The 112599-nt window shown below is 71.9% G+C and carries 103 protein-coding genes and 3 pseudogenes (2 of these 106 cut by a window edge); 62 read left to right on the top strand and 44 right to left on the bottom strand.

The features are described from left to right. Positions 1-650, bottom strand: partial view of a tetratricopeptide repeat protein gene (locus R2E43_RS13670; RefSeq protein WP_162495236.1) — the 5' end (the start) only. The gene continues 2614 nt to the left of window position 1, outside the view; the window shows 650 of its 3264 coding nt (coding positions 1-650); the start codon lies at positions 648-650; its stop codon lies beyond the left edge, outside the window. Positions 651-1200: 550 nt separating this feature from the next. Between R2E43_RS13670 and R2E43_RS13665 the strand changes: the two genes are divergently transcribed. From R2E43_RS13665 to R2E43_RS13645, 5 genes are all read left to right on the top strand, one after another. Then, positions 1201-2694 carry a xanthine dehydrogenase small subunit gene (locus tag R2E43_RS13665; protein WP_210983867.1) on the top strand — a complete coding sequence of 498 codons (1494 nt, stop codon included), beginning with the start codon at positions 1201-1203 and terminating at the stop codon, positions 2692-2694. Then, complete coding sequence (gene xdhB, locus R2E43_RS13660; RefSeq protein ID WP_332056237.1) at positions 2691-5111, top strand: xanthine dehydrogenase molybdopterin binding subunit; 2421 nt, start codon at positions 2691-2693, stop codon at positions 5109-5111. Before R2E43_RS13665 ends, xdhB begins: the two co-directional genes overlap by 4 nt. A 1-nt stretch (position 5112) precedes the next feature. Then, complete coding sequence (gene xdhC, locus R2E43_RS13655) at positions 5113-5934, top strand: xanthine dehydrogenase accessory protein XdhC (RefSeq protein ID WP_079021150.1); 822 nt, start codon at positions 5113-5115, stop codon at positions 5932-5934. Between the two features lie 192 nt (positions 5935-6126). Then, complete coding sequence (locus R2E43_RS13650; RefSeq protein WP_003974003.1) at positions 6127-6630, top strand: nucleoside deaminase; 504 nt, start codon at positions 6127-6129, stop codon at positions 6628-6630. Positions 6631-6725: 95 nt separating this feature from the next. Beyond that, on the top strand, positions 6726-8768 hold the full coding sequence (locus R2E43_RS13645) for a thioredoxin domain-containing protein (protein WP_210983869.1): 2043 nt from the start codon (positions 6726-6728) through the stop codon (positions 8766-8768). Between the two features lie 10 nt (positions 8769-8778). Here R2E43_RS13645 and R2E43_RS13640 read toward each other — a convergent pair whose 3' ends face one another. Genes R2E43_RS13640 through trhA form a run of 3 tightly spaced genes read right to left on the bottom strand, consistent with a single transcriptional unit; the run spans position 8779 to position 11007 of the window. Then, positions 8779-9507: a Mut7-C RNAse domain-containing protein gene (locus R2E43_RS13640; RefSeq protein WP_189284807.1), complete on the bottom strand. Its 729-nt coding sequence runs from the start codon at positions 9505-9507 to the stop codon at positions 8779-8781. A gap of 33 nt (positions 9508-9540) precedes the next feature. Further along, a complete protein-coding gene (locus tag R2E43_RS13635; RefSeq protein ID WP_093456893.1) occupies positions 9541-10248 on the bottom strand; it encodes an acyl-CoA-like ligand-binding transcription factor in 708 nt (235 codons plus the stop codon). 54 nt (positions 10249-10302) lie between these two features. After that, on the bottom strand, positions 10303-11007 hold the full coding sequence (gene trhA, locus R2E43_RS13630) for a PAQR family membrane homeostasis protein TrhA (protein ID WP_003973999.1): 705 nt from the start codon (positions 11005-11007) through the stop codon (positions 10303-10305). Between the two features lie 286 nt (positions 11008-11293). Here trhA and R2E43_RS13625 point away from each other — a divergent pair, with 286 nt between their 5' ends. Then, positions 11294-13123 (top strand): phosphoenolpyruvate carboxykinase (GTP), encoded by a 1830-nt coding sequence (locus tag R2E43_RS13625; RefSeq protein ID WP_003973998.1) that lies wholly within the window; start codon positions 11294-11296, stop codon positions 13121-13123. 304 nt (positions 13124-13427) lie between these two features. On the opposite strand, the gene R2E43_RS13620 is transcribed toward R2E43_RS13625, so the two are convergent. After that, a complete protein-coding gene (locus R2E43_RS13620) occupies positions 13428-14378 on the bottom strand; it encodes an SMI1/KNR4 family protein (RefSeq protein WP_003973997.1) in 951 nt (316 codons plus the stop codon). After that, positions 14375-15775 (bottom strand): SMI1/KNR4 family protein, encoded by a 1401-nt coding sequence (locus tag R2E43_RS13615; RefSeq protein ID WP_332056236.1) that lies wholly within the window; start codon positions 15773-15775, stop codon positions 14375-14377. Before R2E43_RS13615 ends, R2E43_RS13620 begins: the two co-directional genes overlap by 4 nt. A gap of 190 nt (positions 15776-15965) precedes the next feature. On the opposite strand from R2E43_RS13615, the gene R2E43_RS13610 reads away from it, so the two are divergent. Beyond that, positions 15966-16148, top strand: coding sequence for a hypothetical protein (locus R2E43_RS13610; protein WP_003973995.1), 183 nt, complete (start codon positions 15966-15968; stop codon positions 16146-16148). Positions 16149-16233: 85 nt separating this feature from the next. On the opposite strand, the gene R2E43_RS13605 is transcribed toward R2E43_RS13610, so the two are convergent. Further along, positions 16234-16656, bottom strand: a complete 423-nt coding sequence (locus R2E43_RS13605) for an SCO4983 family protein (protein WP_003973994.1) — start codon at positions 16654-16656, stop codon at positions 16234-16236. A gap of 71 nt (positions 16657-16727) precedes the next feature. After that, positions 16728-17939: a pyridoxal phosphate-dependent aminotransferase gene (locus R2E43_RS13600; protein ID WP_003973993.1), complete on the bottom strand. Its 1212-nt coding sequence runs from the start codon at positions 17937-17939 to the stop codon at positions 16728-16730. 233 nt (positions 17940-18172) lie between these two features. On the opposite strand from R2E43_RS13600, the gene R2E43_RS13595 reads away from it, so the two are divergent. Further along, positions 18173-19045, top strand: coding sequence for a S1 family peptidase (locus R2E43_RS13595; protein ID WP_332056235.1), 873 nt, complete (start codon positions 18173-18175; stop codon positions 19043-19045). 37 nt (positions 19046-19082) lie between these two features. Here R2E43_RS13595 and R2E43_RS13590 read toward each other — a convergent pair whose 3' ends face one another. Continuing rightward, entirely contained in the window at positions 19083-20693 is a 1611-nt protein-coding gene (locus R2E43_RS13590) for an N-acyl-D-amino-acid deacylase family protein (RefSeq protein ID WP_003973991.1), read from the bottom strand. Positions 20694-20721: 28 nt separating this feature from the next. Beyond that, positions 20722-22023: an amino acid deaminase gene (locus R2E43_RS13585; RefSeq protein ID WP_332056234.1), complete on the bottom strand. Its 1302-nt coding sequence runs from the start codon at positions 22021-22023 to the stop codon at positions 20722-20724. Positions 22024-22159: 136 nt separating this feature from the next. On the opposite strand from R2E43_RS13585, the gene R2E43_RS13580 reads away from it, so the two are divergent. The 7 genes from R2E43_RS13580 to R2E43_RS13550 all read left to right on the top strand — a co-directional run bounded on the left by R2E43_RS13580 (position 22160) and on the right by R2E43_RS13550 (position 29203). Continuing rightward, entirely contained in the window at positions 22160-23215 is a 1056-nt protein-coding gene (locus R2E43_RS13580; protein WP_011029988.1) for a sugar kinase, read from the top strand. After that, positions 23212-23976, top strand: a complete 765-nt coding sequence (locus R2E43_RS13575) for an IclR family transcriptional regulator (protein WP_003973988.1) — start codon at positions 23212-23214, stop codon at positions 23974-23976. Before R2E43_RS13580 ends, R2E43_RS13575 begins: the two co-directional genes overlap by 4 nt. Then, positions 23973-24383, top strand: coding sequence for a RidA family protein (locus R2E43_RS13570; protein ID WP_003973987.1), 411 nt, complete (start codon positions 23973-23975; stop codon positions 24381-24383). The genes R2E43_RS13575 and R2E43_RS13570 overlap by 4 nt, the downstream gene beginning before the upstream one ends. A gap of 120 nt (positions 24384-24503) precedes the next feature. Further along, positions 24504-25985, top strand: a complete 1482-nt coding sequence (locus tag R2E43_RS13565) for a GntP family permease (RefSeq protein ID WP_003973986.1) — start codon at positions 24504-24506, stop codon at positions 25983-25985. Between the two features lie 95 nt (positions 25986-26080). Then, the gene (locus R2E43_RS13560) at positions 26081-26716 is read left to right on the top strand and encodes a hypothetical protein (protein WP_136207761.1); all 636 of its coding nucleotides are present in this window, start codon (positions 26081-26083) and stop codon (positions 26714-26716) included. A 67-nt stretch (positions 26717-26783) separates the two neighbouring features. Continuing rightward, on the top strand, positions 26784-28106 hold the full coding sequence (locus R2E43_RS13555) for an Nramp family divalent metal transporter (RefSeq protein WP_030870270.1): 1323 nt from the start codon (positions 26784-26786) through the stop codon (positions 28104-28106). A gap of 143 nt (positions 28107-28249) precedes the next feature. After that, a complete protein-coding gene (locus tag R2E43_RS13550) occupies positions 28250-29203 on the top strand; it encodes a hypothetical protein (RefSeq protein ID WP_003973983.1) in 954 nt (317 codons plus the stop codon). 53 nt (positions 29204-29256) lie between these two features. Here R2E43_RS13550 and R2E43_RS13545 read toward each other — a convergent pair whose 3' ends face one another. From R2E43_RS13545 to R2E43_RS38980, 5 genes and pseudogenes are all read right to left on the bottom strand, one after another. Continuing rightward, positions 29257-30519 carry a hypothetical protein gene (locus R2E43_RS13545; RefSeq protein WP_106517767.1) on the bottom strand — a complete coding sequence of 421 codons (1263 nt, stop codon included), beginning with the start codon at positions 30517-30519 and terminating at the stop codon, positions 29257-29259. A 79-nt stretch (positions 30520-30598) separates the two neighbouring features. Further along, positions 30599-31108: a SigE family RNA polymerase sigma factor gene (locus R2E43_RS13540; RefSeq protein ID WP_003973981.1), complete on the bottom strand. Its 510-nt coding sequence runs from the start codon at positions 31106-31108 to the stop codon at positions 30599-30601. A gap of 99 nt (positions 31109-31207) precedes the next feature. Further along, a pseudogene (locus tag R2E43_RS38990) lies at positions 31208-31396 on the bottom strand (hypothetical protein). 156 nt (positions 31397-31552) lie between these two features. Beyond that, positions 31553-31772: pseudogene (locus tag R2E43_RS38985) on the bottom strand (Scr1 family TA system antitoxin-like transcriptional regulator); the annotation flags it as partial. Positions 31773-31868: 96 nt separating this feature from the next. Next, a complete protein-coding gene (locus R2E43_RS38980) occupies positions 31869-32027 on the bottom strand; it encodes a helix-turn-helix domain-containing protein (protein WP_319121838.1) in 159 nt (52 codons plus the stop codon). A 119-nt stretch (positions 32028-32146) separates the two neighbouring features. On the opposite strand from R2E43_RS38980, the gene R2E43_RS13530 reads away from it, so the two are divergent. Together R2E43_RS13530 and R2E43_RS13525 are read left to right on the top strand one after the other, a co-directional pair. After that, positions 32147-32386: a hypothetical protein gene (locus R2E43_RS13530; RefSeq protein WP_199807222.1), complete on the top strand. Its 240-nt coding sequence runs from the start codon at positions 32147-32149 to the stop codon at positions 32384-32386. Between the two features lie 158 nt (positions 32387-32544). Next, positions 32545-32838 carry a hypothetical protein gene (locus R2E43_RS13525; RefSeq protein WP_234328693.1) on the top strand — a complete coding sequence of 98 codons (294 nt, stop codon included), beginning with the start codon at positions 32545-32547 and terminating at the stop codon, positions 32836-32838. Positions 32839-32922: 84 nt separating this feature from the next. Here the strand turns inward: R2E43_RS13525 and R2E43_RS13520 are convergent, their stop codons facing one another. Continuing rightward, positions 32923-34638, bottom strand: coding sequence for a chitinase (locus R2E43_RS13520; protein WP_332056233.1), 1716 nt, complete (start codon positions 34636-34638; stop codon positions 32923-32925). Positions 34639-34956: 318 nt separating this feature from the next. On the opposite strand from R2E43_RS13520, the gene R2E43_RS13515 reads away from it, so the two are divergent. The 12 genes from R2E43_RS13515 to R2E43_RS13460 all read left to right on the top strand — a co-directional run bounded on the left by R2E43_RS13515 (position 34957) and on the right by R2E43_RS13460 (position 44376). Continuing rightward, the gene (locus tag R2E43_RS13515; protein ID WP_011029997.1) at positions 34957-35898 is read left to right on the top strand and encodes a hypothetical protein; all 942 of its coding nucleotides are present in this window, start codon (positions 34957-34959) and stop codon (positions 35896-35898) included. A 179-nt stretch (positions 35899-36077) separates the two neighbouring features. Next, positions 36078-36785, top strand: a complete 708-nt coding sequence (gene cpaB / locus R2E43_RS13510; protein WP_003973972.1) for a Flp pilus assembly protein CpaB — start codon at positions 36078-36080, stop codon at positions 36783-36785. A gap of 7 nt (positions 36786-36792) precedes the next feature. Further along, positions 36793-38049 (top strand): AAA family ATPase, encoded by a 1257-nt coding sequence (locus R2E43_RS13505; RefSeq protein WP_003973971.1) that lies wholly within the window; start codon positions 36793-36795, stop codon positions 38047-38049. Further along, a complete protein-coding gene (locus R2E43_RS13500) occupies positions 38046-38441 on the top strand; it encodes a TadE/TadG family type IV pilus assembly protein (protein WP_003973970.1) in 396 nt (131 codons plus the stop codon). Before R2E43_RS13505 ends, R2E43_RS13500 begins: the two co-directional genes overlap by 4 nt. 1 nt (position 38442) lies before the next feature. After that, positions 38443-38838: a TadE/TadG family type IV pilus assembly protein gene (locus R2E43_RS13495; RefSeq protein ID WP_011029999.1), complete on the top strand. Its 396-nt coding sequence runs from the start codon at positions 38443-38445 to the stop codon at positions 38836-38838. Positions 38839-38856: 18 nt separating this feature from the next. Next, entirely contained in the window at positions 38857-40194 is a 1338-nt protein-coding gene (locus R2E43_RS13490; protein WP_003973968.1) for a CpaF family protein, read from the top strand. Positions 40195-40203: 9 nt separating this feature from the next. Continuing rightward, entirely contained in the window at positions 40204-41154 is a 951-nt protein-coding gene (locus R2E43_RS13485; RefSeq protein WP_332056232.1) for a type II secretion system F family protein, read from the top strand. Between the two features lie 19 nt (positions 41155-41173). Next, complete coding sequence (locus tag R2E43_RS13480) at positions 41174-42076, top strand: DUF5936 domain-containing protein (RefSeq protein WP_093456905.1); 903 nt, start codon at positions 41174-41176, stop codon at positions 42074-42076. Positions 42077-42338: 262 nt separating this feature from the next. Beyond that, the gene (locus R2E43_RS13475; RefSeq protein ID WP_189284818.1) at positions 42339-42539 is read left to right on the top strand and encodes a Flp family type IVb pilin; all 201 of its coding nucleotides are present in this window, start codon (positions 42339-42341) and stop codon (positions 42537-42539) included. Continuing rightward, positions 42539-43135: a pilus assembly protein TadG-related protein gene (locus R2E43_RS13470; RefSeq protein WP_189284819.1), complete on the top strand. Its 597-nt coding sequence runs from the start codon at positions 42539-42541 to the stop codon at positions 43133-43135. Before R2E43_RS13475 ends, R2E43_RS13470 begins: the two co-directional genes overlap by 1 nt. Before the next feature lie 33 nt (positions 43136-43168). Next, the gene (locus R2E43_RS13465; protein WP_329431069.1) at positions 43169-43747 is read left to right on the top strand and encodes a hypothetical protein; all 579 of its coding nucleotides are present in this window, start codon (positions 43169-43171) and stop codon (positions 43745-43747) included. Positions 43748-43755: 8 nt separating this feature from the next. Beyond that, the gene (locus R2E43_RS13460) at positions 43756-44376 is read left to right on the top strand and encodes an OmpA family protein (protein ID WP_030872566.1); all 621 of its coding nucleotides are present in this window, start codon (positions 43756-43758) and stop codon (positions 44374-44376) included. 97 nt (positions 44377-44473) lie between these two features. Here the strand turns inward: R2E43_RS13460 and R2E43_RS13455 are convergent, their stop codons facing one another. After that, positions 44474-44827, bottom strand: a complete 354-nt coding sequence (locus tag R2E43_RS13455; RefSeq protein ID WP_234328728.1) for a hypothetical protein — start codon at positions 44825-44827, stop codon at positions 44474-44476. A gap of 720 nt (positions 44828-45547) precedes the next feature. On the opposite strand from R2E43_RS13455, the gene R2E43_RS13450 reads away from it, so the two are divergent. Both R2E43_RS13450 and R2E43_RS13445 read left to right on the top strand, forming a co-directional pair. Further along, positions 45548-46588, top strand: a complete 1041-nt coding sequence (locus tag R2E43_RS13450; RefSeq protein ID WP_037898134.1) for an AraC-like ligand-binding domain-containing protein — start codon at positions 45548-45550, stop codon at positions 46586-46588. Between the two features lie 186 nt (positions 46589-46774). Continuing rightward, complete coding sequence (locus tag R2E43_RS13445; protein WP_051815175.1) at positions 46775-46948, top strand: hypothetical protein; 174 nt, start codon at positions 46775-46777, stop codon at positions 46946-46948. A gap of 9 nt (positions 46949-46957) precedes the next feature. On the opposite strand, the gene R2E43_RS13440 is transcribed toward R2E43_RS13445, so the two are convergent. Beyond that, positions 46958-47368, bottom strand: a complete 411-nt coding sequence (locus R2E43_RS13440) for a DUF192 domain-containing protein (RefSeq protein ID WP_332056231.1) — start codon at positions 47366-47368, stop codon at positions 46958-46960. Between the two features lie 243 nt (positions 47369-47611). On the opposite strand from R2E43_RS13440, the gene R2E43_RS13435 reads away from it, so the two are divergent. The 5 genes from R2E43_RS13435 (at position 47612) to R2E43_RS13415 (ending at position 52135) form a co-directional block, all read left to right on the top strand. Continuing rightward, positions 47612-48277 carry a hypothetical protein gene (locus R2E43_RS13435; protein WP_319231096.1) on the top strand — a complete coding sequence of 222 codons (666 nt, stop codon included), beginning with the start codon at positions 47612-47614 and terminating at the stop codon, positions 48275-48277. 23 nt (positions 48278-48300) lie between these two features. Further along, positions 48301-49311, top strand: coding sequence for a hypothetical protein (locus R2E43_RS13430; protein ID WP_408649140.1), 1011 nt, complete (start codon positions 48301-48303; stop codon positions 49309-49311). A gap of 116 nt (positions 49312-49427) precedes the next feature. Continuing rightward, complete coding sequence (locus tag R2E43_RS13425; RefSeq protein WP_332056230.1) at positions 49428-50300, top strand: LLM class flavin-dependent oxidoreductase; 873 nt, start codon at positions 49428-49430, stop codon at positions 50298-50300. A gap of 102 nt (positions 50301-50402) precedes the next feature. Beyond that, entirely contained in the window at positions 50403-51320 is a 918-nt protein-coding gene (locus tag R2E43_RS13420; RefSeq protein WP_003973952.1) for a MerR family transcriptional regulator, read from the top strand. After that, a complete protein-coding gene (locus R2E43_RS13415; RefSeq protein WP_011030011.1) occupies positions 51317-52135 on the top strand; it encodes a class I SAM-dependent methyltransferase in 819 nt (272 codons plus the stop codon). Before R2E43_RS13420 ends, R2E43_RS13415 begins: the two co-directional genes overlap by 4 nt. 30 nt (positions 52136-52165) lie before the next feature. On the opposite strand, the gene R2E43_RS13410 is transcribed toward R2E43_RS13415, so the two are convergent. Then, the gene (locus tag R2E43_RS13410) at positions 52166-53359 is read right to left on the bottom strand and encodes a winged helix DNA-binding domain-containing protein (RefSeq protein WP_193487151.1); all 1194 of its coding nucleotides are present in this window, start codon (positions 53357-53359) and stop codon (positions 52166-52168) included. A gap of 1096 nt (positions 53360-54455) precedes the next feature. On the opposite strand from R2E43_RS13410, the gene R2E43_RS13405 reads away from it, so the two are divergent. The 3 genes from R2E43_RS13405 (at position 54456) to R2E43_RS13395 (ending at position 58499) form a co-directional block, all read left to right on the top strand. Next, complete coding sequence (locus R2E43_RS13405) at positions 54456-55781, top strand: PhoH family protein (RefSeq protein ID WP_003973949.1); 1326 nt, start codon at positions 54456-54458, stop codon at positions 55779-55781. 447 nt (positions 55782-56228) lie between these two features. After that, positions 56229-56927, top strand: a complete 699-nt coding sequence (locus R2E43_RS13400; protein ID WP_016327167.1) for an aggregation-promoting factor C-terminal-like domain-containing protein — start codon at positions 56229-56231, stop codon at positions 56925-56927. A gap of 162 nt (positions 56928-57089) precedes the next feature. Next, positions 57090-58499 carry an AI-2E family transporter gene (locus R2E43_RS13395; protein ID WP_332056229.1) on the top strand — a complete coding sequence of 470 codons (1410 nt, stop codon included), beginning with the start codon at positions 57090-57092 and terminating at the stop codon, positions 58497-58499. Here R2E43_RS13395 and R2E43_RS13390 read toward each other — a convergent pair. From R2E43_RS13390 to R2E43_RS13380, 3 genes and pseudogenes are all read right to left on the bottom strand, one after another. Continuing rightward, positions 58496-59450 (bottom strand): annotated as a pseudogene (locus R2E43_RS13390) (IS481-like element IS1649 family transposase). The gene R2E43_RS13395 and the pseudogene R2E43_RS13390 sit on opposite strands and share 4 nt — an antisense overlap. A 215-nt stretch (positions 59451-59665) precedes the next feature. Beyond that, positions 59666-60202, bottom strand: coding sequence for an alkyl hydroperoxide reductase (locus tag R2E43_RS13385; protein ID WP_003973946.1), 537 nt, complete (start codon positions 60200-60202; stop codon positions 59666-59668). A gap of 6 nt (positions 60203-60208) precedes the next feature. Beyond that, a complete protein-coding gene (locus tag R2E43_RS13380) occupies positions 60209-60763 on the bottom strand; it encodes a peroxiredoxin (protein WP_003973945.1) in 555 nt (184 codons plus the stop codon). 137 nt (positions 60764-60900) lie between these two features. On the opposite strand from R2E43_RS13380, the gene R2E43_RS13375 reads away from it, so the two are divergent. Further along, complete coding sequence (locus tag R2E43_RS13375; protein ID WP_003973944.1) at positions 60901-61839, top strand: LysR substrate-binding domain-containing protein; 939 nt, start codon at positions 60901-60903, stop codon at positions 61837-61839. Between the two features lie 100 nt (positions 61840-61939). Here the strand turns inward: R2E43_RS13375 and R2E43_RS13370 are convergent, their stop codons facing one another. The 5 genes from R2E43_RS13370 to R2E43_RS13350 form a co-directional block, all read right to left on the bottom strand. Further along, positions 61940-64282, bottom strand: a complete 2343-nt coding sequence (locus R2E43_RS13370; protein ID WP_016327169.1) for an ABC transporter permease — start codon at positions 64280-64282, stop codon at positions 61940-61942. Further along, positions 64279-64968, bottom strand: coding sequence for an ABC transporter ATP-binding protein (locus R2E43_RS13365; RefSeq protein ID WP_003973942.1), 690 nt, complete (start codon positions 64966-64968; stop codon positions 64279-64281). Before R2E43_RS13365 ends, R2E43_RS13370 begins: the two co-directional genes overlap by 4 nt. Next, positions 64965-65489: a PadR family transcriptional regulator gene (locus tag R2E43_RS13360; protein ID WP_003973941.1), complete on the bottom strand. Its 525-nt coding sequence runs from the start codon at positions 65487-65489 to the stop codon at positions 64965-64967. Before R2E43_RS13360 ends, R2E43_RS13365 begins: the two co-directional genes overlap by 4 nt. A gap of 183 nt (positions 65490-65672) precedes the next feature. Beyond that, the gene (locus R2E43_RS13355) at positions 65673-66029 is read right to left on the bottom strand and encodes a hypothetical protein (protein ID WP_405192647.1); all 357 of its coding nucleotides are present in this window, start codon (positions 66027-66029) and stop codon (positions 65673-65675) included. Further along, the gene (locus R2E43_RS13350) at positions 65975-66913 is read right to left on the bottom strand and encodes an SPFH domain-containing protein (RefSeq protein ID WP_003973939.1); all 939 of its coding nucleotides are present in this window, start codon (positions 66911-66913) and stop codon (positions 65975-65977) included. Before R2E43_RS13350 ends, R2E43_RS13355 begins: the two co-directional genes overlap by 55 nt. A 248-nt stretch (positions 66914-67161) precedes the next feature. Here R2E43_RS13350 and R2E43_RS13345 point away from each other — a divergent pair, with 248 nt between their 5' ends. Then, positions 67162-69483 (top strand): transglycosylase domain-containing protein, encoded by a 2322-nt coding sequence (locus R2E43_RS13345; RefSeq protein WP_332056228.1) that lies wholly within the window; start codon positions 67162-67164, stop codon positions 69481-69483. Between the two features lie 128 nt (positions 69484-69611). Here R2E43_RS13345 and R2E43_RS13340 read toward each other — a convergent pair whose 3' ends face one another. The 5 genes from R2E43_RS13340 to R2E43_RS13320 all read right to left on the bottom strand — a co-directional run bounded on the left by R2E43_RS13340 (position 69612) and on the right by R2E43_RS13320 (position 77707). Continuing rightward, positions 69612-71840 carry a SpoIIE family protein phosphatase gene (locus R2E43_RS13340; RefSeq protein ID WP_401535900.1) on the bottom strand — a complete coding sequence of 743 codons (2229 nt, stop codon included), beginning with the start codon at positions 71838-71840 and terminating at the stop codon, positions 69612-69614. A gap of 282 nt (positions 71841-72122) precedes the next feature. After that, on the bottom strand, positions 72123-72833 hold the full coding sequence (gene fomD / locus R2E43_RS13335; protein WP_030872528.1) for a cytidylyl-2-hydroxypropylphosphonate hydrolase: 711 nt from the start codon (positions 72831-72833) through the stop codon (positions 72123-72125). A gap of 88 nt (positions 72834-72921) precedes the next feature. Beyond that, on the bottom strand, positions 72922-74307 hold the full coding sequence (locus R2E43_RS13330; protein WP_030872525.1) for a class II fumarate hydratase: 1386 nt from the start codon (positions 74305-74307) through the stop codon (positions 72922-72924). Between the two features lie 91 nt (positions 74308-74398). Then, on the bottom strand, positions 74399-75859 hold the full coding sequence (locus tag R2E43_RS13325; RefSeq protein WP_332056227.1) for a M28 family peptidase: 1461 nt from the start codon (positions 75857-75859) through the stop codon (positions 74399-74401). A gap of 180 nt (positions 75860-76039) precedes the next feature. Further along, positions 76040-77707, bottom strand: a complete 1668-nt coding sequence (locus tag R2E43_RS13320; protein WP_016327174.1) for a fumarate hydratase — start codon at positions 77705-77707, stop codon at positions 76040-76042. 244 nt (positions 77708-77951) lie between these two features. Between R2E43_RS13320 and R2E43_RS13315 the strand changes: the two genes are divergently transcribed. Next, positions 77952-78635 (top strand): DUF1707 SHOCT-like domain-containing protein, encoded by a 684-nt coding sequence (locus R2E43_RS13315; protein WP_030872519.1) that lies wholly within the window; start codon positions 77952-77954, stop codon positions 78633-78635. Positions 78636-78740: 105 nt separating this feature from the next. Then, a complete protein-coding gene (locus tag R2E43_RS13310; RefSeq protein WP_003973931.1) occupies positions 78741-79118 on the top strand; it encodes a WhiB family transcriptional regulator in 378 nt (125 codons plus the stop codon). 258 nt (positions 79119-79376) lie between these two features. Here R2E43_RS13310 and glpX read toward each other — a convergent pair whose 3' ends face one another. After that, positions 79377-80408 carry a class II fructose-bisphosphatase gene (gene glpX / locus R2E43_RS13305; RefSeq protein WP_003973930.1) on the bottom strand — a complete coding sequence of 344 codons (1032 nt, stop codon included), beginning with the start codon at positions 80406-80408 and terminating at the stop codon, positions 79377-79379. Between the two features lie 135 nt (positions 80409-80543). On the opposite strand from glpX, the gene R2E43_RS13300 reads away from it, so the two are divergent. Beyond that, on the top strand, positions 80544-81068 hold the full coding sequence (locus R2E43_RS13300; protein ID WP_093456917.1) for a DUF4245 domain-containing protein: 525 nt from the start codon (positions 80544-80546) through the stop codon (positions 81066-81068). Positions 81069-81223: 155 nt separating this feature from the next. On the opposite strand, the gene R2E43_RS13295 is transcribed toward R2E43_RS13300, so the two are convergent. Then, positions 81224-81814, bottom strand: a complete 591-nt coding sequence (locus R2E43_RS13295; protein WP_003973928.1) for a malonic semialdehyde reductase — start codon at positions 81812-81814, stop codon at positions 81224-81226. Positions 81815-82031: 217 nt separating this feature from the next. On the opposite strand from R2E43_RS13295, the gene R2E43_RS13290 reads away from it, so the two are divergent. The 4 genes from R2E43_RS13290 to R2E43_RS13275 all read left to right on the top strand — a co-directional run bounded on the left by R2E43_RS13290 (position 82032) and on the right by R2E43_RS13275 (position 86808). Next, complete coding sequence (locus R2E43_RS13290; RefSeq protein ID WP_332056226.1) at positions 82032-83363, top strand: nucleotide sugar dehydrogenase; 1332 nt, start codon at positions 82032-82034, stop codon at positions 83361-83363. Then, complete coding sequence (locus R2E43_RS13285) at positions 83360-84823, top strand: glycosyltransferase family 2 protein (RefSeq protein ID WP_011030022.1); 1464 nt, start codon at positions 83360-83362, stop codon at positions 84821-84823. The genes R2E43_RS13290 and R2E43_RS13285 overlap by 4 nt, the downstream gene beginning before the upstream one ends. 100 nt (positions 84824-84923) lie before the next feature. Then, positions 84924-86483 carry a polysaccharide deacetylase family protein gene (locus R2E43_RS13280; RefSeq protein WP_332056225.1) on the top strand — a complete coding sequence of 520 codons (1560 nt, stop codon included), beginning with the start codon at positions 84924-84926 and terminating at the stop codon, positions 86481-86483. 109 nt (positions 86484-86592) lie between these two features. Further along, positions 86593-86808, top strand: coding sequence for a DUF4287 domain-containing protein (locus tag R2E43_RS13275; protein WP_030872513.1), 216 nt, complete (start codon positions 86593-86595; stop codon positions 86806-86808). Here the strand turns inward: R2E43_RS13275 and R2E43_RS13270 are convergent. From R2E43_RS13270 to R2E43_RS13260, 3 genes are all read right to left on the bottom strand, one after another. Next, on the bottom strand, positions 86805-87071 hold the full coding sequence (locus R2E43_RS13270; protein ID WP_003973923.1) for an exodeoxyribonuclease VII small subunit: 267 nt from the start codon (positions 87069-87071) through the stop codon (positions 86805-86807). The genes R2E43_RS13275 and R2E43_RS13270 overlap by 4 nt on opposite strands. Positions 87072-87080: 9 nt before the next feature. After that, complete coding sequence (gene xseA / locus R2E43_RS13265) at positions 87081-88289, bottom strand: exodeoxyribonuclease VII large subunit (protein WP_319121744.1); 1209 nt, start codon at positions 88287-88289, stop codon at positions 87081-87083. A 577-nt stretch (positions 88290-88866) separates the two neighbouring features. After that, positions 88867-90249 (bottom strand): APC family permease, encoded by a 1383-nt coding sequence (locus R2E43_RS13260; protein WP_030872508.1) that lies wholly within the window; start codon positions 90247-90249, stop codon positions 88867-88869. Positions 90250-90377: 128 nt separating this feature from the next. On the opposite strand from R2E43_RS13260, the gene R2E43_RS13255 reads away from it, so the two are divergent. Both R2E43_RS13255 and ppgK read left to right on the top strand, forming a co-directional pair. Then, on the top strand, positions 90378-91394 hold the full coding sequence (locus R2E43_RS13255) for a 4-hydroxy-3-methylbut-2-enyl diphosphate reductase (protein WP_003973920.1): 1017 nt from the start codon (positions 90378-90380) through the stop codon (positions 91392-91394). 53 nt (positions 91395-91447) lie between these two features. Next, positions 91448-92188, top strand: coding sequence for a polyphosphate--glucose phosphotransferase (gene ppgK / locus R2E43_RS13250; RefSeq protein ID WP_003973919.1), 741 nt, complete (start codon positions 91448-91450; stop codon positions 92186-92188). A gap of 10 nt (positions 92189-92198) precedes the next feature. Here the strand turns inward: ppgK and R2E43_RS13245 are convergent, their stop codons facing one another. Continuing rightward, positions 92199-92801 (bottom strand): DUF6542 domain-containing protein, encoded by a 603-nt coding sequence (locus R2E43_RS13245; protein ID WP_042799650.1) that lies wholly within the window; start codon positions 92799-92801, stop codon positions 92199-92201. A gap of 185 nt (positions 92802-92986) precedes the next feature. Between R2E43_RS13245 and ychF the strand changes: the two genes are divergently transcribed. Beyond that, a complete protein-coding gene (gene ychF / locus R2E43_RS13240) occupies positions 92987-94075 on the top strand; it encodes a redox-regulated ATPase YchF (protein ID WP_003973917.1) in 1089 nt (362 codons plus the stop codon). A 121-nt stretch (positions 94076-94196) separates the two neighbouring features. On the opposite strand, the gene R2E43_RS13235 is transcribed toward ychF, so the two are convergent. Together R2E43_RS13235 and R2E43_RS13230 are read right to left on the bottom strand one after the other, a co-directional pair. Then, on the bottom strand, positions 94197-94589 hold the full coding sequence (locus R2E43_RS13235) for a cupin domain-containing protein (protein WP_319218301.1): 393 nt from the start codon (positions 94587-94589) through the stop codon (positions 94197-94199). Beyond that, positions 94589-94840 carry a hypothetical protein gene (locus R2E43_RS13230; protein ID WP_003973915.1) on the bottom strand — a complete coding sequence of 84 codons (252 nt, stop codon included), beginning with the start codon at positions 94838-94840 and terminating at the stop codon, positions 94589-94591. Before R2E43_RS13230 ends, R2E43_RS13235 begins: the two co-directional genes overlap by 1 nt. Positions 94841-94985: 145 nt before the next feature. Between R2E43_RS13230 and R2E43_RS13225 the strand changes: the two genes are divergently transcribed. Further along, entirely contained in the window at positions 94986-97241 is a 2256-nt protein-coding gene (locus R2E43_RS13225; RefSeq protein WP_051815173.1) for a DEAD/DEAH box helicase, read from the top strand. A gap of 88 nt (positions 97242-97329) precedes the next feature. On the opposite strand, the gene R2E43_RS13220 is transcribed toward R2E43_RS13225, so the two are convergent. Next, complete coding sequence (locus tag R2E43_RS13220) at positions 97330-100167, bottom strand: helix-turn-helix transcriptional regulator (protein ID WP_093456923.1); 2838 nt, start codon at positions 100165-100167, stop codon at positions 97330-97332. A 290-nt stretch (positions 100168-100457) separates the two neighbouring features. On the opposite strand from R2E43_RS13220, the gene R2E43_RS13215 reads away from it, so the two are divergent. Both R2E43_RS13215 and R2E43_RS13210 read left to right on the top strand, forming a co-directional pair. Then, positions 100458-101372 (top strand): MBL fold metallo-hydrolase, encoded by a 915-nt coding sequence (locus R2E43_RS13215; RefSeq protein ID WP_003973912.1) that lies wholly within the window; start codon positions 100458-100460, stop codon positions 101370-101372. A 22-nt stretch (positions 101373-101394) separates the two neighbouring features. Then, complete coding sequence (locus R2E43_RS13210; protein WP_003973911.1) at positions 101395-102888, top strand: carboxylesterase/lipase family protein; 1494 nt, start codon at positions 101395-101397, stop codon at positions 102886-102888. 7 nt (positions 102889-102895) lie between these two features. Here R2E43_RS13210 and R2E43_RS13205 read toward each other — a convergent pair whose 3' ends face one another. Next, positions 102896-103495 carry a TetR/AcrR family transcriptional regulator gene (locus tag R2E43_RS13205; RefSeq protein ID WP_003973910.1) on the bottom strand — a complete coding sequence of 200 codons (600 nt, stop codon included), beginning with the start codon at positions 103493-103495 and terminating at the stop codon, positions 102896-102898. A 155-nt stretch (positions 103496-103650) separates the two neighbouring features. Here R2E43_RS13205 and R2E43_RS13200 point away from each other — a divergent pair, with 155 nt between their 5' ends. Next, positions 103651-104607: an NAD(P)-dependent alcohol dehydrogenase gene (locus R2E43_RS13200; RefSeq protein WP_003973909.1), complete on the top strand. Its 957-nt coding sequence runs from the start codon at positions 103651-103653 to the stop codon at positions 104605-104607. Between the two features lie 40 nt (positions 104608-104647). Here R2E43_RS13200 and R2E43_RS13195 read toward each other — a convergent pair whose 3' ends face one another. Both R2E43_RS13195 and R2E43_RS13190 read right to left on the bottom strand, forming a co-directional pair. Further along, a complete protein-coding gene (locus tag R2E43_RS13195; protein ID WP_189283842.1) occupies positions 104648-105952 on the bottom strand; it encodes a M14 family zinc carboxypeptidase in 1305 nt (434 codons plus the stop codon). Between the two features lie 236 nt (positions 105953-106188). Beyond that, a complete protein-coding gene (locus R2E43_RS13190) occupies positions 106189-106629 on the bottom strand; it encodes a nuclear transport factor 2 family protein (RefSeq protein ID WP_003973907.1) in 441 nt (146 codons plus the stop codon). 73 nt (positions 106630-106702) lie between these two features. Here R2E43_RS13190 and R2E43_RS13185 point away from each other — a divergent pair, with 73 nt between their 5' ends. From R2E43_RS13185 to R2E43_RS13155, 7 genes are all read left to right on the top strand, one after another. Then, entirely contained in the window at positions 106703-107626 is a 924-nt protein-coding gene (locus R2E43_RS13185; protein ID WP_011030038.1) for a 3-hydroxyacyl-CoA dehydrogenase NAD-binding domain-containing protein, read from the top strand. Further along, the gene (locus R2E43_RS13180) at positions 107626-108612 is read left to right on the top strand and encodes a quinone oxidoreductase family protein (RefSeq protein ID WP_241965835.1); all 987 of its coding nucleotides are present in this window, start codon (positions 107626-107628) and stop codon (positions 108610-108612) included. Before R2E43_RS13185 ends, R2E43_RS13180 begins: the two co-directional genes overlap by 1 nt. A 66-nt stretch (positions 108613-108678) precedes the next feature. Continuing rightward, complete coding sequence (locus R2E43_RS13175) at positions 108679-109323, top strand: dehydratase (protein ID WP_030869569.1); 645 nt, start codon at positions 108679-108681, stop codon at positions 109321-109323. A 33-nt stretch (positions 109324-109356) separates the two neighbouring features. Next, positions 109357-110277, top strand: coding sequence for an NADP-dependent oxidoreductase (locus R2E43_RS13170; protein ID WP_003973903.1), 921 nt, complete (start codon positions 109357-109359; stop codon positions 110275-110277). After that, positions 110274-111875 (top strand): MFS transporter, encoded by a 1602-nt coding sequence (locus R2E43_RS13165; protein WP_011030040.1) that lies wholly within the window; start codon positions 110274-110276, stop codon positions 111873-111875. The genes R2E43_RS13170 and R2E43_RS13165 overlap by 4 nt, the downstream gene beginning before the upstream one ends. Position 111876: 1 nt before the next feature. Then, positions 111877-112272: a PPOX class F420-dependent oxidoreductase gene (locus R2E43_RS13160; RefSeq protein WP_003973901.1), complete on the top strand. Its 396-nt coding sequence runs from the start codon at positions 111877-111879 to the stop codon at positions 112270-112272. Between the two features lie 94 nt (positions 112273-112366). Further along, positions 112367-112599, top strand: partial view of a DUF6081 family protein gene (locus tag R2E43_RS13155; RefSeq protein WP_030869561.1) — the 5' end (the start) only. 601 nt of this gene lie beyond the right edge of the window; only the first 233 of its 834 coding nucleotides appear in the window; it begins with the start codon at positions 112367-112369; the stop codon falls past the right edge of the window.

The raw sequence follows: 112599 nt of genomic DNA, 5'->3' as shown, positions 1-112599 counted from the left end.
CGGCCCGCGAACGCGTCCCCCGGTTCGGGCAGTTGCCCGAACGACTGCTCCAGCGCGCTGCGTCCCCGGGCGGCCGCGCTCTTGTCCGCGCCCCGCAGCTTCGGCCCGGTCTTGGCCGGTCCGGTGGACGCGGCGAGCATCCGCTGCTGGTCCAGGAACGGCCGGATGCCGCGCACCTCCAGCGCGGTGAGCCACTGCAGCCGCAACTGCTCGGGCCCGCCGGGCTGGCTGACCGCCCCGGCCCGGTGGTGGGCGGCCGGCACATGGGCCCCGACCACCTTCACCACGGTCGCCGCCGCGCCGACGACCCCGACCGTCACGCCCGCGCCCACCGCGGTGCCGGTGCCGGTGCCCAGCGCCACGTCGGCCACCGCCGCGGCGACCGCCGCCACGGCGGCCACCAGCAGGGGCGTGCCGGCGCCCTCACGGGCGTAGCGCTGGCGGAAGGTGAGCTGCCCGGCCGCCGCCTCGTCGAGGGCGTGCGTGTAGGCCGAGTACTCCTCGCCGGCCGTGCCCGCCATCGCGTCCAGCGCCGCTCGAGCCCGGGAGAGCAGTACGTTCCCGTCCGTGCGTCCGCCCGAACGCCGTACCTCCTCCTCCACGGCCCGCCTGAGCAGCCCTTCGGCCTCCGCCCGATGACTGTCCCGCATGTCGCGCCCCCTCCGGCGGCATCGGTGTCCTGCCGGGTCGCCCCGGGCGCCCCCGTGGCCCCAAGCGTCCCAGGGGCCTTTCCGGCCCATCCCCGGGTCCTTCCCCGGTTGTGCGCGGGTCAAGTGTCCTGCGACGAGGAGACCCTGGGGAGGGGGGTCCGCACCGGCCGGGAAAATCGACGAATTCCGCTCTTGACCCCGGTGACCGCAGCCACTAATTTGCGAGGGAAGCAGACCCATGACTACCGACAGGAGGCGACCGGCAGATGTGCACCAACTCTGACCTGAGTCGCCTCGCCCGCCGCACCGTGTGGGTTTCGGGCCGGGTCGCGCACGGCTGCTGACACGCCGTTCCGCTGTGCCCCCGTGTGGCACATTCCGGGTTTCCCCTTCACTTTCACCACTTCACGGCATGCCCTTGTCGCGTGCCGATGTGCGCTCGCCTCTCCAGCGCGGCGCGTCCGGACATAGAAAGCTGCCTGAAATTGGCGAACACGATGAATACACCTGCCCCGAATCGCCCTGCCCCGATTCGAATTGAAGGTCTGACATGGTGACCGCACGGATCACGGTCAACGGAAAAGAAGCGCCCATCGCACCGGCCGCCCCGCACACCACGGTGCTCGACTTCCTGCGCGAGCGCGGCCTCACCGGCACCAAGGAGGGCTGCGCGGAGGGCGAGTGCGGCGCCTGTTCGGTCCTGGTGGCGCGCCCGGGGGTGAACAAGCCCACCGACTGGGTGCCGGTCAACGCCTGCCTGGTGCCGGTAGCGGCGCTCGACGGGCAGGAAGTCGTCACCTCCGAGGGCCTCGCCACCGTCGAGGCGCCCGGCACGCCGCCCGTCCTGCACCCGGTGCAGGAGGAGATGGCGGTCCGCGGCGGCTCCCAGTGCGGTTACTGCACCCCGGGGTTCGTCTGCAGCATGGCAGCCGAGTACTACCGTCCCGACCGCTGCGCGCACGCCGACCCGGGCCCGGACGCGACCGCCGGTGCCGACGGCGCCGAAGGTGGCGACGCCGAGCACGGTCCGAACGGCTTCGACCTGCACGCGCTCAGCGGCAACCTGTGCCGCTGCACCGGCTACCGGCCGATCCGCGACGCCGCCTTCGCCGTCGGCACGCCCACCGACGAGGACCCGCTGGCCCGGCGCCGCGAGCAGGACCCGCCCGCACCGGTCGCCACCGAATACCGCCAGGACGACAGCGCCTTCCTGCGCCGGAGCACCCTGGCCGAGACCCTGCGGCTGCTGCGCGAGCGGCCCGAGGCGGTGGTGGTCGCGGGCAGTACCGACTGGGGCGTCGAGGTCAACATCCGCTCCCGGCGGGCGGATTGCGTGGTCGCCGTCGACCGGCTGCCCGAACTGCGCGATCTGCGGGTCGAGTCCGACCACGTCGAGATCGGGGCCGCGCTCACGCTCACCGAGATCGAACGCCGCCTGGACGGCAGCGTCCCGCTGCTGGCGCAGCTGTTCCCGCAGTTCGCGTCCCGGCTCATCCGCAACGGCGCGACCCTCGGCGGCAACCTGGGCACCGGCTCGCCCATCGGCGACAGTCCGCCGGTGCTGCTCGCGCTGGAGGCGTCGCTGGTGCTCGCCGACGCCGACGGGGAGCGCGAGGTCCCGCTGGCCGACTACTTCACCGGCTACCGGCAGAGCGTGCGCCGTCCCGGCGAGCTGATCCGCGCCGTACGCGTGCCGCTGCCGCTGTCTCCGGTCACGGCCTTCCACAAGATCGCCAAGCGGCGCTTCGACGACATTTCCAGCGTGGCGGTCGCCTTCGCGCTCGACGTCGAGGGCGGCACCGTCCGCAAGGCCCGCATCGGGCTCGGCGGCGTGGCCGCCACCCCGGTCCGCGCGCTCGCCACCGAGGCCGCCCTGGAGGGCCGGCCCTGGACCACCGGGACCGCCGAGGCCGCGGCCGAGGTGCTGCGGGGCGAGGGCACGCCGATGAGCGACCACCGGGCCAGCGCCCGCTACCGGGCCGCGATGCTCGGCCAGAGCCTGCTGAAGCTGTACGCACAGACCACCGAGGCGGTGCCGTCATGAGCCACCTGTCCGAGCGTCCCGAGAAGCCCGTCGTCGGCGTCTCCATGCCGCACGAGAGCGCCGTCCAGCACGTCACCGGCGCCGCGCTGTACACCGACGACCTGGTCCAGCGCACCAAGGACGTGCTGCACGCCTACCCGGTCCAGGTGATGAAGGCCCGCGGCCGCGTCACCGCACTGCGCACCGGGGCCGCCCTCGCGGTGCCGGGCGTGGTGCGGGTGCTGACCGGCGCCGACGTGCCCGGTGTGAACGACGCCGGCATGAAGCACGACGAGCCGCTCTTCCCCGACGAGGTCATGTTCCACGGCCACGCGGTCGCCTGGGTGCTCGGCGAGACGCTGGAGGCCGCCAGGATCGGCGCGGCGGCCGTGGAGGTGGACCTGGAGGAACTGCCCTCGGTCATCACGCTCCAGGACGCCATCGCGGCGGACAGCTACCACGGCGCCCGGCCCGTCATGACGCACGGCGACGTCGACGCGGGCTTCGCCGACTCGGCGCACGTGTTCACCGGCGAGTTCCAGTTCTCCGGCCAGGAGCACTTCTACCTGGAGACGCACGCGGCCCTCGCCCAGGTCGACGAGAACGGGCAGGTGTTCATCCAGAGCAGCACCCAGCACCCGTCCGAGACCCAGGAGATCGTGTCCCACGTGCTCGGGGTGCCCGCCCACGAGGTGACCGTGCAGTGCCTGCGGATGGGCGGCGGCTTCGGCGGCAAGGAGATGCAGCCGCACGGGTTCGCGGCAATCGCCGCGCTCGGCGCCAAGCTGACCGGCCGCCCGGTGCGGTTCCGGCTCAACCGCACCCAGGACCTCACCATGTCCGGCAAGCGGCACGGGTTCCACGCCACCTGGAAGATCGGCTTCGACACCGAGGGCCGCATCCAGGCCCTCGACGCCACGCTCACCGCGGACGGCGGCTGGAGCCTGGACCTGTCCGAGCCGGTGCTCGCCCGCGCGCTGTGCCACATCGACAACACCTACTGGATCCCCAACGCCCGTGTCGCCGGGCGTATCGCCAGGACCAACACGGTCTCCAACACCGCCTTCCGCGGCTTCGGCGGACCGCAGGGCATGCTGGTGATCGAGGACATCCTGGGCCGCTGCGCGCCGCGGCTCGGCGTGGACGCCAAGGAGCTGCGGGAACGCAACTTCTACCGGCCGGGCCAGGGCCAGACGACACCGTACGGGCAGCCGGTCACCCAGCCCGAACGGATCGCCGCCGTCTGGCAGCAGGTCCAGGACAACGGCCACATCGCCGACCGCGAGCGCGAGATCGCCGCCTTCAACGCCGCGCACCCGCACACCAAGCGGGCCCTCGCGGTCACCGGCGTGAAGTTCGGCATCTCGTTCAACCTCACCGCCTTCAACCAGGGCGGCGCGCTGGTGCTGATCTACAAGGACGGCTCCGTCCTGATCAACCACGGCGGCACCGAGATGGGCCAGGGCCTGCACACCAAGATGCTCCAGGTGGCCGCGACCACGCTGGGCATCCCGCTGCACAAGGTGCGCCTCGCCCCGACCCGCACCGACAAGGTGCCCAACACCTCCGCCACTGCCGCCAGCTCCGGCGCGGACCTGAACGGCGGGGCGGTGAAGAACGCCTGTGAGCAGCTGCGCGAGCGGCTGCTGCGGGTGGCCGCCTCGCAGCTCGGCACGAACGCCTCCGACGTACGCATCGTCGAGGGCGTCGCACGCAGCCTGGGCAGCGATCAGGAGCTGGCCTGGGACGACCTGGTGCGCACCGCGTACTTCCAGCGGGTCCAGCTCTCGGCGGCCGGTTACTACCGGACCGAGGGGCTGCACTGGGACGCCAAGAGCTTCCGCGGCTCCCCGTTCAAGTACTTCGCCATCGGCGCCGCCGCGACCGAGGTGGAGGTGGACGGCTTCACCGGCGCCTGCCGCATCCGGCGGGTGGACATCGTGCACGACGTCGGCGACAGCCTGTCCCCGCTGATCGACATCGGCCAGGTCGAGGGCGGGTTCGTGCAGGGCGCGGGCTGGCTGACGCTGGAGGACCTGCGCTGGGACACCGGTGACGGCCCGAACCGCGGCCGCCTGCTGACCCAGGCCGCCAGCACCTACAAGCTGCCGAGCTTCTCGGAGATGCCCGAGGAGTTCAACGTCACCCTCCTGGAGAACGCCACCGAAGAGGGGGCGGTCTTCGGGTCCAAGGCGGTGGGCGAGCCCCCGCTGATGCTGGCCTTCTCGGTGCGCGAGGCGCTGCGCCAGGCGGCCGCCGCGTTCGGGCCGAGGGGGACGGCCGTCGAACTGGCCTCGCCCGCCACGCCGGAGGCGGTGTACTGGGCGATCGAGTCGGCCCGGCAGGGCGGCACCGCCGGGGACGGCCGCACCCACGGCGCGGCGGCCTCCGACGCCGTCGCGGTCCGCACCGGCGTGGAAGCGCTGAGCGGTGCCTGACATGACCTGGATCGCCGCGGTCGCGCGGTTGCGGGCCCGCCGGGAGCCCGGCGTGCTGGTGACCGTCGCGACCGTGCGCGGCCACGCCCCGCGTGACGCCGGTGCCAAACTCGTCGTGGGGCGGACCGGGACCTGGGGCTCGATCGGTGGCGGCAACGTCGAGGCAGTCGCCGTCGACCGGGCCCGGGAGATGATCGCGGCGGCCGCACCGGAACCGGAGATGCTGGACTTCGCCCTCAACGACAAGGTGACCAACCGGCACGGCGTGCAGTGCTGCGGCGGCACCGTCGCCGTGCTGCTCGAACCGCTGCCGGTGGTCCGGGCGGTGGCGGTCTTCGGCGTCGGGCACGTCGGTCTGGAACTGGCCCGGATCCTGGCCCGTCAGGACATCGACCTCCACCTGGTCGACAGCCGCGCCGAGCTCCTGACCGAGGAGCGGCTCGGCGTGCTGTCGGACGCCGTGGCGCAGGTGCACACGCACCACACGCCGCTGCTGCCGGAGGAGGTGCTGGCCGAGCTGCCGCCCGGCACCCACGTCCTGATCATGACCCACGACCACGCCGAGGACGCCGCCCTGTGCGACGCCGCCCTGCGCACGGACCATCTGGGGTCCATCGGACTGATCGGCTCGGCGGCCAAGTGGGCGCGCTTCCGCAAGCGCCTCGCCGGCGAGGGCGGCCACGACGACGCCCTCATCGACCGGATCAAGACCCCGATCGGGCTGGCCGACATCACCGGCAAGGAGCCTGCGACCATCGCCGTGAGCGTGGCGGCCGACCTGCTGCGCACCTTCGAGGCGGACTTCGAGGCGGACCGGCCCTGACCCCTCCGGGGCCCTCGCGGGCCCTTGTGGGAATCTACGAAGCACCGGTCGCAGCCTGCCCGTAGTTCATGTATTCGGCCCCTGGCCGGGTCTCGTCGGCGAGCTGTGTACTGCTCCTACGCATCCTCCCCGTGAAGCGCACCGGCCCGCACGCCGTACTCCCGCACGCTGCCCGCCCAAGAAGGAGCACGCATGACGACCGACACCCTCGAAACCGGCATCCGCGAGTTCGAGCGCGCCTGGATGGACAAGGCCATCGAGCTGGCCACCACCAGCGTCCGCAACGGCGGCGGCCCCTTCGGCGCCCTGATCGCCAAGGGCGGTGAGATCGTCGCCCTCGGCAACAACCAGGTGACCGCCGGCCTCGACCCCACCGCGCACGCCGAGGTCAGCGCCATCCGCGCCGCCTGCAAGGCGCTCGACACGTTCAGCCTGGAAGGCTGCACGCTCGTCACGTCCTGCGAGCCCTGCCCGATGTGCCTCTCCTCGGCCCTGTGGGCCCGGGTCGACCGCCTCGTCTTCTCCGCCGACCGCCACGACGCCGCCGTGGCCGGCTTCGACGACCGCAAGTTCTACGACCTGTTCGAGAAGCGCCCGCAGGCGAACTGGCCCATGACCGTGGAACACCTCGACCTGCCCCACCGCACCCAGCCGTTCGACGCCTGGATCGCCAAGACCGACCGCGTCGACTACTGAGCCCAAGCCTCCCCGAGACTCCGGCCGCCCCACCCGTACGCCCCTGCACCCGTGGCGTATGGGCGGGGCGGCGGCGCGTGCGCAAGGATGGAGGCATGCCCAACCGACTTGCGCAGGCGACGTCCCCCTACCTCCTCCAGCACGCGGAGAACCCGGTCGACTGGTGGCCGTGGGAGGCCGAGGCGTTCGAAGAAGCCCGGCGGCGCGGCGTCCCCGTCCTGCTGAGCGTCGGCTACAGCGCGTGTCACTGGTGCCACGTCATGGCGCACGAGTCGTTCGAGGACGGGCCCACCGCCGAGTACCTCAACTCGCACTTCGTCAGCGTCAAGGTCGACCGCGAGGAGCGCCCCGACGTCGACGCCGTCTACATGGAGGCCGTGCAGGCGGCCACCGGTCAGGGCGGCTGGCCCATGACCGTGTTCCTCACGCCCGACGCGGAGCCCTTCTACTTCGGCACCTACTTCCCGCCCGAGCCCCGGCACGGCATGCCCTCCTTCCGCCAGGTGCTCCAGGGCGTCCAGCAGGCCTGGGCGGAACGGCGCGACGAGGTCGACGAGGTCGCCGGGAAGATCGTGCGGGACCTCGCCGGACGGGAGATCTCCTACGGCGACGCCGAGGCGCCGGGCGAGGAGCAGCTCGGGCAGGCGCTGCTCGGGCTCACCCGGGAGTACGACGAGCGGCGCGGCGGGTTCGGCGGGGCGCCGAAGTTCCCGCCGTCCATGGTGATCGAGTTCCTGCTGCGCCACCACGCCCGCACCGGCGCCGAGGGCGCGCTCCAGATGGCGGCCGACACCTGCGAGCGGATGGCCCGCGGCGGCATCTACGACCAGCTGGGCGGCGGCTTCGCCCGCTACTCCGTGGACCGCGAGTGGGTCGTGCCGCACTTCGAGAAGATGCTGTACGACAACGCGCTGCTGTGCCGCGTGTACGCCCACCTGTGGCGGGCCACCGGCTCGGACCTCGCCCGCCGGGTCGCGCTGGAGACCGCCGACTTCATGGTGCGGGAACTGCGCACCGCCGAGGGCGGGTTCGCCTCCGCGCTGGACGCCGACAGCGACGACGGGACAGGGAAGCACGTGGAGGGCGCCCACTACGTGTGGACGCCCGCGCAGCTCACCGAGGTCCTCGGCGCCGAGGACGCGGAACTGGCCGCGCAGTACTTCGGCGTGACCCAGGAGGGCACCTTCGAGCACGGCGCCTCCGTGCTCCAACTGCCGCAGCAGGAAAGCGTCTTCGACGCCGCGCGGATCGCGTCGGTGCGGGAGCGGCTGCTCGCGGCGCGGGACGGGCGCCCCGCCCCGGGCCGGGACGACAAGGTGGTCGCCGCCTGGAACGGCCTGGCGATCGCCGCCCTCGCCGAGACCGGCGCCTACTTCGAACGCCCCGACCTGGTCGAGGCCGCCGTCGCCGCCGCCGACCTGCTGGTGCGCCTGCACCTGGACGAGCAGGTCAGGCTCACCCGCACCAGCAAGGACGGCCGGGCCGGAGCCAACGCCGGGGTGCTGGAGGACTACGCCGACGTGGCCGAGGGCTTCCTCGCGCTGGCGTCGGTCACCGGGGAGGGCGTCTGGCTGGACTTCGCCGGCTTCCTGCTCGACCACGTACTCACCCGCTTCACGGACGAGTCCGGCTCGCTGTACGACACCGCGGCCGACGCCGAGCGGCTGATCCGCCGCCCGCAGGACCCCACCGACAACGCCACCCCGTCCGGCTGGAGCGCCGCCGCGGGCGCCCTGCTCTCGTACGCAGCGCACACCGGCTCCGCACCCCACCGCGCCGCCGCCGAGCGCGCCCTCGGCGTGGTGAAGGCGCTCGGCCCGCGCGTCCCGCGCTTCATCGGCTGGGGGCTGGCGGCCGCCGAGGCGCTGCTCGACGGCCCGCGCGAGGTCGCCGTGGTCGCCCCGGACCCGGCCGACCCCGCCGCGCGCGGGCTGCACCGTACGGCACTGCTCGGGACCGCGCCCGGGGCGGTCGTCGCCTTCGGGACCGAGGGCAGCGACGAGTTCCCGCTGCTCGCCGACCGGCCCCTGGTGGGCGGGGCACCGGCCGCCTACGTCTGCCGGAACTTCACCTGCGACGCACCGACCACCGACCCGGACCGGCTGCGCACGGCACTGGGCGTCGCCCCGACCGGCTGAGGCGGCCCGCTCACGCGTCCCGGGTGCTGCTCACGGCGCGCTCCACGATCGCCTCCAGTTGCTCGTGGTGCGCGCCCCGCCAGTAGGCGCGGCCGCACGCGGTGCACTGGGCGAAGACGTCGTACGAGCGCCGGGTGCCGCCCTCGAGCTGCTCCGCCACCTCTTCCTTGGTGGCCGTCCTGAGCAGTCCGTTGCAGGCGGTGCACCGCGTCCAGGGGCTGAGCGCGGGCCGGAACCGGTCCAGGACCTCCTGGAGCTGCTCCTCGGGGCGGGTGCTGTAGACGTAGGCGCCGGCCCACAGCTCGCGGCGGCGCAGCAGTCCGCGGTCGCGGCTGAGCAGGACCCGCTTCTCGGCCGCCGACAGCGCGGCGAGCGCCGGGTCGCCGAGGTCCGTCGACTCGTACGCCGTGTCCACGCCGAGCAGCCGCAGCCGGCGGGCGAGGGTACCGAGGTGCACGTCGAGCAGGAACCGCAGGGGAGCGCCGGGAACCCGCTGGGGGTGCCGGACGGGCCGTACGCGCACCGACTCGCCGCCCGCCGGGATGTGGCCGGGCGGCACCTCGCGGCCGTCGACGAGCAGGGCGCCGACCTCGGTCAGCGGGACGCCGAGGGACTCGACGAGATGGCCGAGGGTGGAGACGCCGTCGGTGGCCGCGCCGGCGACGCCGGTGGGGCGGGCGCGCGGGACGAACAGGTGCAGCTCGGGGGCGAACTCGACGTGGATCTCGGGACCGTTCACCCGGTCAGGATGCCACGGGGCCGGGTCCGGGCCTCAGTCTTTTCGAGGGCCCTCCCGACGGTCCTCCCGATGGCCTCCCCGGTCGCCCTCCCGATCGCTTTCCCGGTCGCTTTCCCGGAGGGCGGGGAGCCCGTTCTCCAGGGCGTCCAGGGCGCGGTCGACCAGCTCTGCCAGGCTCTCCTCGTGGTCGTGCTCGGCCCAGTACCTGGAGACCTCCATCAGGCCGCCGACCAGGGACATCGACACGATCCTGACCTCGAGGCCGTCCGGGGCGAGACCGGTGCGGTCGGCGATGGCGCGGGCGAGCATCCGGCCGGTGTCCGACATGTTCTCCAGCATGCGCGCCCGCACCGCGGGGACCTCGGCCAGCAGCCGCGTCCGCAGCCGGATCAGCTCGGCCTCCTCACCGGCGCCGAGACCGAGGGCCTTGCGCAGCACGTGCCGCAGGGAGTCCGACCACGGTTCCCCCGCGGGCCGGGCGGCGAGTTCCGCGGCCATGACCGGGTCGTACTCGTCCGTGAGGACGATGTCCTCCCTGGTCGGGAAGTAGCGCAGCACGGTCGACGGCGACACTTCGGCGCGCTCGGCGATCTGCTCGACCGTCGTGGCCTCGTACCCCTGCTGACGGATCAGCCCGTAGGTCGCGGCGCGGATCGCCTCACGGGTCCTGGTCTTCTTCCGCTCCCGCAGGCCCGGCCGCGGGGCCCCGGCGGGGGAGGGGGCGGAACGTGCGGCGGTCATGGGGATCATTGTCGGCCACACGACGGCCCAGAGGCGACCGTGCGACGACACCCCCTAGTACGCGACCAGCGAGATCCCCACGTAGTGCGCGATGAAGGCGGCCAGCGTGAAGGAGTGGAACACCTCGTGGAAGCCGAACCAGCGCGGTGACGGGTTGGGGCGCTTGAGGCCGTAGATCACGCCGCCCGCGCTGTAGAGCAGGCCGCCGACGATCACCAGGACCAGGACGGCGACGCCGCCGGCCCGCATGAACTCGGGCAGGTAGAAGACGGCCGCCCAGCCCATGGCGAGGTAGCACGGGGTGTAGAGCCAGCGTGGGGCGCCGACCCAGAAGACGCGGAAGACGATGCCGGCCGCGGCGGCCGCCCAGATGCCCCACAGCAGCCACTCGCCCTTGGCACCGGGCAGCAGCAGCATCGTGAGCGGGGTGTAGGTGCCCGCGATGATCAGGAAGATGTTGGCGTGGTCGAGGCGGCGCAGGACGCCGTCCATGCGCGGGCTCCAGTCGCCCCGGTGGTAGAGCGCGCTGACGCCGAACAGCAGGCAGGCGGTAAGGACGTAGACACCGCAGGCTATGCGGGCCTCGGACGTCTCGGCGAGGGCGGTGAGCACCAGTCCGGCGACCAGGACGGCGGGGAACATGCCGAGATGCAGCCAACCGCGCAGCTTCGGCTTGACCGGATGCGGGAGAGAGAGCGCCACGGGCCCGCGGCCGCCGGCCGGCAGGTCCCTGGGCGCGTCGGGGACGGACGCAGTCATGAGCGCATCGTACCTACGGTTCCGTAAGTTACGTATCAGTACGGACGTATGACGAACGGCGAGTGGCCATCGTCTCACGGGAGACCCGGTGGGGCACCTCCGGTCCGGACACGTGGCGATCCTCACTCCGCTCAGTTGTGACGCCCTCTGGACAGATGGGCGCACACGTCGGATGATCAAATGAGTGCGGTCGACACCGGATGAGCGCCCACGAGGCACACGTCACGCATCCGGGTCGCAGCCCCCACGGGGCCTCCAACAAAAAACCCCTCATCTAGGAGCAATCGTGGCGCGCGACATCGCGGCTCCCCCCGTCCCCACCAACCACCAGGAACTGATCTCGTGGGTGAACGAGATCGCCGAACTGACCCAGCCGGACGCAGTGGTCTGGTGCGACGGATCCGAGGCCGAGTACGAGCGCCTGTGCGGGGAGCTCGTCGAGAAGGGGACCTTCCGCAAACTCGACCCGATCAAGCGCCCCAACTCGTACTACGCGGCCTCCGACCCCACCGACGTCGCGCGCGTCGAGGACCGGACCTTCATCTGCTCCGCCAAGGAGGAGGACGCCGGCCCCACCAACCACTGGAAGGACCCCGCCGAGATGCGGGCCATCTTCACCGGTGACAAGGGAGAAGGCGGGCTGTTCCGCGGCTCCATGCGCGGCCGGACCATGTACGTCGTGCCCTTCTGCATGGGCCCCCTCGGCTCCCCGCTCTCCGCGCTCGGCGTCGAGATCACCGACTCCGCGTACGTCGCCGCCTCCATGCGCACCATGACCCGCATGGGACAGCCGGTCCTGGACGAGCTGGGCGACGAGGGCTTCTTCGTCAAGGCCGTGCACTCCGTCGGCGCCCCGCTGGAGCCCGGCCAGGCGGACGTCCCCTGGCCCTGCAACAGCACCAAGTACATCTCGCACTTCCCCGAGGACCGCGAGATCTGGTCCTACGGCTCCGGCTACGGCGGCAACGCCCTGCTCGGCAAGAAGTGCTACGCCCTGCGCATCGCCTCCGTCATGGCCCGCGACGAGGGCTGGCTCGCCGAGCACATGCTGGTGCTGAAGCTGACGCCGCCCACCGGTGCGCCCAAGTACGTCGCCGCCGCCTTCCCGTCGGCCTGCGGCAAGACCAACCTCGCCATGCTGGAGCCCACGATCTCCGGCTGGACCGTGGAGACCATCGGCGACGACATCGCCTGGATGCGCTTCGGCGAGGACGGCCGCCTGTACGCCATCAACCCCGAGGCCGGCTTCTTCGGCGTCGCGCCCGGCACCGGTGAGCACACCAACGCCAACGCCATGAAGACCCTGTGGGGCAACTCGGTCTTCACCAACGTCGCCCTGACCGACGACGGCGACGTGTGGTGGGAGGGCATGACCGAGGAGACCCCGGCCCACCTCACCGACTGGAAGGGCAACGACTGGACGCCCGAGTCCGGCACCCCGGCCGCGCACCCCAACGCCCGTTTCACCACGCCCGCCGCGCAGTGCCCGATCATCGCGCCGGAGTGGGAGGACCCCAGGGGCGTGCCGATCTCGGCGATCCTCTTCGGCGGGCGCCGCGCTACCGCCGTACCGCTGGTCACCGAGTCCTTCGACTGGAACCACGGCGTCTTCCTCGGCGCCAACGTGGCCTCCGAGAAGACCGCCGCCGCCGAGGGCAAGGTCGGCGAGCTGCGCCGCGACCCCTTCGCCATGCTGCCGTTCTGCGGCTACAACATGGGCGACTACATGGGGCACTGGGTCGACGTGGCCAAGGACAAGGACCAGTCCAAGCTGCCGAAGATCTACTACGTCAACTGGTTCCGCAAGGACGACGCGGGCAGGTTCGTCTGGCCCGGCTTCGGCGAGAACGGCCGCGTCCTGAAGTGGATCGTGGAGCGCCTGGAGGGCAGGGCCGACGGCGTCGAGACCCCGATCGGCGTGCTGCCGACCAAGGAGTCCCTCGACACCGACGGACTCGACCTCGCCGACGCCGACCTGGAGTTCCTGCTCAGCGTGGACAAGGAGGTCTGGCGCGAGGAGGCGGCACTCGTCCCCGAGCACCTGAACACCTTCGGCGACCACACGCCCGCCGAGCTGTGGGACCAGTACCGGGCGCTGGTGCGGCGCCTGGGCTGAGCACCGTCCCCACCCAGCTCCGTGGCCGGTCCGACTAGCCCTGACCCGCGAAGTCGTCACGAAGGCCGGTCACGTAGGGGGTCTCCCCGCGCTCCAGTAGCTCTTCGCACCCCGGAGCGCGGGGAAGCCCCGCTCGGGCCGGGTCCCCGCACAACGGCGTGCGACGGACCCGGCCCTTCGGCGCGTCCGGGCCGGCCCTTCGGCGCGTCCGGATCCGGTCCTTCGGCGCGTCCGGTCCCGCCCGGCATCGCGGCCGGTACGGCGGTCGGCGCTCCGAGCGGTCCTCCGGGCGCCGGTGGTGCCGTCAGACCCGGCCCTCGTCCGCGGCCGCCGGTCCGTAGTCCTGGTACCAGTGGACGTCGAACCAGCGGGCCGTGGAGAACGGGTGGTCCGGCTCGGTGAGCATGCGGTGGACGAACTCCCCGGTCGGACCGTCGAACCGCTCCCAGGAGTCGGGGACGTCCTCCTTCGCCAGTACGGGCCACCTGTCCGGGTCGGGGTCCCCGGTGAGCCAGTAGAACCCGTCCGCCTGCTCGGTGCTCGCCCACTGCAGCAGCCCGCCGGGAGCCGGATACACCGGGTACGGCTCCCACAGGCGGCTGCCGTGCGTGCGGGCCCACTCCCCGAGCCACTCGGTGTGCCGGACGAGGTCCGTGCTCCGGTCGTGCGCGTCGGGCACCTGGAGTTGCAGGTAGCCGTCGAAGGCACCGGCGCCGCCGAAGATCTCGACGAGCCGCTTGTAGTCGCCGGGCAGCGGCGTCCCGAGCCGTGCCTCCACCGCCGGCCAGTCGACCGCCCGGGCCCGCGCCGTCTCCCACCCGGTGACGGCGACGATCCCGTCCACCCAGGTCGCGGGCGCGCTCGCCCCTGCCGCGGGGTCCGCCCGCTCGGCGACGAGCACCACGGGCCGGACGGCACCGTCCGCATCGTCGGCGCGCACCGTGCCGCAGCCGATCCACCGGTCCCCGTACGCCCACGCCCGCATCTCGACGATCCGCTCCCCGAACGGCGTGCGGAGCGGCAGCCCGGCCGACCCGCCCGCCGCCTCGGTGGTGGTGCCGGTGACGAGGCGGAGCGGCTCCCCGAACCGCGAGCCGATCGCTTCCTCGATACCGGGCAGCCCGGCCCCCGCGGGCGGCACCAGGCACACGTGCCCCGTGCCGTGCCCCGCCGTCCCGCACACCGGCGGGCCCATGCGCTGCGCGGTCAGCCGGTGGACGGCCGCCAGCAGCCCCTCGAGACCGTCCCCGCTCACCGGGCGCCGCCCTGCGCCGTCCGGTCGGTGTCCAGGTCGCCTTCCAGGACCGTCCGGCTGATCAGCGGGCGGTCCCACAGGGACAGGAGCTCGTTGGCGAGGGCGATGATCCGCGGCGGGTGGTGTTCGCCCCGCACCTCGATGTGGGCCGCCAGCAGACTCCGGGGGACGGCGCCCGCGTCGAGCAGCACGCGCCACTCCTCGGGGCCGAGGCGCAGGTACTCCAGACGCGTCAGCCCGGCGATCTCCAGCGGGTCGGCGAGCGCGCCCGGGCAGGCGTCGAGGGTCCGCAGCCGGGGGAGTCCGGCGACCGGGGCGAGGCTGCGCGGCTCGCCCTCCCGCCCGCCGAGCACGAGTACCTCCAGCTCGGGACGGGCGACGGCCGACACGTCGTCGCCGAGGACGTTCAGCCGGGCGACCACCGGCGGTCTGTCCCAGTCCCGGCCCGGGTGCCACTCCGCCCGGCCGTTCACCACCATGTCGGTGAGGGACTCGGCGAGCAGTCCGGCGCCGATGCTGTCCTCGTGGCCGATCATGACGACCTGCCCGGTGTGCCCGCCCGGCCCCGGGGTCAGGTCGAGGGCGAGCCGGTCGCCGCCGCCGTTGTCGCCGAAGGCGATCCAGCCGGGCGAGCCGACGAGGCCCTGCACGGCGGCGTCCGGTGCGGTGACGGCGGCGTCCGTGGCGGCGAACTGCCACAGGCACGGGCGGGACCGTGCGTCCGCGACGTACAACTGGTCCAGGGGGAGCAGCTCACAGCCGACCGCGTCGACGACGCGCTCCTGTGCCGCGTAGTCGCCGCGCCAGTCCTGCCACCGTGCCCGGACCACGCGGTAGAGCGCCTTGAGCTCGTCGGGCAGCGTGACACCGAGGCGGGTCTGAGCCTCGGCGATCTCCGCCTCGGTCGCACCGACGGCGTCGGGTAGCCGCTCGCGCAGGGTCCGCTCCAGCAGCGCGGGGTCCGCCGACGGTGCCGGGAGCGCCCCCGGCACCGCTTCGGGCAGCCGCCGCCAGGGCTCGGGGACCGCCCCCTCGACCAGCACCAGGGTCCCGACGAAGGGGCTGACGAGGCCGTGCTCCACGGCGGGGCCGGAGTCGACGACGTGGAGCGCGGTCCTCCCGTCCACGCGCGTCTCGACCATGAACGACACGGATTGCCTGCCGTGGGCCCTCAGGGCGGCCTGGACCGCCTCCACGGCGGAGAACTCGTCCTGCATGTCCTCCACCAGCGACGCGCGCCCCGGTGCGGGGTGCGGCCGCCGCACGGGCACGCTCCACCCGCCGAGACCGATCTGCCCCATGACGTGACCCCCGGGCCCGGCGAGCCGCTCCGGGTGGGACGCCCGCACGAGCCGCAGCAACGGCTCCCAGGTCGCGAAGTCGTGTATCGAGGACAACGGCGTTCTCCGTCCGCTCGCTCGGTGGGCCGGCCGCCGGGCCGCCGGCGCCCCTGATCACCTTGACGCGGGGCGATCCTAGGCGCGCCCACCGACAACGCCCCGGTGGGCGACGGGCATGCGCCGCTCTGCGCGCGGTACCCGAGGGGCCGGAACCGCGGAGAACAGGAAGAGGAAGGAGGGACCCGCCATGGCAGACGGTGGTGACTTCTACTCGCGTGACCGGCCGCGGGAGCCCGACCCGCAACTGAGGGAGGACCGCCCGCGCGGTGGTGGTCCGGAGGATCCGCACCAGCGGGGCAACTGGCCCGTGTGGGCGATCGTTCTCGCGATCATCCTGGTCTTCGTCGTCCTGACGGTGATCTTCGGCTGACCGGCGGACGGAGGATGTGTGGCACCCGGTCCGCGCGTCGCTGCGGGTGCGCGCGGACCGGGGCCGTTCGGGGGCCCGGGAGGGCTCAGCGGGACGCGAGCGGGCGCGGCTCCAGGGCCGCGGAGTGCGCGTCCATGCGCTCGGCGGTCAGGATCGCGACCGCCGTGTCGGCGCGGGAGGCCGCGACCACCAGGGCGCGGGCCGCCAGGGTGTGCGCCCGCCGGTGCAGGGCCGCCGGACGCGGCTCCTGGCGGGTGGCGGCGACCTGCAGCCGGACCGGCGCCTGACCTCCCCGCAGCCGGGTCACCTGCTCGGCCAGCCGCTCGGCGGCGGCGTCCAGGCCGGTGTCGGGCGCCAGCGCGCGCAGTTCGTCGGTGACGGCGAGCAGCGCCGCGAGATGGCCGGCGAGCTGGATGTCCAGCTCATCGTCCCGGGATCGGCCGGGGAAGTCCGTGGTGGTGCCGGCCATCGTGCTGTGGACCGACTTGCTGCGGATCGGCTCGTACATGGATGGCCTCCTGAGTGCTTCAGGAAGCCATCCTACATTAGATCTAATCTAAAGTTGATGGTGTTCGGGGTTCAGGGCTGGCTGTACCCGTCCAGGAAGTTCCCGATCCGGTCCACCGCCTCGCGCAGGTCCGCGGCCGTCGGCAGGGTCACCACCCGGAAGTGGTCGGGCTCGGGCCAGTTGAAGCCGGTGCCCTGGACGACCATGATCTTCTCCTGGCGCAGCAGGTCCAGGACCATCCGCCGGTCGTCCTTGATCTTGAAGACCTTGGGGTCGAGCCGCGGGAAGAGGTACAGCGCACCCTTCGGCTTCACGCAGGTCACGCCGGGAATGCTGGTCAGTGCCTCGTGGGCGGCGTCGCGCTGCTCGCGCAGCCGCCCGCCCGGCAGCACCAGCTCGTTGATGGTCTGCCGCCCGCTGAGCGCCGCGACCACGCCGTGCTGGCCCGGCATGTTGGCGCACAGGCGCATGTTCGCCAGGATCGTCAGGCCCTCGATGTAGGACTCGGCGTGCGCGCGCGGCCCGGAGATCGACATCCAGCCGACCCGGTAACCGGCCACCCGGTACGCCTTCGACATGCCGTTGAAGGTGAGGGTGAGCAGGTCGGGGGCGATCGCGGCGGTCGGGGTGTGGGTGGCGTCGTCGTAGAGGATCTTGTCGTAGATCTCGTCCGAGCAGACCAGCAGGTTGTGCCGGCGGGCGATGTCCGTCAGTCCGCGCAGCATCGCGTCGTCGTAGACCGCGCCCGTCGGGTTGTTCGGATTGATGATCACCAGGGCCTTGGTGCGGTCGGTGATCTTCCGCTCCACGTCCGCGAGGTCGGGCATCCAGTCGGACTGCTCGTCGCAGCGGTAGTGCACCGCCGTACCGCCGGACAGTGAGACGGCGGCCGTCCACAGCGGGTAGTCGGGGGCCGGGACGAGGACCTCGTCGCCGTCGTCGAGCAGGCCCTGCATCGCCATCACGATCAGCTCGGAGACGCCGTTGCCGATGAAGACGTGCTCGACGTCCGTCTCGATGCCGAGGGTCTGGTTGTGCATGACGACCGCCCGGCGCGCCGCCAGCAGGCCCTTCGCGTCGCCGTAGCCGTGCGCCGTGGAGACGTTGCGGAGGATGTCCTCCAGGATCTCCGGCGGGCACTCGAAGCCGAAGGCCGCCGGATTGCCGGTGTTCAGCTTCAGGATGCGGTGCCCGGCCGCCTCCAGCCGCATCGCCTCCTCGAGCACCGGGCCCCGGATCTCGTAACAGACGTTGGCGAGCTTGGTCGACTGGATCACCTGCATGTCCGCGAGCTTACGACCCGGTTACGGCCCATGGGCCGTGTCTTCCACCACGTGAGATGCCCCGTCCGGGTGGTCGCGGCCGCCGGTGACGGTGCCCGGCGGGCCGGTTCGCGCCAACTGGCGGCCGGTTACCGGCCCTTGTCCGCACCCCTCTCCGTCATGAGAATGCTCATGACAATACGGCGCCGCCCGGACGACCTCCGGCCGGTGCCCTCCAAAGAGGGGACCCCCACATGAACAAGCCTCTCCTTGCCGCGCTCGCCACCCTGGCCGTCACCGGGGTCGGCGTGGCACCGGCGGCCGCGTCACCCGCGGCTCCCGCGTCACCCGCGGCTCCCGCGGCTTCCGTGTCACCCGCGGCTCCCGCCGTCCGCGCCGTGTCCTTCGCCGGCACCGTCGCGCTCAGCAACTGCTCCGGCTCGGTCGTGCGCCTGCCCGCCTCCGAGGACGACGACCCGGCGCTGGTCATGTCCAACGGCCACTGCCTGGAGACCGGCTTCCCGGCGGCCGGCGAGGTCGTCGTGGACCAGCCCTCCAGCCGCACCTTCGGGCTGCTCAACGCCTCCGGCACCCGCGTCGGCACCCTGCGGGCCGGCAAGATCGCCTACGCGACGATGACCGACACGGACGTCTCGCTCTACCAGCTCACCAGCACGTACGCCCAGATCCGCGGCTCCTACGGGATCAGCCCGCTCACCCTCGACGACACCCGTCCCACGGCCGGCACCGCGATCACCGTCGTCTCCGGCTACTGGAAGCGCACCTACGCCTGCGACGTCGACGGGTTCGCCTACCGCCTGAAGGAGGGGGAATGGACCTGGAAGGACTCGGTCCGCTACACCTCCGCCTGCCGGACCATAGGCGGCACCTCCGGATCACCCGTCGTCGACAACGCCACCGGCAAGGTCGTCGCCGTCAACAACACGGGCAACGAGGACGGCGGGCGCTGCACCGACAACAACCCCTGCGAGGTCGCCGAGGACGGCACCGTCACGGTCCGCGAGGGCATCAACTACGGCCAGCAGACCCATCGGATCCCCGCCTGCTTCGCCCTCGACAACAAGCTCGACCTCTCGCGCAGCGGCTGCGCCCTGCCCAAGCCGTAGGGGCAGGCCCGGCGGGCCCCGCCGGGCCTGCCCGGGCTCAGCGCGCAACCCGGCGCACCGACCGTCCGGCCAGCACGTCGGTGCGCCGCCCGTCCTCCATCACGAAACGCCCGTCGACCAGCACGTACGGGATGCCCGTAGGCAGCACCCGCGGCTCGTCGAACGAGCTGCCCGCGGCCACCGTCGCCGGGTCGAAGAGCACCAGGTCGGCCCGGTACCCCTCGCGGACCAGACCCCGGTCCGGCAGCCGCAGCCGGGCCGCCGGGCGTGAGGTGAGGTGGGCGACGCACTCCTCCAGCGGGAGCACGCCCAGCTCGCGCACGTAGTGGCCCAGGTAGTGCGGGAAGGTGCCGTAGGCGCGCGGGTGCGGCTTGGCGCCCTGGAGGATGCCGTCCGAGCCGCCGGTGTGGACCCGGTGCCGCATGATCGCGCGCACGTTCTCCTCGTGGCCGACGTGCTGGAGGATGGTCGGCGCCAGCCGGTCGGCGAGCAGCAGGTGCCGGGCGACCGTCCACGGGCTCTCGCCGCGCAGCCGCGCCGACTCCAGTACCGTGCGGCCGACGTACTCGGCGAGCGCCGGGTCGCCCGTGCCGGAGATCTCGATCGTCTCCCACTCCATGGGCACGCCGTGGGAGCCGTCGGAGCCGATCACCTCCATGTGGTGCCGGATGCGCTCGGCGGTGTCGTCGTCCGCCAGCCGCTTCAGGATCTGCTCCGGTCCGCCCTCGCTCGCCCAGCTCGGCAGCAGTGCCACGAGGGTGGTGCAGCCGGGGGTGTACGGGTAGGTGTCGAGGGTGATGTCGGCGCCGCCCGCGAGTGCCTCGTCGAGCAGGGTCAGCAGCTCGGGCGCCTTGCCCTTGTTCACGCCGAAGTTCATGGTGGCGTGCGCCAGGTGCAGCGGGCAGCCCGCCTCCCGGGTCAGCTCCACCATCTCCTCGTACGCCTTCAGGGCCCCCGCCCCGTACGAGCGGTGGTGCGGGCAGTAGTAGCCGCCGTACGACGCCACCACCCGGCACAGCTCGGTCAGCTCGGCGTCCTTGGCGTACATCCCGGGCGTGTAGGTCAGCCCCGACGACAGGCCGACCGCGCCCTGCTCCAGGCCCTCGGCGACCAGGCGCCGCATGTGCTCCAGCTCCGCCTCGGTCGCCTCCCGGTCGTCCCAGCCGACGGCGAGGGCGCGCACCGTGCCCTGCGGGATCAGGTACGCGGCGTTGACCGCGATGCCCCGGTCGAGCCGGTCCAGGTACTCGCCGACCGACCGCCAGTCGAAGTCGACGTCGTCCCCGTGGCCGTTCCACCCGGCGATCGCCCGGCGCACCTCGCCGAGGGTGCGGTCGTCGACCGGTGCGTACGACAGCCCGTCCTGGCCGATGACCTCCAGGGTGACGCCCTGGGCGGCCTTGGCGCTGTGGTCCGGGTCCCGCAGCAGCGCCAGGTCGCTGTGGGCGTGCATGTCGATGAAGCCGGGGGACAGGACCAGGCCCTCGGCGTCCAGCTCCCGGCGCGCCTCGGGGCGCTGGCAGCCGGCGGCCGCCGCCTCCTTGACGATCGAGACGATCCGGCCGCCGTCGACCACGACGTCGGCTCGGTAGGAGTCGCCGCCGGAGCCGTCCACGACGTCGGCGTCCCTGATGACCAGCTCTTCCATGCCTGACTCCTCCTGGGTCCCGGGTCCTCTAGAAGAACGTGCGGATGTAGTCGACGACCGTCCCGTCCGCCTGTGCGACCGGGATCAGCTGCCACTTGTCGAAGGAGGTGCACGGGTGGGACAGGCCCGCCCCGACCCAGTCGCCCACCGCCAGGTCCGCCTCCCCGCTCGTGCGCAGCCAGGCGTGCTGGTCGGACAGACCGGTCACCTCGACGCCGGTCGCAGGGCGCTCGGGGCCGCCGTCCGCGGGGCGCACCACCTGGGCGAAGGGCAGGTGCAGGTCGTACGCCGCGTCCCGCTTGCCCGCGTTGGTGAACGCCTGCTCGGGGGAGGGGCGGGAGACGACCTGGCTCCACAGCCGGAACGCGGGCTCCAGGGCGCCCTCCTCGGGGACCCGGTTGAAGGGGGTCAGCTCGCGGTAGTGGCCGTCGTCGTGGGAGACGTACGCGCCCGAGCGCAGCAGCTTCAGGACGGGCAGCGAGAGGCCGGGGACCTCGGCGAACACGTCGGCGACCGCGTCGAACCAGGCGCTGCCGCCCGCGCTCAGCACGATCTCCTCCAGCCCGTCGAACCGCCCGGCCCTGTCGAAGTCGACGGCCAGCGCGACCAGCCGCCGCAGCCACGCGTGCACGCGCTCCGGGTCGGCGTCCGGCACCTCGCCCTCGTACCCGGCGACCCCGGCCAGCCGCAGCGTCCGCGCGCCGGCCACCGCGTCGGCGACCGCCGCGCACCCGGCCTCGGTGCGCACGCCGGTCCGGGCACCCGCACCGGCGGCCAGCTCGACCACGACGTCCAGCGGGCGGGCGGCGCCCGCGTCCGTCAGGGCCGCGTCCATCAGCTCGACGCCGCGCACGGAGTCGGCGTAGCAGACGAAGCGGAAGCCGGGGTCGGCGTCCAGCTCGGCGGAGATCCAGCGCAGGGCGGCGGCGTCGACCAGCTCGTTGGCCAGGAAGACCCGCTGAACGCCGAACGCCCGCGCCACCCGTACCTGGTGCGGCACGGCCAGGGTGATGCCCCAGGCGCCGTGCTCGATCTGGCGGTGGAAGAGCTGCGGCGCCATGGAGGTCTTGCCGTGCGGCGCGAAGGCGAGGCCGTGCCGGGCGGAGTACGTCTCCATGAGCTTCAGGTTGTGCTCCAGGCGCTCGGCGGACAGCGCGAGGACGGGGGTGGTGAAACCGCCGGTGAAGAGGTTGCGGCGCTGTCCGGCCAGCTCGGCGAGGGGCAGGCCGTAGGCGTCCGGCGGGAGGCCCTTGAAGCGGTGGTCGACACGCTCCTCGGCCAGCTCGGCGAGGGCTTCGCGGCCGCCTGCGGGGCCGTTGTCGAGGGCCATGGAGCCTCCCTGGTCTGATCCGTTGCAAATCCTGCAACGATCGTTGCGTATATCGCTTACTGCTGTCTAACATCTCGGCGAACGCGGGGTCAACGGAGCAGCCGCCCGCGAGACGCGAAGAGGAGCCAGGACCATCGTGACCGTTGACGGACCCCGCAGCACCGCCCCCGACGTCGTGGACGTCGTCGCGCTCGGCGAGTCCATGGTCACCTTCCTGCCCTCCCGGCCCGGGCGCCTCGCCGACGTCCCCTCCTTCGACCGCGCCATAGGCGGCGCCGAGTCCAACGTGGCCTGCGTGCTCGCCGCCGCCGGACACTCCGCCCGCTGGGCCGGCCGGGTCGGCGCCGACGGCTTCGGCGACCACCTCGTCGAGGCGATCGGTGCCTACGGCGTCGACGTCTCCGCCGTGCGCCGCGACCCCGCCCGCCCCACCGGCGTCTACTTCCGCACCGCGGGCGACCGCGCCACCGACGCGCACGAGGTGGCCTACTACCGGGCGGGCTCGGCCGCCTCCGCGATGTCCGTGGACACCATGGACCTCGACGCGATCCGCTCCGGCCGCGTCCTGCACCTGTCCGGCATCACCCCCGCGCTCTCCGCCGGCTGCCTCGGCCTGATGCGCGAGCTGACCGCCCGCCGACCCGGCCGGCCCCTCGTCTCCTTCGACGTCAACCACCGCCCCGGCCTGTGGCGCGACGCCCGGCACGGACACGGCCCCGAGGTGCTCCTGGAACTGGCCCGCGGCGCCGACCTCGTCTTCGTCGGCGACGACGAGGCACGGGACGCCTGGGGTCTCGGCGGACCCGAGGCCGTCCGCGCCGCGCTGCCCGAGCCGGAGCTGCTCGTCGTCAAACAGGGTGCGAGCGGCGCCACCGCCTTCCACGGCACCGACGCCACCTCCGTGCCCGCCCTGCACGTCGACGTCGTCGCCGCCGTCGGCGCGGGCGACGCCTTCGCCGCCGGGTTCCTCTCCGCCACCCTGCGCGGAAAGCCCGTACGCGAGCGCCTGCGCCACGGCCACCTCTGGGCCGCCGCCGCCCTCACCGTCCCCGCCGACCTCGCCGCACCCCCCGCGCGCGGTCACGCCGACCGCCTCGTCGCCCTCGACGACACCGCGTGGGGGAGACTGCGACTCGGCCCCGGCTGGACACACGCCGAGGAAGGGGCCGAGGAGGAGGTACGTACGCCATGAGCCAGACCGTCGACCGCGCGCTCAGCATCCTGCCGCTGCTCGCCGAGGGCCCCGCCGACCTGGGCCGGGTCGCCGACCGCCTGGGCGTGCACAAGTCCACGGCCCTGCGGCTGCTGCGCACCCTCCACGACCACGGCTTCGTCTACCGCCAGTCCGACCAGCGCTACCGCCTGGGCGCCCGGCTGATCTCCCTCGCCCAGGAGGCGATGGAGAACCTCGACGTCCGCGAGATCGCCCACCCCCACCTCGTACGCCTCAACGAACAGGTGGGACACACCGTCCACCTCGCCGTCCACGAGGAGGACGAGGTCCTCTACATCGACAAGGTCGAGAGCCGCTACCCGGTCCGCATGTACTCCCGGATCGGCAAGCCCGTCGCCATCACCGTCGCGGCCGTCGCCAAGCTGCTGCTGGCCGACCTCCCCGAGGACGAGCGCCGGGCCGTGGCCGAGCAGCTCGACTACCCCATGTACACGGCCCGTTCGACACCGAACGCCGACGGGTTCCTCAAGGAACTCGCCAAGGTGCGCGAACAGGGCTGGGCCACCGACCTCGGTGGCCACGAGGAGTCCATCAACTGCGTCGCCGCGCCCATCCGGGGCGCCGACGGCCGGGTGGTCGCCGCCATGTCGGTCTCCGCGCCGAACGTGGTCGTCACCGCGGACGAACTCCTCACCCTGCTCCCGCTGGTGCGCCGTACGGCGGACGCCATCAGCGGCGAGTACTCCGGCAGGACCCCAGTCAAGGAAGTCACCGCATGACCGACAAGATCGCTCTCGTCCCCGCGACCCACACCGTCCCCCCGGCGAAGTTCAGCCACGGCGTGAAGAAGGGCAACATCCTCCAGGTCGCCGGCCAGGTCGGTTTCCTCCCCCACGAGGAGGGCAAGGCCCCCACCCCGGCCGGTCCGACCCTGCGCGAGCAGACCCTCCAGACCCTCGCCAACGTCAAGGCGATCCTGGAGGAGGGCGGCGCCTCCTGGGACGACGTGATGATGCTCCGCGTCTACCTCACGGACGTGGACCACTTCGCCGAGATGAACGAGATCTACAACGCCTACTTCGCGGAGCAGGGCCTCACCCAGCCGCCCGCCGCGCGCACGACCGTCTACGTCGGTCTGCCCGCCGGCCTCCTCATCGAGATCGACGCGCTCGCCGTCCTCGGCTGACCGTCCCTTCCGCTCCACCCGTCCGACTGCCTTGAACGGCACGGCACCCCACCCCTCGGGGCGCCGTGCCGCGCTCCTCCCTGCCCGAAAGCTCCATGTACTTATCCAGAGGACCCCCGTATGTCCTACTCGTCCCTCCGTCTTGCCGCCGCCGCCGAGGCCCCACCCCACACCGGCGGTCTGCTCACCCTGATCGACGGCACCGCCGGTCTGCTGACCGTCGCCGCCATCGGCATCGCGCTGCTGCTCTTCCTCATCATCAAGGTGCGGCTTCAGCCCTTCGTCGCGCTGCTCGCCGTCTCCATAGCCGTCGGCCTGCTCGCCGGCCTGTCGGTCACCGAACTCTTCGGCACCGTGCAGAAGTCGGACGCCGTCTCGACCATCGAGTCCGGCATGGGCGGCATCCTCGGCCACGTCGCCATCATCATCGGCCTGGGCACCATGCTCGGCGCGATCCTCGAAGTCAGCGGCGGCGCCCAGGTGCTGGCCTCCCGCCTGCTCGGCCTCTTCGGGGAGAAGCGGGCCCCGCTCGCCATGGGCCTCACCGGTCTGATCTTCGGCATCCCGGTCTTCTTCGACGTGGGCATCTTCGTCCTCGCGCCCATCGTCTACGCCGCCGCCAAGCGCTCCGGCAAGTCGATCCTGCTCTACTGCCTGCCGCTGCTGGCCGGCCTGTCCATGACCCACGCCTTCCTGCCGCCGCACCCCGGCCCGGTGGCCGCCGCCGGACTGCTGAACGTCAAGCTCGGCTGGATCATCCTCATGGGCATCGTCTGCGGCATCCCCGCCGTCCTCGCCGCCTGGGTGTTCTCCGCCTGGATCGGCCGCCGCATCTTCGTGCCCGTGCCGCAGGACATGGTCGAGGCGTCCGAGGAGGCCAAGCAGGCCGTCATCGAGGAGCAGCGCAAGGCCGGCGTCGCGCCGAACGAGAGCCCCGTCGCGCTCGGCACCGTCCTCGGCATCATCGGCACCCCGCTGGTCCTGATCCTCGCCGCGACCTTCTCCTCCATCGCCCTGGACCCGTCCACCCTCCGCTCGGTGATCGAGTTCTTCGGCAACCCGTTCGTCGCCCTGACCATCGCCCTGCTCCTCGCCTACTACCTGCTCGGCATCCGGCGCGGCTGGTCCCGCAAGTCCCTGGAGACCGTCTCGACGGCCTCGCTGAAGCCGGTCGGCAACATCCTGCTGGTGGTCGGCGCGGGCGGGGTCTTCGGCGCCGTCCTCAAGGCCAGCGGCGTCGCCCAGGCACTCTCCGACACCTTCAACGACGTCGGCCTGCCGGTGATCGTCCTCGCCTACCTGATCTCCGTGGTGCTGCGGGTCGCGCAGGGTTCGGCGACGGTGGCCATCGTGACGACGGCGGGCATCGTGGCGCCGCTGCTGGCCGAGGGCGACCACTCGCAGGCGTTCGTCGCGCTGGTCATCATGGCCATCTCGGCGGGCTCCATCTTCGCCTCGCACGTCAACGACGGCGGCTTCTGGATGGTCGCCAAGTACTTCGGCATCAGCGAGCGGGACACGCTCAAGACGTGGACCGTGCTGGAGAGCGTCCTGTCCGTCGCCGGGTTCGTGGTGGCCGCGGTGGTGAGCCTGTTCGTGTAGGCGGGTACGGCTCGTACGGGCGGCTCGTGTAGGCGTCTGATAACGAAGTTGGGGCTGGCTGTGCCCGGCACAGGATCGTCGACCATACTGCCCGCGTGGAGCAGCGCAGAGGATCGACGAGCCAGCCCCTGGAAGGCGCCGGATTCGACCCGGCATTCATCCCCGGGCTCACCGCACCCGTGTCCGGTGAGCCCGAGGACGTGAGACGCGCCGAGGACGAGGCGGAGAAGGACGCCGACGCGGAGACCGAGGAGTCGTCGCACTCCCCGGCCGCCGACGAGCCCCCCGCCGAGGACGCCGAGGAACCGGAGGCCGAGGCCCCTGTGGACGGCCCCGTCTTCGAGGCCTCCGACCGCCGTGCCAAGATCGTCGCCGACCACAGGGGCGTACGTCTCTCCCTCGACGACCAGGCCTGTGAGTTCCGCTGGGACGAGGTCGGGGCGGTCGAGACGGAGACCGGCCGCTTCGGCAAGCGGTTCACGGTCACGGTGCACACGCCGGACCGCCGCTGGTACCCGATCGAGATCGAGGCCGCCTCCCGAAGCCGTTTCGCCGAGTGGGAATCGGCCCTGGACGAGGTCCTGGACGCGTACTTCGAAGACGGCGAGGCGGAGTCCGAAACCGAAGCGGAGGCCGTAGAGGCGGCAGAGACGGCCGATACGGCGGACACGGCGGAGAAGGACGCCGAGGACGCCGAGGGCGCCGAGGAGGCCAAGGCCCGCGCGGAGTAAGCGTTTCGGGTGAAGATCCGTGCACGCCCTCTTGTCGCACCGGCGGCCATGGGCTTTCTTGACCCCCATGGCGGACACCACGGGCAACACCTCAGACGCAGGCGTATCGGTCGGGGCCGATCAGGCCCCCCGTAAGTCCAGTTGGCGCTACATCGGCCCGGGGATCGTCGTCGCCGCGACCGGTGTGGGTGCCGGCGACCTCGTGGCCACCCTCATCGCGGGCAGCAACTTCGGCTACACCCTGCTGTGGGCGGCGGTCATCGGCTGCCTCGTGAAGATCTCCCTCGCCGAGGCGTGCGGCCGCTGGCACCTGGCCACCGGTCGCACCCTCTTCGACGGCTGGGCGAGCATCGGCTCCTGGACCACGTGGTTCTTCGCGATCTACGCCGTGATCTGGGGCTTCGTCTACGGCGCCGCGGCGATGTCGTCCAGCGCCCTCCCCCTCCAGGCCCTCTTCCCGGACGTGATGGACCTCGAATGGTGGGGCATCGCCTGCGGCCTGGTGGGCCTGGTCTTCGTCTGGTTCAACAAGTACAACGTCTTCGAGAAGGTCATGACCGTCCTGGTGGGCGTCATGTTCGTCATCACGGTGTACCTGGCGATCCGCGTCACCCCGAACCTGGGCGACGCCTTCGCCGGACTCCTCCCGGTCCTCCCGGACGAGAAGGACTCGGTCCTCAACACCCTGGGCCTGATCGGCGGCGTGGGCGGCACCATCACGCTGGCCGCCTACGGCTACTGGGTCAACGCCAAGGGCTGGACCACCACCGGCTGGATGAAGGTCATGCGGCTGGACAACCGGGTCGCCTACGCCACCACCGGCATCTTCGTCGTCGCGATGCTCCTCGTCGGCGCCGAGCTGCTGCACTCCGCCAACATCGCGATCGCGAGCGGCGACAAGGGCCTGATCCAGCTCGGCGACATCCTGGAGCAGGAGTACGGCACGGCGACCGGCAAGCTCTTCCTGATCGGCTTCTTCGCCACCAGCTTCACCTCGCTGATCGGCGTCTGGCACGGCGTGAGCCTGATGTTCGCCGACTTCCTGGCCCGCCGGCGCGGTGAACGGGAGGCGCGGGGCGACGAGTTGGCCTCGGGCCGCCGCGAACGCTCCTGGGCCTTCCGCGCCTACCTGCTCTGGCTGACCTTCCCGCCGATGATCCTGCTGTTCCAGGACGAGCCCTTCCGCCTGATCATCATCTACGGCGTCCTGGGCGCCGCCTTCATGCCCTTCCTCGCCCTCACCCTGATGTGGCTCCTCAACTCCTCGCGCACACCCCGCGAATGGCGCAACGGCAGCCTCAGCAACGGCATGCTCGCCGTGGCCGGGCTGCTGTTCCTGGTCCTGTGCGTGAAGCAGATCTGGGACCAGCCGTGGTCGGAGTTCTTCTGAGCCCAGCTGTCCTTTCGGGCACGCGGCCATGACCCGAAGGGTGCTCTTCCCGTCCTTCCCGGGTGTCGACGAGTCGCATAGGTCTGAAGCTGGAGAACTCTGGCCACCCGGGCCAGGCACTGGCGTCCCTCGGAGGGAACAGCATGCGAGGACACGACCGGCAGTCCGACCACGAGCTCACAGGCCGGCGCAGTGCTGGGGACCGTGGTCCGGTCGTACGGACGGACCGGGCCGCGTCGACGGCGGGCCAGGCGTGGTCGGCGGGCGACCTCTCGCCCCATGCGGTGTCGGACCTCCAGAACTCGGCCGGGAACGCGGCCGTCGCGGCGTCCTTGGCGGGGCAGCGGCAGCAGCACGGGTCGCAGCCGCCCGTGCAGCGCATGTTCCAGAAGATGAAGAACGCGGTGAGCGGAAACCGCTCGGCGGCGCAGCAGGAGGTGAACGTGCGCGTGGGTGAGGATGACATACCCATGACGCGACAGGGCGCGTTCTACGTCTTCCGGACGCCACAGGGAGGCAGGGCGTACATCCACGATGTCGCCGTCGTAAACGGTGTACTCAACGACGACCTCACACCGCATGTGATGAAGTACCGGATGGGTGGACTCGCCCTGTACCGCGGGATCCCCCGCCATCACGAGACCTGGCACGACGTCAACGGTGGCGGAGTGATCCCCCCGCTCGGCAGTGGGGAGCTTCCCGACTACGCCACCAACAACACGTCGTTCATCCCGTTCAGCCCGAGCGAGAGAGTCGCGCGCGGGTCCGCGGTCGCCACGAGGGGGATGGCCGAACGCAACCGCGCCGAGTACGTGCAGGGGTACTCGCGGAGCAACGAGAACTTCTTCGTCGGCCTGGTCGCGACGGTCGTGGCCGGCCCCAACCTCGACGTCGGCTTCTTCAACGGAGGCGAGGTACAGATCCGGGGTCCGGTGCACGGCTTCGAAACGGATCACATCCGGATGGGTACCGATGTGCAGGAGGCTCTGACCGGCACCCCGGGGGACCCGCGGGAACCGATCAGCGAGAACCGCCCCAACACGCCGAACGAGGAGCAGAAGAAGGAGTTCGAGAAGGAGCACGGCATGCTGCCCTGAGTCGACGGCCCCGCCGGCCTGCGGGCAGCGGGCGCGTGATGCTGCGGCAGCCGTCACCGCAACCGGTCCCACTCCCCACTGAGCGCGATCGTCCGCAGCTGCTCCACGGTCAGCGCGGGGGCGTCCCGGGTGGCGTCCTTGTTCTGGTCGCCGGTGTTGAAGGCGCTGATCACCACGCGGAAGCCCTCCGGCCCGGGACGCAGCGTGTCCACGGTCCACATCACCACGCCGGAACCGGACTTCTCGCCGGGTCCCTGCCGGGTCGCGACGCGCGTGCCGTCGGGCAGAGTCTCGCCGTCGGCGTACAACTGCCCGGCGACGTCGGCCATCCCGTGCTGCACGTTGATCTGGACCAGGCTGCGGCCCCGCCCGTCGTCCACGACGACGTAGGCGTACTCGGACTCCTGCCCACCGCGCGAGACGACGTCCAGCTTCCGGGGGAGCAGCGCGGCGAGCGTGTCGCCGACCGACTTCCCCGAGACCTCGGGCCGCTCGGTGCGGGGCGCGGCCGACCGCGGCGGCTTGCGGCTCTTGGGAACGGCGTCGACCACCTCGCGCCACACCCCGGCGGTGACGAGCTCCCGCAGCCGCTCCGTCGACAGGGGAGGCTCCTCACGACTGACCGGCGCGCCCTTCTCCGCGGGGGAGTTCCACTCGGAGACGCTGACGTGCTGTCCCTCGGCGGTGACCAGGTCGGCGGTCCAGCGCTTGGTGTCCACGCGCAGGTCCGGGTACTCGTAGCCCTGGTACAGCTTGAGCAGCGAGCCGTCGGGGAGCCGGTCGGAGGAGCAGTCGTCGTACGGCGTGATGTTGTGGTCGGGACACGCCATCAGCTCCCGCACCTGGGCGCTCCCCGGCTCCACCCGCGCGAAGCCCATGCCGATCGCGGCGGCCCCGGCCCCGTCGTCGTAGACGAGCTGCGCGGTCGGGCCCAGCTGGTGGTCCGAGCCCCGGGCCGACTCCTCGCCGTAAGTCCCCGGAGGAAGCAGGCCCTTGAGCTCGCGCAGCAGGTCGTCGCCGGTGAAGGAGGCGGCGGCGGTGGTCGCGTCGCCGGCGGAGGCGGCGGAGGCCGTGCCGGACCGGTCGGGGCCGGCCGGGTGGTCCGCCGGGAGGACCAGCACCCCGCCCACCCCGGCCAGCGCGACCCCGGCCACCCCGCCCACCACGGCCGCCCTGCGTCGCAGCAGGGCCCGCCGCCCCCGGGCCCGCCCCGCGGTGACGAGGGCCGCCCGATCGGCCTCGAAGCCGTCACCGGCGTCGCGCAGGGCGGTGCCCAGCCGGTCCTCGAAGGGGTCCTGACGTTCGTTTTCGAGCATGGTGAACCACCCTTTCCACACGTGAGTCGAAATGAGCCGCTCAGAGCGGCGAGCGAGAGACGGTCCGGGCAGGGGCCGCCTAGGGTCTGGCGTACTCCGAGAGGTCCTCGCCCAGCAGCTCCCGCAGCCGGCCGAGCGCTCGCGAGCACCGGGTCCGCACCGCCGCCGAACTGACGCCGAGCACGTCGGCGGTCTGCTCGACCGAGCGGTCGTCCCAGTACCGCAGGACGACCACGGCCCGGTCCTTGGCGGGCAGCCGCGCGAGCGCGTCCAGCAGCGTCAGCCGCAGGGACGCGTCCCCGTCACCGGCGCCGGGCAGATCGGGGAACACGTCGGTCGCCCGCTCCCCGCTGCTGCGCCGCCGCTGATGGGCGAGGAAGGCGCGGGTGAGCACGGTCTGCGCGTAGGCGGCCGGGTTCTCCGCCCGCGACACCCGCCCCCACCGCACGTAGAGCCGCCCGAAGGTCTCCTGCACGAGATCCTCGGCCAGATGCGTGTCCCCGGCGGTGAGCAGACACGCGGACCGGTACAGATGCCCGGCCCGCGCCACCGCGAACTCGGCGTACTCGTCCGCCCTCCCCTGCCTCATCCGTCCGCGCCCCCCGAAGTCCCCGCCGTGGTGTACCGCCCTCACCTCATTGATGCGGTGGGCCCCGGAAAATGTTTCATACGGACTTCACAGCGGGACTCAAAGCAGGTGGTCGGCCTTCCCGCCTTGACGTCGAGGATCATGCGCCGCAGCGCCTCCCGGCTGTCCGTGAGGGGGGTCCTCCGCACCGTCCAAGGCGACGTAGGCGTTGCCGGTGGCGTCGGTACCGAGGCGGAAGCAGAAGTTTCCCTCGCCGCAGAAGGGTGCTTCCCGGGTGATGTCGCTCATCGGGCGTCCCCTCGGGAGTCGTTGGCGATCGCGTGGATGAAGCCGCGTGATGCCTCTCATGAGAGGGCGATGCGCTCCGTCCAGTCCAAAATGGGCACGGTACTTCGCGAAGGGGATCACCAGGACAGTCACCTCGTCCTGCTCCGACCTCTCCAGGACGTAGCGCAGCTGTGCCTTGGCCACCTCCCGCCCACCGAACTGCATACGGAGCGCCGCCTCGCGCACGATGGCCACGAACCGCGTTGGCCCCGGCCAGCACGCTCTGCCGCTCGACCCGATGAGCCATGCGCAGAGCGGCCTCGTGCTCGGGCAACTGCGGGATGACGACCCGGAAGACAGTCATCGCATGGTCGGACGTCCGGAGCAGCCCAGGCATGTGCATCGAGTAGGCGGTCCGCATCCGGGTGGAGCACGCCTCCAATTCCGCGATGTCCAGCATCCCCTGTGGCAGCGATACCCGGTACTTCTCCCATCAGCCCCGCCGACCTGCTGCGGCCATGCTGACCAGGGCGTCAACGTATTCCGCGTCTGCACAGTCGCAGTTGCAGGCCAGGGTGCGGACTCGCTCGGGGCTGACGGCCCGTACCCCCGACTCGATGTGCGAGATCGTGCCCCGGTCGACACCGAGCAGCCTCGCGGCCGACTCGGCGGACGTGCCCGCCGACGTGCGGGCTGGGGCTAGGGAAGGGATATCGAGGAAGAACGGACACGTGGCAGGAAGGTACGAAGGGCACTGACTTTGAGATACACGTGTACGACAAACGTGGCCGTGAAGTCGGCATCTTCGGCAGCGACGGATGGTTCAACAAACACCGGAAGTCGGCTGCAGAAGTAGATGTTCCGCGAAGTGTCGAGAACGCGCTGAAGGGAAAGGCCGTAGATTCCATGAGAGGTACCGGGCGGCTTGGCGACAAGGGCACCATGGACATCACCGGGGACAAGTGGAAGCGTCCGCGTCTGGCGGCCGAAGGAGTGAGCTGCAAGGGATGAAGTACGTAAAGGCCGATTGGGATCCGCGACTGCCTGGGTTTCACGTGGATCCCGGGGAGTACCTGGAGCAATTGCCCAGGCTGAGTGAGGATCTGCCATCGGGGGCGCGGAAGTTCGCCACGGATGCGGACCATTACAACTTCCGGAGTGCTCGGTGCGTGAAGGACCTGGAGTTGGCCGACGTCCACGTCCCGGTGGGCAGGAACGAGAGCATGAGCATCCGGTTCGCTCCGAACGCGTGGAAACACGAGGAGGGACTGCGTATCGAGTACGTCGGGGTCACGTCTTTCTCGATGGAAAGCCATCGGGAGATCGACTGGACGGAGGCCGAGACCGTGATCCTCGACGAGATCATCCCCACACAGGACGGTTGCGTGCACGAGATCGCGCTGACGGATGCGACCGTACTGGTGCGATGTTCCGACCTGCGCGCGACGTGGGGAGACGGCTGACGTGCAGCGACAGGCCCCCGCCCGCGTTTAGGCGGGCGGGGGCCTGGTCGGCAGGGGCGGCCGTATGGGTAGGGGTGGCCGGAGTTACGGAAGGGCGTCCACGTGCGCGCCCACCGAGTTCGACCAGGCGTTGCCCGCCGTCGCGTCCCAGTTGGTGGACCAGGTCATCGCGCCCCGGAGGTCGGGGTACGTCCGGGAGGGCTTGAAGGAGCCGCAGTTGGTCGCCTTGGTGAGGCAGTCCAGGGCGGCGTTGACCACCGACGGGGAGACGTAGCCGCCGCCCGCCGCTCGGGTCGAGGCCGGCAGGCCGAGGCCCACCTGGGACGGGGCCAGGCCGCCCTCCAGCTGGATGCAGGCCAGGGCGGTGAGGAAGTCGACGGTGCCCTGGGCGTACACCTTGCCGTCGCAGCCCAGCATCGTGCCGCTGTTGTAGTACTGCATGTTGACGACCGTGAGGATGTCCTTCACGTTCAGCGCGGTCTGGAAGTAGCCGCCCTGCGTCGACTGCATGTCGATCGTCTGCGGGGCCATCGTGAGGATCATGTCCGGGCCCGCCTTCGCCGACAGGGCGCGCAGGGCCTGGGTCATGTACGTCGGGTTGAGACCGTTCTCCAGGTCGATGTCGACGCCGTCGAAGCCGTACTCCCGCATCACCGAGTACACGGAGTTCGCGAAGTTCGTCGCGGAGGCGGAGCTGTTCACCGAGACCGTGCCCTTCTCGCCGCCCACCGAGATGATGACCTTCTTGCCCGCGGCCTGCTTGGCCCGTACGTCCGCCTTGAACTGGTCGACGGTGTAGCCGCCGAGGCCGGCCGAGTCGAGGTTGAAGGTCACGGCGCCCGGCGTCGTGGTCGCGTCGGCGAAGGCCACCGCGATGATGTCGTACGCGGACGGCACGTCGGAGATCTTCTGGACCGTCGCCCCGTTGTTGAAGTTCTGCCAGTAGCCGGTCACCGCGTGCTTGGGCAGGTCACCGCCGTTGCCGCCGTCGTCCGGAGCCGTGGTGCGGGCCGTGACCGCCGCCGACTTCACCGACTCACCGGCCGCGTTCGTCGCCGTGACCTGGAAGGAGTACGACGTCGAGGCCGCGAGGCCGGTCACCGTCGCCGACGTGCCGGTCACCGCGGTCACCTTCGTGCCGTCGCGGTAGACGTTGTAGCCGGTGGCGCCGGACACCGTGTTCCAGCTGAGGGAGGCCGAGTTCGGGGTCGTGCCGGAGACGCTCAGGCCGGCCGGGGCCGACGGCACCGTGGGGTCGGGGTTCCCGCCGTCGCCGCCACCGCCGTCGGGGCCGAAGACGGACAGGTCGTCGACGTAGTACGCCGCCTGCCCGTACCAGCCGTGCGTGTACACGGACACGGAGGTCGTCGAGGAGCCGGTGCTGAAGGTGGTCTTCAGCTGCTTCCACGCCGTCGAGTCCGGGGTCCAGGTCGACACGTCCGTCGTCCCCGTGCCCGTCACGCCCAGGTAGGAGTACCCGCCCTGCACCCAGGCGCTCAGCGTGTACGTCGAGTTGGGCTTCACCGCGACGCTCTGCGAACAGCGGGCGTTGTCCTGCCCCGCCGGGGTGGCCTTCAGCGCGGCGGAGCCCGCGTGCGCCGGAGAGGCGACCGTCGTACCGCTGTTCGCCGAGCAGGTCCAGTTGCTCAGCCCCGACTCGAAACCGGCGTTCTTGGCGTTGTTGACGTCGGCGGCCGAGGCCGGGCCGACGGCGGTGAAGGCGAGTGCCAGGGCGGCGGTGACGGCGCCCGTCAAGGAGCCGAGACGTCTTCCGCGGCTGCGTCTGCGTACGGGGTCCACTGCTGCCTCCGGGGGTGGGGTGGGGCGGAATGGGGGACGGCGGCCACCGCTGACGTACAAGGTGGTCCAGACCAATTGAAGGTGTCAAGAGGTAGGTACGGACCAAGTTGGCGGCCGGGTCGCTGCCGTCCGGAAAGGGGCGGCTCGCCATCGAAAATGCTCAACCTGCCCTGATTTGGCGCGTCTTGTGCAACACAAGTTGTTCCACAGGCTGGAGAAACGCTGTTCTCCGGTCACAGAGGCGTGGATACAGTGCTCAGGTAGTCACGCAGTGAAGTCATCCGGGTGTGCCGGAGTAACACCGGCGGGCCGACGGGCATGGGAGACGGGGAGCCGCGCGTGCCAACTGCCATTGCCGTGACCAGTGCCGACCTGGCACTGCCGCCACAGGACGAACGCACCCTGCCCGCGGCCGTGCTCCAGGACGTCGACCGGCGCCCCCTGGAGAGCGTCCTGGCCGAGTTGCAGACGCTGGTCGATCAGTGCGGGCACGTGATCGTCGTGTGCTCCCAGGCCGTCCCCGCGAGCGTGGAACGCCGCCTGCACACCGTCCGCGCCCTCCTGGAGACCGACCGCATCGCCCTGTTCCGGCCGCCGCTGCCGCCGCTCGGCATCGCGGTGCTGGCCCGTCAGTTGCGCCAGCTGGCCTCCTGCGACCTCAGCCCGGGTGTCCTCGCCTCCGCCGGCCGGCTGCTCACCCACTACATCCACGCCGGTGCGCTGCTCGGCTCCGTCGCCCGGCTCGACCACGTCCCCGTCGGCCTGAAGGCGCACGCCAGGTCCTGGGTGCCCGGCAGCCAGTTCGGCGTCGTCGCCCACCCCGTGCCGCAACTGGTGCGGATCGGCCCCGAAGCCGCCCTGGCCGGGCCCGAGTTCGGCACCTGGCTGCTGGTCGCCAAGGGACAGCACCCGACCGACTGGGTCACCGGCTCGCTCGCCCCGTCCTGGCACGTCCAGGGGCTGCGTGAGACGGCCCTGCCCGCCGAGTCCGCCACCTGGTGGGGGACCGGGCGGCTGACCGAGTTCTGCGCGTACCTCCCCGACCTCTCGGTCCTCTACCAACTCGTCACGTCCGTACGGCGGGGCACCTGCCACTGGTGCGGCATCGACGTCATCGGCGACCGCTGCGTGTTCTGCTCCGCGACACCACCCGTCTACGACGACGGCGGTGCCGGGGGCGGCGGCCGGGACCGCGCGCTCGCCCCCCGCCGCGATCCCGCCCTCGGCCGCCGTCGTGAGAGACGAGCCCTGACTGGGTAGGTCCGTAGCGCCCCGTCCGCTTCCGCGAGCCAGACCTCGCCCGCCCGGCCCCTCGCCCCCGTCCGCCCGCCACCAGTCCGCTCCCCGCCCGCCCCCCGTCCGCTCCCCGTTCGTCCGCCACCTGTCCGCCCACCCCCGTCCGTCCGGACGTCCGACCCCCCAATGAGGTTGCACGGCCCATGAACTCCCGTCAGCGCCGCGGCATCATCCTGCTGATCCTGTCGGTCCTCTGCGCCCTGGGCGCCTTCGCCGGCGTGCTGTCCGTCATCAACGACGTGAAGTCCAAGGTCGGCCCCGAGGTGACCGCGTACCGGGTGAAGTCCGACATCGAGCCCTACACGGAGCTCGGCGCGACTCAGTTCGAGAAGGTCGAGATGCCCGAGCGCTGGCTGTCCGAGAACGCCGTCACCGACCTGTCCCGGGTCCGCGGAAAGATAGCCGTGACCACGCTGAAGGCGGGCTCGCTGCTCCAGACCGACATGATCGTCGACACGCCCGCCCTGCGGCCCGGGCAGCAGGAGGTCGCCATCATGATCGACGCGGCGACCGGCGTCGCCGGGAAGATCACCCCGGGTTCCACCGTCAACGTGTACGCCACCTTCGAGGGCCCGCGCGAGGGCGACCCCGACCAGTCGAAGATCATCGTGACCGGTGCCAAGGTCATCGACGTCGGCGAACTCACCTCGCTCGAACCCGACGAGGACAGCCGCGACCGCGAACCCACCGACGCCGTCCCCATCACCTTCGCCCTGTCCACCATCGACGCGCAGCGCATCACCTACGCCGAGTCGTTCGCCCGGCGCGTCCGGCTCGCGCTGGTGGCCCCCGGCGGCGACACCACGGTCCCCGACAAGGACCGGACGTACGAACTCGCGAAGGACAAGTGAGAGCCGTATGGCCACGAGGATCCTCCCGGCAGTCGGCGACCCGGACGCCGTACGGTCCCTCACGACCCTGCTCAGCCAGCTGCCGGAGGCCGAACCGGTCGCCCCGGTCACCGACTCCACGCAGCTCGTCGACACCCTCGCCCGCCTGGCCGCCGAATCGGTCGACGAACTGCCCGAGGTCGTGATCGTCCACGAGCGCATCGGACCGGTCCCGGCCCTCGAGCTGATCCGCGAGGTCGCCCTCCGCTTCCCGGCCGTCGGCGTCATCCTCGTCACCTCCGACCCCGGCCCCGGCCTCTTCCAGGCCGCCATGGACCACGGCGCCCGCGGCCTGGTCGCCCTCCCGCTCGGCTACGAGGAACTGGCCAGCCGCGTCCAGGCGGTGGCCCAGTGGTCGGCGGGCGTACGCCGGCACCTCGGCGGCGCCGTCGACGTGTTCACCGGAACCGGCGGCACCGTCGTCACCGTCAGCGGCGCGAAGGGCGGCGTGGGCGCCACCCTGACCGCCGTCCAACTCGCCCTGGCCGCACAGGCCTCCGGCCGGTCCACGGCCCTGCTCGACATGGACCTCCAGACCGGCGACGTCGCCTCCTACCTGGACGTCCAGTTCCGCCGCTCCGTGGCCGACCTGGCCGCCATCACCGACCTCTCCCCGCGCGTCCTGGCCGACGCCGTCTTCCGCCACGACAGCGGCCTGGCCCTGCTGCTCGCCCCCGGCGAGGGCGAACGCGGCGAGGAGATCACCGACCGCGCCGCCCGCCAGATCGTGGGCGCCCTGCGCTCGCGGTACGAGGTCGTCGTCGTCGACTGCGGCGCCCAGCTCGGCGGGGCCGGCGCGGCCGCCGTGGAGAGCGCGGACACGGCGCTGCTGGTCACCACCCCGGACGTGGTCGCCGTACGGGGCGCCAAGCGGGCGGTGCGGATGTGGGAACGGCTGCAGATCCGCAAGGCGGCGGAGACCACCGTGGTCGTCAACCGGCACACCCGGGGTACGGAGATCCAGCCCCCGCTGATCCAGAAGATCACCGGCACCGCGATCGCCGCCACCACGGTCCCCGCCAACTTCAAGGAACTCCAGGGCGCCGTGGACGCGGGCCGGGTCCACGAACTGGACGGCAGGAGCACCGTGAAACAGGCCCTGTGGGCCCTCGCCGGCGAACTGGGCCTGGCCGGCGTGCCCGACGCGGGCCGGAAGGGACACGGCCGGCTCAAGGGGGACCGGGGCGCGTCCGGCTTCCGGCGCCGGAAGGACGGTGCCGGGTGAGCGGGTTACGCGGGCGGGACCGCGCCCGGGACGGCGGTCAGGTCACCATCGAGTTCCTCGGCATGACGCCGGTGATCATCGCGACGCTGGTGGTGCTGTGGCAGCTCGTGCTCGTGGGATACACGTACACGCTCGCGGGGAATGCTGCGGACGAGGCGGTGCGGGCGGCGACGGCGGCCGAGCGAGGGGCGCGGCAGGGGGCCTGCCGGGAGGCGGGCCTGGACAAGCTGCCAGGCTCGTGGGAGGGAGGCGCCAGTGTCGGCTGCGACGCCGCGGGCGGTTTCGTCACCGCCGACGTGCGCATCGAGGTCCCCCTCCTCTTCCCGGGCACCCTCAGCCTCCCGTTCACCGTGCACGGCCACGCGGGGGCCGTGGAAGAGGAGGACGACTGACATGCCGTACTCCCGAAGGAAGAAGCCGACCGGGACGCCGTACCGCCGCGGGGCGCGAGCCGGGGACCGCGGCCAGGTGGCCATCGAGTACCTCGGCTTCCTCCCGATCCTGGTGCTGGTCGGCATGGCCGCCGTACAGCTCGGCCTGATCGCGTACACCGCCCAGCAGGCCGGTACGGCGGCCCGCGCGGGGGCCCGCAGCGCCTCGCTCCGGGAGAGCGCGGAGACGGCGTGCGCGGCGGCCGTCAGCAGCTGGCTGGCGGACGGCACCGACTGCCCCGCGTCCTACGGCGGCGACGAGGTGACGGTCACCGCGACCGTCGAGATCCCCTCGATCGTCCCCGGCTGGGAGTTCGACCCCGCCACCCGGACCGCCACCATGCCGCTGGACCACTGACCGAGGAGCGAAGGACGCATGAGCCTGCGCGCACGCATCCACTCCCCCGAGGAGCACGGCAGCCGGGGCGAGGACGGACACCTGGTCGCCTCCTACCGGGCCAAACTCCTGGAGGAGATCGACCTCGCCGAGATGAGCGCGCTCGCGACGGCCGAGCGCCGGGCCCGCCTGGAGCGGGTCCTCGGGCACATCATCAGCCGCGAGGGCCCGGTCCTGTCGACGGTCGAGCGCTCCCAGCTGATCCGCCGGGTCGTCGACGAGGCCCTCGGCCTGGGCATCCTGGAACCGCTCCTCGAAGACGCGTCGATCACGGAGATCATGGTCAACGGCCCGGACGCGATCTTCGTCGAACGCGCCGGCCGCGTCGAACAGCTCCCCCTCCGCTTCGCCTCCCACGACCAGCTGATGCAGACCATCGAGCGCATCGTCTCGACGGTCAACCGCCGCGTGGACGAGTCGAACCCGATGGTCGACGCCCGCCTCCCCTCCGGCGAGCGCGTCAACGTCATCATCCCGCCGCTCTCCCTCACCGGCGCCACCCTCACCATCCGCCGCTTCCCCCGCTCCTTCACCCTCCAGGAGCTGATCGGCCTGGGCTCGCTCGACGAGAACATGCTCTACCTGCTGGCAGGCCTCGTGCAGGCCCGCTTCAACATCATCGTCTCGGGCGCGACGGGCACCGGGAAGACCACCCTCCTCAACGCCCTCTCCGGCCTCATCCCCGAATCCGACCGCATCATCACCATCGAGGACTCGGCCGAACTCCAGCTCCAGCAGGCGCACGTCATCCGCCTGGAGTCGCGTCCGCCCAACGTCGAGGGCCAGGGCCGCATCACCATCCGCGACCTGGTCCGCAACTCGCTGCGCATGCGCCCCGACCGCATCGTCGTCGGCGAGGTGCGCGGCGGTGAGTCCCTGGACATGCTCCAGGCCATGTCCACCGGCCACGACGGTTCGCTGGCCACCGTCCACGCCAACAGCGCGGAGGACGCCCTGATGCGCCTGCAGACCCTGGCCTCGATGTCCGACGTGGAGATCCCCTTCGTCGCCCTGCACGACCAGATCAACAGCTCCGTCGACGTCCTGATCCAGCTCACCCGCTTCGCCGACGGCGCCCGCCGCATCACCGAGATCGCCCTGCTGGCCAGCCACGGCGGCGAGCCCTACCGCCTGGCCACGGTCGCCCGCTTCAACGCCCGCCCGATGTCCGCCGACGGCCGCGTCGTCGGCGCGTACGAGTACCACCCGCTCCCGCACCGCACCGCCGAACGCCTCTACATGGCGGGCCAGCCCATCCCGCAGGCCTTCGGCGTGGCCCACACACCGGACCAGCTCACCACCCGAGAAGCCAGGTAGGACCGCCCGATGGAACCGGAACTCGACACGCTCGTCACGCTCACCACCGGCGTCACGCTGCTGACCTGCGTCCTGGCGGTCGTCGGCCTGCACTCCTACGCCGCCGGCAAGGCCCAGCGCGCGGCCCTGGTCGACCGCCTCACCGCGACCGGCCAGGCACCGTCGGCCGGACGCCGACGCCGCTTCCCGACCCTGGACCGCCGCCTGCGCCGCACCGGGCTGGGCCGGAACCTGGAACGCCGCCTGTCGGCGACCGGCCTGGACGTGACCCCCGGCGAGTTCTTCGCGTACATGCTGGCGACGGTCGCCGGCCTGTGGCTGATCGGCCAGGCGGCCCTGGCCCCCTTCTTCGGCCCCTTGGCGGGCCTCCTCGGCATCGGCGTGGCGATCCAGTTCCTCAACTGGCAACGTCAGAAACGCATCGAGAAGTTCATCAACCAACTCCCCGAACTCGCCCGCATTCTCGCCAACGCCACCCAGGCCGGACTCGCCCTGCGCACCGCCATCGGCATGGCCGCGGAGGAACTGGAGGCCCCGGCCGGCGAGGAACTCGGCAAGGTGGCCGACCAACTCGCCATCGGCGCCTCCATGGACGACGCCCTCGGCGAACTCGCCGGCCTCCTCCCCTCCCGCGAACTGGTGGTCCTGGTCACCACCCTCGTGCTGTCCAACCGCGCCGGCGGCCAGGTGGTCGGCGCGCTGCGCAACCTGACGGAGACCCTGGAGGAACGCAAGGAGACCCGGCGCGAGGTCCGCACCCAACTCTCCCAGGTCACGATGACGTCGTATGCCGTCCCCGTCCTGGGTATCGGCTCGTTGCTCCTGATGAACGGGGTGAAGGACGGCGCCCTGGAACGCATGACGGGCTCCCCGGCCGGCCAGGCCGCCGTGATCACCGCCTTCGCGCTCTACGCCGTCGGCTTCGTCCTCATCCGCCGCCTGTCCCGCATCGACGTCTGAGAGGAGGGAAGAGACCGCCATGCCCCCCGCACTCCCCGCAGTCCTCCTGGCCCTCCTCATGGCCCTGGCCGTCTGGGGCGTCTTCGCCGGCGTCCGCATGTACCGCGCCGAGGCCAAGCTCCCCGACGACCTCGCCCTCGCCCTGGAGGTCGGCGCCACCCGCACCGGCGCGGCGCACTCCCTCATCGACCGCATGGGCATGCGCTACGCCCCCGCCGTACTGCGCCTGATGGGCCCGGCCCTGGTCGCCCGGTACCGCCGCAGGATCGACCTGGCCGGCAACCCCGGCGGCCTCACCATCGACCGCTACGCCGCCCGCCGCGCGGTCTACGGCTTCCTGGGCGCGCTCGGCTTCCTGGTCTTCCTCCTCCGCGGCCAGTACCTGGTGGCCCTCCTCCTGCTGGCCTTCGGCGCGTTCTGGACGGAGGTGGGCATCTGGTCCGCGATCCGCATCCGCAAGGACGTCATCGAGCGCACCCTCCCCGACTTCCTGGACGTCCTCGCGGTCGTGGTCAGCGCGGGCCTGGGCTTCCGCCAGGCCCTGGACCGGGTGTCCACCCGCTACGAAGGTCCCTGGGCCGACGAACTGCGCATCACGCTCCGCCAGATGGACCTCGGCATGAGCCGCCGGGAGGCCTTCACGGAGCTGCGCCGGCGCAACGACTCCGAGCAGGTGGCCATGTTCGTGACGGCACTCCAGCAGGGCGAGGAACTGGGCGCCCCCATCGTCGACACCCTGGTCTCACTGGCCAAGGACATGCGCCGCACGGACGCCCAGAACGCCCGCCGCAAGGCCGCCCGCGCGGTCCCCAAGGCCACGCTGATGATCACGACCTTCATGGTCCCGGCCACGATGATCCTCCTCGGGGCAGGCCTGATCCTGGGCTCGGGGACGGACTTCGGAACGATCACGGGTGAGTAGGGGAGTGCGACTGCACATGAACAGGAGAAGACAACTCGCAGCGCTATACGACCCATTGGCCTCAATTCGCCGCAATACCTTTCGCATTCGCAATCCGTTGTGGGACAGTCGACACCTGGTACTCCCGACAGGTCGAGGTCCCAACCGAGCGCGAGGGAGGTGGAGATCGTGGATGCCCTGACGTCCGGCACGACCAGCCAGCAGATCACCGCCGCCCACCCGCACGAGGAACACGGCTTCGTCCACCCTGGAGGGGAACACCATGACCAACTGGCTCCACACCGCAGCCGCATACCTGCACACCCGCCTCACCACCCGGCACGACAAGGGCCAGACGGCGGTGGAGTACCTGGGCATCATCGCCGTGGTGGTGGCGATCGTGCTGGCGATCACGGGGACGGACATCGGGCAGACGATTTACAACGCGATCACGGACAAGATCACCGAGGTCACTGGCATCTGATGGGTCTTCGGGCGAACGGAGACGCTGGGCAGGCTTTCCCCATTTACATCACCGTGGTGGGGGGCCTGCTCTTTCTCGCGCTCGCGTACTTCGCTGTCGGCCAGGCCGCGGCGACTCGCAGTGAGGCCCAGACTGCTGCGGACGCCGCAGCGCTCGCGGCGGCTTTGGAGACCAGAGACCAGCTTACGGATCAGTGGATCACCCACGTTCTGGATCCGGATTCGTGGCAGGACATCTTCGAGGGTGAGGCACCGGTACCCAGCGGATGCTGGCGCGCCCACGAGTTGGCAGCGCGCAACGACGCGAGCGTGGAGTGCGCACCGGACGGCCGCTTGGGTTACACGGTCGTCGCCGAGACGAACGGCTCCGTCGGGGACACCATCGTGCCGGGCACGGAGGAACGGAAGGCGACACAGACCGCGACCGCCGTGATCGAGGCCCGTTGCCGGTTCGAGCCGCTTGCCGAGGACGCCGACGACGACGTGCTGCCAAGCCTCTCCTGCAAGGACGGCGGGGACTGGGACATTAAGCCGAACGACCTCTCGGACCTACCGAAACCCGAGGACCTGTTCGACGTCCATCTGGCCGACAGCTGACAAGCGAACGAAGAGGACCAAGGAAGCGGAATCATGAGCATTCGGTTCACAACAGCGGCCCACGGCCGATTGATGGCGTGGCCCATCGCTGCCGTACTGGTCTTCGGTCTGGCGGGTTGTGGTGGTGGAGGTGGCGACGACGAGCCGGGGACGCCTACGAGTTCCTCCAGAGGCAGCGACTCGAAGCCGGATGCCCAGGAGGGAGACCCGGGGGAAACTTTGGCGGAGCTCAGGGGCCCCAGCGGCCTGTTCCTCAAAGTCACCGAAGCGAGTCGGGACGGAGGGGGCTTCGTCACGGTCAGCGGGGATCTCAAGAACGACGGGGATGACGCGGTCAACGTCCCTGCTCAACTGAGCGGAAACGAGACGGAGATCATTCGTAACGGCAAATCGCTCGGCGGTGCCACCTTGGTGGACTCGAAGGGCAAGAAGCGCTACTACGTACTGCGCGACACTGAGGGGCGCCCGCTCACGACAACCAAGTTCCCTCCCTTGAAAGCGGGCGAGTCCCTGCCGGTATTCATGCAGTTCCCCGCGCCCCCCGCCGACACGGCCGAGGTGACGCTCCAGCTGCCGATGTTCACGACCGGCACCGTCGAGATCTCCGGGTGAGGCACACCATGACCTCACCCCCACGCCTGCTGGCCGCAGTCACCCTCATGCTCGCCACGACCGTCTGCGGCACCACCACCGCCCACGCCGACGACGACCCCAACGACCCCCCGGGCACCGAACCCTCCGCCTCCGCCCCCGTGGAGGTGGACCCCAACGACCCCGACCTGAAGCTCCCGGACGGGGCCACGCTCGCGCAGGCGAAGGTGCTGGACATCAAGTCGGTGGTGGAAGAGCAGAGCGGCGACGAACGCCGCGAGGACACCAACACCAGCGTGACGCTCGCGCTCCAGGCCGAGGTGCTGTTCGGCAAGGACAGCTCGAAGCTCGGCGCGGAGGCGAAGTCCCGCATCAGAGGCATCGCCGACGAGATCAGGACCCAGAACGCCACAAGAGTCCGCGTCTTCGGCTTCACCGACGACCTCGGCTCCTCCGCCCACGGCGACGTACTCTCCAAACGCCGGGCCAACGCCGTACACGACGTCCTGTCCCAGTCCCTCAACGACGCCGGCATCACCTACGAGGTCCGCGGCTACGGCGAGCAGTACCCCATCGCCGACAACTCGACGGAAGCCGGCCGCAAGAAGAACCGCAGGGTCGAGGTCTCCTTCCCCCGCACGGAGCCCTGACGCACCACGCGGTACCGAACGCACTCCCGCCCACACACCGCCCTGAGGGCCCTCGCGGCGCTGACGCCCTCACGACGGCCGCGTCCCCTCGCGTACGTCACCCCGTGCTGACGTCGATCAGCAGGTTCTTCCGCGCGGCCGCGAACAGGCGGCTCTGCTCGGCCAGCCGCTGCGAGGTCGCCTCGGTGTCGACCAGCAACTGGTACACGTAGCCGGCCTTCCCGGCGACGAAGACCTCCAGGCGTTTGCGCGGTGCGCTCTGCTTCTCCCAGTGGTAGTCGATCTCCAGCCAGAGAGCGTCCCGACCGTTCTGGCGCGTCTTGTGCGTGGTGACCTCGACGCCGGCCATCGACGACTCGGAGGTGTCGCGATACCAGGCCAGCTGCCCGGCGGAGGCCGCCCGAGCGGTCGTGCCGTACGTCCTGTCCCGCTTGACGGTCAGGTCGTACACGCCGTCCGGGGAACCCCAGGAGCTCTGCAGTTCACCGGCGGGCTTCTCGCCCCATCCGCCCGGTCGACCGAAGCAGACGGTCAGCGCGGGGACCTCGACCCGCCGCCACCCCTGGGGAAGAGACGACGAGCAGGACGACGCCGACGCCGAGGAGCGGGGCTCGTCTCCTCCGGCAGGAGGTTGCCCAGTCGGCGCGGAGCCCGAAGGCGCGGTCGAAGAGGGCACCTTCGAGGAACCAGAAGCCGAAGCCGACGCGGATGCCGAGGCCGATGCTCCATCCGAACCCGCATCCGCAGTCGAATGCGACGCGGCCGGGGCTGCACCGGAAGTCCGGCCGGAGTCCGTCACACTCCGCCCGATCGGCGAGGAGTTCCCGACGAGAGGTATCCCGAAGACCGCCAGGAGGAGCCCCGCGACGGCCGTGATCGCCGAGACCACGGCCGCCACCTCCCCCATCCGCCGCCCCGGTGAGGCGCCGCCACCCGAACCGCTCAAATCTCCTACCGAGCCTCTCTGTCACCGATCGGGCTCACTACCGTCGGGTACACCCGCACCCCCTGTCCTCGGCCGAGCGCGCAGACATCCTTGACGATCGGCGCAGGGCGGCCCGAACTCCCGAACTGACCGGCCGACCGCTCCCGCATGGCCGGACAGCGGCGGACAATGCCGGGAGACGAGCGACCGCGGCGGGGGCGGAGACACACGGAGCGGGGGACAGGGGTGGAGCAGACCGGAACGGGGGATGCCTCGGTGTTCCTGTCCACGGACAGCGTCAGTGGCCCGGAGGGGTTCGGCTGGTGGGGCGACATGGTCAGCCGGGCGGTGATGCCGGTGTCGATCGCCAGCGAACACGCCGGCCACTTCAAGGGCGAGGTCACCACGCTGGAACTGGTGGACACCGACTTCTCGGCCTTCTCCTTCTCCCCGATGTCGGCGCGCCGGACCCCGGACCACATCCGGGCGTCCGACCCGGAGAACTACTACCTCTTCCTCGTCCACGGCAGCCCGATCGGTCTGGAGCAGCGTCGCAACAACGCCCTCCTCCGGGCGGGAGACGTGGCCCTCTTCGACACCTCGCAGCCTCTGGCCTGCGAGTTCCAGGACCAGGGCCGCCCCTCGCGGGTGAGCGTGCTGCGGCTGCCCCGGACCGCCCTGCCGCTGCCCGGCGACAGAACGGACCGCCTGGTGGCCACGCCGCTGCCCGCCCGCACCGGTTCGGGCGCGCTGCTCACCTCCTACCTGGCCGGACTGCGGGAGAACGCCGCGTACTGCGGCCCGACGGAGCTGCGCCGCCTGGGAACCATGGCCCTCGAACTCGCCGTCACCTTCCTCGCCGCCCGCCTGGACAGCCCTCCGGCGTTACCGGCCGAGAGCCGCAGGCGGGTGCTCCTCGCCCGTATCAACGCCTACATCGACCACAACCTGCACGATCCGGACCTGGGCCCGGCCACGATCGCCGCCCACCACCACATCTCGATACGCCTGCTGCACGCCCTCTTCGAGGAGGAGCCGGAAACAGTCGGCGCCACGATCCGCCGCCGCAGACTCGAACGCAGCCGGACCGACCTCGGCGACCCCCGCCTACGACACCGCACGATCGGCGAGATCGCCGCCCGATGGGGCTTCCGCCACCCCGCCGCCTTCAGCCGCACCTTCCGCGAGGCCTACGGCATCTCCCCGACCGAAGCCCGAACCGCACTCCCCGACAAACAGCCCTGCACTCCCCGCCGAGGACCGGGGCATCGAACCCTGGCACCTTGAAACGGCGAAACTGCACCGAGCGGGGGAGAAGCCCAAGACATGACACCGAACGACACGGGGGAGCCCGAGGGCAGACGCCCCTGGGAACGTTCGCCGGCCCGAAGCGGACCACCGCACGGCGGCCCCGGCGGCCCGGGCGACCCCCGCCCGGCGCACGGTGACAGCTCATGGCACACGACGCGGAGCGTGCCGTCCATCGTGGTCGTCGTCCTCATCGTCATCTGGACGGTCTTCGCCGTGCAGTGGAAGGAGAAGGACTGCGCCTTGGTGCCGACCTCGTACCTGCTCGTGATCACGCACGGCACGCCGAGCGTCTTCGAGGGTTGCGGCGACCACGCCATCGACGTCACGGACGACTAGCCCCGCCGACTAGCCCAGCCGGCCTGCGCCGTCCGCCGACTCGGCCGAGCCCTCCACGACCTCCACCCGCGCCCCCACCCGCACCCCCCACTCATCCATCGCCCCGGCCTCCGCCTCCAGCACGTGCCGCGCCCGCAACCGGGGCAGCCCCAGCCTGCCCGGCCGCATCGTGCGCACGGCGATGACGGTGAGCCGCCGGTCGAGATAGGCCACGTCGATGGCCATCCGCATCCGGAACGTGTGCACGCTGTTGGCGGGCGACAGCAGCATCGCCCCATCGACCGAGCCGCGCCCCAACAGCCCCTTGGTACGCGCGCGGTACGAGCTCGCGACCTCCAGCGGAACCCGAACCTCCTCGCCGTCCGGCCCCAGCACGGCCAAGGCCCCCAACCCGTCCCGCCACCGCCGCCGCCGTCCCATGCAGATGCCCTCCCTACGGCCCGTCGCCCCCGCTGAAAGTATCCGCCGCGGAGTAGGCGACCGCCGGTCCCCTTTGCTGCTTCCGGTGCGTTACGGAACCGTTATGGCCCAAGAAGCCACAAGTGCAGAGGGTTTGAACTCCGGGGAGGCCGCAGCGAGACAGGTGTCACCCTGGTGTCGCCCGTCCCCGGTGGATAGCTTTGCTTCGCTGAAGAGAAGCCGCGTCCCACCCAGGAGCCGACAGTGAATCGCCGCCGACCCACCCTCCTCGCAACGCTCGCGCTGACCGCGACAGCGGCCTTGACGCTGTCCGCGTGCGGCAGCGACGACGACAGCACGGGCAAGGGGGAGGACAAGATCGCGGGGGCGGACACCGGCGGCCCGACCCGGTCGGCGTCACCGACCGCGACCGAGTCGGCGGAGCCTGGCCGACCGGAGATCGACCTGCCTGATGATCTCTCCTACACCTTCGACTGGCCCAAGACCGGGGACAAGGAGAAGGACGCCGTTCTCGCCGACGGAGAGCAGTCCATCAAGGCCGTGGACCTCGCGATCGTCCATCAGGATCCGCTCGACAAGGCTTACCTCTACTACTACGAGGGCGAGGCCGCCGCCGGTACGCAGGAGTTCATCCAGGCCTATGTCAAAGAGAACGCGCGAGTAACGGGGGCGTACCGCTTCTACGACGCGGTGGTCAACGTGCGCGGGAAAGACAGTGCCTCCCTCGTGTACTGCGAAGACCAGGGCAAGGCCTACGACATGTATCTGAAGCCCAAGAAGGTCAACAAAACGCCCGTGACCAAGAACAGTTACGTGCTGTACAACACTCAACTGAGCAAGAACGACAAGGGTGTCTGGGTTGTACAGAAGATGCTGTCCCAAAGGGGGAGCGACAAGTGCCAGCCGTGACTCCGACCGCGCGTGCTCTGGTTGTGCACGTCGTGGCCGCTGCCGTCTTCGTGGGTGCGACGGGCACCGCCATCGCCGACAACAAAATCGGTGGTGGTGCCCAGTCGCCCAGTACGGACGCGCACGGTGAGACCGACGGGAGCGGCACCGTCTCGGCGACCGCCGGTGCGGTCGTCTACAACCGTTCCAAGAACGGCTCGGGGGCGTCCGTGGGCCCGGTGGCCGCTGCGACGAACTGGACGCCGCCCGCTTGTTACTACGCCCCGAAGTACACCCCGGAGCAGCTCCAGAAGGTCAAGGAGCCCGTCTGGGAGGCCGAGTCGACGGGCTACCAGTGGGATGCCACGCAGCGCGACAGGTACGTGAACGGGAAGCCGTACAAGGACTTCAACAAGGAGAAGGCCGGCGAGGGCTACTGGTGGGACTCCTACGTCACGCCCGGCCGGGAGGGTGACCCTGGGGCGCTCGACTGCAAGGAGGAGATCTTCTGGGTGGACACCGGTGACGACCCGCCGGCGGACATCCCGCAGGCGATCACGCCGGAGGTCCTCGCCCAGCTCGCCTACGCGGAGATCCGCGTCCCCACCACGGAGGTGGAGCTGAGGCCGGCAGAGGCGACGAAGGTGAACCTTCCGACCTGGGCATGGCTCGACGCGACGGACTTCAAACCCGTGTCGGTGACGGCTTCCGTGCCCCTGCTGCAGGTCGAGGCCACGACGACGGCGGAGCCGGTGTCGGTGAAGATCGATCCCGGCACGGCGGACGCTCAGACCTACCCCGCATCCGGGGTGTGCGAAGTCGCGAACGGCCGCATCGGTGAGCCCTACGCCAACGGGAAGGCGGACGAGACGCCGCCCTGTGGAGTCAAGTACCTGCGTTCGTCAGGCGACGGCTCGTACCAGCTCAAGGCCACGGTCACCTGGAAGATCCACTGGACCGGCACCGGGGTGGCCGGGGAGCAGCCGCTGCCCGACGGTGACTTCGGCGGAGAGCAGGACGTCGTCGTCCAGGAGATCCAGGCCGTCAACCGGTGACCGTGCCGAAGCATGTGGCCTGAGCCCGACGTGTCCCCCGTGAGCCCGGCGCGTCCCCGGGGCGATGGCCCCGAAATGGTGTTGAACGGGGGCTCGGCCGGGGGTAGGAAGGCGCCATGACTGGACTCGGTGCCGTATTCCGCCCCCAGCTCGCCCCCGAGCGGCTCCGTGCCGTGGCTCGGGTCGCCGATGAGGTGGGGCTCGAGGAGCTGTGGCTGTGGGAGGACTGTTTCCGGGAGGGCGGGATCTCCACGGCCGCCGCCGCCCTCGCCTGGACCGAGCGGGTGCGGGTCGGGGTCGGGCTGCTGCCCGTGCCGTTGCGGAACGTGGCCGTCACCGCGATGGAGGCCGCCACGCTGCACCGGATGTTCCCCGGCCGCCCCGTCCTCGGCGTGGGACACGGCGTGCAGGACTGGATGGGACAGGTCGGGGCCCGGGCCGAGTCGCCCCTGACGCTGCTGCGGGAGCATCTCGTGGCGCTGCGGGAGTTGCTGAGGGGCGGACGGGTGACGTCGACGGGGCGCTACGTCCGACTCGACGACGTCGCGCTGGACTGGCCGCCGGAGCAGCCCGTCGAGGTGCTCGCCGGCGCCACCGGGCCGCGCTCGCTGCGGCTGGCCGGTGAGGCCGCCGACGGCACCGTGCTCACCGCGAACACTCCGCCCGACGGGGTGCGCCGCGCCCGGCGGCTCATCGACGAAGGGCGGGCGGCGAGCGGGCGGACGGAGGCCCACAGGGTCGTCGTGTATCTCCTCGCCGCCACCGGATCCGGTGCCGCTGAACGGCTTCGGAACGAGCTGGTCGCCGAAGGCGTCGGGGCGGTGCCGGATCTCGGGGTCGCCGGAGACGCCCAGGCCGTTGCCGACGCCGTGCGGCGGTTGGCCGAGGCCGGGGCCGACACCGTGATCCTCCAGCCGACCGGGGACGAGCCCGATCCGGAGGGGTTCGTCTGGTTCGCCGCCGAGCGGGTCCGGCCGCTGGTGGCCTGAGGCTGGCCGGCGGTGGCCTCATGCCGTACGGGTTGCACCTTCCGTAGCGGCATGTGATCCGGTGGACCTACGTCCCGATGCCGTGAGGAAGGGTCCCTGTCCATGCGTTCGTCCTTCATGCCACCCCGCCAGGTCAAGATCGGTGACGCGGCGGCCTTCGTCGGCAGCACGCCACGGGCGATCCGGCACTACCACGAGATCGGCCTGCTCCCCGAGCCCGAGCGGGGCAGCGACGGCCGCCGCCGCTACGGGTACGAGGACATGATCCGCCTGCTGTGGATCCGCAGGACGGCCGACGCAGGGATCGCCCTGGACGACATCCGTGACGCCTTTGCCACCGGCACGGATTCCGCCGGCGCGGAGAGCGGAGAAGATGTCGCGGGCATCCTGGAGCGGTTGGAGGAAACCCTCGCCGAACGGGAGGCGGAACTGCGGCGGCAGCGGGCCGCCGTGCGGCGGATGCGCACCGAAGGCAGCCGGACGGGCCTGCTCTCCGACTTCGTCACCGAACGCCTCAAGAGCGCGCCCGAGGGCTCCCTGCGCCAGGCGGACCTGGACAGTCTGCTGGTCACCGAGCGGATCCTCGGCCCGCTCGGCGCGGCCGTGCAGGCCACCCGCTTCGTCGTCCTGGCCACGCATCCCGCTCTGCGGGAGGAGTCCGACCGCGTCGACGACGCCGAGGAGGCACTCGACGACGGTGTCGCCGTCGATGACCCACGGGTGGCTCAAGTGGCCGCCGAGCGGCGCGCCTTCGAAAGCGCCCTCGAGGCCGTCATCGAGGAGTCCGGCCCGGGTGCGGACGACGATGCCCTCTTCGACGCCTGGGACACCTTGCACCCTGCCGCCGACGGCGCGGGCGAGGCCGACTCCGTCAGCGCGTTCGAAGCCACCGGCTGGATGCCCTACGACTTCTCCCCAGCCCGCCTGCGCTGTATGGAACTGGCCGCAGAACTCGCCGCAGACCCGTCAGCCCGCGACAACACCGCTGCCCAGAGCTATCGAGCGGAGCCTTCTTCATGACGCCCCCCGCCCACCCCGGAACCTTTGAGCGCCTCGTGGCCGAAGGCGCCGCCGTCCCCACCGAAGGGTGGGACTTCTCCTGGTTCGAGGGGCGGGCCACCGAGGCCCGGCCCTCCTGGGGGTACGCGCGGTCCATGGCCGGGCGGCTGGCCGGGGCCACCGCCGTACTGGACGTGCAGACCGGGGGAGGGGAGGTGCTGGACTTCGCCCTCGAAGCCGCCGGCCCCCACCGGGCCCCGCTCGTCGCCGCCACCGAGGGCTGGGCGCCCAACGTCGCCCAGGCCACCCGGCTGCTGCGTCCGCGCGGAGTCCCGGTGGTCGCCTCGGCCGACGACGCGCCCCTGCCCTTCGCGGACGGCGCCTTCGACCTGGTCGTGAGCCGGCACCCCGTCGAGCCGCACTGGGACGAGGTGGCCCGCGTGCTCATGCCCGGCGGCACCTACTTCGCCCAGCACGTCGGGCCTGCCAGCGTCTTCGAGCTCATCGAGTACTTCCTCGGGCCGCTGCCCGAGGACAGCCGGCGGCACCGTGACCCCGAGCGTGAGCGCGCCGACGCCGAGGCGGCCGGCCTGGAGGTCGTCGAGCTGCGGGCGGAGCGGCTGCGGATGGAGTTCCTCGACATCGGTGCCGTGGTCCACTTTCTGCGCAAGGTGGTGTGGATGGTCCCCGGGTTCACCGTCGAGGCGTACCGGGACCGGCTGCGCGACCTGCACGAACGCATCGAGGCCGACGGACCCTTCGTCGCACACAGCTCCCGTCACCTCTTCGACGTGCGCAAGCCGGATGCCACGAGCGGGCCCGACGCGCGGCCCTGACACCCGCCGGACGGGCCCGGACCCGCGACCTCACGCGTGCGCCCCCACCGTCACCTCCCCGATCACCAGCTCCGCCGCCGCCTCCAGTACGGCCCCCACCCGTTCCACGCAGTCCGCCAGCTCGCGTTCCTGCCGTGCCGTCAAGCGGGCCAGCGGTTCGACCGTGACCGTCGTACGGCGGCCCCGGCGGCGCTGGTGCCAGACGCCCGCCGCGACCCCGTCGACCAGGAGCACGGGGAAGTTGCCCGCCTGCCCGCCCGCCAGCGCCCGCCGGTAGGCGGCCCCCGGGAAGAGCAGTTCCCGCGGCTGCGCGGCGACGACGTACGCGTCGAAGTACGGCAGCAACCGCACCCCGCGCAGCAGCTCGTCCCGTTCCGGGGCGTCGGGGAAGGCGGTGTCGCCCGCCGCCACCCACGCCGGGGCGCCCTCGAAGCGGACCTCCTCGATCTCGCCCGCGGCGGCCAGCTCGGCGTAGCGGGCCTTCGCCCAGCCGGGTGGTGCGGCCAGCCAGCGGGCGAAGTGCTGGGGCGTCGCCGGTCCGTACGCGTACAGGTATCGGCGTACGAGGAGCCGTGACGCCTCCTCGGGCGGCAGCGGGGTGAAGTGGGGCGGCCGGGTGTACGTCACCCTGCGGCCGCGGTTCGGGCCGAAGGACAGGGCGCCGCACTGGCCGGCCCGGTGCAGGACCTGGCGCCAGCGGGGCCACATGGTCTGGAAGGCGGGCATGACCAGGTCGCCGGCCCACGGGCCGGTGCGCGCGACGACCTCCTCGCCGAGTTCGTCGACGGTCAGGAAGGTGCCGTCGAGCGCGTCGGCGATCGCGGCCACCACCTGCCCGGCCTGCTCCCCGGTGAGGCGTACCTCGGTGGGGAAGGCGGCCGGGCCGGCCGGGATCGCGGGGAGCGCGGCGCACCACATCGGGAGGTCGCGGGCCGGGAGCAGATGCACCGTCCCGCGCGGGCCGTGCGTCTTCACCAGCGCGGGCGCGGGTGGCGCGAGCGGAGCGGTGGGCCACAGGGCGTCGCGTACGTCCGTGCGGGTCACGCCGTCGGCCCGCAGGCCGACCGACAGCTCGGCCGCGGACAGTACCTGGGCGTGGACGCCCAGCATCGCGGCGGCCACGTCGGCGACGGACGTGCCCGTCCGGGCCCGCCTGGCCAGGAACTGCCGTTCCAGGCGTCGTGCGCTCGCCGCGGCCCAAGTGATCCCCGTCGACTTCGTCATGAGGCGACGTTAGGTCAGGAGTAGGACAGGTTTCGTCCTCGATCGTCCATGGTCGCCGTCGGTCGCCGTCGGTCGTCCTCGGCCGCCCTCGGTCGTCCAGAGGTGGATCTTCCGGGCTTAAGTGGCACACCTTCGCAAACATCCCCTTGCGCGGAGGCAGGGTACGCAATCACCCGCCGATCCTCACAGGGTTTCCACATCGTTATTCATCGATGTCCTCTTCGAGTCGAAAACGCCCTGCCCGGTCGCGTAAGTTCGGAGCCAGGTAATTCGCGTGAGCAAAGCTGCGCGCGTGGCACCGCGCAGTGGAGGGGGCTGCGCGGTGCCGGATCAACCGCCGGGCCGGGCGCCGCGGCCGCCGGGCCGACCGCCGGACCGGCCCCGGTCAAGCCGGCCGTGCGGGTCGTGTCACCCGGACGGGGGAAGCGGGCTTCCGCCCCGTCACGCCGGTCGGCGGACACCGCCGCACCACTCCAGCCGCACGCGCATCACCGCCCACCCGGAGATACGCGGCGATTTGGCCACCGTTCAGGCCGGAATAAGGGCTTCCGTGGTCATCCGGGCGTCGCCGGACGACTCCGGAGAGTAGTTGTGGCACGCCGATGCACGCAGCATCACTTACGAAGGGTTATGGTGGAAACCCCCCCTCGGGCCGGTCCGTCTCCCCCCCCACGGACCGGCCCGTTTTTTTCTGCCCGGGCGGGCGGCGCCTGCGAGCGGTACGCCCGTAACGAGGAGTTCACCGGTGCGCCGTCCTGTGTCGTGGCATGGCGGCGCTTGTTCGAGGGCATAGACCAAGCAGGCCGACGCCCGAACCACGGGTGTCGGATCTCAGCGGACGGCACGGAGCCGTCCGCCCGGGAGGCCCTTTGCACCAGCCCCACCGTGCGGTCACGGCACGGAAGACGCGGCGGAGGACCGGTCCCCGGTCCGCGCCAGTGCAGGGCGGCCCCAGGGACCTGCCTGACGACGACCGTCCGGCGGCCCCCCGACCGGTCGGCTCGTTCCCGCCCTCCCTGCGCGGCTCGTTCCCGCCCTCCCGGCCCAGCGTCCACTCCGTCGCTCCCCGACCTCTTCCGAGGGGGTACGTCCTTCCGTGGTGACCAGCACAAAGCGCCACAAGCCAGATAGGCGCACCTACGTTCTCGACACCAGCGTCCTGCTGGCCGACCCGAACGCCCTGAACCGCTTCGACGAGCACGAGGTCGTGCTCCCCATCGTCGTGGTGACGGAGTTGGAGGCCAAACGGCACCATCCCGAACTCGGCTACTTCGCCCGGCAGGCCCTGCGCCTGCTCGACGAGTTCCGGGTGCGGCACGGTCGCCTCGACGCCCCCATCCCGATCGGGGACCTCGGCGGCACCGTCCGCGTCGAGCTCAACCACTCGGACCCCAGCGTGCTGCCCACCGGCTACCGCCTGGGGGACAACGACTCCCGCATCCTCGCGGTCGCCCGCAACCTCCAGGCGGAGGGATTCGACGTCACCGTCGTCTCGAAGGACCTCCCGCTCAGGATCAAGGCGTCCTCCGTCGGACTCCTGGCCGAGGAGTACCGCGCCGAGCTGGCCATCACGGACGCCTCCGGCTGGACCGGAATGTCCGAACTCACCCTGCCGGGTGAGCAGGTGGACGTGCTCTTCGAGGAGGGCCGGGTCTACGTCCCCGAGGCGGCCGGCCTGCCCGTGCACACCGGTCTGACCATCCAGTCGGAGCGCGGCAAGGCCCTCGGCCGGGTCACGCCCGACGGCAACGTCCGGCTGGTGCGCGGCGACCGGGAGGCGTTCGGCATCAAGGGCCGCAGCGCCGAGCAGCGGATCGCGCTCGACCTGCTCCTCGACCCGGACGTCGGCATCGTGTCGATGGGCGGCCGGGCCGGCACCGGCAAGTCGGCGCTCGCCCTGTGCGCGGGCCTCGAAGCGGTCCTGGAGCGCCGGCAGCACCAGAAGGTGATGGTCTTCCGGCCGCTGTACGCGGTGGGCGGGCAGGAACTCGGCTACCTGCCCGGCTCCGAGGCCGAGAAGATGAGCCCGTGGGCGCAGGCGGTCTTCGACACGCTGTCGGCCGTCACCAGCCGCGAGGTCATCGAGGAGGTGACCGCGCGCGGGATGCTGGAGGTACTGCCGCTCACCCACATCCGGGGGCGCTCGCTGCACGACGCGTTCGTGATCGTGGACGAGGCGCAGTCGCTGGAGCGGAACGTGCTGCTGACCGTGCTGTCCCGGATCGGGGCCAACTCACGGGTCGTACTCACCCATGACGTGGCACAACGGGACAATCTGCGGGTGGGCCGGTACGACGGAGTCGTCGCCGTCGTCGAGAAACTGAAGGGGCATCCGCTCTTCGCGCACGTCACCCTGACGCGCTCCGAGAGGTCCCAGATCGCGGCGCTCGTGACCGAAATGCTGGAGGACGGTCACATCTGACGCTTCCGTGAAGTCCGGCCCGTAACGGGTCGATTGCCCGCAGGAGAGCCGGTTACCCGCCGGTTCGGCGCCGTCCGGAAAGGCCCAGAGCCTAGCCGGGCGGCGCCTCGGTGTGTGCCGATTTCCGTGAATCCCCTGGGCCAAACGAGATGTGAGCTTTCACACGCAACACAGAATTGCCTCACCCCGCCGGGTTACGGCAGAGTCTCACTCCTGTCAGGCCCCGCATACGACACAGGCGTACCCCCAGCGGTACGGCGCCCCAGAAGCATCAGATCCAACTCCATAGCAGAGTCGTATGCCGCCCGAGCACCACGCGGCGCTCCCGCCCAGGGAGTTGTCCACCGGGCCCGTGCCTCCCGTGACCCGTAGTTGGGGAGGCCAGTGCCAGGGGCACGATTGCGTCCGCGAGGGTCACCGAAGCGGGCGATGCTGGAAGGAAACCGTGTGAGCCGGATCTCGGTCCGGGGATTCGCAGTGGCCTCGGCCACGGCGGTCACCGCCGTCGGAAGCGTCGTCGGAGTTGCCTCGGGCAGCGTCGCGCAGAACAACGACGACGCGGAGGCGACGGCAGCAGGCACGACCCTGCTTGCCGACATCCCCATGGGTGAGCAGGCGCAGGTGCAGACCGCGTCCCTGACGCAGCAGGCCGACGTGCAGGCCATCGCCGCGGACGCGAGCGCCAAGAAGGACGCCGAAGAGGCGGCCCGCAAGGCAGCCGCCAAGACCGCCGTGGACAAGCAGGAGAAGGCCAAGAAGGCGGCCCAAGCGGCGAAGCAGCGCGAGGCGCAGCAGGAAGCGGCCAGCCGCGACGCCAAGCGGGAGTCCACCAGCTTCGCCGTCCAGAGCTCCTACAGCACCAGCCAGATCCAGGCGATGGCGCGCCAGATGGTGCCCAGTGGCCAGTTCCAGTGCTTCAGCAACATCGTGAACCACGAGTCGAGCTGGAACTACCAGGCCGTCAACGCCTCCTCCGGCGCCTACGGCCTCTTCCAGGCCCTCCCGGCGGGCAAGTACGCCTCCGCGGGCGCCGACTGGCGGACCAACCCGGCCACCCAGATCAAGTGGGGCCTCAGCTACATGGACAACCGCTACGGCAGCCCGTGCGACGCCTGGGCCTTCTGGCAGGCCAACCACTGGTACTGAGCCCGTAGTCGCCCGCCTTCCCCGGCGCCGCGGTCCACGCTCAACCTCGCGCAGCCCCTCACCGTCTTGTGGTGAGGGGCTTTCGCGCTCCCGCCATGTACGGTCGGACCGGAACGACTCCAGGGGGGAGTGGTGGGGAAGGACGGGGGAAGAGGACGGATCATGTCACGAGTGCCAGGGTGGCTCGGCCGGCTCGGCGCCGGACTGACGCGGGCGAGCGAGCGGTTGGAGCAGCGCCGCGAGGAAGCGCGGCGCGACGACGCCGACGACGGACCCGGGCCGGCCTCCGACCACGAGCGCCGGCCCCTGGACGACACGGCTGAGGACGCGGCCGGGGACTCCGCGGTCGAGTACCTCGCCGCCCACCGCCCGGTCGCGCTCGCCCACCGTCCCGATCCGGCTCAGGCCGTGCCGTGGGGAGTACGGGTGGCCGCGGAGGCGGGGTGGCGGCTGCTGGTGCTGGCGGGCACCGTGTGGGTGCTGATGCGGGTCATCAGCGCCGTACAGCTCGTGGTGCTGGCGTTCGTGGCCGCGCTGCTGATCACCGCGCTGCTCCAGCCGGCCGTGGCCTGGCTGCGCCGGCACGGGGTGCCGCGGGGGCCGGCCACCGCCCTGACCGCGATCCTCGGGTTCGTGGTGATGGGACTGATCGGCTGGTTCGTCACCTGGCAGGTCATGGAGAACATCGACAACCTCTCCGACCAGGTCCAGGACGGCATCGACGAACTGCGCAACTGGCTGCTGAACAGCCCCTTCCACGTCACCGACAAGCAGATCAACGAGATCGCGAAGAACCTGCGCGACGCGGTGGGCGCCAACACCGACCAGATCACGTCGGCCGGACTCGAAGGCGTCACGGTCGTCGTCGAGGCGCTCACCGGCATCCTGCTGGCCGCGTTCTCGACGCTGTTCCTGCTCTACGACGGCAAGCGCATCTGGCAGTGGTCGCTGAAGCTGGTGCCCGCGGCAGCCCGGCCGGGCGTCGCCGGGGCCGGCCCGCGCGCCTGGCGGACGCTGACCGCCTACGTGCGCGGCACGGTGATAGTCGCGCTGATCGACGCCATCTTCATCGGCCTCGGCATCTACTTCCTGGACGTGCCGATGGCCGTCCCGCTGGCCGTGTTCATCTTCCTGTTCGCCTTCATCCCGCTGGTCGGCGCGGTGGTGTCGGGTGCGCTCGCGGTCGTGGTGGCGCTGGTGACACAGGGCGTGTTCGCGGCGGTCATGACGCTCGTCGTGGTGCTGGCGGTGCAGCAGATCGAGGGGCACATCCTGCAACCGTTCATCCTCGGACGCGCGGTGCGGGTCCACCCGCTCGCGGTGGTGCTGTCGGTGGCCGCCGGCGGCATGGTGGCCGGCATCGGCGGCGCCGTGGTCGCCGTACCGCTGGTGGCGGTGACCAACACCGTCGTGGGCTACCTGCGGGCGTACTCCCGCGAGGCCGCCCTGCGCCGGACGCCGAGACCGCACGGAGCCACCTCGACCGACGCCGCCCCGGCCGTCGACCGCGTGCCGGGGCCGCCGAGCCCCCCGGCACCCCCGGCGGACGGCCCGCCGTCGGACGCCCCCTAGGTGTGTTGTTCGGAGAGGTTGGTGCCGCGGCTGGCGGGTGTGTGGCCGCCGATGCCGGTGTGGGGTCGGTGGTAGTTGTACCAATGCAGCCAGTGGGTGAACGCTTCCCTGCGTTCGTGGTCTGAGGTGTAGGGCTTCTGGTAGGCCCATTCGTCGAGCAGGGTGCGGTGGAAGCGTTCGACCTTGCCGTTGGTCTGGGGCCGCCAGGGCCTGGTCCAGCGGGGGCTGATGTCCAGGTCGCGGCAGGTGTTCCGCCAGGTGTTCTTGCTGTAGGCCCAGGCGTTGTCGGTCAGGACCCGTTCGATGCGGATGCCCAGGGATGCGAAGTAAGCCGTGGCCCGGACGAGGAAGGCAGCGCAGGTCGGGGCGGTCTCGTCGGGCAGGTCCTCGGTGTAGGCGATGCGGCTGTGGTCGTCGAGGGCGGTGTGCAGGTAGGCCCAGCCGGCGCCGTTGGTCCGGCTGCGGTGGCCTTCGGCCCGGCCGAGAGTCTTGTGGCCGCCGCCGTCGGGGATCCGGCCCAGCTTCTTGACGTCGATGTGGACCAGTTCGCCGGGTCGGGCGCGTTCGTAGCGGCGGACGGGCTCGCCGGTGGCCCGGTCCAGGGCGGCCAGTGGCGGCAGGCCGTGCCGGACCAGGATGCGGTGGGCGGTCGAGGCGGCGATGCCGCATCGGACGGCCAGTCGTAGCGGCCCGATCCGGTGCTCGCGTCGCAGCCGGAGAACTTGCTCCTCGACGGCGGCCGCGGTCCTGCGAGGCTGGTGGTGCGGGCGGCTGGAGCGGTCGCTCATTCCGGTGACGCCGAGCTGCCGGTAGCGGCGGGCCCAGCGGCTGGCGGTGGTGTGGCTGACCTGGAAACGCTCGGCCGCCCGCCGCACGCCATCCGTCCTCGACGACGCAGCGGGCCAGGCGGAGTCTCCCGGTCTCGGTCAGCGGGGCATTACGGTGGACCACGAGGGCCTCCTGAACTCGGTGGAGATGTCGCAATCCACACCGAACCCGGAGGCCCTCACCCCTTTCAAGAACCCAGCACGCGTGTCACCAACGTCCCGGGACAACACACCTAGCGGCGCGCCGCCGGGGGACCGGCACGTGAACGGGCCCCGCCCACCTCTCGGTGAGCGGGGCCCGTGCCGTGCGTGCCGCGTCGGGACGGATCCCGTGCGGGACTACTCGGCGGCGAGGACCGCCTCGGCGTCCAGCGTGACGCCGACGGCCTCGACCACGGCGGCGATCTTGAACGCCTCCTGGATCGTCTCGCGGTCCACACCGGCCTTGCGGAGCACCTGCTCGTGCGAGTCCAGGCACATGCCGCAGCCGTTGATGGCCGACACCGCGAAGGACCACAGCTCGAAGTCGACCTTGTCGACGCCCGGGTTGCCGATGACGTTCATCCGCAGACCGGCGCGCAGGGTGCCGTACTCGTGGTCCGACAGCAGGTGCCGGGTGCGGTAGAAGACGTTGTTCATCGCCATGACGGCGGCGGCCGACTTGGCGGCCGAGTACGCCTCGGGCGAGAGGTTCGCCTTGGCCTCCGGCTCCAGCTCGCGCAGCACGATCGGGGAGCGCGAGGCGATGGCGGTCGCCAGCACGGTGCCCCACAGCTGCTGCGCCGGGAGGTCGGAGTTGCCGATGACCGAACCCAGGTTGAGCTTCAGGTCCTTGGCGTAGTCCGGGACGGCGGACTTCAGGGAGTCGAGGGACATGTCAGATCACTCTCCCGAGAGCAGCGCGACCGGGTCCAGGGTCTCGTCGCCCTTGCTCCAGTTGCACGGGCAGAGCTCGTCGGTCTGCAGGGCGTCGAGGACCCGCAGGACCTCCTTGGGGTTACGGCCGACGGAGCCGGCGGTGACCATCGTGAACTGGATCTCGTTGTTCTGGTCCACGATGAAGACCGCGCGCTGCGCGAAGCCGTCCTCGCCCTCGATGCCGAGGTCACGCATGAGCTCGTGCTTCGAGTCGGCCAGCATCGGGAAGGGCAGGTCGGTCAGGTCCGGGTGGTCCTTGCGCCAGGCGTGGTGCACGAACTCGGAGTCGCCGGAGAAGCCGAGGATCTGGGCGTCACGGTCGGCGAACTCGTCGTTCAGCTTGCCGAAGGCGGCGATCTCGGTCGGGCACACGAAGGTGAAGTCCTTGGGCCAGGCGAAGACGACCTTCCACTGACCCTCGTAGGTCTTGTGGTTGATCTGCTGGAACTCCTTGCCCTTCTCCAGCGAGACGCAGGCGGTCAGGTCGAACTCGGGGAACTTGTCACCGACAGTGAGCACGTGCTCTCCAAAAACGCAGCGAAGAAACACCCATTTTGCGAGTGTTTCCCATGGGTTGGACGTTAGTGATGTTGGCACAGGGTGCATTGATTAGTGAAATAGCTACACTCGGTCGAGTTGATCGGAGGTAGCTATTAGTGTCCAGTAAGAAGAGACAGCCCAGCCTCGCTCAGCTGCGGGCTTTCGACGCGGTCGCCGAGCACCTGCACTTCCGTGACGCCGCCGCCGCGATCGGCATGAGCCAGCCGGCGCTCTCGGGTGCCGTTTCCGCCCTGGAAGAGGCACTGGGTGTCACCCTCCTGGAGCGTACGACGCGCAAGGTGCTGCTCTCCCCGGCCGGCGCACGGCTCGCGGTGCGGACCAAGGCGGTACTGGCGGAGGTCGGCGCGCTCGTCGAGGAGGCGGAGGCGGTGCGGGCGCCCTTCACCGGCGCGCTGCGGCTCGGTGTCATCCCGACCGTGGCGCCGTATCTGCTGCCGACGGTGCTGCGCCTCGTCCACGAGCGCTATCCCGACCTCGACCTCCAGGTCCACGAGGAGCAGACGGCGAGCCTCCTGGAGGGCCTGACGACCGGCCGGCTCGACCTGCTGCTGCTCGCGGTGCCCCTCGGCGTCCCCGGCGTCACCGAACTCCCGCTCTTCGACGAGGACTTCGTCCTGGTCACGCCGCTCGACCACCGACTCGGCGGCCGGGAGGGCCTGGAGCGCTCGGTGCTGCGCGAGCTGAAGCTGCTGCTGCTCGACGAGGGGCACTGCCTGCGCGACCAGGCGCTCGACATCTGCCGGGAGGCGGGCCGCGCGGGCGTCCCGGCGACGACCACGGCCGCCGGTCTGTCGACGCTGGTACAGCTGGTGGCGGGCGGCCTCGGGGTGACGCTGCTGCCCCGCACCGCCGTCCGGGTGGAGACCTCCCGCTCCAGCCAGCTCCTCACCGCGTCCTTCACCGACCCGGCCCCCACCCGCCGTATCGCCCTCGCCATGCGCACGGGCGCGGCCCGCTCGGCGGAGTACGGGGAACTGGCGGCGGCCCTGCGCGAGGCGATGGCGGACCTGCCGGTGCGGACGGTGCACGACTGAGGGACCGGGCGACCACCCGGCCGGGCGGTCCCTCGGTCCCTCGGAGCCTCGCTTCCTCAGACCCTCGATCCTCGGTGCCCCGGTCGGGCACCCGCGGGGCCTACTCCGTGCGCAGCCCCTCCGGCCGCATCAGCCGCAGCAGCGGCGGCAGGCTGCACAGCGTCACCACCAGGACCACCGCGGCGCCGATGCCGGTCATGGCGAGGACGCCGGTCCAGTCGACGCTGACCGGGGTGCTCGTCATCTTCAGCAGCACCGTGCCCAGGGTCAGACCCACCACCGAGGCGAGCAGCAGGCCGAGCACGATGGGAATCGCCGTCTGCCAGAGCACCGACAGGCTGAGCGTGCGGCGCCGGGTGCCGAAGGCGACCAGGGCCGACAGCAGCTTCTTGCGCTCGCGCAGCTGCTCCAGCTGCGAGACCAGCAGACTGGCGCCGATCAGCGCCAGCACACACGCCGCCCCCACGAACAGGCCGGTGCGGATGGCGTCGAACCGGTCGGTCCGCTCGGTCGCCGCCCAGGCCACCGCGTCCGCCAGCGGGTCGATCGCCACCGTGGTGTTCCGTACCAGGTCGTGCACGTCCGGCACCGACTGGTCCAGCCGGAGGTAGGCGTGTCCGTCCAGCGCCGGCGCGAGGGCCTCCGGCATCGCCTTACGGGTGATCAGGAGGCCGCCCCGGTCGGTCCCGGCCAGCAGACCGGTACGCGGCTTCGCGGCCTTGACGCCCTGCGGCACCGTCCAGGGGATCTCATGGCGCTTCGGGATGCCCTCGTAGGACGGGTCGACGTAGAGCTTCCGGCCCGGCGCGGCCAGCTTCGTCACGTCCTCCTCGGCGTCCCACTCGGCGCCGTGGACGACGAAGACGTCCCCTTCGGCGCACGACGACAGCCTGGCGATCTCCCGCAGCGAGGCGCAGTCCCCCACGGTCAGTGTCGTGCCGTGGTCCGGGTCCTTGGGGCGGTCGCCCAGCCAGCCCTCGGAGAAGGCGTTGACCGCCTCGACCCCCTTGGTGTCGCGGAACTTCGCGGCCGCCTGGTCCATGGGGACCCCGCTCGGGAGGATCGCCTCCATCTGTGCCCACGACACGTCCTGCCCCGTGGACTTGGTGTAGTCGTCGTCCACGCCGGCGAACAGCATCTGCAGCGCGATCGCCCCGGCGACGGCCACCGCGATGCCGTTGACCATCCGGGCCGCCGTCCCGCTGCTCAGCTGCAGCCTGCGCACGGCCAGTTGCCAGGCCACGCCGCCGGAGCCGAGCCTGGCGACGACGCTCTCCACGACCCACGGCAGCAGCGCGGTCACGCCTACCAGGAGCAGGACGACGCCGCCGGTCACCAGGTACTGGTTGAAGTCGCCGTTCTCGCGCCCGTTGCCGATCATCGGGTAGAGCATCGCCAGTCCGGCCAGCGGCAGAATCAGCCGCCACCACAGTTGGCGCCGGGCCGGCCGGCCCGCGCGCACCACGCCGAGCGGCTCGATGACCACTCCGCGCAGCGCGAGCAGCGTCACCAGCACCGCCGCCGTCGGCACGGCCACCGCCACCAGCAGCGCCAGCACCGGTGAGGGGTTGAGATAGCTGGGGAACACGCTGATGCGGAACACCTCGGCACTGCCCGCCAGTTGCCGTCCGACCATGAAGAACCCGGCACCGAAGAGCAGCCCGAGCGCCGCGCCGGCCATCGCCTCACCGGCGGCGATGCGCCGGGTCATGCGGCTGTCGGAGCCGACCAGGCGCAGCGCCGCGAGCCGCCGGTCCCGACGCTCGCCGCCGAACCGCACGGCGGCGGCGATGAACACCGCGACCGGCATCAGCAGCACCACGAAGACGACGAGGATCAGCAGGATCAGCACCGGGTCGGACCGCTCCTCCCCGGGGTCCGGGTCGCCGAACCGGTCGATACGCTCGATCCTGCCCGAGGTGATGTGCTCCGCGAGCCCCTCCGCGCCCCGGTAGTAGGCGAGTTCGGCCGAGCCGATCAGCCCCTCCTCGGCGATCGTGCCGACGACCCGGTCCGGCAGCCGCTCGCGCAGCAGCGCGCCGGAGTCCGAGTTCAGCAGCTTCTTCAGCGCGGGGGAGACCACCATCTCGCCCACCGCCGGGAACTTCTCCAGCCCCGGCGGCAGCGGTGCCCGCGGGCCCTCGGGCTCCAGGGCCCGGCCCCGGACGTCGTCGTCGCGGAAGGTGTCGTCGAGCCTGGCGAGCACGAGCGTGTCGTCCGCCTTCGGCATCGGGTCGGTGGCGAAGGTGATGTCGGAGCGCGCCGCCTCCCGGTCGTGCCGCACGGTGAGCGCGTTCGGGAGCGCCGTCGTCAGCAGCAGCAGCGCCACGCCGAGCCCGACGCCCACGGCGGTCAGCACGGCCCGGGTCCAGCCCTCGCGGCCGCCGGTGAAGGCGAAGCGGACGCCCAGCATCAGGTCGGCGGCCCACTGGCGCACGTTCATACGGCCCGCTCCATGTCCCGGGACTTGCCGTCGCGTACGACGATCTCGCGGTCGGAGTAGGCCGCCACCCGTGCCTCGTGCGTGACCAGCACGACCGCGGCGTTGGTGGAGCGGGCCGCGTCCGTGAGCAGCTCCATCACGCGCTCCCCGTTGAGGGAGTCCAGCGCGCCGGTCGGCTCGTCCGCGAAGAGCACGCGCGGGTTGGTGACCAGCGAGCGCGCCACCGCGACCCGCTGCCCCTGGCCGCCCGAGACCTCGCCGGGCCGCTTCTTCCTGAGGTCGTCGACCTCCAGCCGCTCCATCCAGCTCAGCGCGGCCCGCTCGGCCTCCTTGCGGGAGGTGCCGTTCAGGCGCAGCGGCAGGGCGACGTTCTCGACACAGGTCAGCTCCGGCACCAGCTGGCCGAACTGGAACACGAACCCGAAGTCCGAGCGGCGCAGCGCACTGCGCTGGGCGTCGGACATCGCCGACAGCTCGCGCCCGTTGTACGTGATCGTCCCCGAGTCGGGCGGCACGATGCCGGCGAGGCAGTGCAGCAGCGTCGACTTGCCGGAACCGGAGGGGCCCATGACGGCGACCACCTCGCCGGGGTGGATGGAGAACTCGGCGCCGTCGAGGGCGAGGGTGGGGCCGTAGGCCTTGCGGAGCTGGTCCGCCGAGAGCAGGGAACCTGCGGGGGGAGTCATCGGGTTACCGCCTCACGGAGCTTGTCGAGGCGCGCGGCGGTCAGTTCCAGCCAGCGCAGGTCGGCCTCGAGATGGAAGAGGGCGTGGTCGCAGATCAGCTGGTCCGCGAGATCGCCCTTGCGCTTGCGGTCGGTGAGGATGCGCATGCTGCGCAGGTGTTCCGAACGCTGGGTGTCGAGGATGTCGGCGGCGTCGCGGTGGGTGAGCAGCGCGAGGACGACCTTGGTGTACAGCGTCGACTGGAGGTACGGCTCGGGCTTCTCCGGCGTGGCGAGCCACCGCTGTACGTCGGTGATCCCCTCGTCGGTGATCGCGTACCGCTTGCGCTCGGGACCGCCGCCCGCCTCGATGCCGTCGACCACCACAAGGCCGTTCTTCAGCAGGCGGGACATCGTCGAGTAGACCTGGCCGTAGTGCAGCGGCCGGTCGTGACCGAACTTCTCGTCGAAGGCGCGCTTGAGGTCGTAACCGTGGCGCGGCCCGGACTCCAGGAGCCCCAGGAGGGTGTGACCGATGGACATGCGGAGCACTCTACACACGGTGTATACGCACCATGTATACGCACGGTGCAGAGATCGTGGCGGCGGGTACGGGACGGGAGCGGTCCGGGCGCAGGACCGCAGGTGAGGGCCGATTGTCACGGTTCCGCTACGACGGAGGCCGCGCCTCCGTCCGGTGGCGGAGGCGCGGCCGGCGAGGATCGCTCACGGGGGTGGCGCGGCCCCCGCGCCGCCGCCCCCCGGCGGGCGGCCGCGGCGCGGCAGCGGTCCGGTGCCGCCGGGCAGCCGGCCGGCCTCGGCCAGCGCCCTGCGGAGCAGGAACTCGATCTGGGCGTTGGCCGAGCGCAGCTCGTCGCCCGCCCAGCGGGCCAGTGCCTCGTAGACCTGGGGGTCCAGCCGCAGCAGCACCTGCTTGCGCTGCTGCGGCCGACGCTTGGGGGCCGGGCCCTCGGACGGCGCGGAATCCCGCACGGAATCCTCGGGCGCGGAATCCTCGGGCGGGCTCGTCACTGGTAGAGCGTCCCCGTGTTCAGGACCGGCTGGGCGGCGCGGTCTCCGCAGAGCACGACCATCAGGTTGGACACCATCGCCGCCTTGCGCTCGTCGTCCAGTTCCACGATGTCCTGCTCGCTGATCCGGGCGAGCGCGGCCTCGACCATGCCGACCGCGCCGTCCACGATCTGCCGCCGCGCGGCGACCACCGCACCGGCCTGCTGCCGCTGGAGCATCGCCGAGGCGATCTCCGGCGCGTACGCGAGGTGCGTGAAGCGCGACTCGATGATCTGCACGCCGGCCGCCTCCACGCGCGCGTGCAGTTCGACGGCGAGCTTCTCGGTGATCTCCTCGGCGTTGCCGCGCAGCGAGAGGCCGTCCTCGTCGTGGGCGTCGTAGGGGTACTCGATGGCGATGTGCCGCACGGCCGCCTCGGTCTGGGTGGAGACGAACTCGACGTAGTCGTCCACCTCGAAGGTGGCCTGCGCGGTGTCCTCCACCCGCCACACCACGACCGCCGCCAGCTCGATCGGGTTGCCGTAGGCGTCGTTGACCTTCAGGACCGCCGTCTCGTGGTTGCGCACCCGCGTCGAGATCTTGGTGCGGGAGGTGAAGGGGTTGACCCAGCGCAGGCCGTCCTGGCGGATGGTGCCCCGGTAACGCCCGAACAGCTGCACCACGCGGGCCTCGCCCGGCGCCACCATGTTCAGGCCGCACATCGCGAGGAAGGCGGCCAGGGCGATCAGGATGCCGCCGATGATCAGCACGGCCTTGCCGCCGGTCGAGTCGACCGCCGTGGCGCCGGCGATCAGACCGGCGCCGACGAGCAGCCCGACCAGTCCGAGCAGCAGCGCGAAACCGCCGCCGATGCTGTGCGCCTGGTTCTCGCGCACCCGCGGCGCCGGCATCTCGGGCACATCCGCGGTGACCTGCGGGGCATCGTGCGTGGACATGGGTGGTCCCCCGTTCTCTCTTTGCTTTCTAAGTGATATCACTTTACCATCGGATCACAACCTTGAACCCCGCTCGTACGTCGGTTCCTGTGGAGCGGGTGCTGATTCTCACGTCCGTACAAGGCTGGATCGGTTGCCGTTTGTCACATCTCCCGGTGTTAGCTTTCTGAGCTGACCTGAGCGACGAACCTGTGTGACGCGTGAGCGAGACGTGCCCACAGATGACCGAAGCGGAGTGGATCGGACCCATGGGACGAGCGGAAGAGAGAAAAGCGCGGCAGCGCGGTGGACGCCGCGCGGCGCCGAAACGCCGCCGTTCGTCGGGCGCGGGCGCGGCCGCGGGCGGGAAGAGCCGGATACGCCGGCTGTTCACCTGGAAGAAGATCCTCGGCACGTTCTTCGGCCTCTGCCTGCTCGGCATGGGCGCCTTCATCGTGCTGTACATGATGATCGACATCCCCGAGGGCAACCCCGAGGCCGATCTGCAGAGCAACGTCTACAAGTACAGCGACGGCAGCATCATGGCGCGCACGGGCGAGCGCAACCGCGAGATCGTCGACCTCGCCAAGATCCCCAAGGACGTCCAGCGCACCTTCGTCGCCGCCGAGAACAAGACCTTCTACAACGACGCCGGCGTCGACCTCAAGGGCACCGCGCGCGGCGTGCTCAACACCCTCTCCGGCAAGGGCGCGCAGGGCGGTTCGACGATCACCCAGCAGTACGTCAAGAACTACTACCTGACCCAGGAACAGACGGTCTCGCGCAAGCTGAAGGAACTGGTCATCTCCCTCAAGCTGGACCGGGAGAAATCCAAGGACTACATCCTCGCCGGCTACATCAACACCAGCTACTACGGCCGCGGCGCCTACGGCATCCAGGCCGCCGCACAGGCCTACTACCGCGTCGACGCCGAGGACCTGACGGTCGAACAGGGCGCGTACCTCTCCGCGCTGCTCCAGGCGCCGAACCAGTACGACTGGGCGATCGCCAGCGAGACCGGCAAGAAGCTCGTCCAGCAGCGCTGGAACTACGTCCTGGACAACATGGTCGAGCAGAAGTGGCTCGGCGCGGGCGACCGCCAGGGCATGAAGTTCCCGGAGCCCAAGGAACCCAAGGCCGCCGCGGGCAAGGAGGGCCAGGTCGGCTACCTGGTCGACGCGGCCGACCACGCGCTCAAGAAGCAGCTCGTCGCCCAGGGCGCCGCCGAGGACATGGAGCAGGCCAAGGCCCTGGTGGACCTCGGCGGCTACACCGTCACCCTCAACATCGACAAGAAGAAGCAGGCCGCGCTGGAGGCGGCGGTCAAGAAGCAGCTCACGAGCAAGCTGGACCCCGACGAGCGCAAGGTCGACGCCGACGTCCAGGCCGGAGCCGCCTCCGTCGACCCGAAGACCGGCTCCGTCGTGGCGATGTACGGCGGCGTGAACTACCTGAAGCACTTCACCAACAACGCCACCCGCGGCGACTACCAGCCCGCCTCCACCTTCAAGCCGGTCATCCTCGCCGCCGCCGTGGACCACGACGCCGAGACCCAGGACGGCGTGCCGATCACGGCCAACACCCTCTACGACGGCGACAGCGAGCGCCCCGTGATGGACGGCGACAAGAAGGTCGGCTTCGCACCGCCCAACGAGGACGACCACGACTACGGCGAGATCGACGTCCAGGAGGCGATGAACAAGTCCGTCAACTCCGTCTTCGCCCAGATGGGCATCGACGTCGGCATGCCCGAGGTCATGAAGGTCGCCGCCGACCTCGGCATGGACACCGAGGGCGAGCAGGCCGTGCCCGCGCAGACCCTGGGCAGTATGGGCGCCAGCCCGCTGGAGATGGCAGGCGTCTACGCCACCTTCGACAACCACGGCAAGAAGGTCACCCCGGCGATCGTGAAGTCGGTCGAGCACAAGGACCGCAAGGTCGAGATGCCCGACCCGATCGGCGAGCAGGTCATCAGCCGGGAGGCCGCCGACACGGTGACCTCGGTGCTCACCGGCGTGGTCAACGACGGTACGGCCAAGAAGTCCGTCCGGGAGAACCCGCTGCGCGACGGCCAGAAGGTGGCCGGCAAGACCGGTACGTCCGACAACAACAAGTCCGCCTGGTTCAGCGGCTTCACCCCCGGCCTCGTCACCTCCGTCGGCCTGTTCGGCGAGGACGACGAGCCGCCGCACAAGCAGGTCCCGATGTACAAGGCGGCCGGGGTCGACTACCGCGTCAACGGTGGTGGCCCGCCGGCGGAGATCTGGGCCGCGTACACCTTCGGCGTCATGGACGAGGTCACCGAGTTCGACCTGGAGACCAAGCAGGGCGCCGCGGTGCGGCCGAGCAAGTCGCCGACGGCCCCCGAGTCGCCGACCCAGTCGCCGACGCGGGAGGAGACCTCCGAGGCGCCGCCGCCGTCCAGCGACCCGACGACCGAGGCGCCGCCGTCCAGCGACCCGACGACCGAGGAACCGCCGGAGTCGCCGACGAACTCGCCGTCGAACAGCCCGTCCACCGAACCACCGCCGGACGGCGGGTCCACCGAGTCGGGGGACCCGGAGCTCCCCGGCGTGGACTGGGGGCAGTAGGCCGTCCGCGGTCGCTGACGCGCGCGAAGGGGCGCCCGGTGCTCACCGGGCGCCCCTTCGCGCGACGCCGTTCCCGGCCGCGGACCGGCCGTTCCCCTGCCGCGGACCAGCTGCGGACCGGCCGCGGTTCAGCCGCGGTTCAGCTCGAACCACACCACCTTGCCGGTGCTCAGCCGCGTCGCGCCCCAGCGCCGGGCCAGCCGGTTCACCAGGTACAGTCCGCGACCGCCCTCGTCGGTCGCCCGCGCCTGCCGCAGCCGGGGCAGCTGCGGCACGTCGTCGCCGACCTCGCAGCGCAGCACGTCCGTGCGCAGCAGCCGCAGGGTGACCGGCTTGGAGGCGTACCGCACCGCGTTGGTCACGACCTCGCTGACGAGCAGCTCCACGGCGTCCGTGAGGTCCTCCATGCCCCAGCGGGCCAGCGCCCGCCGGGCCAGCCGCCGGGCCTTGCCGGGGGCCGCGTCCTCCGGATCCAGGAACCAGTACGACACGTCGCTGGGCGCGATGCCGTCGAAGCGGGCGGCGAGCAGCGCGATGTCGTCGTCCCGGTCACCCGGGCCGAGCATGTCCAGCACCTCGTCGCACAGGGCCTCCAGGGGCGGCGGATGGTCCGGCCCGGTCAGCTGCGCGGTCGCCGCCAGGCGCTCCCGCAACTGCTCTATGCCGGTCCACACGTCCCGCAGCCGGGACTCCACCAGCCCGTCGGTGTAGAGCAGCAGGGTCGCGCCGGCCGGCGCGTCCAGTTCCACGGCCTCGAAGTCCACGCCGCCCACCCCGATCGGGGCACCGGCCGGCACCCGCAGCACCTCGGCCTCGCCGCCCAGGTGCAGCAGCACGGGCGGCGGGTGGCCGGCGTTGGCGACGGTGATGCGGTGCGAGACCGGGTCGTACACCGCGTACAGACAGGTGGCCATCCGGTCGGTGCCCAGGCGCTGCGCCTGCTCGTCCAGGTGGTGGAGCACCTCCTGCGGCGGCAGGTCGAGTCCGGCCAGGGTCTGCGCCGTGGTCCGCAGCTGGCCCATGATGGCCGCCGACGTCATGGAGTGGCCCATCACGTCCCCGACGACCAGCGCGACCCGGCTGCCCGGCAGCGGGATGGCGTCGTACCAGTCGCCGCCCACCCGCGCGGTCTCGGCGGCCGGGAGATAGCGGGAGGCCAGCCGTACGCCGGTGCAGCGCGGGAGGTTCTCCGGGAGCATCGTGCGCTGCAACTCGTCGGCGATGTACGCCTCCCGCCCGTACAGCACCGCCTTGTCGATGCCCAGCGCGCTGTGCGTGGCGAGCTGGGCGGCCACCAGCAGGTCGTCGGCCTCGAAGGGGATGCGCTCCGGGCCGCGCAGGAACAGCGCGGCGCCGATCACCCGGCGTCGGCCGCGCAGCGGCGCGAGGATCGCCCTGCGGCCGTCGGGCAGGGCGAAGTCGCGTTCCTCGCCCAGCAGTTCGGGCAGCGCGGCGCGGGCGGCCGGGGTGTCCGTGAAGACCGGGCGCACCCCGCGCAGCACCTCGGCCAGCGCGCTGCCCGGCCGTACCTCGCACAGCTCGGCGCCGACCGTCTCCAGCTCGGAGGGCTCCTGCTGGGCCGCGGGTGCGAAGCCGCCCTCGGTGTCCCGCTCGGCCGGTATGCGGTCGGTGCGCCGCAGCCGCAGCACCAGGGGGCCGGTGGGCCGCTCGTCGCCGACCGGCAGCGGCTCGCGCAGATAGACGAGGATGGCGTCCGCGAAGGTGGGCACGGTGGCCCGGCACAGCCCCATCACGATCTCGTCCAGGTCCATGCCCCGGGCGATCCGCCGGGTCGCGGCGCCCACGAAGCGCAGCCGGTCCCCGTCCCGCCGCATGGGCGTGGGCTGTCCGGGCGCGGTGGGCTGCCCGGTACGCCGGTCCGGCTCCGCCGGGGCGTCGCGGCGGTCCGTGGCGCCGGCCGGCACCTCGGACCCCGGCCGCACCTCAGCGGCCTGCCCGCCGCCGGGCATGCCGTCCAGGGCCGAGCCGTCCGAGGGCGCGACACGTGGCGCCGCGCCGGCCGGCACACCGCCGGGCTGCCCGCCGCCGGGCTGCCCGCCGCCCGGTTGCCCGCCGTCCGGCTGTACGGGAACGCCCTCGGCCCCGGGCCGCGGGCGGTGCGTGTCGGGCTCCGCCGCCTGCTCGGCGCCCGGCTGGGAGTGCTCGAAGACCCCCGGGGAGTCCTCGCCCGCGGTGGGCGGCGTCTCCCCGGTGCGCCCCTGGGCCGGTAACGCGGACCCGGAGGCGCGCGGCGGCACTGGGGCAGGCAGGAGCGCCCCGCGGGGATCCGTGGGGTCGGCGCCCGTCGAGGGGCGGTCGAAGGAGGTCGGGTGCTCCGTCACGCGTGTCGAATCCATCCGTCCGGGACTGCGCGCGGCGCGTGCAGTTCGTCCCGCAGAAATCCCGATACCCGCAATCCGTGCCCAAGGAACGGGGTTCCCGCGTGGTCAGAGGCTGTTCCTGTGTCACCGGCGGGCCGTCCGCGGCCCGTCTGCGTGTTGCCCTCGTACCCCTCGCTCACGTCCTGCCGCCCCTCGGTGACGATCGGTCAAGCACAGCGCACGCTCCGCCGGTTGCCGCTGCCGCGCTCATTGCGGAGGACGATCCTACGTTTCTTGCCGGGGGGCACATCAAGGGTCTCATGAGGAGACGTGCGCGGGCGTGCGATCCCAGTCCCCCGGCAGCGACGGTACCGGCCACGCCGGATCGGGCCGCCAGTGCTCCCAGCCGTCGGCGAACGGTGCCCCCCAGGCACGGATCTCCGCCACCGCGGACCGCCCCGCCCGGCGCACCCGCCCGGCCGACGCGGGGTCCATCAGACCGTCCCGCAGGGCCTGCGCGAACTCGTCCTCGTCGCGCCAGTGCCAGGTGCGGTCCGGGTGGACGGAGATGTCCAGGAAATGGTCCTCGGAGTCGACCCCGCCCTCCCAACGGGTCAGCGGCCGCTCCAGGTTCACGTACCAGTTCTTGAAGCGCCAGCCCGGGTCCCAGAACAGCCACACCGACCAGGCCTCGCCGGGCCGCGCCAGCTTCAGCACCCCCGTGCCGAACCACTGGTCGCGCTGCACGGTGCGCGGCTTGGTGTAGCGCGTGGCCAGCGGTTCCAGGTGCACGGGCGTGCCGTCGGCCAGGACCGGCTTCACACACTCGGTGCCGGGCGCCAGCCACACGGCGAGCAGGTCGGCGTCGTCCCGTACGACGGTGACGGGGCGCGCGATGTGGACGTGCGGGCCGCCGTTCTCCCGGTACCGCCACAGGATGTGGCTGCCGGGCGCCCAGTGTCCCACCGGGCCCGGCGGGCCCTCCGCTCCCGGCCCCGCCGCCGCGCTCACCGCTTCTCCGTCTGTCATGGAGAGATATTAGGTGCCATGGCCAATCGACGCGCCGAAGATCGCGAGAGCGTGCGCCGGCGTACGCCCCCGTGATCACCCGCCCCTCTCACGGGCGGGTCATCCGCAGCACGTCCAGGGCCTCGTCCAGCTGCTCCCGGGTGAGGTCGCCGCGTTCCACGTAGCCGCCCTCCAGCACGGTCTGCCGGATCGTCTTCCGCTCGGCCAGCGCCCTCTTGGCGACCTTGGCGGCCTCCTCGTACCCGAGGTACTTGTTGAGCGGCGTGACCACGGAGGGCGAGGACTCGGCGTACTCGCGGGCCCGCTCGGGGTGCGCCACGATCCCGTCCACGGTGCGGTCGGCGAGCAGCCGGGAGACGTTGGCGAGCAGCCGCACCGACTCCAGCACGTTCTTGGCGATGACCGGCAGCATCACGTTCAGCTCGAAGTTGCCGGCCGCGCCCGCCGCGGCGACCGTCGCGTCGTTGCCGGTGACCTGGGCGGCGACCATGAGGACCGCCTCGGGGATCACCGGGTTGACCTTGCCGGGCATGATGGACGACCCGGGCTGGAGGTCGGGCAGCGAGATCTCCGCGAGCCCGGTGCGCGGACCGGACGCCATCCAGCGCAGGTCGTTGGCGATCTTCGTGAGCCCGACGCCGATGGTCCGCAGCTGCCCGCTGGTCTCGACGATGCCGTCCCGGGCGCCCTGCGCCTCGAAGTGGTCGCGCGCCTCGGTCAGCGGCAGCCCCGTCGCGCGGGCCACCTCCTCGATGACGGCGGCGGAGAAGCCGGGCGGGGTGTTGATGCCGGTGCCGACCGCGGTGCCGCCCAGCGGCAGCTCGGCGAGCCGGGGCAGTGAGGCCTGAAGCCGCTCGATGCCGTACCGCACCTGGGCCGCGTAACCGCCGAACTCCTGGCCCAGGGTGACGGGCGTGGCGTCCATGAGGTGCGTACGTCCGGACTTCACCACGTCGGCGAACTCCCCGGCCTTGCGCTCCAGGGCGCCGGCGAGATGGTCCAGGGCCGGGATCAGGTCGCGGGTGACGGCGGCGGTGGCGGCGATGTGGATCGAGGACGGGAAGACGTCGTTGGACGACTGGGAGGCGTTGACGTGGTCGTTGGGATGCACGTCGCGGCCGAGCCGTTCACTCGCCAGGGTGGCGACGACCTCGTTGGTGTTCATGTTGGACGAGGTCCCGGACCCGGTCTGGAACACGTCGACGGGGAAGTGCTCGTCCCACCTCCCCTCGGCCACCTCACCGGCCGCCTCCTGGATCGCGCCGGCGAGGTCCTCGTCGAGCACTCCCAGCTCGGCGTTGACCTTCGCCGCCGCGCCCTTGATCCGCGCCAGCGCCTCGATGTGCGCGCGCTCGATGCGCTGCCCGGAGACGGGGAAGTTCTCGACGGCGCGCTGGGTCTGGGCGCGCCACTTGGCGTCCGCGGGGACGCGGACCTCGCCCATGGAGTCGTGCTCGATGCGGTATTCGCTCATACCGGGTACAGCGTGCGGGGCGACGCGGATGTTCCGGAGCCGGGCCGAACGGGTGCCGTCTCACGCCGTGGTCCGGCACCCGCCCGGCGGGTCAGCCCGCCAGCAGGCTCACGTCGTCCAGGACGAAGCCGGTCTGCAGGCTGCCGTCCTCGCTGCCGGTGAAGCTCAGGGCCACCTGCCGGCCGGCGTACGCGCCGAGGTCGACCGTGCGCTGCACATAGCCGTCGCGGGCGTCCGCGTTGGACAGGGTGGCGAGCGTGGTGCCGTCGGCCTTCACCTTGAAGGTGTCGTACGCCGTCGTGCCCGACTCGTCGGTGTCGATGTGCAGCCAGTAGGTCAGCCGGGTGCATCCGGCCGGCACGGTCACCGTCTGGGCGACCGACTCGGTGTGCGTGGAACCGTAACCGGCGAGCCACGCGAAGCGGGTCCCGGTGTGCGCCGACTGGCCCGAGTGGGCGCCGATGGTGCCGGTGTCCCCGGTCCACGGCGAGCTGCCGCTCTCGAAGCCGCCGTTGACGACGGGGTCGGTGCCGCACCCGTCGCCGCCGCCGTCGTCGCCGGTGCCCACGGCGCGCTGCCAGATGGTGTACGCGATGCCGTCCGACGCCCGGTCCAGGCCGGTGGTGTTGATGTTGTCGAGGTTGTCGCACGACCGGTGGTAGCACGGGTCGTACGAGGTTCCGGCGGTGCCGCCCCACTTGGCGGCCTGCGCGGAGGTCTTGCGGGCACTGGCGCCCATCGCGTAGCCGGAGGTCGGGATGCCGTACTGCTCGAAGGAGTAGTCGTCGCTGCGCCCGGCGCCCTCGGTGTTCTCCTCGGGTTGCAGGCCCAGCGAGTCCCAGTACGCCTTCATGGGCGCGGCGGCGGCCGAGGTGACGTGGTTGACGAAGTAGCCCCCGTTGGTGGAGGCGATCATGTCGAAGTTGTAGTACGCCGTGATCGCGGACCGCTGCGCCGAGGAGAGCGAGCGGACGTAGAAGTCGGAGCCGTTGAGGCCCTGTTCCTCGTCGGTCCACCAGGCGAAGCGGACCCGGCCCTGCATCGTCGGGTTCTGCCGCGCCAGGGTCAGGGCGTTCTCCAGGAGGGCGGCCGAGCCCGAGCCGTTGTCGTTCATGCCCGGGCCCGCCGAGACGCTGTCGAGGTGGGCGCCGAACATGGACACATCGTTCGCGTCGCCGTGCGGCCACTCGGCGATCAGGTTGGGGCCGGCGCCGCTGCTGCAACCGGAGGTGCACGGCTGCTCGGTGACGGTGTAACCGGCCGCCTGCAGCTTGCCCTTCACGTAGGCGACGGAGTCGCGGTACCCCTGGCCGGTCGAGCGGCGGGTGCCGCCGTTGCGTCCGGCTATGGAGTGCAGCTCGGTCAGGTGCGCCTGCACCTTCGTCACGTCGACGTCGGGCGACTGGGCGGCGGGCGCGGTGCCGGCGGCGACGGCGGGGAGTGTGCCGAGGCCGAGCACGACGGCGAGGGACAGGCTCGCCACGGCGAATCTTCGTTTCACCTTGGTCCTCCAGAAGTGGCTGAGGGGTGGCCACGCAGGGCATGTACGCATGGCGTGTACATGTCGGAGCGGCGAAAGACTCACAGGGGGAGCCGGGGCCGTCAATGGAACGGACGCCCGGGAAGGCAGGTTGTCCGAAAGAAGAACCGCCTGTTCGTTATCCGGACGGCGGGGAGAAGCGAAAGGCCGGCCCGGACGGAGCCGGACCGGCCTGCTGCCCAGGAGTGAGGGTTACGCCAGGCCCGGCCCCCGTACCGGAATCGTCGTGAACGTCGGCGCGGGCGCCGGGTCCTGGAAGAAGTCGTTGCCCTTGTCGTCCACCACGATGAACGCGGGGAAGTCCTCGACCTCGATCTTCCAGACCGCCTCCATGCCGAGCTCCTCGTACTCGACGACCTCGACCTTCTTGATGCAGTCCTGTGCGAGCCGCGCCGCGGGCCCGCCGATCGAGCCCAGGTAGAAGCCGCCGTGCGCGTCGCACGCGTCGGTGACCTGCTTGCTCCGGTTGCCCTTGGCCAGCATCACCTTGGAGCCGCCCGCCGCCTGGAACTGCTCGACGTAGGAGTCCATGCGCCCGGCGGTGGTCGGACCGAAGGACCCGGAGGCGTAGCCCTCGGGCGTCTTCGCGGGGCCCGCGTAGTACACCGGGTGGTCCTTCAGGTACTGCGGCATCTCCTCGCCCGCGTCCAGCCGCTCCTTGATCTTGGCGTGCGCGATGTCGCGGGCCACCACCAGCGGACCGGTCAGCGACAGCCGGGTCTTGACCGGGTGCCTGGTCAGCTCGGCGAGGATGTCGTCCATCGGCTGGTTGAGGTCGACCTTGACGACGTCGCCCTCCTCCTCCAGATGCTCGTCCGTGGTCTCCGGCAGGAACCGCGCCGGGTCGGTCTCCAACTGCTCCAGGAAGACGCCCTCGGCGGTGATCTTCGCGACCGCCTGCCGGTCCGCCGAGCAGGACACCGCGATGGCGACCGGGCAGGACGCCCCGTGCCGGGGCAGCCGCACCACGCGCACGTCGTGGCAGAAGTACTTGCCGCCGAACTGAGCGCCGATGCCGATCTTCTGGGTCAGCTCGAAGACCTTCTCCTCCAGCTCCTTGTCCCGGAAGCCGTGCCCGAGCTCCGAGCCCTCGGCCGGGATTTCGTCCAGGTAGTGCGCGGAGGCGTACTTCGCGGTCTTCAGCGCGTACTCGGCCGACGTGCCGCCGACCACGATCGCCAGGTGGTACGGCGGGCAGGCGGCCGTGCCGAGCGAGCGGATCTTCTCCTCCAGGAACTTCATCATGGAGGACTCGTTCAGGACGGCCTTCGTCTCCTGGTAGAGGAAGGACTTGTTGGCCGAGCCGCCGCCCTTCGCCATGAAGAGGAACTTGTAGGCGCCGCCGTCGGTCGCGTACAGCTCGATCTGGGCGGGGAGGTTGGAGCCGGTGTTCTTCTCCTCCCACATGGTCAGCGGGGCCATCTGGGAGTAGCGCAGGTTCAGGTTCTTGTACGCGTCGTAGATGCCCCGGCTCAGGGCCTCCTCGTCGCCGCCCTCGGTGAGCACGTTCTGGCCGCGCTTGCCCATGACGATCGCCGTGCCGGTGTCCTGGCACATCGGCAGCACGCCCGCAGCCGCGATGTTCGCGTTCTTCAGCAGGTCCAGGGCGACGAACTTGTCGTTGCCGGACGCCTCCGGGTCGTCGATGATGCGGCGCAGCTGTGCCAGGTGCGCCGGGCGCAGGTAGTGCTGGATGTCGTGAACGGCCTCCTCGGCCAGCTTGCGCAGGGCCTCCGGCTCCACCTTGAGGAAGGTCCGCCCGTCGGCCTCGAAGGTGGCGACACCCTCGGCGGTCACCAGCCGGTACGGAGTGGTGTCCTCGCCCTGGGGGAGCAGATCGGTGTACGCGAACTCAGGCATCTCGCCCATTCCTCACTCGACATCACGCGCGGCTGGATTCCTCAGCAACGACGGCTGGCCTCCATTGGCAGCGCCAACCAGCGTAAAACCTGCCGACGACGCCGAGCTTGTGAGGTAAGGCTCAGTAGGGCCCGGTAAGGCCGAGTGGAGCCGGCCCCGGTTTCGGCCCGGCCCCGGACCCGGTTCGCGACAAGGTTGTCCACAGGGCTAGTCGCGATCTATCGCGTTTCGGTACGCTACCGCCGTGGACCTTCACAAGCACGCCCCAGCCGCCGCCCCGCGCACCTCCGAGCTGCGCGCCTCGGACGCCGACCGCGACCGCGTCGCCGACATGCTGCGCGAGGCCCTCGCCGAGGGACGGCTCACCGCCGACGAGCACGCCGAGCGCGTCGAGGGCGTGCTGGCCGCCAAGACCGTGGGCGAGCTGGACGTCTTCGTGCGCGACCTGCCCGCCGCCCACCGCGGCCGGGAGACCACCGCCCCGGCTCCCCACCGCCCCACCGCCGGCGCCATCCCGGCGGAACCCGACGAGAACGTGGTGGCGGTCTTCAGCAGCGCCGTCCGCAAGGGCCGCTGGCGGGCGAACCGCCGCATCCACGCCTACGCGGTCTTCGGCAGCGTCGAGATCGACCTCAGCGAGGCGGTCTTCGAGTACCAGCAGGTCGTCATCAAGGCGTTCTCCGTCTTCGGCAGCGTCGAGGTGCGCGTCCCGGAGAACGTGTCGGTGCGCGGCGCCGGCGGCAGCGTGCTCGGCAGCTTCGAGGTCCACACCCTCGACTCCAGCGAGGCCGAGGCCCCCGTCATCTACGTGGACGGCTGGGCCGTACTGGGCAGCGTGGAGGCCCGCCCCAAGCGCGGCAAGGTCGTCGCCGACATCCTCGACCGGGTGCACCGACGCGTCGAGAAGGGTTTGCGCAAGCACGTGTAGGACGGCACCGGCAGCGGTCGGGAACCCAGTGCATAGGCGCGCGTACAACGGGTAAGCCTTGACGCATCGTCTCTCGCTAGCGAAGCCGTCGTCAGGAGTAGACCCGTGCTGCAACCGCCGCATTCGTCCCTGCAGGTAGCTGCCGTTCCGGCCCAGCGGGTGCCCGTGCGGGACAGGGACCAAGACGCTCCCTGGCACACCGAGGCGGTGTGCCGGCGCGACGAGGCCGGACTGTTCTTCGCCCCCTCCAAGGAACCGACCGCCGCCCGGCTCTCCCGCGAAGAGGCCGCCAAGCGCGTCTGCGCGCGCTGTCCGGTCATGGTCGAGTGCCGCGAGCACGCCCTCCTGCAACCCGAGCCCTACGGCGTCTGGGGCGGCCTCACCGCCGCCGAGCGCCGCGTGGTCCTGGCCCGACGCCGCCGCCGCGACGTGGAACTCAAGAACGCCGCCCGCACGACGGGCCGCATAGCGGCGGCCGGCTAGAACCCAGACACCCGAAAGGGCACCCTCTCCGCACAGAGGGTGCCCTTTCGACGCCGGGGGCCGCCGCCGACCCGGGGGCGCGGGGCTGTGCCCGATCTGCGGCTCCGCCCCGTGGGTGCGACGGGCGGCAACTTCCCGACGCCGGGGAGCGCAGCCAACCAAGGGGCGCGGGGAACTGCGCGACAAGCCACGACGCACCCGCACCCGCCACGCGACAGGCGCCCCCGGCTCAATAGGCGCCCCGCGAAACCGACGGAGTCACTTCGCCCGGTCGAAATCCACCGCGCTGTACGCCCGCAGCTTGCTCAGCCGGTGCTCGGAGTCGATCCGCCGCACCGTCCCCGACTTGGACCGCATCACGATCGAGTCGGTCGTCGCCGTCTCCGAGCGGTACCGCACCCCGCGCAGCAGCTCGCCGTCGGTGATGCCGGTGGCGACGAAGAAGACGTTGTCCCCGGAGACCAGGTCGTCGGTGGTCAGCACCCGGTCCAGGTCGTGCCCGGCGTCGACCGCGCGCTGCCGTTCCTCGGCGTCCTTGGGCCACAGCTTGCCCTGGATGGTGCCGCCCAGGCACTTCACGGCGCAGGCCGAGATGATGCCCTCCGGCGTGCCGCCGATGCCGAGCAGCAGGTCGATGCCGGTGCCCTCGCGCAGGGCCAGGATGGAGCCGGCCACGTCGCCGTCGGAGATCAGCTTGATGCGGGCGCCGGTCTCCCGGACCTCCTTGATGAGGCCCTGGTGCCGCGGCCGGTCGAGGATGACGACGGTGACGTCCTCGGGCGTGCGCCGCTTGGCCTTGGCGATCCGGCGGATGTTCACGGCGACGGGCGCGTTGATGTCGACGAAGTCGGCGGCCTCGGGGCCCGTGACCAGCTTGTCCATGTAGAAGACCGCGGACGGGTCGAACATGGAGCCGCGCTCGGCCGCGGCCAGCACCGCGATCGCGTTGGTCATGCCGTTGGCGGTCAGCGTGGTGCCGTCGATCGGGTCGACGGCGATGTCGACCTCGGCCCCGGTGCCGTCGCCGACCCGCTCTCCGTTGAAGAGCATCGGGGCCTCGTCCTTCTCGCCCTCGCCGATGACGACGACGCCGTTCATCGAGACGGTGTGGACGAGGGTCCGCATGGCGCGTACCGCGGCACCGTCGGCGCCGTTCTTGTCACCGCGCCCGACCCAGCGGCCCGCGGCCATCGCCGCGGCCTCGGTGACCCGCACGAGCTCCATGGCGAGGTTGCGGTCGGGGGCCTCCGAGGGGACGTCCAGCTCGGACGGGAGATGATGCTCGGTCATCGGAACGCACCTTTCTGATACGACGACGGCCGGATGAGGGTATGGCCACGACTCTATCGTCAGTCCGACAAAATGAGCAGGGGACCCCACGTATGAGCGGAGCGGGCACCTGCGACGATAGGGGGCGTGGCAGGTATGAAAGGCAAGCAGAAGTCGGCCCGGGACATGATTCTGTCCCTCGGGGTCATCGTCCTCGCGGCGGGCGTGATCTGGATCTTCATCCCGCACGACGACGGCGAACCGGACGTCAAGCGGGTCGACTACCGGGTCGAGCTGCTGACCGCGCAGCGCGCCGCGGCGTATCCGGTGGCGGCGCCCGAGGGGCTGTCCGAGGACTGGAAGCCGACCTCCGTGCGCTTCCGCGGTGACGACTCCGACGCCTGGCACCTGGGGTTCCGGACCCCGGACGGCGAGTACGTGGCGGTCGAGCAGTCCACGAAGAAGCCGTCCACGTTCATCCACGACGCCAGCCAGGGCGGGCAGGCGACCGAGCGGACCGAGGAGATCGGCGGCCGGACCTGGACGCGGTACACGGGCGGCCGGTACGACGCGCTGGTGCTGGACGGCACCGGCGACATGAAGGGCGCGACGACGGTCGTGGCCGGCACCGGGTCGTTCGAGCAGCTCGGCAAGATGGCGGCGGCCCTGAAACTGGCCTGACCGGCCACAGGCCACCGGCCACCGGCCACCGGCCACCGGCCACCGGCACCGGCCCCCGGGCGCGCGGCCCGGATCGCACACCGCACACCGCACACCACGACGAAGCCCCCGGCGAGCTGCCGGGGGCTTCGTCGTGGTGTGCGGTGTGCGGTGCCTCAGACCGTGGTGACGACCTGGTCGTAGGCCAGCCGCGGGGAGCGCGGGAACCAGGCGTCCGGGCCCGGACGGCCGATGTTCACGACCATCAGCGGGGTGTGGTCGTCGTCCAGGAACTCCTTGCGCACGCCCTCGAAGTCGAGGCCGGTCATCGGTCCGGCGGCCAGACCCGCGGCGCGGACGCCGACGATGAAGTACGCGGCCTGGAGGGCGGCGTTCAGGGTGGCCGCGCCCTCGCGGACCGGACGCTCGCTGAAGAAGGCGTCCTTCGCGGCGGGGAAGTGCGGGAAGAGCTCCGGCAGCTCCTCGTGGAACTCGTTGTCCGCGGACAGGATGGCGACCAGCGGGGCGGCGGCGGTCTTGGGCCGGTTGCCCTCGGCCATGTGGGCGACCAGGCGCTCGCGGGCCTCGGGGGAGCGGACCAGCGTGATGCGCAGCGGCGACTGGTTGAAGGCGGTCGGGCCGTACTTGACCAGGTCGTAGATCGCCTGCACCTGCTCGTCGGTCACCGGCTCGTCGGTGAAGGTGTTCGCCGTGCGGGCCTCGCGGAACAGCAGGTCCTGGGCGGCGGGGTCAAGAACGAGAGACATGCGTGATCTTTCTCCGGGGGTGCGTCGGCTCCGCGCGGTGTGGGGACCGGGGGCCGTTGACGCCGACGACACTACGGCAAAGAAGTTCAAGCTTCAACCAAAAGGGGATTGCGGTGATCCGCTTCACACGCCCGCCCGGGTGAAGGGGCCCTGGCGTGTGCGGCGGCATGTGTGTCGGGGAAACCGGCCTCCGTGCGGTGCGTCTATATGACGAAAGGTGAAATTCAAGTCGGACAGTTCGCACTTTGATGTATCCGGACCAACCGTCGCGGTCGTCGGGCTCGGCTACGTGGGCCTGCCCACCGCACTCGCCCTCTGCGACGCGGGCGCCACCGTCATCGGCGTCGACAGCAGCCCGGAGCGGCTGCGGGACATCGCACGCGGAGCCGTGGACCTGCTCCCGCTGCACCACGCGCAACTGGCCTGCGCCTCGGCAGGCGACCGCTTCCGGCTCACCCCGGACGCCACGGCGGTGCGCGACGCCGACGCCGTGGTCATCTGTGTGCCCACCCCCGTCGACGCCCGGCGCCGGCCCGACCTCGCCGCGCTGTCCGCCGCCTGCGCCTCCGTGGTGGAGCACGCCGTGCCCGGCCAGTTGATCGTGCTCACCTCCACCAGCTACGTCGGCACCACCCGTGACCTGCTGGTCGAACCGCTGCGGGCCCGCGGGCTCACCGTCGACGAGGACGTGTACGTCGCCTTCGCCCCCGAGCGGATCGACCCCGGCAACGAACGCCACACCCCCGAACGCACCCCGCGCCTGGTCGGCGGCGCCGGACCGCGCAGCAGCCGCGCCGCCGCGGACCTGCTGGCCCCGACGGCCTCCGCCGTCCGGACGGTCCCCGACCCCGAGACCGCCGAGATGGCCAAGCTCTGGGAGAACACCTACCGCGCCGTCAACATCGCCCTGGCCAACGAACTCGCCGACGCGTGCCACTCCCTCGGCCTGGCCCCGGCCCCGGTGATCGAGGCCGCCGCGACCAAGCCGTACGGCTTCATGCCCTTCTACCCGGGGCCCGGCGTCGGCGGTCACTGCATCCCGTGCGACCCGCACTACCTGCTCTGGCAGCTGGGCAAGGTCCGGCAGCAGGCGCCGCTGGTCGCCACCGCCCTCGCGGCCAACAGCCGCCGGCCCGCACGGATCACCGAACGCGCCCTCGACCTGCTCGCGGACTCCGCCGTCCCCGCGCACGGCGCCCGCGTCCTGCTGATCGGCGTCGCCTACAAGGAGGGCGTGGCCGACGTCCGGGAGAGCCCCGCCCTGGAGATCCTCGCCGGGCTCGCCGAGGCCGGCGCGCACGTCGCCTACTGCGACCCCCTGGTGCCCTCGCTCCGCCTCGGCGCGGACGCGCTGCACCACCTGCCCGACCCGCACACCCGGCCCTGGGACCTGGTCGTCCTGAACACCGTCCATCCCGTGCACGACCTGACCTGGCTGTGCGCCGACGACGCCCCGCCCGTCCTGGACACCCGCCAGCGCGGCCCGCTCACCAAGGCGGCGGCGCGGGCCGCCACCGGCGTCCCTCCCGCGGCGGAGGCCACCGCATGACCGTCCTGCGCCCCGGCCACGGCCCCGCCGCCCCCGTCCGCTCCGCCGCCCGCCACCGGCTCGGCACCCGCCTCGACGCCCTGGACCCGCGCGTCCGCCGCGACGTCGTGCGGCTGCTCACCCTGCTCGCCCTGCTGCCCCTCCTCCTGCTGCTGGCCCGCGGCGCCGTCCGCCTGCCGCACGCCTTCGACCCGCTCGCGCTCTACGGCCTGGCGGTCCTGGCCGGCACCGTCTGCCTCCTCCACCTCGCCTACAGCCGCTACGACGACCCGGCCGTACGCCCGTTGCGCAGCCGCCCGCGCCACGCCGAGGCCTTTCCCGCCCTGCCCGCGCGGCCCCGGGTGAGCTTCCTGCTGGCCGTACGCAACGAACGCGCGCACATCGAGGCCTGCGTGCGCTCCATGGCCGGCGTGGACTACCCCGACGTGCAGCTCGTCGTGGTCGACGACGCCTCCGACGACGGCACCCCTGACGTACTGGAACGCCTCGCCGCGGAGCTGCCGCTCACCCTGATCCGGCTGGAGGAGAACCTCGGCAAGAAGGGCGCGCTGGTCCGCGCCTGCGCCGTCGCCGACGGGGACGTGCTGCTGTTCACCGACTCCGACTGCGTCGTCGCCCCGGACGCCGTACGGCACTGCGTGACCGCCCTGGTCCGGCACCCCGAACTGGGGGCGGTCGGCGGACACTGCCGGGCACTCAACACCGACGCCGGTCTGCTGGCCCGGGTCCAGGACATCTGGTACGAGGGGCAGTTCCGCATCAGCAAGGCCGCCGAGGCCGCCTTCGGCTCGGTGACCTGCGTCTCCGGACCGCTCGCCGCCTTCCGCCGGGAAGCTGTCTGGAACTACCTGCCCGCCTGGGCCGAGGACCGCTTCCTCGGTGCCCCCTTCCGCTTCGCCACCGACCGCCAGCTCACCGGCTACGTCCTGGGACAGGCCTGGCACGGCCGCGCCCTCAAGGACCGGCACGCCGACTCCCCCTTCGTCCGCGACCACGACTACCCCGAGCTGCGCTGGGAGGTCGGCTACACCCGTGCGGCCCGCGTGTGGACCCGGGTGCCGTCCCGCCCCGGCTCCTTCCTGCGCCAGCAGATCCGCTGGAAGAAGAGCTTCATCAGGAACCTCTTCTTCACCGGCCGCTTCATGTGGCGCCGGGGCCCGGCCGCCGCCGCCCTGTACTACGGGCACGCCCTGTGGGTGATCGCGGCACCGGTCCTGGTCGTCCGGCACCTGCTGTGGGCCCCGCTGCACCTGGCCGGCCCGCTGACCCTGCTGTACCTGGGCGGGGTCGTCCTCAAGGGCTGCGTCTGGGGCCTCGCCTACCGGCTCGACCACCCCGGGGACCGCGCCTGGCGCTGCCGCCCCCTGATGAGCCTGCTGTCCTGCTGCGTACTGGCCTGGCTGCTGCCGTACGCCCTGCTCACGCTGCGCCGCGGCGTCTGGTCGAGGAGTGCCGCATGAGAGTCCTGCTGCGCGGACTGGGCCGCTCGCTCGCCGTCGGCCTCACCTGCGCCGCCGTCGCCCTGGTCTACGTGTTCGTCGTCACCCGGGGACGGTGGCTGTGAGCAGCGACGGCTCCCGTGGAAACCGGCCCCGGCGGATGCCGGACGGGCGCCCCCTGCTGCGCGCCGCCCTCGGACTGCTCACGGCGGCCGTCGTGGCCCTGCCCTTCACCGCCGCCTGGCAGTACGACACCCTCCGGCGCGCGGTGGCCGAACAGGCCGCGCCTCCCGCACCGTCCTCCGGTGACGGCGGCCCCGGCCTCGGCGCGGACGCCGAGCCGGCGCCCGCCCGGAACGCGCCCGTGGTCCTCGCCTACCACGACGTGGGCCCCGACGACCGCAGCCGCTACACCGTCTCCCCGGAGCACTTCGACGCCCAGCTGCGTGCCCTGCGGGACGCCGGCTACCGCACGCTGACCACCCGGGAGTTCACCGGCTTCCTGCGCACCGGCCGCACCCCGGGACCGCGCACCGTCCACCTCACCTTCGACGACGGCACGCACGGACTGTGGACGCACGCCGACCCGGTCCTGGCCAGGTACGGAATGAAGGCGGCCGCTTACCTGATCACCGGACAGGTGGGCACCCACCGGCCGTACTACCTCTCCTGGCCCGAGGTGGAACGGATGGCGCGGTCGGGGCGCTGGGACTTCCAGGCCCACACCCGCCTCAGCCACGAACGGGCGGCGGTGGACGCCGCCGGACACGAGCGGTCGGTGTTCACCAACCGGCTGTGGCTCGCGGACGAGGGGCGCGTGGAGACCTCCGACGAGTACCGGCGCCGGGTCGCGGCGGACCTCGACCGGTCGATCCGCGACCTCGTACGGCACGACCTGCCCCGCCCCCGGCTCTTCGCCTACCCCTTCTCGGAACGGCTGGACGAGTCCAACCTGGGCGCGCGCGACGCCGACGCCCTGCGCTCCATGCTGCGGGAGCGCTTCACGGCCACGCTCACCAACAGCGCGGCGCGTCCGCTGCCGGCCGGTCCGCGTGCGGCCGCCGCCGGACAGGTGCAGCGCCTCGAGGTCACCCGGGACACCACCGCGGCCGGTCTGCTGCGCGAACTGGGCCGCTGGGCCACGGTGACGCCGCAGGACGCCGACCGGCCGCTGGCCCACCCGGCGCACTGGCAGACGACCGGCGCCACCGGGCAGGCCGGGCCCGGGATGCTCACCGGCGGCAGCCGCCCCCCGGCCGGCACGGCGTACGCCTCGGCCGACTACCGCCCGTTCGCCACCGCCGACTGGACCGACTACCGCCTGCGCGCCGCCGTCGGAGGCCTGCACGGCACCTCCAACAGCGCGGGAATCACCCTGCGGGCGGGCAGCGGACATCCCGTGTCGCTCTCCGTCGGCCACCACACGGCGAGCCTCACCACGGCGGACCCGGAGACAACCGGCGACCGGCGGAGCTGCCGGCTGAAGCCCTCCGCCACCCACCGGATCACCGTCTCCGTGACCCCGCGGCACGTGCGGGTGAGCGTCGACGGCGAGACCTGCGCGGCGGTCCGCGCGGGCCGGTGGCGGGTCGCGGAGGGCGCCGGGGGCTTCTCGCTCAGCGTGCGCAACGACGGGCCGGAGCGGCAGTGGCCCCGCTTCACCTCGCTGAAGGTCGGGTGACGCGCATCACATGCGGCCGCCGATCACTTCCCGGGCCGGCCGCGGTCCGAAGAGCACGACACCACTCGTGACCCGTACCCCGCACCTCGTCCCCAGGGAGCGCATCGACATGACCGCCACCGTGAAGGGCCCGGCCTCGTACTTCCCGTCCATCGAGAAGAAGTACGGCCGCCCGGTCGCGGAGTGGAAGGACCTCATCCGGTCCTCGCCGCTCACCAAGCACATGGAACTCGTCGCCTGGCTCAAGGCCGAGCACGGCCTGGGCCACGGGCACGCCAACGCCCTCGTCGCGCACACCCTGGCCGAGGGCCCGGCGAAGGGCTAGGCCCCGCCGCCGTCCGCGCCGGAGGCTCCGTCCTCCGGGTCCGCCTCCTCGGCCAGCGCCGCGTCCAGGCGGGCCCGCGCGCCGTCCAGCCGGCGGCGGCACACCTTCGCCAGCTCCTCGCCCCGCTCCCACAGGGCGAGGGACTCCTCCAGCGTCGTACCGCCGGCCTCCAGCCGCCGGACGACCTCGATCAGCTCGTCCCGCGCCTGCTCGTACCCGAGCGCCTCGGACATCGCCGTCGGCTGCTCCACCTCGCTGGTCATCCACCCACCCTATGCGTCGACTCGTACGGAGAAATCGCCCTCGGACACCCGGGCCCGCAGGGTCTCGCCATGCTCCACCTCACCGGGGTCGCGGACCGCGTGGCCGTCGGCCCGCTGGAGCACCGCGTACCCGCGCTTGAGGGTGGCGGCGGGGGAGAGGGCCACCACGCGCGCGTGCGTGTGCGTCAGCTCGGAGTCGGCCCGGTCGAGGTGGTGCCGCAGCGAACGGCGTCCCCGGTCCAGGAGCGCCGTCACCTGCGCGGCCCGCTCCTCGATCATCCGGTGCGGATCCTGTATCGACGGCCGGGCCAGCGCGTGGGCCAGCCCGCGCTCCTCGCGGTCGACGAACGCCGCCACACACCGCCGGGCGCGGTCCCGCAGCAGCCGTACCCGCTCGTACTCCTCGCCGACGTCCGGCACGACCTTCTTCGCGGCGTCGGTCGGCGTGGAGGCGCGCAGGTCGGCCACCAGGTCGAGCAGCGGGCTGTCCGGCTCGTGGCCGATCGCCGAGACGACCGGCGTGCGACAGGCGGCGACCGCCCGCACCAGCTGCTCGTCGGAGAACGGCAGCAGGTCCTCCACGCTGCCGCCGCCCCGCGCGACGACGATCACGTCCACGTCGTCCCGCGCGTCCAGCTCCTTCACCGCCTGCACCACCTGCGGCACCGCGTGCACGCCCTGCACCGGGACGTTGCGCACCTCGAAGCGGACGGCGGGCCAGCGGTGCCGGGCGTTCTCCAGGACGTCCCGCTCGGCGGCCGAGGCCCGCCCGCACACCAGACCGATCAGCTGCGGCAGGAACGGCAGCGGCTGCTTCCGCTCCGCCGCGAACAGCCCCTCGCGCGCGAGCGCCTTCTTCAGCTGCTCCAGCCGCGCCAGCAGCTCACCGACGCCCACCGGCTTGATCTCGGCGGCCCGCAGCGACAGCTGCCCCCGCGGCGCGTACCACTCCGGCTTCGCGTGCACGACCACCCGCGCGCCCTCGCCGACCACGTCCGCCACGGCGTCGAACACCTGCCGGTAGCAGGTCACGCTCACGGAGATGTCGTACGACGGGTCGCGCAGCGTCAGGAACACCACACCGGCGCCCGGCCGCCGCGACAACTGGGTGATCTGCCCCTCGACCCAGACCGCGCCGAGCCGGTCGATCCAGCCCCCGATCAGCCGGGACACCTCGCCCACGGGCAGCGGACTTTCGGGGGTCGAGTTGGCAGCCATGCGCCCGAGCGTAACGGCCGGGTCCGACAATCCGGCCTCAGCGATCCCGTTCCCCGCACCCACCGACCGCACCACCACCCCCGGCCCCGCCCCGGCCCCCCGCCCCGCCGTCCCTCCACCGCCCCGCCCGTCGTCCCCGGGCCCGTGGTCTTGCAGCGCGTGCCGCGCGTGTGTCGCCCCCGTCCGTGGCTCTCGCGGCCGTGACCCTTCGGCTCGCGCCGGGCCCGTGTCCCCGCGTCCGGTGTCTCCACGGTCCTGGCTCGTCAGCTCGCGCCGCGCGTGTGTCGCCCCCGTCCGTGGCTCTCGCGGCCGTGGCGCTTCGGCGCGCGCCGGGCCCGTGTCCCCGCGTCCGTAGTCCCCGGGCCCGTGGTCTTGCAGCGCGCGCCGCGCGTGTGTCGCCGTGGCTGTGGGTCTTGCGGCCCATGGCCTTTCAGCTCGCGCCGGCCTGTGTCCCTGTGTCCCCGCGTCTGTCGGTTCTTCGGAGCCCGGCCGGCCCGTGAGCCGCGCCGGGCCCGTGTCCCTACGGCCCGGCCACCTGTCAGTCGCGCCGAGCCGACGGGCGCGCGCGGCCCACGCCTCACGCCCCCGTCGTCTCCGCGTCGCGCCGCCCCCTCCACTGCGCCGCCAGCACCACCAGACCCACCGCCAGCCAGATCGCGCCGACCACCTGGGCCGTCCCCGACGCCTCCACGATCACCGCGATCGTGATCGCCGCGCCGAGCACCGGCACCAGCAGATGCCGCCACCAGCTCACCCGGCCCCCGCCGCGCCGCACCACGAACCAGCCCACCACGCTCGCGTGCAGCAGCGTGAACGCGGTCAGCGCGCCCACGTCGACCACCGAGACCAGGTGGTCGAGACCGTCGTCCCGGCGTGCCGCCCACACCGCCGCCGCCATGGTGATCACCGCCGACACCAGCAGTGCCACGCGCGGCACCCCGGCGTCCGTCCGCGCCAGCACCCCCGGCAGCCGCCGGTCCCGGCCCATCGCGAACAGCAGCCGCCCGGCCGCCGCCTGCCCGGCCAGCGCCGCGAACGCCGCGCCGATCGCCTTGCTCACCGCCACCAGATCGTGCAGCCACGTGCCCACCGACACGTCCACGGCGTCGTAGAACGCCGACCCCTGCCGCTCCGGCTCCGCCGCCAGCTGCGCCGACGACACCGGCTCCAGCAGCGCCACCAGGTACGTCTGCGCCACGAACAGCACGCCCGCCAGCGCCAGACAGAACAGCAGCGCCCGCGCGACCTTCGCCGAACCTCCGGTGACCTCCTCGGCAAACGTGGCGATCGCGTCGAAGCCCAGGTACGACAGCACCGCCACCGACACCGCCCCGACCACCGCCGACAGCGCGAACGCCCCCTGCGTGCCGTCCCCCGACAGCGGCGACAGCCAGTCGCGCTCGGCCCCGTCCTGCGCCAGGACCACGATCGCCGTCGCCACGAAGACGAGCAGTACGACGATCTCCATGGCGAGCACCAGGAAGCCCACCCGGGCCGCCGTCCGCACCCCCCACAGGTTCAGCAGCGTCGTGACGACCACCGCGATCGCCGTCCACACCCACCGCGACACCTCGGGGACCAGGGCCTCCATCGCGATCCCGGAGAACAGGTACGCCACCGCGGGGATGAGGATGTAGTCCAGCATCGCCATCCACCCGGCGACGAACCCGGCCCCGTTGCCGAGCCCCGCGCGCGCGTAGGCGAACACCGAGCCCGCCTGGGGGACCACCCGCACCATCTGCGCGTAGCTGAATGCGGTGAACGCCATCGCGACCGTGGCGACGAGGTAGACGAGGGCGACCGCACCGTGCGACTTGGCGTCCAGCGTGCCGAACACGCCGACCGGCGCCATGGGCGCGATGAACAGCAGCCCGTAGACGACCAGGTCCCTGAAGCCCAGACTGCGCCTCAGCCGCTCTTCCCCACCGGCCTCCGGGGCCGTCGTACCGCTCTGCGCCATGGTGCCTCCGCCAGTGCCTCGGTCCTCGCCCCGGTTTCCGCTTCGGGCTCCGCCTCGGAACGTTCCCGCCAGTCTCCCCGGCAACGCCGCACCGCCGCGATCTCTGACCCGCCGAACGCGGCCTTACGATGGGTGCCATGACTGCTTCGCCTGGCCGCCGTGTCCTGCTCGCCGCCCCCCGTGGCTACTGCGCGGGTGTGGACCGCGCCGTGATCGCCGTCGAGAAAGCCCTGGAGCAGTACGGGGCTCCGGTGTACGTCCGGCACGAGATCGTCCACAACAAGTACGTCGTCCAGACCCTGGAGAAGAAGGGCGCGATCTTCGTCGAGCGGACGGAGGAGGTCCCCGAGGGGAACATCGTGATGTTCTCCGCGCACGGCGTGGCCCCCGTCGTCCACGAGGAGGCCGAGCGCGGCAAGCTCGCCACCATCGACGCCACCTGCCCGCTCGTCACCAAGGTCCACAAGGAAGCCGTCCGCTTCGCGAACGACGACTACGACATCCTGCTCATCGGTCACGAGGGCCACGAGGAGGTCATCGGCACCTCCGGCGAGGCCCCCGACCACATCCAGCTCGTCGACGGCCCCGAGGACGTCGCGAAGGTCGAGGTCCGCGACCCGTCGAAGGTGGTCTGGCTCTCCCAGACCACCCTCTCCGTCGACGAGACGATGGAGACCGTCGACGCGCTCAAGGACAAGTTCCCGCAGCTCATCTCGCCGCCCAGCGACGACATCTGCTACGCCACGCAGAACCGCCAGCTCGCGGTGAAGCAGATGGGTGCCGAGGCCGAGCTGGTGATCGTCGTCGGCTCCCGCAACTCCTCCAACTCCAAGCGCCTGGTCGAGGTCGCCAAGCAGGCCGGCTCCCGCGCGGCGTACCTGGTGGACTTCGCCGACGAGATCGACGAGACCTGGCTGGACGGCGTCACCACGGTCGGCGTCACCTCCGGCGCCTCCGTCCCGGACGTGCTGGTCGAGCAGGTCCTGGAATGGCTGTCGCGGCGCGGCTTCGAGGACGTGGAGATCGTCAAGGCCGCCGAGGAGTCGATCATCTTCTCGCTGCCCAAGGAACTGCGCCGCGACCTGCGCGAGGAGGCGGCGTCCCTGGTGGCGGAGCGGGGCGGCTCCGGGACGGCGGGGGCCTGACCGGCCGGGGCACCGCCTGGGTGACCGTCAGTGGTCCGTCGTAACGTAGGGCCATGCAGATCTTCGGCGTGGACATCGGCGGATCCGGGATCAAGGGCGCCCCTGTGGACCTCGACAGGGGCGACCTGGCCCAGGAGCGCTGCAAGGTGCTGACCCCGCACCCGGCCACCCCCGACGGCGTGGCCGACGGGGTCAAGCAGGTCGTCGAGCACTTCGGCTGGACCGGACGGGTCGGCCTCACCTTCCCGGGCGTGGTGACGGGCGGCGCGACGGTGCGCACCGCGGCCAACGTCGACAAGGGCTGGGTCGACACCGACGCGCGGGCGCTGTTCGCCGAGCGGCTGGGCGGGCTCGACGTGACGGTCGTCAACGACGCGGACGCGGCGGGCGTCGCCGAGATGCACTTCGGAGCCGGCCGCGGCCGCAAGGGCACGGTGGTCCTGCTCACCTTCGGCACCGGCATCGGCAGCGCGGTGTTCACCGACGGCCTCCTGGTCCCCAACACCGAGCTGGGCCACCTGGAGCTGGACGGTCACGACGCGGAGAAGCGCGCCTCCAGCAAGGTCAAGGACGACCACGACATGTCGTGGGAGCACTGGGCCCACCGCGTCCAGAAGTACCTCGCGCACGTCGAGATGCTGTTCTCGCCGGAGCTCTTCATCATCGGCGGCGGGGTCAGCCGCAAGTCCCAGAAGTTCCTGCCCCACATCAAGGACGTCCGGGCCGAGATCGTCCCCGCCCAGCTGCAGAACAACGCGGGGATCGTGGGCGCGGCGATGCACGCGGCCGGCTGAGCGGGAGGGGTCACGCGGGGGGCCGGTTGCGGGCGGCGGCGGCTCGGCGCCGCATCAGCCGGATCCGGCGGACGATCACGGTCGACCCGGCGACCAGCGTCCCGCCGTACAGCCACCCGGCCTCGGTGGCCAGCGCGGTCACGATCCCCATCAGCCGTCCGCCGAGACCGCCGTCCCCGCTCTCCGCCACGGGCACCAGGCCCACGGCGAAGGCGATCGGCACGACGACGGGGGCGGTCAGCAGGTCGCCCCGGCGCACCCAGAGCGCGGTGAGCAGACTCACCGGCACGAACAGCACCCCGTACGCGGTGAGGGACGAGCCGAACAGCAGCTCGTCCAGGAAGCCCAGCAGGGTCATCACCGCCGCGCAGAACAGGCCGCTGCCCAGCCCCGTCAACCGCGGATTGGGCATCCCGCGCAGGGCACGCACCACCCTCGCCACCGGCGAAGGGGCCCCCGGAGCCGGCCGCGCCGGTTCCGGGCGCCGTCCCGCGGGCGGCCCGACCCGCCCCGCAGGCGGCCGCGCGACGGCACCGCCCCGCCCCTGTGCGGGCAGCGGCGCCCCGCTTCGTCGCGGTCCGTACTGGGCAGGTCGCGTCCTGTGTTGCTCCACTGGACCAACTTAGGTCGGTTTATGTGCCGAATAGGCCGACAGACACGCCGCCGGGCGTGTCTTGGCCAAGCGTTCGACTCCGCGCGGGTCCGGTACGGCACACCCCGTAGACTGGTGGATCGGCCCATGCCTGGCCCGCCCCATCCCACCCGCCCCTCCGCATCTCACGTACGGGAAGTCGCAACGTGTCGCTCACGATCGGAATCGTCGGTCTGCCGAATGTCGGCAAGTCGACCCTGTTCAACGCCCTGACCAAGAACGACGTGCTCGCGGCCAACTACCCGTTCGCCACGATCGAGCCCAACGTCGGCGTCGTGGGCGTCCCCGACCCCCGCCTGACGAAGCTGGCCGAGATCTTCTCCTCCGAGAAGATCCTCCCGGCCACGGTCGACTTCGTCGACATCGCGGGCATCGTGCGCGGCGCGAGCGAGGGCGAGGGCCTGGGCAACAAGTTCCTGGCCAACATCCGCGAGTCCGACGCGATCTGCCAGGTCATCCGCGCCTTCAAGGACGAGAACGTCGTGCACGTCGACGGCAAGGTCTCGCCGAAGGACGACATCGAGACGATCAACACCGAGCTGATCCTCGCCGACCTCCAGACCATCGAGAAGGTCCTCCCGCGCCTCCAGAAGGAGTCGCGCATCAAGAAGGACGTCGCTCCCAAGGTCAAGGCGGTCGAGGAGGCCAAGGAGATCCTGGAGAAGGGCGACACCCTCTTCTCCCAGGGCATCCTCCAGGGCAGCGAGCGCGCGGAGCTCCTCCACGACCTCCACCTCCTCACCACGAAGCCCTTCCTCTACGTCTTCAACGTCGACGAGGACGAGCTGACCGACGACGACTTCAAGAGCGAGCAGCGCGCCCTGGTCGCCCCCGCCGAGGCGATCTTCCTCAACGCCAAGCTGGAGGCGGACCTCGCCGAGCTGGACGAGGACGAGGCCCTCGAACTCCTCCAGTCCGTCGGCCAGGACGAGCCCGGCCTCGCCACCCTCGCCCACGTCGGCTTCCGCACCCTCGGCCTCCAGACCTACCTGACGGCAGGCCCCAAGGAATCCCGCGCCTGGACCATCAAGAAGGGCGCCACCGCCCCCGAGGCCGCCGGTGTCATCCACACCGACTTCCAGAAGGGCTTCATCAAGGCGGAGGTCATCTCCTTCGACGACCTGGTCGAGACGGGCTCGGTCACCGAGGCCCGCGCGAAGGGCAAGGCCCGCATGGAGGGCAAGGAGTACGTGATGCGGGACGGGGATGTGGTGGAGTTCCGCTTCAACGTGTGACGTTTCGTCAAGAACCGTGCCCGACCCGCCTGTTGGTGGGTCGGGCACAAGTCTTTGTCTGCGGGGAGCCCTCGCCCTCGTCACGAGGGGCAGTGACGGGTCTGGTCGACGTGAGACCGCCTCAGACCTTAACGACCCCCACGGAAGGGCCGCAGAGGAGTGTCAGATCCTCGGGGTCGGACGTGAGGACGGTGACCGGCCGGGACGCGTCGCGGGCGATAACGGCGAAGGCGGCATCGATGGCGTACGTGTGGCCGTGCAGGCGATGGGCGCGTAGGAGCGCGGCGGCCTGGTCGGTGATCTCCTTGGTGACGTCGTGGACGTCGACGCGGGAGAGGATCCACTTGATGCGGGCCGGGTGGATGCGCTCGTACTCTGCCTCAAGCGTGGTCATGGCGCTGGTGGCCACGCGTACACCCTCTTCCGCCGCCGCCTGGACCAGGGCCATGACGGTACGGTCCTTGCGGTAGAGCTTCGAGAGCCCTTCGCTGTCGAGCAGGAGGGTGCCGGGCATCAGGCGGCGGCCCCGCCGGCCTGCCGGTGGTCGTGGCGCAGCAGCGCCCGGGCGGCCTCGACCTCCTCGTGGGTGAGAGCTTCGTTGTCGGTCTCGAAGTCGGCGACGATCTCCCGCAGCTTGTCCATGGCGACCCGCTGTTCGAGAGCCTCGGCGACATAGGCGGAGAAACCGCCGGGCCCGACATGAGCGCGTACGGCCTCGGCGAGATCCTCGGGCAGGCTGATCGAATACTTCCTACTACCGCTCATGGTGCCGATCCTACCGGCGGTCGTAAGCCTGGGGGGTGAATGACTGCCCCGAGGCTCGGTTGATCAGCAGGGAGCTGCGAATGCCCGTCGAGGCCCCGTGTGGGCGGTGGAAAGATGCGGGGAGGGCCAGAGAGGGGCGGGAAGCGTGGGGCGTGGCGAGCGGGACACAGTCGCGAGGGGAACGCGACTGTACGAGGCGGCGCAGGCAGTGGTCGGTGACCATGCACGGGCAGTGGAGGCGGTACGGGCAGCGCTGAAACCGATCCACGATGAGGCGGTGAAGCGGGAGCTCGACGCCATTCCCGTCGCCCGGCTGCAGGACATCACCGAAGGGCGGCTGCGGCTGGGGAGCGTCGAGAAGAGCGGACTGCGCACCCTGGGCAGGGTTCTCGAAGCGGGCCCCTATCGGCTGCGGCAGATTCCCGGTGTCGGGCAGCGCACCGTCGACCAGATACTCGCCGCCGCCCGCCGGCTTTCCGAGGCCGTGCACGAGACCGTGGCCCTCCACATCGACGTGGACCGGCCGGAACCGCGCACCACCGCGCTCGTCATGGCCCTGCACGTACTGGTGGAAGCCGGCCCGGAGGCCCGGCGTGCGGTCGACAAGGCCACCGTCCTGACGGAACGGCTCGGTCCGCTGCTGGCCGACGCTGGGCCCGCCGCCGGAAGGGTCCGGATGCTGCTGGCCGGCCGGGAGAAGAAGGCTCGCGCGTGGGCGGCGGTCGCCGCGACCCGGTCGCTGGTGGACGAGGCGGAGCAGGCCGGCCTGCCCGGGCTGCTCGCCCAGGCGTCGGTGGACCTGCTCCGGGGGACTGCGTCCGACGTTGCGGCCTGGGTGGACTTCGAACTCCGCTCCGCCGAGTACTACAGCCTGCTCGCCGAGATCTCCGGACGGCCGCCGGACGCGGCTGCCGCAGAGGGGTTTTTGCCAGACGAGGTTGCAGAGCGGGTACGGACCCAGCACCTCGACGACACGCACCGGCGGGTCTCCCTGCGCGGCTACCAGGCGTTCGGCGCACGGTTCGCGCTTGCGCAGCGAAAGGTGATACTCGGCGACGAGATGGGCCTCGGGAAAACCATCCAGGCGATCGCTGTCCTCGCCCACCTGGCCGCCGAGGGACAGAGTCACTTCATGGTCGTCTGCCCCGCGAGCGTCCTCGTGAACTGGACACGGGAGATCGAGGCCCGCAGTGCCCTGCGCGTCATGGTGCTCCACGGTCCCGACCGGCACTACGCGTTCGCCGACTGGAAGGGGCGGGGTGGCGTCGGGGTGACCACGTTCGACGCGCTGCGCGGGTTTCCCGCTCCGGGCGGCGGGGAGGTCGGGCTGCTCGTGGTCGACGAAGCGCACTCCGTGAAGAACCCGAAGGCCAAGCGGTCCCAGGCGGTCGGTCTGTGGGCGGACCGTTGCGAGCGCACCCTTTTCATGACCGGAACCCCGATGGAGAACAGGGTCGCGGAGTTCCGCAACCTGGTCCAGATGCTCGACGGCGATGTCGCGGACTCCCTCGGTGAACGGGACGCGTTGGCCGGATCGGTCGCCTTTCGCAAGGCTGTGGCCCCGGTCTATCTGCGGCGCAACCAGGAGGACGTGCTGACGGAACTCCCGAGCCTTCAGCAGACCGACGAGTGGGAGGAGTTGAGCGCTTCGGACGAGGAGGCGTACCGCGAAGCCGTGCGCGCGGGCAACTTCATGGCCATGCGCAGGGCCGCGTACATGAGCTCCGGGAATTCGGCCAAGCTGGAACGGCTTCGGGAGATCGTTCAGGAGGCCGGCGAGAACGGGCAGAAGACGGTGGTCTTCTCCAACTTCAAGGACGTACTGGCCGTGGTGAAGGAGGCCCTCGCGGCCGAAACCACCAGGGTCACTCCGGTGTTCGGTCCGCTTACCGGCGGCGTCCCGGCCCAGCGCCGCCAGGAGATCGTCGACGACTTCGCCGGTGTCCAGGGTCCGGCGGTGCTCCTGGGGCAGATCCAGGCAGCGGGTGTCGGCCTCAACATGCAGGCCGCTTCCGTCGTCGTCATCTGCGAACCCCAGATCAAGCCGACCATCGAGCATCAGGCGGTGGCCCGGGCCCACCGTATGGGCCAGGTCAGGCCGGTTCGAGTGCACCGTCTCCTCGCCACCGGGGGCGTGGACGAACGCATGGTGAAGATGCTGGAAGCCAAGACGCGCCTGTTCGATGCCTATGCTCGCCGCAGCGCCGTGGCCGAAGCCACCCCGGACGCGGTCGACGTGTCGGACACCGAGCTGGCACGTCGGATCGTCGAGGAGGAACAGGCTCGCCTGGGTATGACGGACGAGAGGCCCACGTCATCGGAGTGGGGTGTCCCGCGGTCCGCAGCCAGTCCGCAGGACCCCCTGAACGGCCGTCGGGAGTCCACGAATGCCAACGAGTAATCCCAGGTCAGGGCCATGCGTGGGGCTGTGCCGCAGGTCAGGGTGTGGCCTCGGACGTTCCGCTTCAACGTCTAGCCGGTGAGCCGCGTCAGTGCGCCGACCCGGTGGCCTGCAGGGCGTCGTCGAGCAGGTCGCGCAGTTGTGCGCGGGCGGTGATGCCCAGTTTGGGGAAGACCCGGTAGAGGTGTGAGCCGACCGTGCGCGGGGAGAGGAACAGCTTTTCCCCGATCTCGCGGTTGGTCAGGCCGTGGGCCGCGAGCCGGACGATCTGTTGCTGCTGGGGGCTGAGTTCGGTGAGGGCGCCGGGCGCGGCGGCGTCCGCCTCGATGCCGGCGGCCCGCAGTTCTGCCTTCGCGCGGTCGATCCACGGTCGGGCGCCGAGTCGCCGGAACGTGTCGAGGGCTCCGGTGAGCAGCGGTCGGGCCTCCGCCACACGACGTTGCCGGCGCAGCCACTCTCCGTAGTCCAGCCGGGTCTGCGCCCGCTCGAAGGGCCACTGCTCGCCCGCCTCCCCCGCCAGCGCCGCCCGGAAGTGGCGTTCGGCACGCTCCGGTTCGGCGAGCAGGGCGCGGCCTCGCTCGACCAGCAGGAAGAGGCGCGCCGACATGCCGGGGCCCAGGTGCCGGGCCGAGCGCTCCAGCAGTCGCGCGGCGGGTTCGCGGTGTCCTCGGCGGACGGCCGCGGCGGCGAGTTCGGCCAGGACGGTGGGGGAGACGTGGTAGTGGACCAGGTCTCCGTCCTCGGTGAAGGCGGCGCGGAACTGCGCGTACGCGCTGTCGTAGTCGCCCTCGGCCACCGCCGCCAGCCCCAGGGCACGGCGGGCCAGGACCGCGACGGAGCGGCTCTCCAGGGGGTCGACGAGGGCCAGCGCCCGCTCGGCGCTGCCGCGTGCCTCGGCCGGTTCACCGAGCAGCGCCAGCACGGTCGCGTCGAGGGTGCGTGCGCACGCCTCGGCGTGATCCAGGCCGGCCCCCGAGGCCACCTCCGCGATCTCGGCGGCCACCGAGCGGGCGTCGGCCCAGCGGCCCTGCTCCAGATAGGCCCAGCCGGCGGCGCAGGCCAGACCGGCCGGCAGCGGGCCATGGGCCTGCCAACGGCCGAACGCCTCGTCGAAGGTCCTGGCCGCGAGCGGGGTCCGGTCGAGGAGCCAGGCCACGACGGCGAGCGCCGTCAGTGATCCGGCCTCGCCCTTGGCCGCGGCGATCAGCCGGGGCAGCGCCGGGGCGAGGGACGCTCCGGCGCCGCTGGGATCGGAGACGGCCAGTACCCAGGCGCGCAGCGCACCACCCGCGGCCGAGTCCGGCACATCGGCGAGCAGGGCCTCGATCCGCTGCCGCTGGGACTCCTCGCCCGAGTAGTAGCGGACCACCGCCGCCGCGGCGAGCGCGTCCAGCAGCCGGGGCGACCGGGTGGCCGCCGCCTCGTCGGCGACGCGCGACAGCAGTGCGAAGGCGGCCGTGTGGTGCGGACCCAGGGTCAGGAGCCGCCCCGTCGCCAGCGCGGCCCGGCCGATCAGCGCCGGGTCGTCACTGCGCTCCCGTACCCCGGCGGCCAGGTGTTCCACCCAGCCGAGCTGACCGGTGAAGACGGCCGTGTCCGCGGCGTCGGCCAGCAGTCGCGCCTGGTCCGCCCGGTGCGGGCTGAGTTCCGCGGCGCGCTCCAGAGCGGCGGCGGCGGCCGCGTGACCGCCCCGGCGCCTGGCCCGGCCCGCTGTTTCCCGGAGGGCCGCCGACACCTGCTCGTCGGGCCGTACGGCCGCGGCGGCGAGGTGCCAGGCGCGGCGGTCGGGCTCCTCGCCCAGCTGCCGGGCGAGGGCAAGGTGGGCCCGCCTGCGCTGCTCGAAGGGCGCGGCGTGGTAGACCGCCGAGCGGACGAGCGGGTGGCGGAAGGAGACCCCGGTGCCGTCCTGCCGTACGAGACCGGCCCGTTCGGCGGGCGCCCACACCGTGTCGGCCGCCTCGGGCAGGCCCCGTGCGGCCGCCGGGGCGTCCGCCGCGTCGGTGGCGGCGAGCAGCAGCAGGGCGCGGCGGGTGGCTTCCGGCAGGTGCCGCACGTGGCGCGCGAAGATCCCCTCCAGCCGGTCGGTGACGGGCAGCGGGCCCTCCACTCCACTGCCCTCCGGCTCTCTGTCCGCCGTGGCGCGGGCGAGTTCGACCAGGGCCAGCGGATTGCCCGCCGCCTCCCGCAGAATCCGGGCCCGGGTACGGCCGGTGGGCCGCTTCGGCTGCTCGTCGAGCAGCCGGTTGGCCGCGTCACCGCTCAACGGCCCGATCTCCAGGCGCTCGTAGCCCTTGTCGAACCCGGGCAGTACGGCCGCGGCACGCACGCCCATCAGCAGCGTCACGGGCTCGCCGGCCATGCGCCGGGCCAGGAAGGAGAGGACGTCCAGTGACGCGCGGTCGATCCACTGGGCGTCGTCGACCACCACGAGCAGCGGTGCCGGTTCGGACAGGTCCGACACCAGGGTCAGCACGGCCAGGCCGACGAGCAGGGCGTCGGGGGTATCGGCGGTTTCGGCGTCTTCGGCGTCTTCGGCCAGTCCCAGGGCGGTTCGGAGCGCGGAGCGCTGGCGGGCCGGCAGGCCGCCCAGGTCATCCAGCACCGGGCGGAGCATCTGGTGCAGGCCGGCGAACGCGAGAGACGCCTCGGACTCGCTGCCCACCGCCCTCAGCACCCGCTGGCCGGTACCGCGGGTCAGCCGCACGGCGAGGTCGAGCAGGACGCTCTTGCCGGCACCGGGGTCGCCTTCGACGATCAGTACCGAGCTGTGGGAGCGGTCGGCGGCGATGCGACTCCTGATCCCCGCGATCTCGGCCTCCCGGCCCACCACGGTCGGACCGGGGGCAGGCGTCGGGCCGGGGCCCGCGGTCGGACCGGGGGCCGCCGGCGAGCCGTGGCCCGCGCGAGCGCGTTCACCATTCTTCACGGATGCTCCAGGAACTGAGACAGCCCTGACGGCAACGTGGCAGGACCGCGGCCGTATTCCTGCCGCCCCCGGCCGCACACGGTCGATTACGGCTGGTCACCGCCGCTCACCGCCGCTCACCGCCGCTCACCCCCGCACACCACGAGCTCGGGCGGACGCCACGAGCCCGGGCGGACATGGGTGCAGTCACGTGACGCATACCGCCGCCCGCCACCCGCGACGCACCCTTGCGGAACAAGGGCGTGTGTTCACGCCCGACCTTCTGGAGATCTTTCGAACTGGAGCACCCCTTGGACACCATCACCCTGGGCGATGTCACCGTGACCCGGGTCCGGGAGTACTACGGCCCCGTCGGCATGACGCCCGAGGCGTTCGTCCCGGACAGCCCGGCCCAGGCGTGGGACGCGCACCGTTCCTGGCTGGTTCCGGACTTCCTGGACGCCGAGACCCGCATCGTCAACACCGCGATCCAGACCTGGGTCCTGCGCAGCGAGGGCCGGACCATCCTGGTCGACACCGGCGTCGGCAACCACAAGGACCGGCCGTACGCCCCCGTCTGGAGCCGCCTCGAAACGGACTTTCTGGCCAACCTCGCCCGGGCCGGCGTTCAGCCCGAGGACGTGGACATCGTGATCAACACGCATCTCCACATCGACCACGTCGGCTGGAACACCTACCTGGACGGCCGGACCTGGGTACCGACGTTCCCCAACGCCACCTACCTCATGGCCAAGGCGGACTTCGACTACTGGAACCCGGCCAACGAGATCAAGACCCTGCTCGGCCGCGGCAACCAGAACGTCTTCGAGGACAGCGTCGCCCCCGTGCACGAGGCCGGTCTCACCCGGCTGTGGGAGGACGGCCACCGCATCGACTCCAACCTGCGCCTCGAGCTCGCACCCGGCCACACCCCCGGCTCGTCGGTGCTGCGGCTGGAGTCCGGCTCCGACCGGGCCCTGTTCGTCGGCGACCTGATGCACAGCCCGATCCAGATCCACGAGCCCGACGCCAACAGCTGCTTCTGCGAGGACCCCGCCGAGGCCCGTGCCACCCGCCGCCGGCTCCTGGGCTCGGCGGTGGACAGCAACGCCCTCGTCTTCCCCGCGCACCTGGGCGGCCACGGCGCTGCCGAAGTCGTCCGCGAGGGCGGCAAGTTCGCCGTCAAGGGCTGGGCGCCCTTCACCCCGTACACCCCGTCGGTCTGAGGCCCGCAAAAGGACACGCGTGATGAACCACCACCCCGAGCCCGTCGTGACCACCGCGCAGGGCGCCGTCCGCGGCCTGCGCCAGGAGGACGGCACCGCCGCCTTCCTCAACATCCCGTACGCCGCCCCGCCCTTGGGCGCCGGCCGGTTCGCGCCCCCCAGGCCGCACGAGCCGTGGGACGGCGTACGGGACGCCACAGTCCCCGGACCCAACGCGCCGCAGTCCGAGCGCAGGCTCGGCAGCATCGACATGGCCCCCTACTTCGGCACCGGCTGGAGCCGCGGCGAGGACTACCTCACCGTCAACGTCTTCACGCCCGCCACCGGGGCCGGCGACCTGCCGGTCATGGTCTTCGTGCACGGCGGCGGCTTCGTCGCCGGATCGACACGGTCCGCCATGTACGACGGCTCCGCCTTCGCCCGTGACGGCGTCGTCCTCGTCACCCTCAACTACCGGCTCGGCATCGCCGGGTTCCTCGACATCCCCGGGGCGCCCGCCAACCGCGGCCTGCTCGACGTCGTCGCCGCGCTGCGCTGGGTGCGGGAGAACGTCTCCGCCTTCGGCGGGAACCCGCACCACGTCACCCTCTTCGGCCAGTCGGCCGGGGCGACCGTCGTCGGCGGCGTCCTCGCCACCCCCGAGGCCGACGGGCTGTTCCGGCGCGCGATCGTGCAGAGCGGCAGCGGCCTGGGCGCGTTCACACCCGAGCAGGCCGCCCGCGTCACCGCGGCCGCCGCCCAGGCCCTGGGCGTCGAGCCGCACGTCGACGCGTTCGCCGGCATCTCCGACGAGCGGCTGGTCGAGGCGGCGTCCGGGCTCGCGGGCATCGACCTGCGGACCGGGACCCACTTCGACCCGCTGATCGGCCTCAGCCCCTTCAGCCTGGTCCTCGACACCCAGCCCGCCGCATCCGTCGCCGCCGGCCGCGCCGCCGACGTCGACCTCCTCGTCGGCACCAACACCGAAGAGGGCAACCTCTACCTGGTCCCGGTGGGCAAGTACGCCACCTCCACCGCCGCCGACGTCGACGAGGCCGCCGCACGCGCACACCCCGACCCGGCACAGCTCGTAGCGGCCTACCGCACGTCACGCCCCGAGGCCACCTTCGCGGAACTGCGCTCCGCCGTCATGGCCGACGCCCTCTTCGGCGCGGGCAGCCGCGCGCTGGCGAGCGCCCATGCCACCCACCCGCGGGCCGCCACCTACGCCTACGAGTTCGCCTGGCGCTCCCGCGCCCTGGACGGACAACTCGGCGCCACCCACGCGGTCGAACTGCCCTTCGTCTTCGACCTCGCGGACCGGCCCGAACTCAACGGCCCCGCCGCCCTGCTCGGCCCGGAGCAGGCCCCCGCCGACCTCGCCGCCCGCGTCCACGCGACCTGGATCCGGTTCGCCCGGACCGGCGACCCCGGCTGGGACCCCTACGACACCGACCGCCGGGCCACCATGCGCATCGACGCCGAATGGAGCCAGATCGACGACCCCCGCAGCAAGGAACGGGAGGTGTGGAGCTGACCGCGGGTCACCCCTGGGGGCGGGGCCCGGGCGCGCCCAGGCCCCCGAGGGCGATCCCCATGAGCCGGGTGGCGTGGTGGGCGGCGTCGGGGGTGTGCTCGGCCGCGAGGGACACCGCGTTGGCGAGGGAGAGCAGTTCGAGGGCGGTCACGTCGTCGCGGACGGTTCCGTCTTCCTGGGCGCGGGCCAGCAGGTCGGCGCCGGCCTCCGTCAGCAGTTGCTCACAGCGCGAATCCAGCGCGGCCCCCGCGTTCGTGCCGGTCGCCGGCAACAGGGAACGGGCGGCGCCGCGCGTGACGGCACCGAAGACCGCCAGGGACGTCAGCCATCGCGTCAGAGCGGTCGCCGGCGGGTGTTCGGCCGCCAGGGACCGGGCCTCGTCGCACAGCTGTGCCACGCGCTCCTGGAAGACGGCCTGGAGCAGGCCCCACCGGGAGGGGAAGTGGCGGTGCAGGGTGGCCGAGCCGACGCCGGCCCGCCGTGCGATCTCCTCCAGGGAGGCGTCGGCACCGTGCCGGGCGACCTCGGCCGCGGCGGCCTCGATGATCCGGTCGTAGTTGCGGCGTGCGTCCGCGCGCTTGGGCGGGCCCGGGTTCTCCCAGCTCACACTCGTGGTCTCCTTCCTCGCCGACGAAACGGGGTGACACCCCATTCTTGCACCGCCGCCGGGCTGCGTCGTTTGACAGGAAGTGGGGGGTGGCCCCATATTCGAAAAAGCGGAGGGGCACCCCGTTTCTGCCGCACGACACAGGAGACGAAGGCATGCGCGCCGTACAGTTCGACCGTTTTGGCCCGCCCGACGTTCTGCGCGTCAACGACGTCCCCGCGCCCCGGCCCGGGCCGGGAGAAGTCCTCGTCGAGGTGCACGCCGCGAGCGTGGACGCCGGTGAGACCGCCTTCCGGGCGGGCAGGATGCGCCGGGTGACCCGCGTCCGCTTCCCCCGCGGCCTGGGCAGCGACTTCGCCGGCCGGGTCGCGGCCCTCGGCAGCGGCGTACGCGCCTGGAGCGTGGGGGACGCGGTGTGGGGGCTGATGCCGCACCTCACCTTCGGGGCGATCGCCGACTACGTCGCCGTGCCCGAGCAGCGGCTGGCCCGGGCTCCGAAGAACCTGGACCTGCTCGAAGCCGCCGCCCTGCCGGTGGTGGGCACCACCGCGATGACGGCCCTGAGCGGCAAGGCGCGACTCCAGCCCGGGGAACGGCTCCTGGTCCGCGGCGCCACCGGCGGCGTCGGCAGCGTCGCCGTGCAGCTGGGCAAGGCGCTGGGCGCGCACGTCACCGCCCTCGCCGCCGCCCGCAACCTCGACTGGATCACCCGGCTGGGGGCGGACGAGGCCGTGGACTACCGCACGACCCGGCCCGAAGACCTCGACCGGTTCGACGTGATCGTGGACGTCGTCGGCACCGACCTGGGTGCCTATCGGAAGCGGCTGGCCCGCGGCGGACGTCTGGTCGCCCTCTCCTTCGACTCGGACCGCGTCGTCTCCTCCATGCTCGGCATCGCCCTGCGGGCGGCCGCCACTCCCCGGCGCGTCAAGATGTTCAGCAACAACCCCTCGGCCGACCGGATCGCCGAACTCACCCGGGCCGTCGAGGCGGGCACGATCCGGCCGGTGGTCGACACCGTCTTCCCCATGCGGGACATAGCGGCGGTCCACCAGCGGCTCGAAGCCGGCGGCGTCCGCGGCAAGTACGTCGTCGACCTGCGGCTTCCCTAGCTCACGGTCGGCCGATCCCCAGGTTCGGCGCGGCAGCGCGTCAGGGTGTCAGCGCGCACTCCGCCGCCGCCACGACCGTGCGGGCCTGGAGTTCCACCTGGGCGGGCACGGGGACCCAGCGCAGCCGCAGGGACGTCTCGAAGTCCGTGCACCAGGCGGTGAAGAGGGCGTCCAGCTCGTGGTGGAGCCCGGCGGCGGCCGGGGCGTCGGCCGCGTGCAGCAGCCGCAGCAGGAGTCCCGCCGCGCGCAGCGGCTGACGGCGCGCGACGACCTCCAGGGCGCCGATCCCCGCCGTCGTCAACGCGGGTGAGCCGTCGGTGCGCGGTCCCGCCTCCGCCTGCCGGACCAGGGGCCCCCAGGAGTCGGCCACCAGGTCGTACAGGTCCTCGGCCATCCACTCCAGTACGCGTACGGGTGGGCTGTCCTCGGGTGCCGGCAGGAGGCCGCGGGCCCTCTCGAACACGGCGGTCACCTGCCGGCCGCCCTCCCGCACCAGCCCGGACAGCGCGCGCAGGGCCCGGGCGGGGTCCGCGTGCGGGGTCGGGTCGTCCGCCGGGGCGGTGGCCCACAGCGGTACCTCGACGATCGCCGTGGCACCGCCGTACCGCTGGGGCGCGCACCAGGTGGACAGGCCGATGTCCTCGGACCCGGCCGCCGGCCGCGCGGTGCTGCCCGGCGGCGGCAGGACATGGATGCCGGGGGCCGGATTCTCCCAGTACAGGGCGTCGTACGTGCCGTGCTGGACCGGGACCCCCAGGGCGGCGGCGGACGCCGCGAAGGGGGCGGCGAGTCCGGGGAGGTCGCGGGTCAGCTGGGCCCAGGTGCCGCCCGCGTCGACGTTGTGCAGGGAGCACTGGAGGACGGGGCGCAGGTCGTCGATCACGTCGAACAGGGCACGGCTCTCCGGGAGTGGCCGGCCGACGATCGGGGCCCACTCCGGCTGCTCCGCGGCGACCGGGCGGAAGGCGGCACGGTAGTACGACGCCAGGGACGGGGCGGGGCCGGCCGTCGCGGTCTCGATGCCCTCGCTCAGCGCGGCGCCGTCCGGGTCGAGGCACAGGACGATGTCCCAGGTGACGGCCTCGGGGTCGGTCGCCGGGGAGCGCCGGTCGCCGCCTGCGACCAGCTCCGCCAGCGCCAGTGCCGTCGCGCCGCCCACCGGCTCGTCCGGGTGCGGCCGGGCCACCACCAGGACGTGCCGGGGTCCGTGGCCCACCGACAGCATCAGGAGCGGCCGGCCCGCCCGGGACGTGCCGACACGACACAGGCGGCCGGTGCCCGGGAAACGGGAGACCAGCCGTCGCGCCGACTCGGTGACCTCCGCGACCGTGGGGTATCGGTTCATCGGGCGTGTCCGGTCAGGCTCCGCCGTTGCCGCTCTCGTCCGCCATGCCGTCTCCTTCCGACGGTGCCCGTGGGTACCCGTGGGTACCTGTGCTGCTTTTCGCGCCTGTGCTGCCTGTGGTGTGCGAGGCGCGTCGTGCCGCTGTCAGCGTCCGTTCACCGGATCACCGCTGTCAATGGCCGGTGCCGCCCGCGCAGTCGGGGGCGGCGAGGCCGGCGCGAGGGCGAGGGTGCGCGTCAGGCCGGGAAGACGTGGTCATGGGTGACGTGGCGGGAGCGCAGCAGCAACTCGCCGTCCGCCCCCCGGACCAGGACGTCGTGTACGAGGCAACTCGGCCCGAACTCCGGCGCCTTGACGTCGGCGTGGACGGTGAGCACCAGGCAGTAGCTGGTCGCCGTGATCGAGCCGTCGGACGCCTGGCTCAGCGCCGTGTGGTCGAACCAGTGCCTGCGCTGGATTTTGCGGGCGTCGAACTTGCGGTGGAAGTCCTCCAGGACGGCGGTGATCCCGGCACGGGTGTGGGCGGCGGGCAGCGAGGGCGAGTGCTTGAACTCGCCGTCCTCGGTGAAGGTCGCGGCGTAGCCGGCGAAGTCACGGCCGTCCAGCTTCTGCATCTGGTGGCCGTAGAACGACAGGACCTCGGCGTACAGGCCGGTGGGAAGCGCGGTGATGGTCATACGGCCACGGTCGCCCGGTGGCCTCGAAGTTCCCTCGAGCCGGGTTCGAGTGGGCGCTGCCAGGCTCGTCGCCATGAGCACCGTGACAGTGATCGGGGCGGGCACGATCGGCCTGGGATGGATCAACCTGTTCAGCGCCCGCGGGCTGACCGTACGCGTCAACAGCCGTCGGCCCGACGTCCGGCGCGTCGTGCACGAGGCGCTCGAGCTGTTCTCCCCGGGGCGGGTGGACGAGCTGGCGGCGCGCATCGAGTACGAGCCGGACGTCGGCCGGGCGGTGGCCGGGGCGGACGTCGTCTCCGAGAACGCCCCCGACGACCTGCCGCTCAAGCAGCGGTTGTTCGCAGAGATCGGCGCGGCCGCCCCGGACCACGCCCTCGTGCTGTCCTCGACGTCGAAGCTGCTTCCCGACGAGCTGAGTCGGGACATGCCGGGACCGGGCCGGCTGGTCGTCGCGCATCCGTTCAACCCACCGCACATCGTTCCGCTGGTCGAGGTGGTCCGCGGCGAGCGCACCGACCCGGAGGCCGTCGAACGGACACTGGCCTTCCTGGCGTCGGTCGGGCGGACCCCCGTCGTGGTGCGCAGGGCGCTGCCCGGCTTCGCGGCCAACCGGCTGCAGTCGGCGCTGCTGCGCGAGAGCATCCACCTCGTCCTCGAAGGCGTGGTGACCGTCGAGGAGCTCGACCGGATCGTCACCGACTCGATCGGCCTGCGCTGGTCCACCATCGGGCCGTTCCACGCGTTCCACCTGGGCGGCGGTCCCGGCGGCCTGCGCAAGTGGCTCGAGCACCTCGGCAGCGGCCTCGAACAGGGCTGGCGTGGGCTCGGACAGCCCGCCCTCACCCCGCAGGCCGTCGAGGCTCTGGTCGCACAGACCGAAGCCGCCTACGGACACCGGCCCTACGCCGAACTGGTCCGGGACCGTGACGACCGGCACCTTGCCGTACTGGCCGCCCTGGAGCGGACCGAGCAGCCCCAGGAGGAGACCAAGTGATGCGTGCCGTGCAGTTCGACCGGTACGGGGACCCCGACGTGCTGTACGTCGCCGAGCGTCCCGTCCCCGAACCCGGCCCCGGCCAGGTGAGAATCGCCGTCGACGCCGTGAGCGTCGGCCACGCGCAGACCCAGATGCGGCGCGAGGCCTTCCCCGCGCCGATGTGGCGGCCCGTCTTCCCCGTCGTCCTCGGCGGCGACGTGGTCGGCAGGATCACCGCGGTGGGACCGGGCGTCACGGTCCTGCGGCCGGGAGACCGGGTCGGTGCGTTCACCCTCTACGGCGCCTACGCCGAGCAGGTCGTCGTCGACGCCGTCACCGTCGTACCCGTGCCCGAGGAGCTGGACGCCGCCGAGGCCGCGGTCCTCCCGGGCACCGGACTGATCGCCCTCGGCATCCTGCGGACCGGACGACTGCGCAAGGGCGAGACGGTGCTGATCCACGCGGCGGCCGGCGGGGTGGGTCACATCGCGGTCCAGCTCGCCCGGGCGGCCGGCGCCGGCCTGATCATCGGCACCGCGGGCGCGGCCGCCAAACGCGAGTTCGCCCGCGCGACGGGCGCCGACGCCGTCGTCGACCACCGCTCCGCGCACTGGGCCGACGAGGTCCGGGAACTCACCGGGGGGCGTGGCCCCGACCTGATCCTGGACGGCATCGGCGCCGAGGTCCTGGAGCAGGGAGTCGGTCTGCTCGCTCCGGGCGGCCGGCTGGTGTTCTACGGCTCGTCCGGCGGCGAGCTGGCGATCCCGAAGGTGTCGGTGATGGACCTCATCGGCATCAAGTACGTCACCGGCTTCGCCCTGTCGGCCTGGCGCGGTGGCCGCCCGCAGGAGTACGAGGCGGGCGTCGCCGAACTCACCCGACTGCTGGCCGAAGGACAGGTCACGTCCGCGGTGCACGCCCGGCTGCCGCTGGAGCGGGCGGCCGAGGCGCACGCCGTCGTCGAGGCCAGGGCCCAGCTGGGCCGGGTCGTGCTCGTCCCCTGAAGCGACCAGGCATTCCTCCGAAGTGTCCAAGCATTCCTGATCCAAGAGCCCGAAGGAGACCTTTCCATGACCTCGTCGCTGCACCACGCGATACGTCTGACCACCGCGTCCGCCATCGCCCTGGGCGGACTCGTGACCCTGGGGACCAGCGCGCACGCCGCGAGCGTCGCCGTGCCGTACGAGTGCCGCACCTGGGTGCAGGGCAACACGCACCCGGTCTACGACTACGCGCGCGGCTTCGACGTCAGCGTGCCCGCCTCGGTCCGCGCGGGCAAGAAGTTCAAGGCCACCTACGATCCCGACCCGATCACCGCCTTCGCCGAGTACAACCAGATCGTCAACGACGTGCGGATCGCCTACCGGATCCCGGACGGCGCGAAGGTCCACAAGGTGCGGCTCACCGGCGGCAGCGGTCTCGGCGACTCCGACGTCCGGGTCCAGGTCAAGGGCCGGGACATCGTCGTCAGCGCCTCCGGCCCCTTCCAGGGCGGTGTCGAGTTCGACCTGCCGACGCTGAAGGTCACCTACAAGGCGCCGAAGACCGCCGGCCCGCTCAACTTCGTCTCGGGCGGCTCGGGTTACGAGGACCCCGGCTTCTACTGGTACCGCTACCAGCCGATCCTGGACGAGTGGGGCCCCTTCGAGTGCTTCCCCGACCCGGCGAAGCCCGAGGCCGTCCTGGCCAGCACCCAGGTCAAGAAGCACAAGTAGACACAGCGGGGTCGGACGAACAATGGAGAACGCATGCCCAAGGCCGTAGCCATCCACCAGTTCGGCGGGCCGGACGTACTGGGCCTCGTCGATGTCCCCGAGCCGGTGCCGGGACCGGGCCAGGTGACCGTCCGAGTGCGGGCCGCCGGAGTCAACGGGTTCGACTGCCGGGTGCGCTCCGGCGGCATGCGCGGTCGCTATCCGGTCGAGTTCCCGCAGATCATCGGCAACGAGTTCGCCGGGGTCGTCGAGCGGACCGGACCGGAGGCGACCGGGTTCGCGCCCGGCGACGAGGTGCTCGGGTTCGCCGTGCTTCAGTCCGGCACCGAGCTGCTCGCCGTCGGCGCGGACCAGATCACCGTGAAACCGCCGGAGCTGTCGTGGGAGGTCGCGGGATCCCTCTCGGCCGTCGGACAGACCGCCGACATCGCCCTGGCCGAACTGCGGGTCGGCCCCGGGGACACCGTGCTCGTGCACGCCGCGGCCGGCGGCGTCGGCAGCCTCGCCGTCCAGCTCGTCCGGGAGCGGGGCGGCACGGCGATCGGCAGCGCCGGCGAGCACAACCACGACTACCTGCGGTCGTTGGGCGCACTGCCCGTCGCCTACGGCCCGGGCTTCGCCGACCGGGTGCGGGCCCTGGCCCCGAACGGCGTCGACGCCGCCCTCGACTGCCACGGCGGACCGGAAGCCCTCGCCGTGTCGCTCGAACTCGTCGCGGACCGGGCCCGGATCGCCACCGTCGCCAACTTCCGCGCCGCGGCCCAGGAGGGCATCGTCATGCCACGGGTGGTGCGGTCCGCCGAGCGGCTCGCCGCGCTGGCCGCACTCTGCGCCGAGGGCCGGCTGCGGCCGCACGTCGAGGCCGTCCTGCCCTTCGCCAAGGCGGCCGAGGCCCATCACCGGCTGGAGCAGGGCCATGTCCGGGGCAAGCTCGTCCTGGTGCCGGACCTGTGACGGCGAACCCCGGCCGTCCGGGCGGCCCGGCGGACCAGGGCCACCCGCGCCGCTGGGCCATCCTCGGGGTGCTGGTCCTCAGCCTGGTCGGCATCATCCTCGACAACACCGTGCTCAACGTGACGCTGCGCACCCTCACCGACCCCGAGCAGGGCCTGGGCGCCTCGCACAGCCAGGTGGAATGGGTGCTCAGCGCCTACACCCTGGCCTTCGCGGCGACGCTGTTCACCTGGGGAGTGCTGGGCGACCGACTGGGCCGCAGGCGGGTACTCCTGCTGGGCCTCGGCCTGTTCGGACTGTCGTCCCTGGCCGGGGCCTACGCCGGGTCGCCGGAGCAGCTCATCGCCGCCCGTGCCTGCATGGGGGTGAGCGGCGCGGCGGTGCTGCCGAGCACACTCGCCACCATCGCCGCCGTCTTCCCGCTGCGCGAGCGGCCCAAGGCCCTCGGGATCTGGGCGGCCTCGGTCGGCTTCGCCCTCGGCATCGGGCCCGTCACCGGCGGGATACTGCTCGCGCACTTCTGGTGGGGCTCGGTCCTGCTGGTCAACGTGCCCCTCATGGCCGGGTGCCTGGTCGCGGTGGTGCTGGTGGTGCCCGAGACCCGGGGCACGGCGGGCAGGCGCGTCGACGCGGCCGGACTGCTGCTCTCGATCGCGGGTGTCGTGCCGCTCGTCTACGCGATCATCGAGGCCGGCCGGAGCGGCGGGGTCACCCGGCCCGCGGTCTGGGCAGCCGGCCTGGCGGGCCTCGGCCTGCTCCTCGTGTTCCTGTGGCACGAGCGCCGTACCCCGGAACCCTCGCTGGAGCTCGGCTTCTTCCGGATGAAGGCCTTCTCCACCGCCGTCGCGGCCGTCGGCTTCGTCAGCTTCGCGATGATGGGCTTCCTCTTCTTCAGCGCCTTCTACCTGCAGAGCGTGCGCGGCTACACACCCCTGCAGGCCGGGGGATGCACCGTGGCACTGGCCGTCGCGAACGTGGTCTGCGGACCGCTCAGCACGGTCCTGGTGCGTTCGATCGGCCCCCGGAACGTGTGCGCGGCGGGCATGCTGGCCGTCACCGCATCGCTCTGCGGGGTCACCTTCGTGACCCAGCACGCACCCGTATGGCTGATCCTCGTCCTGTTCGCCGCGCTGGGGGCGGGCGTAGCATGCGTCATGCCGACCGCGGCCGTGTCCATCATGAACGCGATCCCACGCGAGAAGGCGGGCGTCGCCTCGGCGATGAACAACACCGTGCGCCAGCTGGGCGGCGCCCTGGGCGTCGCGGTGCTCGGTTCCCTCATGGGCGCCGCGTACCGCCGCGGCATCGAGGACGAGCTCGCCGTACTGCCGCCCTCCGCGCGGCACCAGGCCGGCGAGTCCCTGGATGCCACCCTGCTGGCCGCGACTAGGCTGGGGGAGAGCGGACTTGTCGGCCCCGCGCGCCAGGCATTCCTGGACGCCATGCACCTGGCCGCCGGGGCCGCTGCCGCGGTGGCGCTCGTGGGGGCCCTTGCCGTGCTCCGCTGGCTGCCCTCCTCCGTCACGACTCCGACGCCCCCGGCAGGGGCCGTGCCCGGCCGGGAGCATTCCGATCACCTCAAGGTCCAAGGAAGCTGACATGCCTTTCACTCCTGACGAGCTCGAGTACTACGCCTCCCAGAACCTCGGCCGGCTGGCCACCGTGGCGCCCGACGGCCAGCCCCAGGCCAACCCGGTCTCGTTCCGCGTCAACACCGAGACCGGCACGATCGACATCGGCGGGCACAACCTGACCGCCAGCAAGAAGTTCCGCAACGTCACCAAGCACGACCAGGTCGCCTTCGTCGTCGACGACCTGATCTCCACGCAGCCGTGGAACGTACGCGGTATCGAAGTGCGCGGCCGGGCCGAGGCGCTGACCGACGCGCAGCCGCCGCACCCCTACTTCGGTACCGCGATGATCCGTATCCACCCCAAGCGCATCATCACCTGGGGCCTCGGCGGCGACGCCGCCCAGCGCGGCCGCGACGTCTGACCCAGCACCCTTCGACTCCGCTTCGAGCGGACCTCGACGCCCTCTTGCCAAGGTGGAGCCCGTAGGACGGGTACACCACGGGGAGGGCGGCTGGATGAGTACAGAGATCTTCCATGAGGAGTTCGCCGGGGGGCTGGTGACCGAGGGGCCGGGCGCGCCGTGGCGGCTTCGCCCGGTCGACGGTCTCGAGGCGGGAGACGGGCTGGTCCGCGGCGGACCGGACGGCCTGGTGGTCGTGCCGAGCGCGGCCCACCCGGGGACCCGGCGGCCGGCGTTCACCGAGCCCAAGCCCGGGCCGGACGGCACCCCGCTGCATCTGCGGTGGGG

The sequence above is a fragment of the Streptomyces violaceoruber genome (genome assembly GCF_033406955.1).
Taxonomy (GTDB): domain Bacteria; phylum Actinomycetota; class Actinomycetes; order Streptomycetales; family Streptomycetaceae; genus Streptomyces; species Streptomyces violaceoruber.
This window is presented reverse-complemented; position numbering and strand designations above follow the sequence as displayed.

What these genes read in the sequence shown, in the direction of transcription:
- R2E43_RS13665 (WP_210983867.1), top strand. Translation starts at nt 1,201, where the DNA reads ATGGTGACCGCACGGATCACGGTCAACGGAAAAGAAGCGCCCATCGCA.
- xdhB (WP_332056237.1), top strand. Translation starts at nt 2,691, where the DNA reads ATGAGCCACCTGTCCGAGCGTCCCGAGAAGCCCGTCGTCGGCGTCTCC.
- xdhC (WP_079021150.1), top strand. Translation starts at nt 5,113, where the DNA reads ATGACCTGGATCGCCGCGGTCGCGCGGTTGCGGGCCCGCCGGGAGCCC.
- R2E43_RS13650 (WP_003974003.1), top strand. Translation starts at nt 6,127, where the DNA reads ATGACGACCGACACCCTCGAAACCGGCATCCGCGAGTTCGAGCGCGCC.
- R2E43_RS13645 (WP_210983869.1), top strand. Translation starts at nt 6,726, where the DNA reads ATGCCCAACCGACTTGCGCAGGCGACGTCCCCCTACCTCCTCCAGCAC.
- R2E43_RS13635 (WP_093456893.1), bottom strand. Translation starts at nt 10,248, where the DNA reads ATGACCGCCGCACGTTCCGCCCCCTCCCCCGCCGGGGCCCCGCGGCCG.
- trhA (WP_003973999.1), bottom strand. Translation starts at nt 11,007, where the DNA reads ATGACTGCGTCCGTCCCCGACGCGCCCAGGGACCTGCCGGCCGGCGGC.
- R2E43_RS13610 (WP_003973995.1), top strand. Translation starts at nt 15,966, where the DNA reads ATGGCAGACGGTGGTGACTTCTACTCGCGTGACCGGCCGCGGGAGCCC.
- R2E43_RS13605 (WP_003973994.1), bottom strand. Translation starts at nt 16,656, where the DNA reads ATGTACGAGCCGATCCGCAGCAAGTCGGTCCACAGCACGATGGCCGGC.
- R2E43_RS13600 (WP_003973993.1), bottom strand. Translation starts at nt 17,939, where the DNA reads ATGCAGGTGATCCAGTCGACCAAGCTCGCCAACGTCTGTTACGAGATC.
- R2E43_RS13595 (WP_332056235.1), top strand. Translation starts at nt 18,173, where the DNA reads ATGAACAAGCCTCTCCTTGCCGCGCTCGCCACCCTGGCCGTCACCGGG.
- R2E43_RS13590 (WP_003973991.1), bottom strand. Translation starts at nt 20,693, where the DNA reads ATGGAAGAGCTGGTCATCAGGGACGCCGACGTCGTGGACGGCTCCGGC.
- R2E43_RS13585 (WP_332056234.1), bottom strand. Translation starts at nt 22,023, where the DNA reads ATGGCCCTCGACAACGGCCCCGCAGGCGGCCGCGAAGCCCTCGCCGAG.
- R2E43_RS13575 (WP_003973988.1), top strand. Translation starts at nt 23,212, where the DNA reads ATGAGCCAGACCGTCGACCGCGCGCTCAGCATCCTGCCGCTGCTCGCC.
- R2E43_RS13570 (WP_003973987.1), top strand. Translation starts at nt 23,973, where the DNA reads ATGACCGACAAGATCGCTCTCGTCCCCGCGACCCACACCGTCCCCCCG.
- R2E43_RS13565 (WP_003973986.1), top strand. Translation starts at nt 24,504, where the DNA reads ATGTCCTACTCGTCCCTCCGTCTTGCCGCCGCCGCCGAGGCCCCACCC.
- R2E43_RS13555 (WP_030870270.1), top strand. Translation starts at nt 26,784, where the DNA reads ATGGCGGACACCACGGGCAACACCTCAGACGCAGGCGTATCGGTCGGG.
- R2E43_RS13550 (WP_003973983.1), top strand. Translation starts at nt 28,250, where the DNA reads ATGCGAGGACACGACCGGCAGTCCGACCACGAGCTCACAGGCCGGCGC.
- R2E43_RS13545 (WP_106517767.1), bottom strand. Translation starts at nt 30,519, where the DNA reads ATGCTCGAAAACGAACGTCAGGACCCCTTCGAGGACCGGCTGGGCACC.
- R2E43_RS13540 (WP_003973981.1), bottom strand. Translation starts at nt 31,108, where the DNA reads ATGAGGCAGGGGAGGGCGGACGAGTACGCCGAGTTCGCGGTGGCGCGG.
- R2E43_RS13515 (WP_011029997.1), top strand. Translation starts at nt 34,957, where the DNA reads ATGGGAGACGGGGAGCCGCGCGTGCCAACTGCCATTGCCGTGACCAGT.
- cpaB (WP_003973972.1), top strand. Translation starts at nt 36,078, where the DNA reads ATGAACTCCCGTCAGCGCCGCGGCATCATCCTGCTGATCCTGTCGGTC.
- R2E43_RS13505 (WP_003973971.1), top strand. Translation starts at nt 36,793, where the DNA reads ATGGCCACGAGGATCCTCCCGGCAGTCGGCGACCCGGACGCCGTACGG.
- R2E43_RS13495 (WP_011029999.1), top strand. Translation starts at nt 38,443, where the DNA reads ATGCCGTACTCCCGAAGGAAGAAGCCGACCGGGACGCCGTACCGCCGC.
- R2E43_RS13490 (WP_003973968.1), top strand. Translation starts at nt 38,857, where the DNA reads ATGAGCCTGCGCGCACGCATCCACTCCCCCGAGGAGCACGGCAGCCGG.
- R2E43_RS13485 (WP_332056232.1), top strand. Translation starts at nt 40,204, where the DNA reads ATGGAACCGGAACTCGACACGCTCGTCACGCTCACCACCGGCGTCACG.
- R2E43_RS13480 (WP_093456905.1), top strand. Translation starts at nt 41,174, where the DNA reads ATGCCCCCCGCACTCCCCGCAGTCCTCCTGGCCCTCCTCATGGCCCTG.
- R2E43_RS13475 (WP_189284818.1), top strand. Translation starts at nt 42,339, where the DNA reads ATGACCAACTGGCTCCACACCGCAGCCGCATACCTGCACACCCGCCTC.
- R2E43_RS13470 (WP_189284819.1), top strand. Translation starts at nt 42,539, where the DNA reads ATGGGTCTTCGGGCGAACGGAGACGCTGGGCAGGCTTTCCCCATTTAC.
- R2E43_RS13465 (WP_329431069.1), top strand. Translation starts at nt 43,169, where the DNA reads ATGAGCATTCGGTTCACAACAGCGGCCCACGGCCGATTGATGGCGTGG.
- R2E43_RS13460 (WP_030872566.1), top strand. Translation starts at nt 43,756, where the DNA reads ATGACCTCACCCCCACGCCTGCTGGCCGCAGTCACCCTCATGCTCGCC.
- R2E43_RS13440 (WP_332056231.1), bottom strand. Translation starts at nt 47,368, where the DNA reads ATGGGACGGCGGCGGCGGTGGCGGGACGGGTTGGGGGCCTTGGCCGTG.
- R2E43_RS13425 (WP_332056230.1), top strand. Translation starts at nt 49,428, where the DNA reads ATGACTGGACTCGGTGCCGTATTCCGCCCCCAGCTCGCCCCCGAGCGG.
- R2E43_RS13420 (WP_003973952.1), top strand. Translation starts at nt 50,403, where the DNA reads ATGCGTTCGTCCTTCATGCCACCCCGCCAGGTCAAGATCGGTGACGCG.
- R2E43_RS13415 (WP_011030011.1), top strand. Translation starts at nt 51,317, where the DNA reads ATGACGCCCCCCGCCCACCCCGGAACCTTTGAGCGCCTCGTGGCCGAA.
- R2E43_RS13410 (WP_193487151.1), bottom strand. Translation starts at nt 53,359, where the DNA reads ATGACGAAGTCGACGGGGATCACTTGGGCCGCGGCGAGCGCACGACGC.
- R2E43_RS13395 (WP_332056229.1), top strand. Translation starts at nt 57,090, where the DNA reads ATGTCACGAGTGCCAGGGTGGCTCGGCCGGCTCGGCGCCGGACTGACG.
- R2E43_RS13385 (WP_003973946.1), bottom strand. Translation starts at nt 60,202, where the DNA reads ATGTCCCTCGACTCCCTGAAGTCCGCCGTCCCGGACTACGCCAAGGAC.
- R2E43_RS13370 (WP_016327169.1), bottom strand. Translation starts at nt 64,282, where the DNA reads ATGAACGTGCGCCAGTGGGCCGCCGACCTGATGCTGGGCGTCCGCTTC.
- R2E43_RS13365 (WP_003973942.1), bottom strand. Translation starts at nt 64,968, where the DNA reads ATGACTCCCCCCGCAGGTTCCCTGCTCTCGGCGGACCAGCTCCGCAAG.
- R2E43_RS13360 (WP_003973941.1), bottom strand. Translation starts at nt 65,489, where the DNA reads ATGTCCATCGGTCACACCCTCCTGGGGCTCCTGGAGTCCGGGCCGCGC.
- R2E43_RS13350 (WP_003973939.1), bottom strand. Translation starts at nt 66,913, where the DNA reads ATGTCCACGCACGATGCCCCGCAGGTCACCGCGGATGTGCCCGAGATG.
- R2E43_RS13345 (WP_332056228.1), top strand. Translation starts at nt 67,162, where the DNA reads ATGGGACGAGCGGAAGAGAGAAAAGCGCGGCAGCGCGGTGGACGCCGC.
- R2E43_RS13340 (WP_401535900.1), bottom strand. Translation starts at nt 71,840, where the DNA reads ATGGATTCGACACGCGTGACGGAGCACCCGACCTCCTTCGACCGCCCC.
- fomD (WP_030872528.1), bottom strand. Translation starts at nt 72,833, where the DNA reads ATGACAGACGGAGAAGCGGTGAGCGCGGCGGCGGGGCCGGGAGCGGAG.
- R2E43_RS13330 (WP_030872525.1), bottom strand. Translation starts at nt 74,307, where the DNA reads ATGAGCGAATACCGCATCGAGCACGACTCCATGGGCGAGGTCCGCGTC.
- R2E43_RS13325 (WP_332056227.1), bottom strand. Translation starts at nt 75,859, where the DNA reads ATGCGTACATGCCCTGCGTGGCCACCCCTCAGCCACTTCTGGAGGACC.
- R2E43_RS13320 (WP_016327174.1), bottom strand. Translation starts at nt 77,707, where the DNA reads ATGCCTGAGTTCGCGTACACCGATCTGCTCCCCCAGGGCGAGGACACC.
- glpX (WP_003973930.1), bottom strand. Translation starts at nt 80,408, where the DNA reads ATGACCGAGCATCATCTCCCGTCCGAGCTGGACGTCCCCTCGGAGGCC.
- R2E43_RS13300 (WP_093456917.1), top strand. Translation starts at nt 80,544, where the DNA reads ATGAAAGGCAAGCAGAAGTCGGCCCGGGACATGATTCTGTCCCTCGGG.
- R2E43_RS13295 (WP_003973928.1), bottom strand. Translation starts at nt 81,814, where the DNA reads ATGTCTCTCGTTCTTGACCCCGCCGCCCAGGACCTGCTGTTCCGCGAG.
- R2E43_RS13285 (WP_011030022.1), top strand. Translation starts at nt 83,360, where the DNA reads ATGACCGTCCTGCGCCCCGGCCACGGCCCCGCCGCCCCCGTCCGCTCC.
- R2E43_RS13275 (WP_030872513.1), top strand. Translation starts at nt 86,593, where the DNA reads ATGACCGCCACCGTGAAGGGCCCGGCCTCGTACTTCCCGTCCATCGAG.
- R2E43_RS13270 (WP_003973923.1), bottom strand. Translation starts at nt 87,071, where the DNA reads ATGACCAGCGAGGTGGAGCAGCCGACGGCGATGTCCGAGGCGCTCGGG.
- xseA (WP_319121744.1), bottom strand. Translation starts at nt 88,289, where the DNA reads ATGGCTGCCAACTCGACCCCCGAAAGTCCGCTGCCCGTGGGCGAGGTG.
- R2E43_RS13260 (WP_030872508.1), bottom strand. Translation starts at nt 90,249, where the DNA reads ATGGCGCAGAGCGGTACGACGGCCCCGGAGGCCGGTGGGGAAGAGCGG.
- R2E43_RS13255 (WP_003973920.1), top strand. Translation starts at nt 90,378, where the DNA reads ATGGGTGCCATGACTGCTTCGCCTGGCCGCCGTGTCCTGCTCGCCGCC.
- ppgK (WP_003973919.1), top strand. Translation starts at nt 91,448, where the DNA reads ATGCAGATCTTCGGCGTGGACATCGGCGGATCCGGGATCAAGGGCGCC.
- R2E43_RS13235 (WP_319218301.1), bottom strand. Translation starts at nt 94,589, where the DNA reads ATGCCCGGCACCCTCCTGCTCGACAGCGAAGGGCTCTCGAAGCTCTAC.
- R2E43_RS13230 (WP_003973915.1), bottom strand. Translation starts at nt 94,840, where the DNA reads ATGAGCGGTAGTAGGAAGTATTCGATCAGCCTGCCCGAGGATCTCGCC.
- R2E43_RS13210 (WP_003973911.1), top strand. Translation starts at nt 101,395, where the DNA reads ATGAACCACCACCCCGAGCCCGTCGTGACCACCGCGCAGGGCGCCGTC.
- R2E43_RS13200 (WP_003973909.1), top strand. Translation starts at nt 103,651, where the DNA reads ATGCGCGCCGTACAGTTCGACCGTTTTGGCCCGCCCGACGTTCTGCGC.
- R2E43_RS13195 (WP_189283842.1), bottom strand. Translation starts at nt 105,952, where the DNA reads ATGAACCGATACCCCACGGTCGCGGAGGTCACCGAGTCGGCGCGACGG.
- R2E43_RS13190 (WP_003973907.1), bottom strand. Translation starts at nt 106,629, where the DNA reads ATGACCATCACCGCGCTTCCCACCGGCCTGTACGCCGAGGTCCTGTCG.
- R2E43_RS13185 (WP_011030038.1), top strand. Translation starts at nt 106,703, where the DNA reads ATGAGCACCGTGACAGTGATCGGGGCGGGCACGATCGGCCTGGGATGG.
- R2E43_RS13180 (WP_241965835.1), top strand. Translation starts at nt 107,626, where the DNA reads ATGCGTGCCGTGCAGTTCGACCGGTACGGGGACCCCGACGTGCTGTAC.
- R2E43_RS13175 (WP_030869569.1), top strand. Translation starts at nt 108,679, where the DNA reads ATGACCTCGTCGCTGCACCACGCGATACGTCTGACCACCGCGTCCGCC.
- R2E43_RS13170 (WP_003973903.1), top strand. Translation starts at nt 109,357, where the DNA reads ATGCCCAAGGCCGTAGCCATCCACCAGTTCGGCGGGCCGGACGTACTG.
- R2E43_RS13160 (WP_003973901.1), top strand. Translation starts at nt 111,877, where the DNA reads ATGCCTTTCACTCCTGACGAGCTCGAGTACTACGCCTCCCAGAACCTC.